78 protein-coding genes and 1 other RNA gene (1 of these 79 only partly in view) are annotated in these 81,364 nt (G+C 55.2%); 17 read left to right on the forward strand and 62 right to left on the reverse strand.

Annotated features, from left to right (window positions below; translation table 11 throughout):
* From ACNQ6O_RS11180 to mpl, 4 genes are all read right to left on the reverse strand, one after another.
* On the reverse strand, nucleotides 1-1,041 hold the 5' portion of the coding sequence (locus ACNQ6O_RS11180; protein WP_418053287.1) for a hypothetical protein. Its footprint begins 897 nt before the window's first position; the window shows 1,041 of its 1,938 coding nt (coding positions 1-1,041); it begins with the start codon at nucleotides 1,039-1,041; its stop codon lies beyond the left edge, outside the window.
* 142 nt (nucleotides 1,042-1,183) lie between these two features.
* Nucleotides 1,184-2,323, reverse strand: coding sequence for an acyl-CoA dehydrogenase family protein (locus ACNQ6O_RS11185; protein WP_418053288.1), 1,140 nt, complete (start codon nucleotides 2,321-2,323; stop codon nucleotides 1,184-1,186).
* A gap of 133 nt (nucleotides 2,324-2,456) precedes the next feature.
* Nucleotides 2,457-3,068, reverse strand: coding sequence for a flavin prenyltransferase UbiX (locus tag ACNQ6O_RS11190; protein ID WP_418053289.1), 612 nt, complete (start codon nucleotides 3,066-3,068; stop codon nucleotides 2,457-2,459).
* The gene (gene mpl, locus ACNQ6O_RS11195) at nucleotides 3,061-4,455 is read right to left on the reverse strand and encodes a UDP-N-acetylmuramate:L-alanyl-gamma-D-glutamyl-meso-diaminopimelate ligase (protein ID WP_418053290.1); all 1,395 of its coding nucleotides are present in this window, start codon (nucleotides 4,453-4,455) and stop codon (nucleotides 3,061-3,063) included. The genes ACNQ6O_RS11190 and mpl overlap by 8 nt, the downstream gene beginning before the upstream one ends.
* A 144-nt stretch (nucleotides 4,456-4,599) precedes the next feature.
* On the opposite strand from mpl, the gene ACNQ6O_RS11200 reads away from it, so the two are divergent.
* The gene (locus tag ACNQ6O_RS11200; RefSeq protein ID WP_418053291.1) at nucleotides 4,600-5,862 is read left to right on the forward strand and encodes a 6-phosphofructokinase; all 1,263 of its coding nucleotides are present in this window, start codon (nucleotides 4,600-4,602) and stop codon (nucleotides 5,860-5,862) included.
* An 89-nt stretch (nucleotides 5,863-5,951) separates the two neighbouring features.
* Here the strand turns inward: ACNQ6O_RS11200 and ACNQ6O_RS11205 are convergent, their stop codons facing one another.
* Both ACNQ6O_RS11205 and ACNQ6O_RS11210 read right to left on the reverse strand, forming a co-directional pair.
* A complete protein-coding gene (locus tag ACNQ6O_RS11205; protein ID WP_418053292.1) occupies nucleotides 5,952-6,194 on the reverse strand; it encodes a GrxA family glutaredoxin in 243 nt (80 codons plus the stop codon).
* Nucleotides 6,195-6,343: 149 nt separating this feature from the next.
* Nucleotides 6,344-8,470: a methyl-accepting chemotaxis protein gene (locus ACNQ6O_RS11210; RefSeq protein WP_418053293.1), complete on the reverse strand. Its 2,127-nt coding sequence runs from the start codon at nucleotides 8,468-8,470 to the stop codon at nucleotides 6,344-6,346.
* A gap of 57 nt (nucleotides 8,471-8,527) precedes the next feature.
* On the opposite strand from ACNQ6O_RS11210, the gene ACNQ6O_RS11215 reads away from it, so the two are divergent.
* Nucleotides 8,528-8,953, forward strand: coding sequence for a YqaA family protein (locus tag ACNQ6O_RS11215; RefSeq protein WP_418053294.1), 426 nt, complete (start codon nucleotides 8,528-8,530; stop codon nucleotides 8,951-8,953).
* Here the strand turns inward: ACNQ6O_RS11215 and ACNQ6O_RS11220 are convergent.
* The 11 genes from ACNQ6O_RS11220 to ACNQ6O_RS11270 all read right to left on the reverse strand — a co-directional run bounded on the left by ACNQ6O_RS11220 (nucleotide 8,950) and on the right by ACNQ6O_RS11270 (nucleotide 19,544).
* Nucleotides 8,950-10,353 (reverse strand): ABC1 kinase family protein, encoded by a 1,404-nt coding sequence (locus ACNQ6O_RS11220; protein WP_418053295.1) that lies wholly within the window; start codon nucleotides 10,351-10,353, stop codon nucleotides 8,950-8,952. The genes ACNQ6O_RS11215 and ACNQ6O_RS11220 overlap by 4 nt on opposite strands.
* Before the next feature lie 150 nt (nucleotides 10,354-10,503).
* Nucleotides 10,504-11,142, reverse strand: a complete 639-nt coding sequence (gene lipB / locus ACNQ6O_RS11225) for a lipoyl(octanoyl) transferase LipB (protein ID WP_418053296.1) — start codon at nucleotides 11,140-11,142, stop codon at nucleotides 10,504-10,506.
* Nucleotides 11,142-11,411: a YbeD family protein gene (locus ACNQ6O_RS11230; protein WP_418053297.1), complete on the reverse strand. Its 270-nt coding sequence runs from the start codon at nucleotides 11,409-11,411 to the stop codon at nucleotides 11,142-11,144. Before ACNQ6O_RS11230 ends, lipB begins: the two co-directional genes overlap by 1 nt.
* Nucleotides 11,412-11,454: 43 nt before the next feature.
* Complete coding sequence (locus ACNQ6O_RS11235; RefSeq protein ID WP_418053298.1) at nucleotides 11,455-12,618, reverse strand: D-alanyl-D-alanine carboxypeptidase family protein; 1,164 nt, start codon at nucleotides 12,616-12,618, stop codon at nucleotides 11,455-11,457.
* 57 nt (nucleotides 12,619-12,675) lie between these two features.
* Nucleotides 12,676-13,578, reverse strand: a complete 903-nt coding sequence (locus tag ACNQ6O_RS11240; protein ID WP_418053299.1) for a septal ring lytic transglycosylase RlpA family protein — start codon at nucleotides 13,576-13,578, stop codon at nucleotides 12,676-12,678.
* A gap of 109 nt (nucleotides 13,579-13,687) precedes the next feature.
* A complete protein-coding gene (gene rodA, locus ACNQ6O_RS11245) occupies nucleotides 13,688-14,833 on the reverse strand; it encodes a rod shape-determining protein RodA (protein WP_418053300.1) in 1,146 nt (381 codons plus the stop codon).
* Nucleotides 14,833-16,731, reverse strand: a complete 1,899-nt coding sequence (gene mrdA, locus ACNQ6O_RS11250) for a penicillin-binding protein 2 (RefSeq protein WP_418053301.1) — start codon at nucleotides 16,729-16,731, stop codon at nucleotides 14,833-14,835. Before mrdA ends, rodA begins: the two co-directional genes overlap by 1 nt.
* Before the next feature lie 8 nt (nucleotides 16,732-16,739).
* The gene (gene rlmH, locus ACNQ6O_RS11255; protein ID WP_323752646.1) at nucleotides 16,740-17,210 is read right to left on the reverse strand and encodes a 23S rRNA (pseudouridine(1915)-N(3))-methyltransferase RlmH; all 471 of its coding nucleotides are present in this window, start codon (nucleotides 17,208-17,210) and stop codon (nucleotides 16,740-16,742) included.
* Between the two features lie 2 nt (nucleotides 17,211-17,212).
* On the reverse strand, nucleotides 17,213-17,563 hold the full coding sequence (gene rsfS / locus ACNQ6O_RS11260) for a ribosome silencing factor (RefSeq protein WP_199007639.1): 351 nt from the start codon (nucleotides 17,561-17,563) through the stop codon (nucleotides 17,213-17,215).
* A gap of 70 nt (nucleotides 17,564-17,633) precedes the next feature.
* Nucleotides 17,634-18,284 (reverse strand): nicotinate-nucleotide adenylyltransferase, encoded by a 651-nt coding sequence (gene nadD, locus ACNQ6O_RS11265; RefSeq protein WP_418053302.1) that lies wholly within the window; start codon nucleotides 18,282-18,284, stop codon nucleotides 17,634-17,636.
* Nucleotides 18,285-18,287: 3 nt separating this feature from the next.
* Nucleotides 18,288-19,544, reverse strand: coding sequence for a glutamate-5-semialdehyde dehydrogenase (locus tag ACNQ6O_RS11270; protein WP_418053303.1), 1,257 nt, complete (start codon nucleotides 19,542-19,544; stop codon nucleotides 18,288-18,290).
* Nucleotides 19,545-19,688: 144 nt separating this feature from the next.
* Here ACNQ6O_RS11270 and ACNQ6O_RS11275 point away from each other — a divergent pair, with 144 nt between their 5' ends.
* The 3 genes from ACNQ6O_RS11275 to ACNQ6O_RS11285 are packed head-to-tail and all read left to right on the forward strand — an operon-like array spanning nucleotide 19,689 to nucleotide 23,139.
* A complete protein-coding gene (locus ACNQ6O_RS11275; RefSeq protein WP_418053304.1) occupies nucleotides 19,689-20,696 on the forward strand; it encodes a GGDEF domain-containing protein in 1,008 nt (335 codons plus the stop codon).
* The gene (locus tag ACNQ6O_RS11280; protein WP_418053305.1) at nucleotides 20,693-21,691 is read left to right on the forward strand and encodes a GGDEF domain-containing protein; all 999 of its coding nucleotides are present in this window, start codon (nucleotides 20,693-20,695) and stop codon (nucleotides 21,689-21,691) included. The genes ACNQ6O_RS11275 and ACNQ6O_RS11280 overlap by 4 nt, the downstream gene beginning before the upstream one ends.
* Nucleotides 21,688-23,139 carry a bifunctional DedA family/phosphatase PAP2 family protein gene (locus tag ACNQ6O_RS11285; RefSeq protein WP_418053306.1) on the forward strand — a complete coding sequence of 484 codons (1,452 nt, stop codon included), beginning with the start codon at nucleotides 21,688-21,690 and terminating at the stop codon, nucleotides 23,137-23,139. The genes ACNQ6O_RS11280 and ACNQ6O_RS11285 overlap by 4 nt, the downstream gene beginning before the upstream one ends.
* Here the strand turns inward: ACNQ6O_RS11285 and ACNQ6O_RS11290 are convergent.
* Together ACNQ6O_RS11290 and ACNQ6O_RS11295 are read right to left on the reverse strand one after the other, a co-directional pair.
* Nucleotides 23,136-23,717, reverse strand: coding sequence for an LON peptidase substrate-binding domain-containing protein (locus ACNQ6O_RS11290; protein WP_418053384.1), 582 nt, complete (start codon nucleotides 23,715-23,717; stop codon nucleotides 23,136-23,138). The genes ACNQ6O_RS11285 and ACNQ6O_RS11290 overlap by 4 nt on opposite strands.
* Nucleotides 23,718-23,761: 44 nt before the next feature.
* Nucleotides 23,762-25,015, reverse strand: a complete 1,254-nt coding sequence (locus tag ACNQ6O_RS11295) for an HDOD domain-containing protein (RefSeq protein ID WP_418053307.1) — start codon at nucleotides 25,013-25,015, stop codon at nucleotides 23,762-23,764.
* Between the two features lie 162 nt (nucleotides 25,016-25,177).
* Here ACNQ6O_RS11295 and ilvD point away from each other — a divergent pair, with 162 nt between their 5' ends.
* Complete coding sequence (gene ilvD / locus ACNQ6O_RS11300; protein ID WP_418053308.1) at nucleotides 25,178-27,013, forward strand: dihydroxy-acid dehydratase; 1,836 nt, start codon at nucleotides 25,178-25,180, stop codon at nucleotides 27,011-27,013.
* Nucleotides 27,014-27,076: 63 nt separating this feature from the next.
* Here ilvD and ACNQ6O_RS11305 read toward each other — a convergent pair whose 3' ends face one another.
* Together ACNQ6O_RS11305 and ACNQ6O_RS11310 are read right to left on the reverse strand one after the other, a co-directional pair.
* A complete protein-coding gene (locus ACNQ6O_RS11305) occupies nucleotides 27,077-27,484 on the reverse strand; it encodes a peptidoglycan-binding domain-containing protein (RefSeq protein WP_418053309.1) in 408 nt (135 codons plus the stop codon).
* A gap of 99 nt (nucleotides 27,485-27,583) precedes the next feature.
* A complete protein-coding gene (locus ACNQ6O_RS11310) occupies nucleotides 27,584-28,675 on the reverse strand; it encodes an AI-2E family transporter (protein ID WP_418053310.1) in 1,092 nt (363 codons plus the stop codon).
* Nucleotides 28,676-28,793: 118 nt separating this feature from the next.
* Here ACNQ6O_RS11310 and ACNQ6O_RS11315 point away from each other — a divergent pair, with 118 nt between their 5' ends.
* A complete protein-coding gene (locus ACNQ6O_RS11315; protein ID WP_418053311.1) occupies nucleotides 28,794-29,153 on the forward strand; it encodes a hypothetical protein in 360 nt (119 codons plus the stop codon).
* A gap of 162 nt (nucleotides 29,154-29,315) precedes the next feature.
* On the forward strand, nucleotides 29,316-30,215 hold the full coding sequence (locus ACNQ6O_RS11320; RefSeq protein ID WP_418053312.1) for a haloalkane dehalogenase: 900 nt from the start codon (nucleotides 29,316-29,318) through the stop codon (nucleotides 30,213-30,215).
* An 18-nt stretch (nucleotides 30,216-30,233) separates the two neighbouring features.
* Here the strand turns inward: ACNQ6O_RS11320 and ACNQ6O_RS11325 are convergent, their stop codons facing one another.
* A complete protein-coding gene (locus ACNQ6O_RS11325; RefSeq protein ID WP_418053313.1) occupies nucleotides 30,234-31,022 on the reverse strand; it encodes an acyl-CoA thioesterase in 789 nt (262 codons plus the stop codon).
* Nucleotides 31,023-31,217: 195 nt separating this feature from the next.
* On the opposite strand from ACNQ6O_RS11325, the gene ACNQ6O_RS11330 reads away from it, so the two are divergent.
* Nucleotides 31,218-32,741, forward strand: a complete 1,524-nt coding sequence (locus ACNQ6O_RS11330) for a DEAD/DEAH box helicase (protein ID WP_418053314.1) — start codon at nucleotides 31,218-31,220, stop codon at nucleotides 32,739-32,741.
* A gap of 18 nt (nucleotides 32,742-32,759) precedes the next feature.
* Here ACNQ6O_RS11330 and ACNQ6O_RS11335 read toward each other — a convergent pair whose 3' ends face one another.
* From ACNQ6O_RS11335 to ACNQ6O_RS11350, 4 genes are all read right to left on the reverse strand, one after another.
* Nucleotides 32,760-33,275 (reverse strand): dihydrofolate reductase, encoded by a 516-nt coding sequence (locus tag ACNQ6O_RS11335; RefSeq protein ID WP_418053315.1) that lies wholly within the window; start codon nucleotides 33,273-33,275, stop codon nucleotides 32,760-32,762.
* Nucleotides 33,276-33,657: 382 nt separating this feature from the next.
* The gene (locus tag ACNQ6O_RS11340; RefSeq protein ID WP_418053316.1) at nucleotides 33,658-34,497 is read right to left on the reverse strand and encodes a thymidylate synthase; all 840 of its coding nucleotides are present in this window, start codon (nucleotides 34,495-34,497) and stop codon (nucleotides 33,658-33,660) included.
* The gene (lgt, locus tag ACNQ6O_RS11345) at nucleotides 34,494-35,282 is read right to left on the reverse strand and encodes a prolipoprotein diacylglyceryl transferase (protein WP_418053317.1); all 789 of its coding nucleotides are present in this window, start codon (nucleotides 35,280-35,282) and stop codon (nucleotides 34,494-34,496) included. The genes ACNQ6O_RS11340 and lgt overlap by 4 nt, the downstream gene beginning before the upstream one ends.
* Nucleotides 35,283-35,292: 10 nt before the next feature.
* Complete coding sequence (locus tag ACNQ6O_RS11350) at nucleotides 35,293-36,090, reverse strand: sulfite exporter TauE/SafE family protein (RefSeq protein WP_418053318.1); 798 nt, start codon at nucleotides 36,088-36,090, stop codon at nucleotides 35,293-35,295.
* A 90-nt stretch (nucleotides 36,091-36,180) separates the two neighbouring features.
* Between ACNQ6O_RS11350 and ACNQ6O_RS11355 the strand changes: the two genes are divergently transcribed.
* The 4 genes from ACNQ6O_RS11355 (at nucleotide 36,181) to dxs (ending at nucleotide 40,221) form a co-directional block, all read left to right on the forward strand.
* Nucleotides 36,181-36,954: an NRDE family protein gene (locus tag ACNQ6O_RS11355; protein WP_418053319.1), complete on the forward strand. Its 774-nt coding sequence runs from the start codon at nucleotides 36,181-36,183 to the stop codon at nucleotides 36,952-36,954.
* A gap of 57 nt (nucleotides 36,955-37,011) precedes the next feature.
* Nucleotides 37,012-37,266: an exodeoxyribonuclease VII small subunit gene (locus ACNQ6O_RS11360; protein WP_418053320.1), complete on the forward strand. Its 255-nt coding sequence runs from the start codon at nucleotides 37,012-37,014 to the stop codon at nucleotides 37,264-37,266.
* On the forward strand, nucleotides 37,266-38,162 hold the full coding sequence (locus ACNQ6O_RS11365; protein WP_418053321.1) for a polyprenyl synthetase family protein: 897 nt from the start codon (nucleotides 37,266-37,268) through the stop codon (nucleotides 38,160-38,162). Before ACNQ6O_RS11360 ends, ACNQ6O_RS11365 begins: the two co-directional genes overlap by 1 nt.
* A gap of 127 nt (nucleotides 38,163-38,289) precedes the next feature.
* Nucleotides 38,290-40,221: a 1-deoxy-D-xylulose-5-phosphate synthase gene (gene dxs, locus ACNQ6O_RS11370; protein WP_418053322.1), complete on the forward strand. Its 1,932-nt coding sequence runs from the start codon at nucleotides 38,290-38,292 to the stop codon at nucleotides 40,219-40,221.
* 41 nt (nucleotides 40,222-40,262) lie between these two features.
* Here the strand turns inward: dxs and ribA are convergent, their stop codons facing one another.
* From ribA to ACNQ6O_RS11400, 6 genes are all read right to left on the reverse strand, one after another.
* Nucleotides 40,263-40,874 carry a GTP cyclohydrolase II gene (ribA, locus tag ACNQ6O_RS11375; RefSeq protein ID WP_418053323.1) on the reverse strand — a complete coding sequence of 204 codons (612 nt, stop codon included), beginning with the start codon at nucleotides 40,872-40,874 and terminating at the stop codon, nucleotides 40,263-40,265.
* Between the two features lie 52 nt (nucleotides 40,875-40,926).
* Nucleotides 40,927-41,415 carry a cyclic pyranopterin monophosphate synthase MoaC gene (moaC, locus tag ACNQ6O_RS11380; protein WP_418053324.1) on the reverse strand — a complete coding sequence of 163 codons (489 nt, stop codon included), beginning with the start codon at nucleotides 41,413-41,415 and terminating at the stop codon, nucleotides 40,927-40,929.
* Between the two features lie 36 nt (nucleotides 41,416-41,451).
* On the reverse strand, nucleotides 41,452-42,411 hold the full coding sequence (locus tag ACNQ6O_RS11385) for a Nudix family hydrolase (RefSeq protein WP_418053325.1): 960 nt from the start codon (nucleotides 42,409-42,411) through the stop codon (nucleotides 41,452-41,454).
* Nucleotides 42,412-42,421: 10 nt separating this feature from the next.
* Nucleotides 42,422-43,639, reverse strand: coding sequence for a bifunctional glutamate N-acetyltransferase/amino-acid acetyltransferase ArgJ (gene argJ / locus ACNQ6O_RS11390; protein ID WP_418053326.1), 1,218 nt, complete (start codon nucleotides 43,637-43,639; stop codon nucleotides 42,422-42,424).
* 102 nt (nucleotides 43,640-43,741) lie between these two features.
* Nucleotides 43,742-46,474 (reverse strand): preprotein translocase subunit SecA, encoded by a 2,733-nt coding sequence (gene secA / locus ACNQ6O_RS11395; protein WP_418053327.1) that lies wholly within the window; start codon nucleotides 46,472-46,474, stop codon nucleotides 43,742-43,744.
* 89 nt (nucleotides 46,475-46,563) lie between these two features.
* Nucleotides 46,564-47,520, reverse strand: coding sequence for a M23 family metallopeptidase (locus tag ACNQ6O_RS11400; RefSeq protein ID WP_418053328.1), 957 nt, complete (start codon nucleotides 47,518-47,520; stop codon nucleotides 46,564-46,566).
* Between the two features lie 216 nt (nucleotides 47,521-47,736).
* Here ACNQ6O_RS11400 and ACNQ6O_RS11405 point away from each other — a divergent pair, with 216 nt between their 5' ends.
* On the forward strand, nucleotides 47,737-48,189 hold the full coding sequence (locus tag ACNQ6O_RS11405) for a DUF721 domain-containing protein (protein WP_418053329.1): 453 nt from the start codon (nucleotides 47,737-47,739) through the stop codon (nucleotides 48,187-48,189).
* 11 nt (nucleotides 48,190-48,200) lie between these two features.
* On the opposite strand, the gene lpxC is transcribed toward ACNQ6O_RS11405, so the two are convergent.
* The 18 genes from lpxC to rsmI form a co-directional block, all read right to left on the reverse strand.
* The gene (gene lpxC, locus ACNQ6O_RS11410) at nucleotides 48,201-49,118 is read right to left on the reverse strand and encodes a UDP-3-O-acyl-N-acetylglucosamine deacetylase (RefSeq protein ID WP_114332897.1); all 918 of its coding nucleotides are present in this window, start codon (nucleotides 49,116-49,118) and stop codon (nucleotides 48,201-48,203) included.
* A 214-nt stretch (nucleotides 49,119-49,332) separates the two neighbouring features.
* Entirely contained in the window at nucleotides 49,333-50,490 is a 1,158-nt protein-coding gene (gene ftsZ / locus ACNQ6O_RS11415) for a cell division protein FtsZ (protein ID WP_199007668.1), read from the reverse strand.
* Nucleotides 50,491-50,588: 98 nt separating this feature from the next.
* A complete protein-coding gene (ftsA, locus tag ACNQ6O_RS11420; RefSeq protein ID WP_418053330.1) occupies nucleotides 50,589-51,824 on the reverse strand; it encodes a cell division protein FtsA in 1,236 nt (411 codons plus the stop codon).
* Nucleotides 51,825-51,860: 36 nt separating this feature from the next.
* Nucleotides 51,861-52,700: a cell division protein FtsQ/DivIB gene (locus tag ACNQ6O_RS11425; protein WP_418053331.1), complete on the reverse strand. Its 840-nt coding sequence runs from the start codon at nucleotides 52,698-52,700 to the stop codon at nucleotides 51,861-51,863.
* A complete protein-coding gene (locus ACNQ6O_RS11430) occupies nucleotides 52,693-53,661 on the reverse strand; it encodes a D-alanine--D-alanine ligase (RefSeq protein ID WP_418053332.1) in 969 nt (322 codons plus the stop codon). The genes ACNQ6O_RS11425 and ACNQ6O_RS11430 overlap by 8 nt, the downstream gene beginning before the upstream one ends.
* 1 nt (nucleotide 53,662) lies before the next feature.
* Nucleotides 53,663-55,108, reverse strand: a complete 1,446-nt coding sequence (gene murC, locus ACNQ6O_RS11435) for a UDP-N-acetylmuramate--L-alanine ligase (RefSeq protein WP_418053333.1) — start codon at nucleotides 55,106-55,108, stop codon at nucleotides 53,663-53,665.
* Complete coding sequence (murG, locus tag ACNQ6O_RS11440) at nucleotides 55,101-56,186, reverse strand: undecaprenyldiphospho-muramoylpentapeptide beta-N-acetylglucosaminyltransferase (RefSeq protein ID WP_418053334.1); 1,086 nt, start codon at nucleotides 56,184-56,186, stop codon at nucleotides 55,101-55,103. The genes murC and murG overlap by 8 nt, the downstream gene beginning before the upstream one ends.
* The gene (gene ftsW / locus ACNQ6O_RS11445; protein WP_418053335.1) at nucleotides 56,179-57,378 is read right to left on the reverse strand and encodes a putative lipid II flippase FtsW; all 1,200 of its coding nucleotides are present in this window, start codon (nucleotides 57,376-57,378) and stop codon (nucleotides 56,179-56,181) included. Before ftsW ends, murG begins: the two co-directional genes overlap by 8 nt.
* Nucleotides 57,378-58,718 carry a UDP-N-acetylmuramoyl-L-alanine--D-glutamate ligase gene (murD, locus tag ACNQ6O_RS11450; protein WP_418053336.1) on the reverse strand — a complete coding sequence of 447 codons (1,341 nt, stop codon included), beginning with the start codon at nucleotides 58,716-58,718 and terminating at the stop codon, nucleotides 57,378-57,380. Before murD ends, ftsW begins: the two co-directional genes overlap by 1 nt.
* Before the next feature lie 15 nt (nucleotides 58,719-58,733).
* Nucleotides 58,734-59,819, reverse strand: a complete 1,086-nt coding sequence (gene mraY / locus ACNQ6O_RS11455; protein ID WP_418053337.1) for a phospho-N-acetylmuramoyl-pentapeptide-transferase — start codon at nucleotides 59,817-59,819, stop codon at nucleotides 58,734-58,736.
* Nucleotides 59,804-61,201 carry a UDP-N-acetylmuramoyl-tripeptide--D-alanyl-D-alanine ligase gene (locus tag ACNQ6O_RS11460; RefSeq protein ID WP_418053338.1) on the reverse strand — a complete coding sequence of 466 codons (1,398 nt, stop codon included), beginning with the start codon at nucleotides 61,199-61,201 and terminating at the stop codon, nucleotides 59,804-59,806. Before ACNQ6O_RS11460 ends, mraY begins: the two co-directional genes overlap by 16 nt.
* On the reverse strand, nucleotides 61,198-62,682 hold the full coding sequence (locus ACNQ6O_RS11465; protein ID WP_418053339.1) for a UDP-N-acetylmuramoyl-L-alanyl-D-glutamate--2,6-diaminopimelate ligase: 1,485 nt from the start codon (nucleotides 62,680-62,682) through the stop codon (nucleotides 61,198-61,200). Before ACNQ6O_RS11465 ends, ACNQ6O_RS11460 begins: the two co-directional genes overlap by 4 nt.
* A gap of 2 nt (nucleotides 62,683-62,684) precedes the next feature.
* Entirely contained in the window at nucleotides 62,685-64,427 is a 1,743-nt protein-coding gene (locus tag ACNQ6O_RS11470) for a peptidoglycan D,D-transpeptidase FtsI family protein (RefSeq protein ID WP_418053340.1), read from the reverse strand.
* Between the two features lie 27 nt (nucleotides 64,428-64,454).
* Nucleotides 64,455-64,859: a cell division protein FtsL gene (gene ftsL / locus ACNQ6O_RS11475; protein ID WP_418053341.1), complete on the reverse strand. Its 405-nt coding sequence runs from the start codon at nucleotides 64,857-64,859 to the stop codon at nucleotides 64,455-64,457.
* Nucleotides 64,860-64,886: 27 nt separating this feature from the next.
* Nucleotides 64,887-65,843, reverse strand: coding sequence for a 16S rRNA (cytosine(1402)-N(4))-methyltransferase RsmH (rsmH, locus tag ACNQ6O_RS11480; RefSeq protein WP_418053342.1), 957 nt, complete (start codon nucleotides 65,841-65,843; stop codon nucleotides 64,887-64,889).
* Nucleotides 65,840-66,298, reverse strand: coding sequence for a division/cell wall cluster transcriptional repressor MraZ (gene mraZ / locus ACNQ6O_RS11485; protein WP_418053343.1), 459 nt, complete (start codon nucleotides 66,296-66,298; stop codon nucleotides 65,840-65,842). The genes rsmH and mraZ overlap by 4 nt, the downstream gene beginning before the upstream one ends.
* Before the next feature lie 305 nt (nucleotides 66,299-66,603).
* Nucleotides 66,604-66,953, reverse strand: an RNA gene (gene rnpB / locus ACNQ6O_RS11490) — RNase P RNA component class A.
* Nucleotides 66,954-66,993: 40 nt separating this feature from the next.
* Nucleotides 66,994-67,863: a 16S rRNA (cytidine(1402)-2'-O)-methyltransferase gene (gene rsmI, locus ACNQ6O_RS11495; RefSeq protein WP_418053344.1), complete on the reverse strand. Its 870-nt coding sequence runs from the start codon at nucleotides 67,861-67,863 to the stop codon at nucleotides 66,994-66,996.
* A gap of 143 nt (nucleotides 67,864-68,006) precedes the next feature.
* Here rsmI and ACNQ6O_RS11500 point away from each other — a divergent pair, with 143 nt between their 5' ends.
* The 3 genes from ACNQ6O_RS11500 to ACNQ6O_RS11510 are packed head-to-tail and all read left to right on the forward strand — an operon-like array spanning nucleotide 68,007 to nucleotide 70,841.
* Entirely contained in the window at nucleotides 68,007-69,848 is a 1,842-nt protein-coding gene (locus ACNQ6O_RS11500; RefSeq protein ID WP_418053345.1) for a penicillin-binding protein activator, read from the forward strand.
* Between the two features lie 20 nt (nucleotides 69,849-69,868).
* Nucleotides 69,869-70,240: a YraN family protein gene (locus tag ACNQ6O_RS11505; protein ID WP_418053346.1), complete on the forward strand. Its 372-nt coding sequence runs from the start codon at nucleotides 69,869-69,871 to the stop codon at nucleotides 70,238-70,240.
* A gap of 10 nt (nucleotides 70,241-70,250) precedes the next feature.
* A complete protein-coding gene (locus tag ACNQ6O_RS11510) occupies nucleotides 70,251-70,841 on the forward strand; it encodes an SIS domain-containing protein (RefSeq protein ID WP_418053385.1) in 591 nt (196 codons plus the stop codon).
* A 27-nt stretch (nucleotides 70,842-70,868) separates the two neighbouring features.
* On the opposite strand, the gene ACNQ6O_RS11515 is transcribed toward ACNQ6O_RS11510, so the two are convergent.
* The 12 genes from ACNQ6O_RS11515 to ACNQ6O_RS11570 all read right to left on the reverse strand — a co-directional run bounded on the left by ACNQ6O_RS11515 (nucleotide 70,869) and on the right by ACNQ6O_RS11570 (nucleotide 81,259).
* Entirely contained in the window at nucleotides 70,869-71,273 is a 405-nt protein-coding gene (locus ACNQ6O_RS11515; RefSeq protein WP_418053386.1) for a ClpXP protease specificity-enhancing factor, read from the reverse strand.
* A gap of 59 nt (nucleotides 71,274-71,332) precedes the next feature.
* Nucleotides 71,333-71,968: a glutathione S-transferase N-terminal domain-containing protein gene (locus ACNQ6O_RS11520; RefSeq protein ID WP_418053347.1), complete on the reverse strand. Its 636-nt coding sequence runs from the start codon at nucleotides 71,966-71,968 to the stop codon at nucleotides 71,333-71,335.
* A 106-nt stretch (nucleotides 71,969-72,074) separates the two neighbouring features.
* Nucleotides 72,075-72,830 carry a cytochrome c1 gene (locus ACNQ6O_RS11525; protein WP_418053348.1) on the reverse strand — a complete coding sequence of 252 codons (756 nt, stop codon included), beginning with the start codon at nucleotides 72,828-72,830 and terminating at the stop codon, nucleotides 72,075-72,077.
* Nucleotides 72,830-74,062, reverse strand: coding sequence for a cytochrome b (locus tag ACNQ6O_RS11530; protein ID WP_418053349.1), 1,233 nt, complete (start codon nucleotides 74,060-74,062; stop codon nucleotides 72,830-72,832). Before ACNQ6O_RS11530 ends, ACNQ6O_RS11525 begins: the two co-directional genes overlap by 1 nt.
* Nucleotides 74,062-74,658, reverse strand: coding sequence for a ubiquinol-cytochrome c reductase iron-sulfur subunit (gene petA / locus ACNQ6O_RS11535; protein WP_418053350.1), 597 nt, complete (start codon nucleotides 74,656-74,658; stop codon nucleotides 74,062-74,064). Before petA ends, ACNQ6O_RS11530 begins: the two co-directional genes overlap by 1 nt.
* A gap of 239 nt (nucleotides 74,659-74,897) precedes the next feature.
* On the reverse strand, nucleotides 74,898-75,290 hold the full coding sequence (rpsI, locus tag ACNQ6O_RS11540; protein ID WP_114332874.1) for a 30S ribosomal protein S9: 393 nt from the start codon (nucleotides 75,288-75,290) through the stop codon (nucleotides 74,898-74,900).
* 12 nt (nucleotides 75,291-75,302) lie between these two features.
* Nucleotides 75,303-75,731: a 50S ribosomal protein L13 gene (gene rplM, locus ACNQ6O_RS11545; RefSeq protein WP_114333849.1), complete on the reverse strand. Its 429-nt coding sequence runs from the start codon at nucleotides 75,729-75,731 to the stop codon at nucleotides 75,303-75,305.
* Between the two features lie 209 nt (nucleotides 75,732-75,940).
* Nucleotides 75,941-76,729 carry a TatD family hydrolase gene (locus tag ACNQ6O_RS11550; RefSeq protein WP_418053351.1) on the reverse strand — a complete coding sequence of 263 codons (789 nt, stop codon included), beginning with the start codon at nucleotides 76,727-76,729 and terminating at the stop codon, nucleotides 75,941-75,943.
* A gap of 21 nt (nucleotides 76,730-76,750) precedes the next feature.
* Nucleotides 76,751-78,331: a peptide chain release factor 3 gene (gene prfC, locus ACNQ6O_RS11555; protein WP_418053352.1), complete on the reverse strand. Its 1,581-nt coding sequence runs from the start codon at nucleotides 78,329-78,331 to the stop codon at nucleotides 76,751-76,753.
* A 59-nt stretch (nucleotides 78,332-78,390) separates the two neighbouring features.
* Nucleotides 78,391-78,903: a ribosomal protein S18-alanine N-acetyltransferase gene (gene rimI, locus ACNQ6O_RS11560; protein ID WP_418053353.1), complete on the reverse strand. Its 513-nt coding sequence runs from the start codon at nucleotides 78,901-78,903 to the stop codon at nucleotides 78,391-78,393.
* Nucleotides 78,870-79,664 (reverse strand): hypothetical protein, encoded by a 795-nt coding sequence (locus ACNQ6O_RS11565; protein ID WP_418053354.1) that lies wholly within the window; start codon nucleotides 79,662-79,664, stop codon nucleotides 78,870-78,872. The genes rimI and ACNQ6O_RS11565 overlap by 34 nt, the downstream gene beginning before the upstream one ends.
* A gap of 44 nt (nucleotides 79,665-79,708) precedes the next feature.
* Nucleotides 79,709-81,259 carry a 2-isopropylmalate synthase gene (locus ACNQ6O_RS11570; protein WP_418053355.1) on the reverse strand — a complete coding sequence of 517 codons (1,551 nt, stop codon included), beginning with the start codon at nucleotides 81,257-81,259 and terminating at the stop codon, nucleotides 79,709-79,711.
* Between the last annotated feature and the right edge of the window lie 105 nt (nucleotides 81,260-81,364).

Genomic DNA, 81,364 nt, shown 5'->3' on the forward strand with positions numbered 1-81,364 from the left:
CAACTCTGGCAACGATGGGGCCATGCAGCCCCGGCTGGACACCGACAACAACTGGCCGTCTTCCGCATAGTCAAACATCAGCTCAGCCGATGGCCCCAGATCTCTTGAGGGCAGCGTGCTGCTGTCTGCTGACACATTCAACGTTGTCAGAAGCACCGGATTACTTAGCTCAATGGGGACAACGGGCAACTCCAGCGCATCCGGATCCACATTGGCATAACTCCCCCCGGAAGCCGCACTATCCACCAACTGCATCACATCGCCAGCATGCTGCACTAACGAAATGCCGAGTAACTGGACCGCCTCCTTCGACAAGAAACGCTCGGTGCCATCTCGCCCAGCTTCAGCCAAAAGTGCGTTGTAACCATTGGGGATCTGGCTAGCCATAAAACGAGCCAATGCCTGAGCGTATGCGTGGGCTTTGTCGTCACCGGCAAGCACATAGTCTTTTAAAAGATTTAGCCCATCCAGGTCGGCATAACGTTCCGGAGAAATGCTGCCAAGCTCGGGGCTAATGGAGTTCCCCACAACAGCACGATAGCGTGCCAGCGTGGTCAGCGGGGTCACGTTGGTAACACCGGGGCTGGCCGACATCAGGAAGGCTCGCTTTACCGCAACCTCACCGTTACGGGTTTCTTCCAGGGTTTTATCCGGCAACGCAAGCGCATACAAAGGGTAATCTCTGGGATCTAAATCCTTGCCCAAAGTGCCCGGCACATCAAACTCAGAGATATCGAGATCGAAACGCCCTCTCGCAGCCGTCATAGCGGCGGGTTCGCCATTCTCCAGCGTGTAACGTTCACCATTGGCCAACATGACGTCTAACGGGCCTTTGCTGTACTGCCCGTCGCCATCCAGATCCAGCCAAACGCGAGCGTTCCGAAGGTAGCCATCAATAACTCGCCCCGAATAAGGCGCAGGCTTGCTGTAGCCAACGCCGTCAAAATCACGACCATCAACCGGCAGTTGGTCTGACTCTTCGCCACAACCGGCAAGCGCAAGCGTTAAAAGGGGGACGGAAAGACTGATCAGGCGTTTCATCACGGCAACCATTTATCCTTGTTAGAAGGTTGTGCCGTTACTGTAGGGAATACCGAAGCTGGAGACCTTGACCGGCTTGGCAAATTGTAAAGTTTGGTAAACGACAGGCCCGATGATCCGTAGCCTGTCGTTTGAGGGAAAATTAGAACGAGCGGGCGACAATCTCTTTCATGATTTCATTGGTGCCAGCGTAAATGCGCTGCACACGGGAATCAGCCCAGGCCCGGGCAATGGGGTATTCCCACATATAGCCGTAACCACCGTGCAACTGCACGCACTCGTCCATGACTTTGCATTGCAGATCGGTGGTGTGCTGCTTGAGCATGGCGGCGGTTGGGATATCCAGTTTTTTCTCCAGATGCAGCTCCAGGCAGCGATCCGTGAACACGCGGGCAGCGGTAATTTCAGCCTTCAGTTCCGCCAGCTTGAAACGGGTGTTCTGGAACGCCAAAATTGGCTTACCAAACGCCTTTCGCTCTTTAACGTAATCGAGGGTCCACTGCCACGCGGCTTCGGCCGCCGCTACTGCCGTGAGTGCCACCTGCAGCCGCTCAGCTGGCAACTCGCTCATCAGCTGAACAAAGCCGTGCCCTTCGCGGCCACCCAATAGATTGTCTGCGGGCACTTTCACGTCCTGAAAGAAAAGCTCAGACGTATCCTGCGCCTTCATCCCCACCTTGTTCAGGTTCTGCCCCTTCTCAAACCCTTCAGAGGCTGACTCAACGATGAACAAACTGGTGCCTTTGGCGCCCTCTTTGGGATCGGTTTTTGCAACCACCACAACCAGATCCGCTAACTGACCGTTGGTAATGAAGGTTTTGGAACCGTTCAGAAGGTAGTGATCGCCGTCTTTAATAGCCGTGGTTTTCACACCCTGCAAGTCGGAACCTGCGCCCGGCTCGGTCATGGCGATGGCACCCACCATTTCCCCGGAAGCTAGCTTGGGCAGATAGCGAGCCTTTTGCTCGTCGGTGCCATAGTTAAAGATGTAGGGCGCGACGATATCCGAGTGAAGGCTCCAGCCAATGCCCGTCAACCCTGCTTTGGCCACTTCTTCCATGACCACAGCGGAGTAGCGGAAGTCAGCCCCTACACCGCCGTATTCTTCAGGCAATGTCGGGCACAGGAAGCCCAGCTCACCGGCTTTATGCCATATCTCGCGACTGACCTGACCGTCCTTTTCCCATTGTTCGTGATGAGGCGCCGCCTCTTGCTCAAGAAATTTACGAACGGAATCCCGGAAACCGTCAAGATCGGCATCAAACAGAGTACGTGGAATCATGGCAGAACCTCGCGTGTTGAGTTGGCTTGTTGTTATCTTCAACAAGTCTGTGGCGAGGGGGGCCTGCACTCAATGGTGAAAACCATCAATCGCTTTGGCCAAAACCAACGCCAGCCACCACCAGATTCTGTTTTTATTCACCCCAGCGAGGCACCAGCGTTTGCGGGAACCCCAGATGATCCAGAATCCGCGCCACCATGAAGTCCACCAGATCATCAACCGATTGCGGTTTGTGGTAGAAACCCGGGCTTGCCGGCATGATGACTGCGCCCATGCGAGTGAGCTTGAGCATGTTATCGAGATGGATTTCTGAATAGGGAGATTCACGCAGCACCAGAATCAACGGCCGGCGCTCCTTCAAGGCAACATCACCAGCGCGCTCAATGAGATTATTACTGGCACCGGTAGCCAAGGCCGAGAGCGTCCCGGTGCTGCAGGGGCAGATCACCAACGGGGCTTTTTCGCCCGAACCGGAGGCTGGGGGCGAAAACCAGTCTTCACGGCCAAACACCTGAATTTGCCTTTCTTCGGCACCGGCATAAGCCGTAAAAGCTTCGGCCATGGCCGGTGGCGAGCCCGGCAGACGGAAGTCTGTTTCAGTGGCAATCACCACTTGCGCAGCCCGGCTAACCATCACGTTCACCCGGCTGCCATTCGCGACTAGGCACTGCAGCAAACGCAACGCGTACTGGGCACCGGACGCTCCGGTAATGGCAAGATTGACGACCTGCGGAGCCTCAGCCACGTACTTTCTCCAATTCCGCTACCAGTTTACGGTGAATTCCACCAAAGCCACCGTTACTCATAATGACAATGTGGCAGGTTTCCGGCAGTTGTTCCAATACACGGGCAATCAGCGTCTCGACAGAATCCTCGACACTGTGATGATCCAGTTCGCCGTGTTCTGCCCGCCAGCTTTCAACCAGTTCCGGCAGCCAGTCCATTTCGCTCAGGTTGCCCCACAACACTCGGTCTGCAGCGGCTGTGCTGGGAATCAGGGTTTGCTGATGCACGCCTTGTTTCATGGTGTTCGAGCGAGGCTCGATAATAGCCAGAATGGGCTCGTCACCCACTTGATTCCGGAGCCCTTCCAGGGTTGAAGTAATCGCCGTAGGGTGGTGGGCAAAATCATCGTAAACGGTCACTCCACCAACCTCACCCACCAGCTCCATACGGCGCTTCACACCGGAGAACCGGCACAGGGCCGCCACCGCATGATCGGGCGTGACACCCACATGGCGCGCAGCCGCAATGGCCGAGAGTGCGTTGCGAACGTTGTGTTGCCCGGTCAACCCCCACTTCAACACGGCCACAGGCTGCTCGTGGTGAATCACCATAAACTGACTGCCATCTTCCCGAAGCAGCTCCGCGCGCCAGTCAGTGGTGCGGGAAATCTCGCTGCCAATGGCGGTGTCCTGAACCGGACTCCAGCACCCCATGTCCAACGCACGGTCCAAATGTTTATCAACGGCGGGGCGAATAATCAGCCCTTGCGACGGCACCGTGCGCACCACGTGATGGAACTGGCGCTCAATGGCCTCAACGCTGTCGAAAATATCCGCGTGATCGTATTCAAGGTTATTGAGAATCAGCGTATTCGGGCGGTAGTGAATAAACTTGGAACGCTTGTCGAAAAATGCACTGTCGTATTCATCGGCTTCGATCACGAAGAAGTCACTGGTACCCAGTCGTGCAGAAACCGGAAAATCCTGTGGCACGCCACCCACCAAATAACCGGCATCAAATCCTGCCTGATCCAGAATCCATAACAGCATAGAGGTGGTCGTGGTTTTCCCGTGGGTGCCAGCGACCGCCATTACCCAGCGGTGTCTCAGTACTTCCCGAGACAACCATTCCGGGCCAGACATGTAGTCGATGCCACGATTAAGAACCGTTTCAACTTCCACATTGCCCCGGGACATGGCGTTGCCAATCAGCACCATATCGGGCCTTGGCTCCAGATTCTCCGCCCGGTAACCTTCCATCAGCGCTATACCTTGGGCCTCAAGCTGTGTGCTCATGGGGGGATAAACACCTTGATCGGAACCGGTCACCGTATGACCCAATTCCCGCGCGATCACGGCCAAACTGCCCATGAACGTGCCACAGATGCCCAAAATATGTATATGCATTAGGGTATTGCCTCCGATTTGAATCCTGCCAAGCCTCTACCATACTTTCTGCGGGGTCAAGAGTCGGCATCCCCTCATGAAAAAAGACCGTGTTTGGCGTATCATTCGCGCCAACTTTGAACCAGCAGGAGGCTTGAGCCCGCGATGGCGATCAAGAACGCATTTTATGCCCAATCTGGCGGAGTAACCGCCGTCATCAATGCTAGCGCATGCGGCGTTATCCAAACCGCACGCAAGTACCCGGATCTGATCGGAAAAGTATACGCCGGTCGCAACGGTATCATCGGCGCACTGACCGAAGAACTGATCGATACCAGCCTGGAGTCTGATGAAGACATTCAGGCGCTGATCCACACCCCGGGCGGTGCGTTCGGCTCTTGCCGTTACAAGCTGAAGAACTTTTCTGAAAATCAGCGTGAATACGAGCGACTGATCGAAGTGTTCCGTGCCCACAACATCGGCTACTTCTTCTATAACGGTGGCGGCGATTCCCAAGACACGGCTTACAAAGTCTCCCAGTTGGCAGACAAAATGGGCTACCCCATCACGTGTATTGGTGTGCCCAAGACCGTCGACAACGACCTGCCGTTCACTGACTGCTGCCCGGGCTTCGGCTCTGTCGGCAAGTACATTGCCACCTCTACTCTGGAAGCCAGCCTGGACATCAAGTCTATGTGCGAAACTTCCACCAAAGTGTTCATTCTGGAAGTCATGGGGCGGCACGCTGGCTGGATCGCAGCCGCAGGTGGCTTGGCTGGTCAGGAAGAAGGCGAACCGCCTCATATTATCCTGTTCCCAGAAATCCCGTTCGACCGCGAGAAGTTCCTTGCGCGTGTTGACCAGTGCGTGAAGGATTACGGCTACTGTGTTGTGGTGGCCTCTGAAGGCGCCCAGTACGACGATGGCCGCTTTGTTGCTGACGCTGGCGCAAAAGATGCCTTCGGCCACACTCAGCTGGGCGGTGTAGCTCCGGCTCTGGCCAACATGGTCAGACAAGCTCTGGGCCACAAGTACCACTGGGCCGTTGCTGACTACCTGCAGCGTTCAGCGCGTCACATCGCGTCAGCTACTGACGTTGAACAAGCTTACGCAGTTGGTGAAGCTGCGGTGGAAATGGCTCTGGCGGGTAAGCAAGCTCTGATGCCGACCATCGTGCGCGATCAGGTCAAGCCTTACCGCTGGTCCATCGGTGAAGCCAATTTGAGCGAAGTGGCTAACCAGGAAAAGAAAATGCCTATCCACTACATCACGGATGACGGCTTCGGCATTACTCAGGAGTGCCGCGACTACCTGCAGCCGCTGATCGAAGGGGAAAACTTCCCTCCGTTCGAGAATGGCCTGCCGAAGGTTGCCAAGCTGAAGAACCAGCTGGTTGAGAAGAAGCTGAAGACAGAATTCAAGCTCTGATCGGCGAGACCTGAAAGCAAAAAGCCCGGCTACTGAAAAGTAACCGGGCTTTTTTATAACACCGCACAATGCCTTACAGCTTCCAGAGCCTAAGCTCCATGCTGACGTACGTAGACGAAAAACTCATCGCAACCACCCACATATTCAGAGCCGACCAAAATCTGAGGCACAGTATAAACCGGCTGACCGATGCGCTCCGAAACGTCCTGCTTGCTCAAGCCCTGCTCGACCATATCAATCCAGGTGTACGGAATGTTCTGGGATTCACACAGGCCTCTGGCTCGCAAGCAAAACCCACAGCTTGTACGCCCGTAAATAGTGACCTGTTCCATAACGACCTCCTGCAACAAGGGCTTCCCCTTGTGGTGAATAAGACAGTAACTTCTATTTGCAGCGAATGATGACACGAGCAGAAAAAATTCAAAATTGATCCTGCGCATTGTGCTCATAGTAAGTACCGATACTTAGCAGATGGCCGAACTCAGGTTTTCAGGCGCTCCAACTCCCCATCCAGCACCTGGACCTGCCCGTCCAGCGCTTCGCCACTTTGGCGAACCCGCTGTGCCAGCTCGCGCAGGTCAGTGGCAGCATCACCGATATGGGTGAGGTTACGATTGATCTCTTCACTAACGGAGCTTTGCTCTTCCGCCGCCGTTGCCACTTGGGTGACGTGCTCAACGATTACTCCGATACGGTCAACAACCGTGGCCAGAGAATGGGCCGCTTCTCGCGTACCATCCACGGCACCGGAGGCGCGATCCACACCATGTTGAATCACAGACACGGCACCGGTGACATCGCCCTTCAAAGCTTCGATCATGCCACTGATTTCATCGGTGGACTCGCGAGTTTTCGAAGCCAGCGTTCGCACCTCGTCCGCCACGACCGCAAAGCCTCGCCCTTGTTCTCCGGCACGGGCAGCCTCGATTGCCGCGTTCAACGCCAGCAGGTTGGTCTGCTCCGCAATGCCGCGAATCACCTCGATGATCCGGTTGATCTCCTCGCTGCGCTGTTCCACATGCCCAATCGCCGAACTCGCCTCGCCCATATCATTGGCCAGCGCATCGACCCCTTTTACAGCTGCGCCCAAGGTGTCCTGAGTAAACTGAATGCCATCTCGGGCGGCACGGGCATTATCGGCTGCTTCGCCAGCGAAACCGGCCACTTCACCAGCCGCTGCCGACATTTCATTCATGGCGGTAACAACACTGTCTATATCAGCGTGCTGTTGACCGGTTTGATCATCAATATCGCGACTGACCGCCCCCATATCGGTGGCTTGGGCACGCACCTTGACGTTGACCTCCTTCAAATCACTGATCATTTCTCTGAGACGGGCAAGGAATTGATTAAATCCGCCCGCTAGGTCGATCAATTCTGCATGGGTATCAATATCCAACTCTCGAGTTAGGTCACCCTCTGCACTCGCCAAATTCTGCATGCGGTCCCGGATTTCATTCAGCGGCCGGGTTACCGAGCGCACCAGCAGAATCAATAGAGCAATGGCAATCAGCACCACAATCGCTGCAACGACTGCCTGCCGCGAGGCGGTGGCCGCCACTTCGGAGTCAAGCAGAGCGGTGATTTCGCTTACATTGGTTAGCGCCACATCTCTGGGCAACTCGATTAACAGCGACCACTCGCTCCCAGACAAGGCCACCTTGACCGGGTGCGCAACCGCAAGCGTGTGACCATCATCGAAACGGCCATCCTGTTTGTGCAGGCTGGAAAAGTCCGAGGCCAGTTCTGGCAGAGCCTCCTGCAGTGGCCGCCCCAGATGCTGCTGATAATGGCTGGAGGCTGCAATCAGCCCCCTTTCACTCAGCAGGGTGACTTTCGATTCACCCTTAAACAGCCCCTGACTCACCTCCTTCACCATGGTTTGAAGCGTGGTCAGATTGATGTCGATACCGACCACCCCGGCAAATTGCCCGTCACTCAAAACCGGCACAATGAGGCTGGTCATTAATTCCGAATAGCCTTCTTCGATTTCATAGTCGTAGGGCTCCAGCAAGCATGGCTGCCGAGAATCCTTCGCGCACAGATACCACTCCGCCTCGCGGTCACCAAACTCGTTGTGAGCGTCCAGATACTTTTCAGACGGATCTTCTGTGCGACTGAATTCAATTTCGCCCTGGGGGTTTCGAAAATAAGAAATATCCAGCGTGCCTTCGTCACTGCTGTGTTCTGCAGCACCGTCTTTGAAAAACTCATCTAGCCCATCGTAGGCATTAGGCTCGAATTGAGCATAGATGGCGCTAACACTATGCTGCTCCTCCAACACCGCTCGAAGTGCATCCTGCAGCGCCCACCGGCTCATGCGCCCGAACTTGTCGTCGTCTATGTTTTGGCGGATCAGAACTCGGAGCATTTCCGGTGTTTGGTAAGCTGCTTCAAACTTGCCGGCGACCAACTCACCGTACTGGCCGGCGGTTGCACCGAGCTGGTCCATCACAATACCCTGCACAGTATCGCGTGTATCATCTGACAGGCGCTCCTCCATAGCTTCTAATGACCATTGAGCCGTCAAAACGATGCTGAGACTGAGCAGCAACAACAGCGCAATCACCAAACCGTATAGCTTGAAACGGAGCGAAAGGTGTTTCATAAAAAGTAAAACCTATTAAAGTAAGCGTTAAAACACATAGTAGAACATGGAGCGCCCATGGCGTACCTCACCCTGTTTTTGACATCCTTTGCGGCCGCCACGCTGCTGCCCGCTTATTCTGAAATACTGCTGGGCACCTTGGCGAATCAAGGGCTGCCACTGTTCTGGCTATGGCTCTCGGCCACCCTTGGTAACACGCTGGGCTCTGTCGTTAACGGGGTTATCGGCCGGCAGGTCGATCGCTTTAAAGACAAACGCTGGTTTCCGATCAGTGAAATGCAACTGCACAAAGCCCGTAACCGTTTTAACCGTTACGGGCAATGGTCTCTGTTACTCGGTTGGCTTCCACTGGGAGGGGACGCCCTGACACTCATCGGCGGTATGATGCGAGTGCCCTGGCTGAACTTTATTGTGCTGGTGGGTATCGGCAAAGGCCTTCGTTACGCCCTCGTTATCTGGGCTGTTCAGAAAGCCTTAGGCTAATCTTTTTCTGCGTACAGGTACTGCCGGAGAATGTCTTCACCATTAAACTCCGCATGCAGCACGGCGATAAACGTGTAGACACCAATCAATTTCCGGTTCAGGAACACAAACTCCTTGGGTGGCACCCGGAAGTACCGGCTGATAGCCGAACGGGCGGCCTGCTTTGCGACCCGAGATGGCAAGTCGCTTTGCTTCCAACGGTATTCACCTTGGCTGTTCACGGCGTAATCTGGCCACTCGCTTCGATCTCGGGCCAACGGTTCCAGCACCGACATACACACTGAGCCAAACTTATCCAACACCGCCTCCGGCCAATCCCGGCTCATGAAATTCAGCGTGACACCGCCATCAATCACGGATTCCAGATTGCCTTCATACGAGGCTTTGATCATCTGAATCACCGGAGTGAGGAACTCATCGGAATAACTTTGCACGGCGCCGAAATCGAGCAGCACGATTTTATCCCAACCACTTCCCTCACCCGGCTCTTTGGCAATGCGTATTCGGTAATTGCCAAAGTTCGGGTCAGTCTGAATTTCGCCCCAATCGAACAGCTCCCGGAAGAACAGCTCGAGCGCGGCTTTGCCGAGCTCATTCCGCCGAGCCTGCGGCAAAGCCGCGACTGCTGGAGAGCTGACTGAGTGGCCGTGCTCGTAGGTGGAGGCAATAATGTGATCGGTCGAATACTCCTGCAGCACCCGCGGCACAACAAACCGGGGATCCTCACTGAGCATATTACGGAATTTCTCGGTAGTACGGGCTTCCAGACGATAATCCACCTCACGGTGCATCATCTCCCGGACCTCTTCCAGCCAGTCGTTAAACTCAGGCCCGAAGCTGACCAGGCGGGCGACTTTCAATAACTGGGCAACCGCATTCAGGTCGCTATCGACGGCATCCGCCACACCCGGGTACTGAACCTTCAGCACCAGTTCAAGCCCGTCGCTTTTTCGCACTGCACGATGCACCTGCCCCAAGGACGCCGCACCGATGGGTTCCGGATCCACATCGAGCTCAGCCAAGCGTTCAATGCCAATTTCTTCCTTGAGTACCCGCTCGATGGCCGGCCATTCGAGCGAGGTGGTTTGGTCTTCCAGGGTATGCAGCGCTTCAGTGACCTCATCCGGCAAAAAGTGCTCGCCATACAGAGCCATCACCTGACCGATCTTCACCACACTGCCTTTGAGCTTACCGAGCTCGTGCACCAGAAACTGAGACTGGCTCGAGAGCATCGCCCGGTGCCGCTGATCACGGGTTTCTTTATTGCTGAACCAATTGGTGGCCATGTGAGACGCCATCCGGGTCCCGGCGAACAAACCAGCCTTGGTCAGCGACAACCGGCGTTCAAAGCTGCCAGTCTTGATGCGAGAAACGGATTTTGCGGGCTTTCTGGTAGACATGAAGAACCTGTCTTAATGTGGGGTGTTCGAAATGTGGTCAGCTATCAATACCGCCCAACAACTCTCACGCTACATTATATCGACACTGCGCGCAGACAGCTTATCCCGTCCGCCCCATAGAGATTGCTATACGGGCCAATGCGTGCGGCTCTACCAGCCCTGCTTGAACTCGACGTCGTGCCCGTTCAGCCCGGCAACCAGCTCCTTAACCAAGTGCTGCTCAACGTCGTATACCGACACGCCCGGCACGAAATTACTGACCTGCGACATCGACATGCCCGCGTAGCCACAAGGGTTGATGCGAGAGAAAGGCTCCATGTCCATGTTCACATTCAATGCCAGACCGTGAAACGAACATCCTTTACGAACCCTCAGCCCAAGCGAGGCAATTTTCGCGCCGTTCACATAAACGCCAGGCGCATCCGATCTGGGCGCCGCTTCGATGTCATAGTCCGCCAGGGTTCGAACGATCGCTTGTTCGATCTCGTCAACAAGCGATCGAACGCCCAACTTACGCCGGGTCAGATCGACAAGCAGGTAAACAACCAGCTGCCCGGGACCGTGGTAGGTGACTTGCCCTCCCCGATCCACCTGAATCACCGGAATATCACCCGGCAGAAGAATGTGTTCAGCCTTACCGGCCTGCCCTTGGGTAAACACTCTGGGATGCTCAAGGCACCAGAGTTCATCGACCGTGGTTTCGTCGCGGGACGCAGTGAACGATTTCATCGCCTCCCACGCTTCCATGTACGGCTGCTGCCCAAGAGAACGGACGATAAGATCTGCCATCACAACACCATATGGACGCGGCCCGTGGCCTTCAGTTCTTCGAACAGCGCTTTAAGCTGAGGTTCCCCGGTGGCAACGATCTTTACCCGAACCGAACAAAACCGACCATTTCGGCTGTCATTTACGGTTATGTCAGCCTTATCGATACCCGGTGAATGCTTCTCGACAATAGCCGCAACCACATCGATGAAATCCGGGGCGGAGTCTCCGATTACCTTGATCACGTAATCACATGGAAACTCAATTTTCGGTGCTTTCGGCTCAGTCATGCCGCCCTATACTCCCAAGTCGTCGCGGACAATCCGCGCGGTCTTAATTGAATAATTGAATGAAAAAGAGCTTGATGGAATCCCACAGGCGCTTGAACAGGCCGCCTTGCTCAATCTCAGTCAGTGCCAGAACCGGCTGCTCAACCAGAGTCTCGCCATCGAGAACGACACGAACCCGACCCAGTTCCTCACCCATCTTGATGGGTGCTTTAATGACAGAATCAAGGTCTACCGTAGATTCAAGCTTGGCTCTGGAGCCGCGAGGAATCGTGACGTAAACGTCTTCAGCCATGCCTACAGACACGTTGTTGACAGCACCACCCCAGACGTCAGCCGCCATCAGCTCCTGACCAGCGCGGAACAGGCGTTCAGTTTCATAATAGCGGAAACCGTAGTTCAGCATCTTCTGAACTTCCTGCGCCCTGGCTGCCGAGCTGCTGGTCCCCATGACAGAGGCAATCAAGCGGGTTTCACCACGCTTCGCAGAAGCCACCAGGCAATAACCCGCCTCGTCAGTATGCCCGGTTTTCAGGCCATCAACGCTATCGTCTCGCCACAACAACGCATTGCGGTTGGGCTGACGGATGTTGTTGTAGGTGAAGTGCTTTTCAGCATAAATCGGATAGTTCTCGGGGTAATCTTGAATAATCGCACGGGCCAGCACTGCCAAGTCATAGGCGGTGGAGAAATGGTCTTGAGCCGGCAAGCCGGTGGCATTTTGGAAGTGAGTGTTGGTCATCCCTAGCAGTTGAGCCTGCTGGTTCATGATATCAACGAACGCTTCTTCGCTACCGGCAATGAATTCTGCCAAGGCCACTGAAGCATCGTTGCCTGACTGAATAATCACGCCTTTCAACAAATCTTGTACGCTCGCGCTGGTGCCTTCTCGGAGGAAGGTTCGCGAGCCTTCGGTGCGCCAGGCTTTGACACTGATCGGCACCATGTCAGACATGGAAATCCGCCCCTCATCCAGCTCACGCTCAACGATATAGGCGGTCATCATTTTAGTCAGGCTGGCCGGCGGCAAGCGCTCGTTACTGTTGTGCTCCATGATTACCCGGCCACTGAGCGGATCCATCAGGACCCAGGAACTGCCCGCAATTTGTGGCGCGGAGGGAATGAGCACCGATTGCGCCGACGCCTGCGCGGCGAACACTGTCAGAGACAGAGCCAGGAAAAACATTCGAGTAAAAATTTTGAAAGCCATGGGTCGTTTCATTCGCTGTCAGAGGTTTGTCTTGTGTGTGTTCTGAACTCAAGCGGTTCAGTGTGTATCCGTAAGTACGATGGAGTTGCCGAAACCTTTGGACTCAATCAGGTTTTGAGCATATCGAGCATCATCTTCGCTCACAAACGGGCCGACTTGCACCCGATGAAAACGACCATTGCTCGTTGAGACTTGTCGAACCCGCACGGGCTCATCGAGTTCCCTTTGAGCACGGGCGAACATTGCGTTTGCAGGCTCCGGACTTCCAAAGGCCCCCAACTGAACAAACAGAGCCTTGCGAGAAGACTCAACCGCTGGCTCCGCGGGTTCCACAGGCTCCTGAGCTGGCTTGGCCATCACACTGCCGCTTTTTGGGTCGAACGGTTCCCCAGCCAGAAACATAGAACCGTCGGGTTTTACCGTGATGGCTGCCACTTCAACGCGCGCTGTACCTCGGGACTGGTAACCTAGCTTTTTCGCGGCTGCGTATGATAGGTCAATCATCCGATCGCCATGAAACGGCCCTCGGTCATTCACCCGGACTATCACAGATCGCCCGTTATCCAGATTGGTCACCCTAGCATAGCTCGGGATACGCAGGGACTTATGGGCTGCAGACATAGAGTACATATCGAACACTTCGCCATTCGATGTTTTATGGCCATGAAACTTTTGCCCGTACCAACTGGCCGTCCCTCTTGCCACATAGCCGTCGTTGCTGTCGACGACACGGTAGCTTTTACCCCAGACCTGATAAGGCGACTTATTACCCGCCCGGCGGGGTGCTTCGTAACGTGGCTCAGCATCCGCGAGCTCACTGACATCGAAGTTCCCCTCCGGTGCCCGGTCCTGTTTCAAGGTGTACCTTGACGAATGGTCCACGCTTGGCGTGCTGGAGCAGCCAGATAGGGCCAACAGCAGTGCCGGCGCCAGAAACCATGTTTTCAGAATGTTCGCCATAACCGCGCGCAACTCTTAATGTTGGTTTGTCAGAGCTTACTGACCTGCAATATTGTAACGGGTTCCTGCCGGCGTTAACCATTACCGGCCAGCCATGATTACCCTGACCTCAGGCTGTAATCATCCGGCGATGGGTATGAATCGACATAAGCACACCAAAAGCCGCCATCAATGTAACCCCGGAGGTCCCACCATAGCTGATCAAGGGCAAAGGAACCCCGACCACAGGCAGCAGACCACTGACCATTCCAACGTTCACAAATATGTAGATGAAGAAAGTCATGGTCAGAGCGCCTGCCAGCAAGCGAGCATAAGAGTCCTGAGCCGACACAGCAATGTACAGACAGCGCAGGATAATCAGAAAGTACAGAGCCATCAGTAGCAACATACCGACAAAACCAAATTCCTCGGCCAGCACGGCGACAATAAAGTCGGTGTGACTTTCTGGCAAAAATTCCAGATGTGACTGAGTCCCCTGCAGCCAACCTTTGCCGTCCAGGCCTCCCGAACCGATCGCGGTCTTTGACTGAATAATGTTCCACCCCGCCCCGAGCGGGTCACTTTGCGGATCCAGCAAGGTCAGGACGCGCTGTTTCTGGTAATCCCTCATCACAAAAAACCACATCAGAGGCGCAGAAACCGACACCAAGCCAAAAAATGCCACGATCAGTTTCCAACTCATGCCCGCAAAAAACACCACAAAGATGCCGGCCATACCCACCAGCAACGAGGTGCCCAAGTCTGGCTGCTGGACGATCAAGAACATGGGTAAAAGAACGATAAACAGCCCCATCATCACCCGTCCAAAGGTGGGCGGCAGGAAGTAACGAGATAGATACCAAGCGGCCATCATCGGAACTACCAGCTTCATCAACTCCGAGGGCTGGAACCTCGGCAGCCCCGGGATCGCCAACCACCGCTGCGCGCCCTTGGCTCCCACGCCTACCAGCAGAACGGCCACCAAACCGGCCAAGCCAAGCACATACAACCATGGTGACCAACGCCGAAAGACAGCCGGGTCCAGCTGCGCAAATACCAGCATCACGCCAAAGGCCACGGCCAGCCGGATTCCCTGAGCTTTAACCACCTCAATGTTTCTATCGGCGCCACTGTAGAGAACAAACAATCCGCCGCCGACCAGCATCAGCAACAGAAAAAGCAAGATCGGGTCTAGATGCAGTATGTTCCAGATGCTACGCGACCGCCCTAAGCCGGCTCCCGCCGGTCCATCCAGCAATTTTTCCCCCAGCGCCATCAGTGCTCACTCCCAGTGTGGTCTGACTGCCCCAGCAAACGGGCGGACTCGGCCGCTGGAAACTCTTCCAACCAGGCATCAAACAATCCTCGGGCAACCGGCGCTGCGACACTGCTGCCACCACCACCGTTCTCGACAATGATGGCCACGGCAATTTTCGGATCGTCGGCGGGCGCAAAACCAACAAACAAGGCATGGTCCCGAAGCCGTTCCTTAATCTCTTCCGCGTCGTATTCTTGGTCTTTCCCTAGGCTAAACACCTGTGCGGTACCGGTTTTGCCCGCCATCCGGTAACTGGCACCACTTGCGGCTCGCCGGGCGGTACCTCGGGCTCCGTGCATCACTTCCTCCATGGTATCGACCACATACTCCCAATTTTCCGAATCTTTCAGAATCAGAGGGTTGTGGGTTTCTGCGGGCAAAAACTCAGCCGCTGACCGCTCGCCGCGAATATCCTTCAGCAGGCGGGGTTCAACCCACTCGCCACGATTGGCGATCAACGCGGTGGCCGTCGCAAGCTGCAACGGTGTCGCTAGGAAGAAACCTTGGCCAATCCCCATGTTCACAGAGTCCCCAGGGTACCAAGGCTGATTGCGCATGGCGCGCTTCCAGCCGTCAGAAGGCAACAAACCACTCAAGGCGCCGGAGACGTCTAGAGTTGCGTCTTCACCAAAACCAAACGCTGAAAGATATTTGTGCATGGTGTCGACCCCCATATCGGCGGCCACATCGTAAAAATAAACATCGCAAGACTGCGCCATCGCATGTTTCAGATCCACCCAGCCATGCCCGGAACGCTTCCAGTCACGGTACCGGCGACCACCTTCACGCAACTGAAAATAACCCGGGTCCCAGATCTTCCGATCACGGGTTGTCACCCCGCTGTCCAGCGCTGCCACCGCCATCATCGGTTTGATGGTTGAGGCCGGCGGATACTGGCCGCGCAACGCCCGATTGAACAACGGCTTGTCGTTACTTTCACTGAGCGCACGGTAGTCCGCTACGCTGATGCCTGTGACAAATTTATTGGTATCAAAGCCGGGCACACTCGCCAGTGCTAAAATACCACCGGTCGCGGGCTCTATCGCCACAACGGCACCCCGCCGCCCCTCCAACAACTCGTGGGCCTTGCGCTGAAGGCGCAAATCCAAATGCAACTCCAGATCTTCACCCGGCACCGGGTTTTCGCGTTCCAATACGCGCAAAATCCGCCCCCGAGCGTTGGTTTCGACGTGCTGATAGCCAACCCGGCCGTGCAACACTTCTTCATAAAACCGCTCAATCCCGGACTTGCCGATGTAGTTGGTCCCCGCGTAATTTACCGGATCAATTCTATTCAGCTCTTCACGGTTAATACGGCCAACGAACCCCAGTGCATGGGCAGTGAGATCACTGTGAGGGTAATAACGTACTAATTCGGCAGTGACTTCTACGCCCGGAAACTCATGCCGATGCACGGCCATCTTGGCGATATCCGATTCCCCCAAATCGTAAAACAAGGGAATTTCCTGAAACGGTCGCCGTGGCTCATTCAAACGTTTCCTGAAGCGCTCGAGATCTTCGTCAGCAATCTCGAGAATACGTCCCAAACGGTCCAGAGTGTCGTCAATCGGGGCCGCCCGTTCGGGCACAATGGTTAAACTGAAGACGGGACGGTTTTCTGCCAGCAATTCCCCGTTGCGGTCATAAACCAAACCACGGGGTGGCGGCACCGACTGAACCTGAACACGGTTTTTATCAGACAAGGTGGTGTAGATGTCGTGCTCAACGACCTGCAACTGATACATGCGGGCTAGTAATCCCGTCATCAGAAGCATGACAAACAGCAACATCACTAAAGCGCGACGCTGAAATAGCCGGCGTTCTGCCGCGGTGTCTTTGAATTCACCCCAAGCCATAGAAAACCCTAGGCCCGGTGATAAGGGTGATTACGCGTGATAGACCAGGCGCGATACAGCTGTTCTGCGAGCAGAATACGCACCAGAGGGTGAGGTAAAGTAAGGGGGGAGAGTGACCATTGTTGATCGGCACGTTGCCGGCAAGCCTCGGCTAATCCATCGGGGCCACCCACCAAAAAAGACACATCTTGACCATCTTGCTGCCAGCGTTCCAGCTGGCTGGCAAGTTTTTCTGTTGACCACGGGCGCCCCCCCACTTCCAGAGCAACCACCCTGTCCCGCTGACCGACAGCCGAAAGGATAGAATCGCTTTCTCGCTGCATAAGCCTTGGGATATCAGGGTTCTTGCCGCGATGAGGCATGGCAATTTCAGTCAACTCGAGGGGCAGCTCCGGTGGCATCCGGCGCGCGTAATCGTTATACCCCGCAGTGACCCAGTCGGGCATTTTTTGCCCCACGCAGATCAATCGCAGGCGCATGATTACTCGCTGCCTGCCGCACCAGCTTCTGGTGCATCGCGCCAGAATCGTTCCAGATCGTAGAATTCGCGAGCCGCTGGCATCATCAGATGCACAACCACGTCGCCCAGATCCACAAGAATCCAGTCACTGCCCGGAGCACCTTCTACGTTATTAGCTCGCATCCCCTGCTCCTTGGCTTCGATAACCACGGAGTCGGCCAGTGATTTCACGTGCCGGCTGGAGGTACCCGATGCGAGAACCATGAAATCAGTAACGCTGGTACGATCACGAACATCCACTACGCTGATGTCCTGCGCTTTGATGTCTTCTAGCGCGTTTACGACCAGATCTTTCAGTTGTTCTGCCTGCATAATTACCCTGTGTTCCGGGCGATGGCCCAGATGGCCGCCCGATTAGTGATATTCAGACGCGATTGTAGCACTAAAAGTTTCTGTCGGGGCAGGCACCGTAAAGGCCTTGCTCATGAATTCTCTGCAAGACCGGGTCCGGTAGCAGATAACGGGGCGAGCGCCCGTCTGCAATTCGCTGCCGTATACCCGTTGCCGAAATATCCATCAACGGTGCTTCGAACTCCAGAATTTTTCCGGCAGGAGCTTGCTGCAGGTCACTGACACGCACTGCGCGACGCTCATCCAGCAAACAACGCGCCGGACTTCCCTGGGGCAAATCCGCCCCCGGCCTGCGTACAACCACAATATGCGCCAATCCCGGAATTTCCCGCCACTCCTGCCACCGATCAAAGCTGGCAAAAGCATCAGTGCCGACCACCATCACCAACGGCTGCTCCGAACCCAATTCGCGCCGCAATTGCAGCAACGTATCCGCTGTAAAAGAGGCTCCTCCACGCTGCAATTCGCGATCATCAACACCCAACCGAGACTCACCGTTGATGGCTATGCGAATCATGTCGAGCCGCTGGGCCGAGGTTGCTCCCGTGCCACTGCGATGCGGCGGAATATGGCACGGCATCAAATCCACCCGCTCCACCTGCAGCGCATCGGCCATCTCAAGCGCCAGCCTCAGGTGTCCGTGGTGGATCGGGTCGAAGGTTCCGCCATAGATAACGTGCATCAATCAGGCCCGAATGTGGCCGTCACCAAACACCACATACTTCTGAGAGGTCAGGCCGTGCAGCCCAACCGGACCACGGGCATGAATCTTGTCGGTGGAGATGCCAATTTCCGCACCCAACCCATACTCAAAACCATCCGCAAATCGGGTCGAGGCGTTAACCATCACGGAACTGGAATCCACTTCGGTAAGGAAACGACGAGCACGGGTATAGTTTTCGGTAATGATGCTTTCGGTATGTTGAGAGCTGTAGCGATTGATGTGATCAATAGCGCCGCTCAATCCGTCCACCACACGCACCGCGAGAATCGGGGCAAGATATTCCTCATGCCAATCGTCTTCAGTCGCCGAAACAATGCCCGGCAGAATGTTCAGGGTTCGTTCGCAGCCACGAAGCTCGACACCTTTCGCGTCGAACTCAACCGCCAGCAAAGGCAGGATATCCTCAGCAATTTCCTGGTCCACCAGCAAAGTTTCCATGGTGTTGCAGGTGCCGTAGCGGTGGGTCTTGGCATTCACCGCGACCTTAAGCGCCTTCTCGGGATCCGCGTGACTATCAATGTAAACATGGCACACACCATCAAGATGCTTGATGACCGGCACTTTGGCATCCCGGGAGATACGCTCAATCAACCCCTTCCCGCCCCGCGGCACAATAACATCCACGTACTGCGGCATGGTGATCAACTCGCCTACGGCGTCACGATCGGTGGTTTCAACCACTTGAACGGCAGCTTCCGGCAATCCAGCGGCGGCCAGCCCCTGAGCGATGCAAGCAGCCACCGCCTGGTTGGAGTGAATGGCTTCAGAGCCACCCCGTAAAATCGTCGCATTTCCGGATTTCAGACACAGACTGGCGGCTTCAACGGTCACGTTCGGACGCGATTCGTAAATGATGCCGATCACGCCCAGCGGTACGCGCATTTTCCCGACCTGTATTCCGGACGGGCGATAGTTCATATCGGTAATCTCACCCACCGGATCCGGCAAGGCCGCCACTTGCTTCAGGCCTTCGATCATCGTATCGATACGGGCTGAGGTAAGTTCTAATCGATCCAGCATCGCAGCATCTAGCCCGTTCGCCCGTCCGTTCTCCAGATCTTTCTGGTTGGCCTGCGCAAGCTCCGCTCGAGCACTGTCGAGTGCGTCTGCGGTGGCTGAGAGCGCGTGATTCCTCACCTCAGTCGTTGATCTGGCGACTTCTCGTGCGGCGGCCCGAGCCTGTTGGCCCAGCTCCGTCATATAAGCTGCAACGTTCATTGATATACCTTCTTAATATGCAAGCTGAATCTAAAACCGGTGGGTTACTTTACCTTTCCCGTTTCAAGTCCGCACCCCAAACGACTATTATACCGCTGCACAGGATTCAATATTCAACGGATGTGCCGGTATAGGACAGTCACCATGCCCCAGTTGGCCGAAAAATTTCTGCCTAGCAAGCTCTCGAAAATAGGCTTTATTGTTCTGGCTTTAACCGCGGCTGGCTTTGCCATGCTGAGAGAACCCTTGGCAGCCGCCGCGGCTGCCTCTACAGCTGGGCTTTTTCTGACCGGCATGCACGGAAACCGTCGCAGGCAATCAGTACCTTGGCCACAACTGCGCATTCTGTTTTTTATCACTCTGAACTTAGCCCTGTTTGCCGCGCTATGGCGTGGACCTTGGACTTTGAGCCACTGGCTCTACGCGCTTCCATTGATCACCTTCGGGTTTGTGCCAGCCTACGCCGCACTCGTCATTACCATCGCGGGGGTTATTTTCGTGATGTCCAGCACTCAATCATTCATCACGCTGCCTGACCGCCACCAGATGATCAGCGCCTTCGTCCTCTCCACGTTACTCGGGGCCATCCTGATCTTTCTGCAAAAATACAAAGATCGCCAGCTCAAGCCCTTGCGGCGCACCGACCAGCTGACACAAGCGGCAAGCCGAGAATACTTGTCTGCCGATTTACACAAAGAAATACAGCGCAGTGAACGTGAAGGGACTCATCTATCAGCCATGGCGATTGGCCTCGACACCCACGTAAGCGACACAGCGCCAGATGCCGACATCAGCGCCATTCTGCCTCGCATCGGGCGATACCTGCACTCACAGCTTCGCGACTTCGACACCTACTACCGCATGGCCGATCTACAGTTTCTGGCCATTCTTCCAAGCACCAATACCGCCGAAGCCGCTGATACTGCTGAACGCATTCGGAACGGCCTATGTACGCTTATGGCCTCTCACGGCCTGAAACTAACGGTCAGCGCTGGCGTTGCCGGTCTCAACATTGGCGATGATGCCGACAGCCTGCAAATCAGCGCCTCGAATGCTCTGCGGCGCGCCCAGCAACAAGGTGGCAACCGGACACAGACGTACAGCAATCCGGTGCCCAACGATCTTTCAGGTACCAGGGGAGCAGCACAATGACAGAGACCCGACTGCGGACCTGGACTCACAGCGCAGCATACACGCTGGCGGCCGTTTTCATCAGCGCGCTGGCGTTTCAGAATTTACGCTACGGCTTTTATCAATTGTTTTACCTTGCGTCGATGATGGCGACATTGCTGTTCTTGGGTTTGATCTACACGCTTATTTCCCGTCGTCAGCAGCTATCAGCTCCGGGACACCTGATCATTCTCAGCTTATTAAATGTTGGGCTATTAATCTCCTGCCTAACCCTCGAGGCGCCGGGCCTCAGTCACTGGGCGATGCCACTACTCGTTCTTAACCTGACCATTTTACCCCTTCGCCAGGGGCTAGAATTGTCGGTTTTGCTGGTCGCAACCGTTTCAATCTCACTGTGGCTTAAGCAACCTTTCTCTGACGCCTTGATAGCCAGTTCGGGCTTGGGCCTCATGCTGGCCGTGGTCGGGTTTTACATTTGGGGCTATGACCACATGACCCAATCCGCCCAAGATCTATCCACCACGGACCCTGTCACCGGGGCGCATAACGCTCGCTTTCTTGATGAAACACTGCAAAAAGAAATCAGCCGAGCCATTGCCACCGGCCACCCGTTATCCGTCGTCAGCATCGGCCTGAGCCACTCAGAAGAAATTCGAGACCTGCACGGCAAAGCCGGGCTGCAAAATTTGTTGAAGAACATGACGGAGCACTTGTTCGAAACCATACGAACCGGCGACACCCTCTACACAATCAATGAGTCTGAGTTTTTTCTGATCCTCCCCTTCACGCCAGAAGAAGGTGTGCGGGTGATTGCCGAGCGCATACGCCGCAGCATCATCGAGTACGACTGGCCCGAAGTTGGTAAAGTATCCGTGAGCCTCGGCTGCACCACCCGCGGCAACGGAGACACCAGCACTTACTCACTCCGCTCGCGAGCCACGAACGCCATGGAAGAAGCAAACACAAGAGGTGCACATTCAGCTTGGTTTAGCCCTGGAGAACCCGTTAAAGCATGACTGAAACCTGGCTCAACGATGCAACCTCATGGGTTGCAGCCAACCCGGGCTGGCTGGCGCTGGCCCTTGCTGCAACGGCATTTATTGAATCTCTGGCGGTGGCCGGCATTATTGTGCCCGGCGTGGCCATGCTGTTCGCTTTTGCTGCTTTGGCTGGCAAATCCGGTATGCCACTCACTGAAGCGCTTGTTTGGGCCGGCGTTGGCGCCGTGGCGGGAGACGTGTTGAGTTTTGCCATCGGAAGAATGCTACAGGGGCGATTGCACTCGGTCTGGCCTCTGAGCCGCTACCCGAACTTGCTTGCCCGTGGTGAGGCGTTTTTCCATGCTCACGGAGGCAAAAGCGTAATCATCGGACGATTTGTAGGGCCTATCCGGCCCATCATCCCTCTAATCGCCGGGGCCTTCTATATGCCCTGGCAACGCTTTTTATTGTTCAACCTGCTATCCGCGGTTGGCTGGGCTCTGACTTATATCTTGCCGGGCTATTTAGTAGGCGCGGCACTTGCAACCGGGATCAAACCGCCCCCTCACTTCTACCTGATACTGGGCCTAAGCTGTGCAGCCTTAATTGCCGTGTACATCATCGCACTCCGGATGCGCCTAGGGCTCGGCGAGGGCAGTCGACTTTACCACTGGCTTGAATCACGAATGGCGGCCTATGACGCCACTCACAGATTCTGGCGCTTATACACCAGCGCTCGCCCGGCCCATCGCGGTGAATTTCCCCTCCCATCTTTGATGATGGCCACCACAGCGCTGGCGCTGTTCCTGATTCTTGCCCAACTGGCTACGCTCAGCAGCCATCTATTCCTGCTCAACCAACAGGTTAGTGAGTGGTTCGAATTGCTCCGGCAACCGCTTCTGGACCTGCCGATGATGGCATTCACTCTCGCCGGGGATCCACCTGTACTCACCGCAGCCGCGGCTCTGGCAGCGGCCAGCCTTGCATTCAGAGGCTACTACGCCGCAGCAATCCATATAGCTGCCGCTGCGCTACTGACCATAATCAGCGTCTGGTTACTCAAATCAGGCATCGGCATAAGTCGGCCTGATCACGTGTTCAGTCCTCCGGAGTCCGGCGCATTCCCGAGTGGCCACACGGCCGGCGCAACCGTCCTTGTCACACTGGCCGCCAGCTTTATTGCCGGCGAAAGCCATCAAAAACAACGGTGGCAAAGCTATGTACTGCTGTCGCTGCCGCTGATCCCGATAGCACTCAGCAGACTTTACCTCGGGGTTCACTGGTTTACAGACGTACTAGGCGGGTTCTTTCTGGGGCTGGCGATAACCGGCGCCATCAGAGCCAGCTACAGTCGCTTTGACCGGGTGCCCATCAAAGCTGAAGCCGTTACTTGGATTGCACTCATTCTTTGGCTACTGTTTGTCGTTTTTTACATCAACGAGCACTGGGGAGTGGCGCTACAGAGCTATGCGCCGAAACTCTAGCCATCGCCTTCAAGAGCCTCCAGCAAGCGTTGAAGCCGGTCAAGACGCTCTAAGGGGTCTTGTAACTCGGCCAACCGCTGCTTTTCAGGAGTGTCCAGTGGCAACAATTCCGTCAGACGCCAGCCAACGTGCCGTGCGTCGTCAAAGTCCACCTTCATATCCAGATTCTTGATGGCTGGATGCCGAAACAAAGCCCTCAGCACCGACGGTAGCTCATGGTAACGCTCGGGAACATCACTCTCGGCTTCTAACATTAAAACTTCCACGTCACCGAGATTCAGCCCGTCTTCTTGTTGCCAGGTCCGAACCACCGACACCTTACTTTCACCTTCTACCGTGATGCCCAGTAACCCGTTATCCAGCTGTTGAAAATCGATGATGCGCACATAGGTTCCGATATCGTAAAAAGCGGCGGCCCTCGACGTTTCAGGACCCTCCTGCAATAGCACAATCACAAAGCCGCGGTCTTCCTTAAGGCATCGACTCAACATGTCGATATACCGAGGCTCGAACAGCTGCAGTGGAATGCGCCCTTGAGGCAAAACAACTGAGTTCAGAGGAAATAAAGGCACATTCATATGAGTTTCAATCACTGCAAAGCAGCCCCCGATTACGGGTTAATTTAACGGGCAGACAGAAGCTTCTGAGCTTCATTTACTCGCTCTCGGGCTTCACTGAGTAATTGAAGACTTCGTGAAGCATTCAGCTCCAATTCCCCCAAACGCCGCCAGGCAGGTACCTGGTCGAAGGTCGGTAAACCGGCATTCTTGCCGGACCCAATCATCGAGTGCAATTGCGCAACAATCACGATATCCACAAGCTGAGGCGCAGACTGCCGACACTCATAACTCCAATCTTCAGCGTAACGAGCTGCTTCAATGAAGCTTTTAGGGAACGACCAGCTCTCAAGAACAGCGCAACTTACATCCGCCCTCAACTCCGAGATAGCGTGCTGCAGATTCTTTTCATCGGCAAACAGATTGACGTGTTTCTCGGCCTGCACCAACACAGGAACCACACCAACATCGTGCAATAACCCCGCCAGCATCGCTTCTTCAGGGTCCACTCCGGTTGCATGGTCAGCAAGCACCCAACATAAAGCGGCAACCTCCCGCGAATGCTGCCATAAGGCTTCAATCTCTTTCTTCAATGTTGGCTGCTGGGTTTTGAACACCTCTCGCATGGCGAACACCGTCACCAATTGCCGGGTCGTTCGCATCCCCAAGCGGACCACCGTTTCCTGTACGCTTCTAACCTCACTGAAGCCCCGGTACAACGGGCTGTTGCATGCTCGCACCAGCTTCGCAGCCATAGCGGGGTCGGCCGACACAGCTCCGGCCACCTCGACCGCGCCAGCGTCTTCTCGTTCCACAATCCGGCGAACTTTCCAAGCAACATCCGGCACACTCGGCAGTTGCACCTGGTTCGAACGCAGTTGCGCGTAGAACTCCATCAATAATTGGTGCTCTTCGCTCTCACCACCCTCATCGACCGATGATGCCATCCCGACCTGAGCGACCGGCGCATCTCGCAACAGCTGGTTGAGGGTTTCCTGCTCGACAACCAGAAACTCACAAACCTCTAACGCCTTTACGTCGTACATCCTCGGCTGAAGCCGCGCAATCGGGTTGACGGCTTTATCAGTTCCCGCCTGAATTACCGAATTTCGGCCGTCATGGGACGCCAACTGAACCGAACCGGAAATCAAAAAGTAATCCAGCCCATCCCGAACACCGCGCTCAAGGATTTTCGCGCCACGTTTAAACGTGCGGCGTTCGGCGCGATTAGCCAACACCACTAATTGCCCGTCTGTCAGCCTGCCGAGGGGATTGAAGTCTTTCAATCGACGAAGTGTTAGCCGTTCCTGGCTTCCCATAATCAAACTCTCAAAATAATGAATGTTCGTTGTTACTCATTGTAATCACACGCCGCCAAAACAGCCATGCGAACGCGTCGAATCTGGTATCCTCTAATTTTTACAGCACCAACCGCTTTAAATATAGCGTTAATAAGATCATTCGGGAGAGAAAAGCACATCATGCCCCAGTATCGTTCGCACACGTCGACAGCCGGCCGGAACATGGCCGGAGCCCGCGCTCTATGGCGCGCAACCGGTATGAAAAACGAGGATTTCGGCAAGCCGATCATCGCCGTTGTTAACTCATTCACCCAATTTGTGCCGGGCCATGTTCACTTGAAAGATCTGGGCCAGCTGGTCTGCCGTGAAATTGAAGAGGCCGGTGGTGTTGCCAAAGAGTTCAACACTATCGCAGTCGACGACGGTATCGCCATGGGGCACGACGGCATGCTTTATTCCTTGCCGTCCCGCGAAATCATCGCAGACTCGGTCGAATACATGGCCAACGCACATTGCGCCGACGCACTGGTTTGCATTTCCAACTGCGACAAAATCACCCCCGGCATGCTGATGGCCGCCTTGCGCCTGAACATCCCCGCAATTTTCGTTTCCGGCGGGCCGATGGAAGCCGGTAAAACCAAGCTATCCGAAAACAAGCTCGACCTGGTCGACGCTATGGTGATCGCCGCTGACCCAACCGCCAGTGACGAGAAAGTCGCCGAATACGAGCGCAGCGCCTGCCCGACTTGCGGTTCCTGCTCCGGCATGTTCACAGCCAACTCCATGAACTGTCTGGCCGAGGCCATTGGCCTGGCACTTCCTGGCAACGGCTCGATGCTGGCTACTCACGCCGACCGCGAGCAATTATTCCTGAAAGCCGGCCGTCAGATTGTGGAAAACACCCGACGCTATTACGAGCAAGACGACGACAGCGTGTTGCCGCGCAGCATTGCGTCACTCGAATCATTCAAGAACGCGATGGTGATGGACATCGCCATGGGTGGTTCCACCAACACCATCCTGCACCTGCTTGCAGCAGCCCAGGAAGGTGAAGTTGACTTCGATTTGGCAGACATCGACCGCTTGTCCCGGGAAGTACCACAGCTGTGTAAAGTGGCACCGAATTCACCGAAATACCACATGGAAGACGTGCATCGTGCGGGCGGCATCATGGGCATTTTGGGCGAACTGGACCGCGGCGGCCTGATCAATACCAACCTGCCAACCGTGCACAGCAAGACCATGAAAGAAGCCCTGAAGACCTGGGACATCATGCAGTCACCCACGCCTGAAGTGATTGAATTCTATAAAGCGGGCCCGGCGGGCATTCCGACTCAGACCGCGTTTAGCCAAAGTACTCGCTGGCCAAGCCTCGACGGCGACCGTGAAAACGGCTGTATTCGCTCTGTTGAAAACGCCTATTCATCCGAAGGCGGGCTTGCCGTGCTGTACGGCAACATCGCACTGGACGGCTGCGTGGTGAAAACCGCCGGCGTCGATGAAAGCATCTTTGTCTTCGAAGGTAAGGCTCGGGTGTTCGAAAGCCAGGACTCTGCCGTTGCCGGCATTCTGAATGATGAAGTGAAGTCTGGCGACGTGGTTATCATCCGCTACGAAGGCCCCCGCGGAGGACCCGGAATGCAGGAAATGCTTTACCCAACCAGTTACCTGAAATCGAAAGGATTGGGCAAAGAGTGTGCTCTGCTGACCGATGGTCGATTCTCAGGCGGCACCTCAGGCCTGTCTATTGGTCACGCTTCCCCCGAAGCCGCAGCCGGAGGCGCTATTGGCCTGATCGAAGACGGCGACACCATTCTGATCGACATTCCGAACCGCTCGATCAACGTTCAGGTCAGCGATGAAGAACTGAATGAACGCCGTAACAAGCGTGACGCCAAGGGCTGGAAGCCGGATCAGCCCAGAGAACGCAAAGTTTCAACTGCACTCAAGGCCTATGCTCTTCTCGCGACCAGCGCCGACAAGGGCGCTGTCAGAGACGCGTCTAAATTGGGCTAACAGCCCCAACAAAAAAGCCCGGCTCATTGTTGAACCGGGCTTTTTTTATGTCAGGTCGGTCGATTACCAGAGCGACCATTCATCATCTTCGCCCGCTTCATCAAGTTTTTCAGCATCCCGTTTCGCGACTGTTTCTTCTGGCTCAGCGGCCGGTGAAGGAGTCGGGGCAGCGGCGGTGCGAGCACTGGAAGAGGCAGCCTGTTGCACCGCAACCATGCCCAAAGCTTGTTCTGTTTCCTCCGTCACCATACCACTGGCTTTCAAGCCTTGATCTTTCTGAAAACGAAGCAGTTCGGCACGCGTGTGGTCATCCATGGTCGGGCTAACGTTTGTAATGTTATAACCGGCACTGTATAGCGCATGCTTCAGTGCAACCGTGTTGTTAGCCTGAGCCGACGAAGCCAACCCTGCCATCGTGATTGCTCCGACCAGCAGCGTCGTTTTACCAAAATGACGTGCAACTGTTTTCATGGTTCTCACCTGATCTACTCCTGATACCTTGCGATACCTGTCTATTTATTATGTTGTGGCGCCCACCTCCACCTAGGGCGAAACAGAACCTAACATGCTTTAGTTTTCAGAACTGTGCTCACTGTCCCGCGGCGCAAACTCAGCCTCCGCGCCTTCACTAAACTCCCGGATGAATATGCCCCAGAAAGCCATGAACAAAGCCGCGACCAGAGGCCCCATCACAAACCCGTTGATACCAAACATGGCGATGCCACCCAGCGTTGACAGCAGTACCAGATAATCCGGTAGTTTGGTGTCTCGCCCGACCAGAATCGGACGCAGCAAATTATCTGCCAGACCAATCACCACCACGCCAAACACCGTCAACACAGTAGCCGACACAAGGTCGCCGACCGCAGCCAGATAGATGGCAGCCGGCACCCACACGATCGCCGCACCAACCGCCGGCAACAGCGAAACAATTGCCATGACCACCCCCCACAGCAACGCCCCCGTGATGCCGAGCACGGCGAAAATGATGCCCCCCAGAGCACCCTGAATGATCGCAATCAGGAGGTTGCCCTTGACCGTCGCCCGGGTTACCTCCGCAAATTTGGCGAACAATAAACGCTCCCGCTCATCGCCAAGCGGCAACGCCTTGATCATCAATTCCACCAGCTTGCTACCATCCCGAAGCAGGAAAAACGCCAGATAGATCATGAGCGCCAGTCCGAGGAAAAACTGGAAAGTGTTCTGCCCGAAACCCAACGCCTGCTTGGCCAAAAACTGGCTACCGCCCAGGAATGCATTAACCGTGCGATCCCTGAGTTCTCCAACATTGATATCAAATTGCGCAAGGAACGACTGAATCGCAGGGAACGAGTTATTGACCTGGTCGATATACTCGCCCGGGCGAATCTCACCATCCTGAATTTTCTGATAGATCCCTACGCCCTCTCCGATCATCGCAGCTCCGAGTATCAGGACCGGAATAATGACGATTACCAAGCACACAAAGAGCGTGATCAGCGCATTAATATTGGGCCTGTCACCCAGCCGCTTGTGGAGAAGTTGCTGAACAGGATGGAAGATCAACGCAATCGCCACCGCCCAAAATATGGGGCCAAAAAACGGCTTCATTAGCAAAACGAACGCTAAAGAAACGCCCACCAGCATCGCCAGAAAAGTTCTTGTTTCAAGCTTGGCGTACATATCGGATTAGACCTTCAAACAGGAAAATAAAAGGAAGCTAACACTACCACGACAGCGTGGCCACTGTAGCCACCTTCACGCTATAGTTGGAGGTTATTAACCCATCATTGAACTTGTTATGCCACTGCCTACTGAAAACTTCAGCATCGAGACGGCACTAGACGCAGCCACAGAATTGCGACGAGTGCTCGCCGCCCGCACCCATCGTCGAAAGATCATGGGGCAGGAAGTGCTCGTGCCCGGGCAGTTAGGGGAGGCTTTGCAGCTGCCCAAAATCATCAACCGCCTCACCAGCAAACAACAGCGCTACCGAGAGATGGGCCTGAACGACTTTCAAGAGCTCTGGCCGACACTGTCGGCCCGCACCCGGGAAAAGGTGCTGGACGCTATCGGTTGGTACGACCCCAAACTACTTGATTGGGACGACAAACGATCCAATCGTCGGCCCGTGATAGACCCGGAAGATGGCCTAAATTAACAACTTAACGCACTATAATGGAGCGGTTTGACACCCCCGGATTCAAACTGACAACGCTCTGTTACGCAACTCAAACAAACAATTTGCCCATCTGTTTTATTCTGAACTCCTAAGATTGTCGATCGGCAGTCGCGCAACCAATCAGTTAGGATAGTCGATGGCATGCGTATCCTGAGAACCGACGAAGCCCGCTTCGAAGGCCTACCGGATTACCCCTTTCTTCCAAATTATCAAGAGGTCGATTCTGGCCTGCGTATGCATTTCGTGGACGAAGGACCGGAGAACGGAGCCCCCGTGATTATGTTGCACGGAGAGCCCACGTGGTCGTATCTATACCGTCACATGATCCCCCTCGTTGCCGCGGCCGGCCACCGGGTTCTGGCACCGGACCTGATCGGTTTTGGAAAATCTGACAAACCCGCAGCACTCACCGACTATTCTTACGACAACCACTTGCGGTGGCTTTCGTGCTGGCTGGAAGAACTCGACATCCGGGGTGCAACACTCGTCTGTCAAAACTGGGGGTCACTGCTTGGGTTGAGATTAGCCGCAGACAATCCGCACAGATTCAATCGCATCATCGTTGGAAACGGCATGTTGCCAACCGGCGAGGCTCGAGTATCGACCGCCTTTAAAGTCTGGAAGGCATTTGCCAGCCGCAGCCCCTGGTTTCCCATCAGTAAACTGGTACAACTCGGCACAGAAAGAACATTGTCAAAGGGGGAATTGGCCGCTTACGAAGCCCCGTTCCCACGGGACGAATACAAAGGCGGCGCACGGGCCTTCCCCGCTCTGATCCCGATGTCTCAAACAGATTCCTCCAGCGCGATAAACCGAGAAGCCTGGCGTAAGCTCGAAAAGTGGCGCAAACCTTTCATTACCTGCTTCAGCAGCGGTGATCCAATCACCCGAGGTGTTGACCGTCACATGCAGCGCCGTATACCCGGCGCTTACGGACAGCCTCACATGACACTCCCGGGCGGGCACTTTCTGCAAGAAGACTCACCGAACTCATTTGCCAGAGTCATTATTGACGCCTTGAAGCATGAGATGGCTGCCTGAGCGCAGCCAAGCCCACCCTCAACCGAATACAGTAACCGCTTGTCGGCTAAGCGCAATGAGCTCTCCGCTGGCTGTCCAGATTCCCGCATGAGTATGTCCATAGCCAGAACCGGCCTGATCGACCGTGGCCCGGTAAAGCAGCCAGTCTCCGGGCGCGACCACAGGCCTCGGATGGACAATTTCCAAATTCCAACTCAGTGAGCTAGCCGGAGCAGGCCCCTTCAAGTGCGGCAGGATGGCCGGCGGCCATGCGTCGGCTAACGCAATAATATGGGCATCCGACATTGCATCCGGTGTTTCCCGGAACTGCATCCAACCGCCCATTTCTCGCCCACCTTTGCCGGAAAACGGCATATTTCCGAATGCCCATCGCATTTCAATATGTTGGGTAAATTCCGGAGTTACGCCTTTTATGTAAGGAAGCTCCGGACATTCGTCAATCGGTTTGGCTTTCGGCCCCTCCAAAGGAGCCACCTGAACAGCAGACTCACGGTCCCCACCAAAACTCGCCAAGCAAACCAGGCGAGGCTCGCCATTTTGAACAATCCGCCCGGTCACCTGAGAGGCGGCCTTGCCTTCTCGTAGCAACTCCACTTCAAAAACCGCCGGAACACCCGGTTCAACCGGACCAACAAAAGAAACCTGCAAAGCACGGACAGCTCGCCCAGGGGCCACCTTGGAGGCCATCACTTCATAAGTGAGAGCTGCAACCACGCCACCAAAACTCGCTCGCCCCTGCCCCCAACTCGCAGGGATCACCACCTCCAAACCTTGGCGGGCGCCCTCTAATAGCTCGTCAAACCGCATACTTTCTCTCCAACCGTTAGCCTGCAAACGACAGAGATTGCCCAATTTCCTGACCGGTGGCAATACAACGGTCCCGGCAACTACCTACCTGACCTACGGCATAAAATATGTCAATAGCGCCACAAAAAGACTATAATCCTCGAAAATCATGCATTGCGTTTGCAATGTCATATCCTCCGAATACCGAGTACATTCATGTCAGAATTGTCTTTTGCCGAACTGGGGCTGGACCCAGCCGTCCTGGAAGCCGTATCCGCCGTTGGCTACGAAACACCATCGCCCATCCAGGCGCAATCCATTCCCGCCCTATTGGCCGGCAACCATTTGTTAGGTGTCGCCCAGACCGGCACCGGGAAAACTGCAGCTTTTGCCCTACCCTTGCTGAGCCGCATTGACCCAAACATTGCCCAGCCCCAGATTCTGGTGCTGGCCCCTACCCGGGAACTTGCTATCCAGGTAGCAGAAGCCTTCACAACTTACGCCAGTAAGTTCAAGCAATTCCACGTTCTGCCGATCTACGGTGGCCAAGACTTCGCTCCGCAGATTCGCGGCTTGAAGCGCGGCGCTCAAGTGATCGTAGGTACGCCCGGCCGTATGCTGGACCACCTGCGCAAAGGCACCCTGAGGCTGGAAAACCTGAAAGCTCTGGTTCTTGATGAAGCAGACGAAATGCTTCGTATGGGCTTTATCGACGATGTTGAGGCTATCCTGTCCAAAACACCGCCGAACTGTCAGCGCGCTTTGTTCTCGGCCACCATGCCGCCGCAGATCAAGAAAGTCGCCCAGACGTACCTGAAGAACGCCACCGAAGTTCGCATTGAAAGCGAAACTCGTACTGTTGAGCGTATTTCTCAGTTCGTATTGCCGGTTTACGCCGAGCGTAAACTCGACGCTTTGACCCGCATCCTAGAAGTAGAGCCGTTTGATGCGGCCATCATCTTCGTGCGCACCAAAGCGGAAACGTCTTTGCTCGCAGAAAAGCTGTCAGCCCGCGGCCACGCCGTCGCGCCTCTGAGCGGCGACCTGAACCAGCGTCAACGCGAGCAAACAGTTGAAGATCTCAAGCGTGGCAAAAAAGACATCATCATTGCCACCGACGTAGCGGCTCGTGGTCTGGACGTATCCAGGATCACCCACGTTATCAACTACGACGTGCCCTACGACACTGAAGCCTATATCCACCGCGTAGGCCGTACCGGCCGTGCAGGTCGTACGGGCAAAGCAATCTTGCTAGTTACACCACGCGAACGCAGCTGGTTGCGCACCCTGGAGCGCGCCACCAACTCGCCCATGGAACCGTACCAGCTGCCTTCGCCAGCTGCCTTGCAGCAGATGCGTGTTGAGCAATTTGAAGCTCAGCTACTGGGCTTCACCGACGATCCTCGTGCCGCCAAAGCCATTGCCTTGCTGGACGACATCGCCGAACGCAACGACATGGACATCACCGCAGTCGCGGGAGCCCTGGCTTGCTGGATGGAAGCGTCTCAGCCTGATTCACTGCCCCTCGAGCAGCCTGAAGCACTGCCTGAAGTTTCATCTGCTCCGCCACGTCGCAGAGGCGGCCCTTCCGGAAAAGGCAACTTCCGCAAAGGCGGCCCCGGCAAGAGCTTCCGTAAAGACGGCAAGCCTGGCGGCTACCGCAAAGACGGCGGCAAAGGTCGTCCTGGCGGCGGCAAGCCCGGTGGAAAACCTGGCCCTAAGCGCGCCCCGCGCCCATAGGCCAGTTGGCGTAACCGGTCAGCTCGACCGGTTACGCTGATAGACTACAAAACTGTAGTCGTAAGGATTATTATCAGACGCGGAGAAATCTTCGCGTCCGATCTCTTCCCACTCATCCCAGTTCACTTCCGGAAAGTAGGCATCCCCGTCAACTTCGGCGTGTACCTGCGTGATATAAATCCGATCGACCATTGGCAGGGCTTCTGCGTAGATCTGCCCACCACCAATAATCATCACCTCTTCACCACCATCCAGCTCAGCCTGAGCCTCGGCCTTCACCAATGCTGCGTCCAATGATGTGGCCGATACTGTACCCGTTGGAGCTTCCCACTCCGGGTTTCGGGAAATAACCACGTTCATCCGCCCCGGCAGCGGCCGACCAATGGAGTCCCAGGTTTTCCGCCCCATAATAATGGGCTTACCCATAGTAGCTTCTTTGAAGTAACGCAGATCTCCCGGCAAGTACCAAGGCAGCGCATTGTTGCGACCGATAACCCGGTTTCGGGCCATGGCTACGATTAGTGCTTTTCTCATTTCGTCTAATCCCCATCTGATTTGGAGTTAGCAAAGGGCGGGGTGTGCTGTTCAAAACACGCTCGAGCACATCCATGTGGCGCTTGAGCTCCGCCATCCATGGCTCCGCACAGTTTTGAACAGCACACCCCGCCCTTTGCTACGATACTTAGGAGCTGGTTCTACTTTAGCTTTGGCTTTGGCTTTGGCTTTGGCTTTGGCTTTGGCTTTTAACGCATTGTATTTCCGCGCTCATACTCTGAAGTCTAAGCGGACAAGCGGGTAGGGCTTGCCAAAAATGTGCGGAGCCATGGATGGCGGAGCAGAAGCGTCACATGGACGTGCCGAAGGAGCGGTTTTTGGCAAGCCCTACCCGCTTGTCCGCCGGCTCCAAAAGCAGACGTCAAATAGCGATAGGCGCCTTAATCCCCGGATACGGGTCATAGCCCTCAAATTCGAAGTCTTCCAGCTCGTAGTCGAAGATACTCTCAGGCTTACGCTTGATCACCAGCTTCGGCAAAGCCCTTGGCTCACGCTTCAACTGCTCAAACACAATGTCGTCGGTCAGATGATTCTGATACAGGTGACAATCGCCAAACGTATGAACAAACTCACCCACATCCAGATCACACTGCTGAGCAATCATATGCGTCAGCAACGCATAAGACGCAATATTGAAAGGCACACCCAAGAACAAATCCGCACTGCGCTGATAAAGCTGACAAGAAAGCTTGCCGTCCACCACATAAAACTGGAACAAACAGTGGCACGGAGCCAACGCCATACGCCCTTCCCGCACGTTATCCTGCGGACCAATAGACTCATCAGGCAGCTCAGCCGGATTCCAGGCCGAAACAATCAAACGGCGGGAGTTTGGCTTATTGCGAATCTGATCGATCACCTCACTGATCTGGTCAATCACACCACCATCATGACACTGCCAGCTACGCCACTGCTTGCCATAGATCGGCCCCAGATCGCCATTCTCCAGCGCCCACTCGTTCCAGATAGACACCTTGCGCTCTTTCAGCCAGTTGTTGTCAGTGGAGCCTTTCAGAAACCACAGCAACTCATAAATAATACTGCGCAGATGCACTTTCTTGGTGGTGACCAGCGGAAAGCCTTCCTGCAGATTGAAACGGATTTGGCGACCAAAAACCGAGCGAGTTCCCACGCCGGTGCGATCCCCCTTATCGAACCCGTTGTCAACCACGTCTTGCATAAGGTCGAGGTAAGCTTTCATGATTTTTCTCTCCGATAAGCAATGGCAATCAAAGCAGCGCCAGCGATGATCATGGGCAGAGACAACACCTGCCCCATGGTGACCCAATCAAAGGCTAGGTAACCGAGGTGCGCGTCCGGTAGGCGAACAAATTCGACCAGAAAACGGAACACACCGTAGCACAGTAAAAACAGACCCGAGACCGCCATTTTCGGCCGCTCTTTCGACGAGAACCACCAAAGAATGGCAAACAGCGCAACACCTTCCAACGCCACCTGATACAGCTGCGACGGGTGCCGGGCCAGCGCGTCTTGCGCCTGCGGGAACACCATACCCCAGGGCAGATCTGTAGGCTTACCCCAAAGCTCGCCGTTAATGAAGTTACCGATTCGTCCAGCGCCTAAGCCCACAGGCACCAGAGGAGCCACGAAGTCGGCGATTTTCCAAAACCCGGCGCCGGTTTTACGGCCGTACCACACCATGGCGACCATCACGCCCAACAGTCCGCCGTGGAAGGCCATGCCGCCTTCCCAAACTCGCAACAGCCAGAGCGGGTCCGAAAGGAAGGCATCAAAGTTATAAAACACCACATACCCGAAGCGGCCCCCAAGGATGACACCCAGAGCCATGTAGAAAATCAGATCGCCGACCTGCTCTTCTTTCAGCGGCGACCAGGGTTTACGACTGCGGATATTTCCCAGCCACCAAGCGGCCGCAAAGCCGACCAAATAGGTCAGTCCATACCAATGAATTTTGAGGGGGCCGATCGCGATCGCGACCGGATCAATCTGTGGGTGTTGCAACATGAAAAGACTCTTAGCTCAGCAGGAATCGTAGGCCGACAATAATCAGCACAATGGCAAAAATTCGTTTCAGCAGGCGGCCATCAAGGCGGTGTGCCAATTTGGCCCCCAATCGGGCAAAAATTACACTGGTAGCGACGATACCAATGAGTGCCGGCAAGTAAATAAAACCGAAGCTCATGTCCGGCAACTCGGGGTGCTGCCACCCGGTCCAGATATTTCCGACCGCTCCAGCCAGAGCAATCGGAAAACCACAAGCTGCGGACGTGGCAACAGCTTGCTGCATGCGCACGTTGGACCAGGTCAGATAAGGAACGGAAATTGTACCGCCACCAATACCGAAGATCGCAGAAGCCCAGCCGATAAAACCGCCAGCCACACCCAGCCCGGCGGTACCCGGCACATCCCGGCCCGGTTTGGGGTTCACTTCGAGAATCATCTTCAGCGCCACCAAAATAGCGAACACACCAATGATCGTCTCAAGGAACGGCCCGCTTAGCATCGCTGCCGTCCAGGCACCCAAAAGTGCACCAGCGACAATTCCGACAGTCATCGGCCGAAAAAGATCCCAACGCACGGCACCGTGTTGATGATGAGTTCGAATGGAACTGATTGACGTAAACAAAATGGTCGCCAACGAGGTGCCAATGGCCAGATGCGCGGCAATTTCCGGGCTAAACCCCATAAAGTTGAAACTAAAGATCAGTACAGGCACGATCACCAGACCGCCACCAATACCAAACAGGCCGGCCATGGTGCCAGCTAGTGCACCCAGCAACAGGTACAGAACAAGTACGCCAATCAGGGTCATAATTATCATCGGTCCGGGGAAGTATTCAAGCTGGTATGATACGCATTGTTGCCAATCGCTGCACGCCGATAACAAGGATCACTACCTGCTATGTGCACCATCGTTTTCGCCATTGGTCAAAGCCGCCAACACCCCCTTGTTGTTGCCGCCAATCGTGACGAATTTTACCGTCGCCCCACCGCAACAATGGACTGGTGGAAAACCGATACCGGCTTAGAGGTTCTTGCCGGTCGGGATCTGGAATCCGGAGGCACCTGGCTGGCCGTTTCGCCAGAGGGCAGAGTAACGGCGGTCACCAATGTCCGTGAGGGCAGCCCTGAAGCGGGGCGTTGCAGCCGAGGCGAATTGCCACTGAATGCGCTCAGCCTGCCCTACCCAGAATTAAAAGAAACACTGAGTTCAGATCCCGGGCGCTACTCAGGCTTTAATCTGGTTTCGCTATCCCCCGACAGCGGCTGGTACTACAGCAACCGGGACGCCCACCCCGGAAGGCAAGTATTCAGGGGCATTTATGGCCTCAGCAACCATTTGCTGCAAACCCCTTGGCCCAAACTGTTGCGCCTGCGTTCCGCCGTCGGCCAGTCGATAGACACAACTGACGCTGACACATCCGCTCTGCACAGTCAGCTAATTTCCGTGCTACAAGACACCACGCCAGCCCCGGATAACCAGCTACCCGACACGGGCGTGGGACTGGATACCGAACGCTTCCTTTCTTCGCCGTTTATCAGTGGCGAGCACTACGGCACACGCGCTACCACCATCGTCACGCTGTCGGCGCAAGGCGAAATACAAGTAACCGAACAGTCGTGGGGCCCGTTCGCGCAGAAGCTCGAAAAGCGAGAGTTCCACTGGCAGCGATAGCCCGGTTACTCTGTTATAATCCGCGCATTTCCTGACACATTGGAGCGGAGGACGCCCATGGCCGGTGACAAAGACAAGACATCGATAGCCGACTTTGAAAAATCTTTGGACGAGCTTGAAAAGCTGGTTCGGGATCTTGAGCAGGGCGAACTGCCTTTGGAACAGTCCCTGGCGGCGTTCGAGCGAGGCATAAAGCTGACTCGCGAGTGCCAAAGCGCCCTAAAATCGGCCGAACAGCGGGTTGAGCAACTGATTCAGAACAGTGATGGCTCCCTGGAAACACGACCATTCTCTGCGGACGATACCCACTAATGACTGATCGCACCTCTCTGGCGATTGATTACCTTGAACAATGCCGCCAACGCATCGATGCCGAACTCGACCGCAGCATCCGGCAAGACTCCGCTTCTGAACGATTGCAAGACACCATGCGCTACAGCGTACTTGGTGGTGGCAAACGAATTCGCCCGGCACTTTGTCTGGCAGCGGCCCGGGCCGTCGGCTGCGATGAAAACGTCGCATTGATTCCCGCCTGTGCGCTGGAATTGATCCACGCCTATTCACTGGTGCACGATGACTTGCCCGCTATGGACGACGATGACCTGCGCAGAGGCCGGCCAACCGCCCACATCGCGTTCGATGAAGCCAGCGCCATTCTCGCCGGTGACGCACTACAAACACTGGCTTTCGGCTTACTGGCCGGCGCGCCAGAATTGACCGACACCCAGCGGGTCACCATGATCAGCAAATTGGCTCAGGCCAGCGGGCACGCCGGCATGGTTGGCGGACAAGCCATTGATCTGGAGTCCGTCGGTATGGTGTTAGGGCTTGAGCAACTCGAAAACATGCACAGGCACAAGACAGGCGCTTTGATTGAAGCCAGTGTCGACCTCGGCGCCGTCACCTCGCCCGGAGTCACTCTGGAGCAGCGATCGGCTTTGTCAGACTACGCCAGAGCCCTCGGCCTGGCCTTCCAGGTTCAGGACGACCTGCTGGACATTGAAGGTGATACGGCCGTCATCGGTAAGCGCCAAGGGTCAGATGCCGCCAAAGCTAAGCCGACCTATCCGGCACTCCTTGGCCTTGAAGGCGCGCGGGAGCATCTTGCCGCCTTACTGGAACAGGCCCAGCGAGCACTGGACGTCTTTGGCGCAGAAGCGGAACCGCTTAGGGCTATGGCCGACTACGTGGTAACAAGAAACCACTGACATACCCGCATGAACACATGGCAATACACCGTTTTGTAACATCTGGCCCGGGAAGCATGAAACAAGCACTACTGTTCCCTATAATGGCCCGCCAGAGAACTCATATTTTCGAGAAAGACCCGAGCTGATGCAGGACACATATATATTCAGGGAAATCCCCTCACAGCGGCCAAACACACCGCTGCTGGATCGTATTGACGTTCCAGCCCAACTGCGTGAACTGCCACCGGAGAACCTGCCCCAATTGGCCCGGGAGCTACGTTCGTTCCTGCTTTGGACCGTGGGCCAGACCGGCGGGCACTTTGGCGCTGGCCTGGGTGTGCTAGAGCTAAGTGTCGCCCTGCATTACGTTTTTAACACGCCGGAAGACCGTTTGGTCTGGGACGTGGGCCATCAAGCTTACCCTCATAAAATTCTGACTGGTCGTCGGGAACAAATGGGCACAATTCGCCGTAAAGGCGGTCTTGCCGGTTTCCCAAAGCGTGCCGAGAGCGTTTACGACACCTTTGGTGTGGGTCACTCAAGCACCTCTATCAGTGCCGCCTTGGGCATGGCCATTGCCGCACGCATGCAGAACACCGGCCGCAAAAGCATCGCCGTGATCGGTGACGGCGCGATGACCGCCGGCATGGCTTTTGAAGCCTTGAACCACGCGGGCCATTTGCACGCTGACATGCTGGTGATTCTGAACGACAACGACATGTCGATTTCACGCAACGTTGGCGGCCTGTCTAACTATTTTGCCAAGTTGCTGGCGAGCCGCACCTACAATCAGGTTCGTGACAGCAGCAAGAAAGTCCTTGCTGGCACCCCCAATCTGATGGCGCTGGCCAAAAAGACGGAAGAACATTTCAAGGGCATGATCGCCCCGGGCACGTTGTTCGAAGAGCTGGGCTTCAACTACATCGGCCCCATTGATGGTCACGATCTGCCACTGCTGGTAGAAACTCTCGAGAATATACGGGAGCTTGAAGGCCCGCAGTTTTTACACATTGTGACCACCAAGGGTAAAGGCTTTGCTCCAGCGGAAGCGGACCCGATTGGCTACCACGCCATCAACAAGATTGAACCGGTACCGGCAGACAAACCAGAGCCCGTGGCGCCCAAACCCGCCAATCCCAAGTACGCCAACGTGTTTGGCCAATGGCTGTGTGATGCGGCCGAACAGGATGATCGGGTCGTAGGTATTACCCCGGCCATGTGTGAAGGTTCCGACTTACTGGCGTTCTCCGAGCGCTTCCCTGACCGTTATTTCGACGTAGCCATTGCCGAGCAGCACGCCGTTACGCTCGCCGCCGGGATGGCTTGTGACGGTGCTAAGCCGGTCGTCGCCATCTACTCAACGTTCCTTCAGCGAGGCTACGACCAGCTGGTACATGACGTTGCCATTCAGGACCTCGACGTTCTGTTCGCGATCGACCGCGCTGGATTGGTTGGTGAAGATGGCCCGACCCACGCCGGCGCCTTCGATATCAGCTATCTGCGTTGCGTCCCGGGCATGGTGATCATGACCCCATCGGATGAAAACGAGACTCGCCAGTTGCTGCACACCGGACTTCTGCACGAAGGTCCCGCAGCCGTTCGCTACCCTCGGGGAACCGGGCCGGGCGCCAATATCGAAAAGGAACTAACACCGCTACCGATCGGCAAAGGCAGACGGGTTCGGGAGGGAGCACAAGTGGCCATTCTGAACTTTGGCCCCTTGCTCGAGCCAGCTCTTCAAGCGGCCGAACAGCTGAACGCCACCGTGGCTGACATGCGCTTCGTCAAACCGTTGGACGAAGCTCTGGTATTGGAACTTGCTGAACAGCACGACTTACTCGTTACTCTCGAGGAGAATGCGGTGGCAGGCGGCGCAGGCAGCGCTGTCACAGAGTTCCTAGGCGCCAACGAAGTCACGCTTCCGGTGATGCAATTAGGCCTACCCGACCGTTTTGTCGACCACGGCAAACCGTCGGAGCTGCTGGCCGAATGTGGACTCGACGCCGATGGGATAAGAAACGCGATTGCGGGGCGACTGGAACGCATGCTCGAACGGCCGGTTACCGCCGCCAAATAAAAAAACGCTGGCCAAGGCCAGCGTTTTTTTTGCAAGACAGATCAGGCCGGATCGTCGTCCTGATGGGTTTCAAGCCAGTGGCCCAGCTTGCTTTGCTTGGTGTTCAGATAATGCTCATTGTGGGGATTTCGCCCTACATGCAAGGGCACCCTTTCAACAATGCTCACACCATAAGACTCAAGCGCCTTAACCTTCCTTGGGTTATTGGTCATCAGCTTCAAGCTGCGAATACCCAAGTGCTTCAGCATATCCCGACACATGCTGTAATCCCGCAAATCGGCCCCAAAACCCAACTGCTCATTAGCTTCGACCGTATCTGCGCCTTGATCCTGCAAGCGGTAAGCCCGAATTTTATTGAGCAGACCAATGCCCCGGCCTTCCTGGCGCAGATACATCAGCAATCCACGCCCTTCACGGGCGATGCTACGCAACGCTTCTTCAAGCTGGTAGCCGCAGTCGCAACGCATGCTATAAAGCGCATCACCGGTCAGGCACTCGGAATGCGTTCTTGCCAGCACAGGCTCATCGGTGCTGATATCCCCCAACGTCAGGGCCACGTGCTCCTTGCCTGTCTCGGTCTCTTCAAAGCCGTGCATATCGAAGACACCAAAGGGGGTAGGCAAACGGCAGGTCTCAATGTAACGAACAGCCACTGTAATTCCTCGTGGTTCTGACAAATGGGGCGGGCATTCTATCACGTGGCCGCTAGGTGGGCGTAGTCTCAGCTAACCAATGACCGGAACGGCCGCCTTTTTTTTCCAGCAGTCGAACATTGTCGACCACCATTCCTTTATCCACCGCCTTGCACATATCGTAGAGCGTCAGCGCAGCCACCGAGGCGGCGGTCAGCGCCTCCATCTCGACACCGGTCTGGCCTGACAGCTTGCAACGAGTTTCAATGCGAACCGAAGCAGCGTCAGCGCCCGGAGACAGCAGAACCTTGGTTGAAGTCAGGTTCAGGGCGTGGCACAAGGGAATCAAATCGTGGGTTTTCTTCGCCGCCATAATACCCGCAATACGGGCGGTGGCCAGTACATCGCCTTTTGGGTGCTCGCCATCGACAATCATTCTGAGCGTTTCAGGCTGCATACGAACCGTCGCTTCCGCGCGAGCTTCACGCTCAGTGACAGCTTTCTCTGTCACATCGACCATCCGCGCTTCGCCCTTTTCATTTAGGTGGGTCAGCTTGCTCACACTTGGCTCCGTCTACGTTGATTTGCAGTCTGCTTCTCATGATACATCGGACGGCCACCAGAAACTGATACCCGCGATACCCTGTGCGCCAGATGCCCGCGCTTTAGCCTCATGATTCGGGTTCATTCCTCCCAGACCGTAGACCGGGATCACCGCCGTCGAGACCAAATCAGCGAACTCGTCCCAACCTAACGCTTCTTCGCCCGGATGACTGGCAGTAGGCAAGACCGGCCCGAACACCGCGTAATCCGCCCCCAGACGCTCAGCTTGGCGCAGTTGATCAGCATTGTGACATGACATCCCTAGCAGCCGATCGGCTGCTACAGGGCGTTCTGACAACCCCTCAGCCTCCCGCCAAGGCAAATGCACACCTGCAGCCTCCGGAAACACCTTCAGCAACTCTGGCCCGCCGTGCAGCAAGACCCCCACATCAGCTCCAACGCTTGCAGCCAATGCGCCGCTCGCCAGCTTTCGATAGTCCTTGCTCGGCAAATCTGGCGCGCGCAACACCACCAACCCGGACTTCAACGAAGGTAACGTTGAAGTAAAGCGAGACAAGCCATTTTCCCACGATGTCATGGCGCCGGTTATCGGTAGATTCCCGGGCAAGTTCAAAGCCCGGATGATCGGCCGATTGGCAGCGGGAAAATCCTCATCCTGTAAAGAATGAGGCGACATCCACTCAATCGGCTGACCTTCCCGACCTTCCGGTTCACCTTCGGCCGCCAAGGTTTTCCACACGTCCAGAAAAACCTGCTTGTCGCCATAGTCGTGTCGAATACCGATGACCGGTTCAAGGCTCTCCAAAGGCACGGCCAGCCCCGTTTCTTCCGCAATCTCGCGCACCAGTGCCTGCTGGACACTTTCACCCGCCTCGACCTTGCCACCGGGAAACTCGAGTAAGCCGCCCTGATGCACATGATCCGGGCGACGCGCGATCAACACGCGACCGCCCCGGACGATAACCGCAACGGCCACATGAACCAGCTTCTGCATTGGCGATCTATTAGCTGCGGTATTCGGCATTGATCGTCACATAGTCATGGGAGAAATCGCAGGTCCATACGGTCTCGCGGATATCGCCACGCTTGAGATCAATCGCGATGGTAATTTCTTCCTGATCCATCACCGCCTGACCACGCTCCTCGGAATAGTCATACGCACGCCCACCATCACGCACCAGGCACACATCGCCCAGATGGATTTCCAACGCCTTCAGATCGAGGCCCGGAACACCCGCCCGACCCACCGCGGCCAGAATACGGCCCCAGTTCGGATCTGACGCGTAAAGTGCGGTCTTCACCAGTGGCGAATGAGCCACGGTATAAGCGACATCCAAAGCTTCTTGCTGGTTTGCGGCGCCAGACACATCGATCGTAACGAACTTGGTCGCACCCTCACCGTCCCGGACGATGGCGTGGGCCAGATCCAGATACACCTTGCTCAAGGCTTCTTTAAGCTCGGCAAACTGCGAGCTGCCTTCGGTAATTTCCGGGCCGTCGTAGCTGCCACTGGCAATTAGCATACAAGCGTCATTGGTGGAGGTATCACTGTCGATGGTAATCCGATTAAAGGATTTCTCACCCAGCTCGGATGCCAAAACCTGCAAAGCGTCGGGCGCGATCTTGGCATCGGTGGCGATAAACCCGAGCATGGTTGCCATGTTGGGGCGAATCATTCCGGCCCCCTTGCTGATACCCGATATCGTTACCTTGTGACCCTCCACATCGATCTGGCAGGACGCGCCTTTGGGCCGGGTATCCGTGGTCATAATGCCGCTGGCCGCTTCTGCCCAGCGATCTTCGCGGGTGTCCGCCAGCGCTTCCGGCAACGCCCCAACGATTTTATCAACCGGCAGAGGCTCACCAATCACGCCGGTGGAGAATGGCAGTACACAGGCCTTATCGACACCGGCTTTTTCTGCAAGTGCAGCACAGCAACGCTCGGCATCCGCCAGCCCGGCGTCTCCGGTGCCGGCATTGGCATTCCCTGTGTTGATTAGCAAATAGCGAGGAGCCGCTTCTGCCAGATGGCGGCGACTCAGCACCACCGGGGCGGCGCAGAACTGGTTTTGGGTAAAGATACCGGCCACTCGCGCTTCGGGTGCCAGCTCAAACACTACAATATCCTTACGGCCAGGCTTCTTGATGCCTGCACTGGCAATACCGATTTTAACCCCTGCTACCGGGTGAAACTCCGGCAAAGTTCCAGGACCTACCGCCATGCTTGTCTCCTTGAATTAGCGCCAATCTGTAAACGACAAAACCCGCAAGCTGCTCTTGGTCAGGCAGTTTGCGGGTTCTGGTTCGTGCGTTTCGGTGCCGGTTTAACTCACCTTACCGCAGCATTGCTTAAACTTCTTACCAGACCCGCAAGGGCAAGGCTCGTTTCGGCCTACTTTGCGCTCTTGGCGCACAAAGGTATCCGGCGTTGCTTGCTGCCCTTGCCCACCTTCGCCCTGAGCCGGCGCAGCGGCACTGGTTTCGTCGTGTCGAAGGTTGGCTCGGGCCATTTCACGCTCAAGCTCTTCCTTACGGCGACGCTCAACTTCTTCCATCTCTTCGCGACTCTGTACGCGAACATGGCTCAGCACCCGGGCAACATCCCTTTTCATGCTCTCAAGCATGTTTTCAAACAGATTAAACGCTTCGCGCTTGTATTCCTGTTTCGGGTTTTTCTGGGCATAGCCGCGCAAATGAATACCGCGACGCAGGTGATCCATGTTCGACAAATGCTCTTTCCAGAGCGTATCCAGAACCTGCAAGAACACCTGTTTCTCGAACTTGCGCATGGACTCGGCGCCGGCGATTTCTTCCTTCGCCTTGTACTCGGCCACGATGGCATCCAGTATCTTCTGGCGCAGGTTGTCCTCGAACAGCTTGCTGTCTTCTTCCAGCCACTGCTGAATCGGCAGATCAATCGCCATCTCGGATTGCAACTGCGCTTCCAGACCCGCCACATCCCACTGTTCAGGCATGCTTTGTGGTGGAATAAATTCGCTGATCAACGAATCGACCACGTCTTCGCGAATCGTATCCACCATTTCGGATACGTCTTCGGAAGCCATGACTTCGTTACGCTGCTCATAGATAACGGTACGCTGATCGTTGGCAACGTCGTCGTACTCTAGTAGCGTCTTACGCATGTCGAAGTTGCGACCTTCTACTTTGCGCTGAGACTTCTCAATGGCGTTGGTGACCATGCGATGCTCGATGGCCTCGCCTTTCTTCATGCCCATTGCTTGCATCAGATTCTTCACACGCTCAGGCGCGAAGATACGCATCAGGTTATCTTCCAGCGACAGGAAGAAACGGGACGAGCCCGGGTCACCCTGCCGGCCGGCACGGCCTCGAAGCTGGTTGTCGATCCGGCGAGATTCATGTCGCTCGGTACCGATGATGTGCAAACCACCCGCTTCCAGCACCTGATTGTGGCGTTCGGTCCATTCCGCTTTCAATCGGGCAATCTCTTCTTCCGAAGCATCGGCCTTGCCAGCGGCTTCAAATTCCCAGTTACCACCCAGTACGATGTCGGTACCACGGCCCGCCATATTTGTGGCGATGGTAACTGCGCCAGGGCGGCCCGCCTGAGCGATGATCTGCGCTTCCGATTCGTGCTGCTTGGCGTTCAAAATCTTATGATCAATACGCGCCTTCTTCAGCAGCATCGACAGCAGCTCGGACGCTTCGATAGACGCGGTGCCCACCAGAATCGGCCGACCTTCCGCCGTTACATCTTTGATCTCGTCGATGATCGCGTGGAATTTTTCTTCCTGCGTCAGATACACCAAGTCGTTGTAATCGATCCGCTGAATCGGCCTATTGGGCGGAATCACCACAACATCCAAGCCGTAGATTTGACGGAATTCGAAGGCTTCCGTGTCTGCAGTGCCGGTCATGCCGGCCAACTTTTCATACAGACGGAAGTAGTTCTGGAAGGTTGTTGAAGCCAGAGTCTGACTCTCTGCCTGAATCTTAAGGCCTTCTTTCGCTTCAATCGCCTGATGCAAACCTTCACTCCAACGGCGACCCGGCATGGTACGGCCGGTGTGCTCGTCGACGATAACTACCTGGCCACCCTGAACGATGTAATCTACATCCTTCTGGAACAAGTGGTGCGCCCGAAGGCCTGAGTGAACATGGTGCAGCAAGCCCAGGTTAGCTGCGGAGTAAAGGCTTTCGCCTTCCTGCAGCAAACCACGACTGAGCAGAAGCTCTTCTACTTTTTCGTGACCGGTCTCGGTCAATTCCACCTGGCGGGACTTCTCATCGATGGTGAAGTCACCGGTGGATTCGCCTTCCTCGCTGACCTCGCCCTGTTCCAAGCTCGGAATCAGCGTGTTAATGGCTTGGTACATCTTCGAAGAGTCTTCCGCAGCGCCCGAGATAATCAGCGGTGTGCGCGCCTCATCGATCAAAATAGAATCGACTTCGTCGACAATGGCGAAGTTCAGCCCACGCTGAACCTTATCTTCAATGCTGAAGGCCATGTTGTCGCGCAGGTAGTCAAAACCAAATTCGTTGTTGGTACCATAGGTTATGTCGGCCTGATAAGCGGCTTTCTTTTCTTCCGGCGCCTGACCAGCAACGACAACACCCACTTCCATACCCAGGAAGCGGTAGAGCTTGCCCATCCACTCGGCGTCACGGCGGGCCAGGTAGTCGTTCACGGTAATCACGTGCACGCCTTTACCCGGTAGAGCATTCAGATACACCGCGGCAGTCGCAACCAGTGTTTTACCTTCACCGGTTTTCATTTCGGCGATGCGTCCTTCGTGGAGCGTCATACTACCAACCAGCTGGACATCGTAATGGCGCATGCCCATCACACGACGGCTAGCCTCACGAACGGTGGCAAAGGCTTCAGGGAGGATGGAATCCAGAGTTTCGCCCTCTTCCAACCGACGGCGGAACACGGCAGTCTTGCCCTGCAATTCGGTATCCGACAGTGCGCTAAACTGCTCTTCAAGTTCATTGACACGCAAAACGACCTTACGCATCCGCTTGATTTCTCGAGCGTTCTTACTGCCAAACATCTTGGTTGCAAGCTTTGTGAACATAGACCACGGCTTCTTCAGTTAAACGGAGGAAGCCGGCATTCTAACCTTATTTAGGCGAAGGACAAAAGGAGGGCTTCACGGGAATGAAATCAGCGGCTTGCGCGCCGGATATATTTTTCGGGATTTTCGGGTTTTCCGTTGCGGATAACTTCAAAGTGTACGTGCGGTCCTGTAGAACGACCTGTACTACCCATCAGGGCGACACTCTGACCTTTCTGAACGATATCTCCCACCTTCACCTTGATGGCTTTCGCGTGGGCGTAGCGGGTCACAAGACCTTCGCCATGATCGATCTCCACCAGGTTACCATATCCGTATCGTTCATCAGCGTAGGTCACTACGCCACTGGCGACCGCAATGATGTCACTGCCATCTTTGCCAGCAAGATCAACACCGCTGTGCCAAGTGCGCTTCCCGGTGAACGGATCGGAACGATAGCCGTACTTGGACGACAACCACCCCCAGGTAATCGGGCGACCCTGCACATACAGCTCGTCTTCCAGCTTCTGGCGCGACGCGACTTTCTCCAGCAGGCGCAGCTGTTTCTCGCGGTCTTCAATTTGGGCTTCAACTTGATCGATCATATCGGTCAATTCAGGGGCACTGAAGGAGTCCGCAGACAGCCCCCCCTCTTCAGGCCCGCCGACGGCTGCGGGCTGATCAAAATTAAACTCATCGCTGGTCACAATGCCCGACTCAACAAATCGTTGGCCCAACGCATCGAGCCGCAACAAACTGCCTTGAATACGGCCCAGCCGAAGGGTCAAAGCATCGATTTGCAACTCAACGTCCTCTCGCACCCGGGCCATTTCAGCCTTTTGCGCCTTCAGCTTTGCTTGCCACTCAGCCACCAACTCTGATTCGGTAGGCTCAGCCGCAGCCACTTTTTCCATGGCAAAACGGTAGCCACCCCAACCCGCCACAAACACCACCGCCAATACTCCAAAAAAGAGACCTGCTATGGTTGCTGCATTTAAGTTCAGAGATTTGGGCTGCCCATGGCTTTTGCCAACGAAAATTACATTCATATCGTCGTTCGGTGTCATATAGGGAGTCGCAACCATATCCGTGTAGTGCTGCGACCCGGAGTGTTTCCGAGCGGGTCTGCTATCCTTAGCAACAACTACGCACTGAAAAAAGTCGTAGCATCCGGTAGACATTGCCTTCCATCACAATGTAAAACGGCCGTGTTATAGACGCTACGCGTAAAACGTGCCGAAGTGTAACCAATCGTAAACAGCAGAGTCGAGAAAAACCCGGCAATGAGCAAAAAAAACGATCAAAAAACGATCTTCAGCACAGTTTCGTCAAGCTCAGGGTCAACCCTGAAACAACTTATAGCGAAAGCTGGAATGCATATCGAGGCTGAAAAAATCGTTCTGTCAGCCGTCCCCAGCGAGCTCGCTGAAGGCACTCGATTTGTCGCCTGCCAAGACGGGGAGTTGGTGCTATCAACGGATACGGCCAGCAAAGCCACTCGGCTCAGATTCCGCCAACACGAAATTATGGAAGCACTCAGAGAAAACGAGCTCTTTCGATTTGTCTGGAAGGTGCGCGTTAAAGTCGCGCCAGCCCGATACAAAGCCCGCAAAAAAGTCGAAAAGGTACCCCTCAGTAAAGAAAATGCCCGACTCCTCGCAGAGGAAGCCGGGCACACGAAGGATAAAGCTCTACGCGAGGTTCTCGAAAAACTCGCAAGCCACGTCCGAGATTAAGGCCTCCCGCCTTAGCCCTCGACCGCCAGTACAGGCTTCATGTAAGAAATCGGAGCAGTTGCTTCGTCTTCGAAGGTCACTACTTCCCACGATTCTTCTTCCGCCTTGAGCTTACGCAGCAGTTTGTTGTTCAAGTCGTGGCCAGACTTAACACCACGGAACTCACCAATCAAACTGTTGCCCAGCAGATACAGATCCCCGATTGCATCCAACACTTTGTGCTTAACGAACTCATCGTCGTAGCGCAAACCGTCTTCGTTCAGAATTTTGTAGTCATCCACCACAATCGCATTATCGACACTACCACCGAGGGCCAGGTTCATGGCTCGCAGTTTTTCGATATCACGCATGAATCCGAATGTACGGGCACGGGATACTTCTTTCACGAAGGAAGTGCTTGAGAAATCGACCGTTGCGGTTTGGGCGCGGCCCTTGAATACCGGGTGATCGAAATCAATACCAAAGCTGACCTTAAAGCCTTCGAAAGGCAGGAAGGTGGCTTTCTTGCCATCTTCTTCAACGGTCACTTCCCGCTTGATACGGATAAAGCGCTTGGCGGCTTCCTGTTCAGCGATGCCTGCCGATTGCAGCAGGAACACGAACGGGCCAGCCGAGCCGTCCATAATCGGCACTTCGGCAGCGCTAAGCTCTACGTAACAGTTGTCGATTCCGAGACCAGCCATAGCAGACAGCAAATGCTCTACTGTTGCCACACGCACACCGTCTTTTACCAGCGTCGTGGACAGCGTGGTCTCACCCACATTTTCCGCGCAGGCACGAATTTCAACCACTGGGTCGAGGTCCGTGCGCCGGAAAATGATTCCGGCATCGACCGGAGCTGGCTTCAGGGTCAAATAAACTTTTTCCCCTGAGTGCAAGCCTACACCGGTCGCGCGGATGGTGTTTTTGAGTGTGCGTTGTCTAATCATCGGTTCATTATTCCGTCACAAAAGAGCGATATTCTGAGCAAAAATCTGCCCGCAGAATATCAGAATTCAAGACTGAGCACCATTTAACCAACACAAGTTTACTTAACTTATGCAATAGCTTATGGCTATGATCAATCAGCTCGTCTTTGACAAAGGCTTACAACGTTGCATTCGCAAAGAATACACGCCTTTCTGTCAGCAACGAACCAGACTATCAATCAGCCTGCCGACGAAGGAATGCGGGAATATCGAGATAGTCCACGCCTTGCTCTTCGCTTTCTTTGCTCTGGTCCAGTGCTACGTTGCCTTGCGTGACCGCGCGACGACGCAGAATGGCTGGGCGATCCAGCTGGTTGTAATCAGTTTTGCCATCCAGAGTGCGGGAGTTATCCACCACCTTGGTTGGCTTCTCACGATCACCACCCAGGCCAGTCGCGACAACCGTGACCTTCAGCTCTTCTGTCATTTCCGGATCGATCACAGTACCCACAACAACGGTGGCAGATTCGGATGCGAATTCACGGATAATGTCACCCACTTCGGTGAACTCACCCAAGTTCAAGTCCATACCAGCGGTGATGTTAACCAGAATACCTTTGGCGCCCTGCAGGTTAACGTCTTCAAGAAGCGGGCTACGAACAGCAGCTTCAGCCGCTTCCTGCGCACGGTTTTCACCCGTTGCTCGGGCAGTACCCATCATCGCCATGCCCATCTCGGACATCACCGTCTTCACGTCAGCAAAGTCGACGTTGATCATACCGTTACGGGTAATCAGGTCGGCGATACCCTGCACCGCACCCAGCAGCACATCATTGGCCGCTGCGAATGCGTCCAGTAGGCTGGTTTTCTTACCCATGACCGCCAGCAGTTTTTCGTTCGGGATGGTGATCAGTGAGTCGACGCTTTCTTCCAGCTCTTTCAAACCGGATTCCGCAACGCTCATGCGCTTGCCACCTTCGAACTGGAACGGTTTAGTAACCACCGCCACAGTCAGAATCCCCAGCTCACGGGCCACTTCGGCAACAATCGGAGCAGCACCTGTACCGGTACCGCCACCCATGCCAGCGGTAATGAACACCATGTCGGAACCGCTCAGTGCCTCCGCAATGCGATCACGATCTTCGAGTGCGGACTGACGTCCGACTTCCGGGTTAGCACCTGCACCCAACCCCTTGGTGATGTTGCCGCCGAGTTGAATAATTTGACGCGCGTCCAGGTCCGTTAGAGCCTGGGCGTCTGTGTTGGCGCAAATAAATTCTACGCCTTCAATGTCGCTGTTAAGCATGTGACGTACGGCGTTACCACCGCCACCGCCAACACCGACAACCTTAATTACTGCGCTTTGTTGAACATTATCAACGAGTTCAAACATATCCCCTACTCCTTCGTGCTGTTTCCGGTCTATCCAGACCGGTTATTTCATTCGTTTTGTATTTTCGAGAAACCTTCGTGTACTGCTCCTGCTCACCGTCAGAACTGACCGGTAAACCAGGCTTTCATGCGCTCGACCAATGAGGGAGCATCCTCACTTTTGAGCACCGGTGCCCGGCCAAGATCCATTTGCCGGAAACCATGAATCAACAACCCAACGCCGGTGGCGTAGATCGGGTTGTTAACCACCTCCGTCATACCGGAGACAGCCTGCGGACAGGCCAGCCTTACCGGCATGTGAAAGATCTCTTCAGCCAGTTCCACCACCCCTTCCATGGTGGAAGAACCGCCTGTAATAACGATGCCCGCGGGAATCATGTCTTCGAATCCCGAGCGGCGTAATTCTGACTGCACCAAGGTAAACAGCTCTTCGTAGCGAGGCTCTACAACTTCCGCCAACGCTTGTCGGGAAAGGTCGCGTGGCGCACGATCGCCAACACTGGGCACCTTGATGGTGTCTTCAGCACCTGCTAGCTGAGTCAACGCGCAGGCGTACTTGATCTTGATTTCTTCCGCATTCTGAGTCGGCGTGCGCAGAGCCATAGCGATGTCATTGGTCACCTGATCACCGGCGATTGGAATCACCGCGGTATGCCGGATTGCACCACCGGTAAACACCGCAATGTCGGTGGTTCCGCCACCGATATCGACGACACACACACCGAGCTCTTTCTCGTCTTCGGTCAGAATTGCGTGGCTGGAAGCCAGTTGCTCCAGGATGATGTCATCCACTTCCAGTCCGCAGCGCTTTACACACTTATCAATGTTCTGAGCCGCGTTGACAGCGCAAGTCACCAAATGAACCTTGGCTTCCAGCCGGACGCCGGACATGCCCATCGGTTCTTTAATGCCTTCCTGGTTATCGATCACGAATTCCTGCGGAAGAATGTGCAGCACTTTCTGATCCGCGGGGATCGCTACCGCCTGAGCCGCATCAATAACCCGATCAATGTCCGCTTGGGTCACTTCCCGATCCCGGATCGCAACGATGCCGTGGGAGTTCAGGCTCTTGATGTGGCTCCCCGCGATTCCCGCATACACGGAATGAATCCGGCAGCCTGCCATCAGTTCAGCTTCTTCCACCGCCCTCTGAATGGCTTGCACGGTGACCTCAATGTTCACCACCACTCCGCGCTTTAGCCCTCGGGATGGGTGAGAGCCAATTCCGACGACTTCAATGGTTCCATCCATTTTGCGTTTGCCGACGATCGCAACCACCTTGGAGGTTCCGATATCCAGGCCGACAATCATGTTTTCCGTTTCAACCGATGACATGTGATTCACCAAACCCCAAGTTCGTAATAATCGTTATCAGGACTTCGGTGCAGCAACTGCTGCATCCGCTTTCCACTGCACCGCTATGCCGTTTGTATAGCGAGCATCTACCCGGCTGACCTCGTCCACACGGGACGCCAACCGGTTCTCGTAAACTGTTATGAAGCGATCAAATCGCTGTTCGACTTTGTCGCGCCCCAACACCACTTCAATTCCATTTGCCAGTGTCAGCGTCCATGCACCTCGGGCCTCGAGCGCTAGCCCGGCAAAACCAAGGCCGTAGCCATAAAGCTGTTCGCTCATGCTCCGCGCCATGGTGATGACCTCTCTCACCCTCTCATCCGGCCCCGACAGCTTTGGCAAACGCCCAGCCACCTCCGGATTCGGCGGCGAGAACAGCTCGCCTGAACGACTGACCAGCCGCCCATCACTCCAGTAAGCCAGAGGCTTCTTCTCGCGGATATCAATCACCAAACGACCAGGCCAAACTCGCTTTACCGCCGCGGATTCAACCCATGGCCGCTGTTCCAACGCCGCCTTGATGTCAGCAAGATCGGTGGAAAAGTAGCTCTTCCCGATCCAGGCACCGGCTGCTCGCTCCACAGCTACTCGACTGTCTCCGACAAACTGGCCCTGAACATCCACAGCCAAGATCTGTTGGTCCATCGCCGTCAACAGGCGATCTGTTCCCCAGGGAACCAGAGCCGCCAGCAGAACAACCGTTGCTCCCAAACCGACCTGTAACCAAGGCACGGCCGCCAAAATAGCTTTCAACACACCAAACCGGTCTTGCCCTGGCTCTAGGGTGGTTGCCCCCCGTCGCCGGGGCTGCTCAGGCGGTACCGCCCGGCTCCGGATCAGTAGTGTTTCAAGCATTCGGTGCCTCCACCAAAGTGTCTTCCAATATCCTCACCACCAGCTCCTGAAAGCCGATGCCGGCGGCCTTGGCAGCCATAGGTACCAAGCTGTGATCGGTCATTCCCGGTACTGTGTTTACTTCAAGCAGCCAGAACTTACCTTCCGCATCCTGCATGATGTCCACTCGGCCCCAAGTGCGGCAGCCGACCACGCGGAACGCATCCAGCGCCAACTGCTGTAACTTCAGTTCTTTATCGACCGGCAAACCACAGGGAATGCGGTAGCGGGTGTCATCCGCCAAATACTTCGCGTCGTAATCGTAAAAGTCGTGGTCGGTACTCAGACCAATCGCTGGCAACGCTTTGTCTTGTAGCAGGCTGACGGTAAATTCGGGCCCTTCAATCCACTGCTCAACCAGTACCAGGTCGTCCATGGCTGCTGCGGTTTCGTAGGCTTCTACCAGCTCAGCCACACTGCGAACCTTCCGAATACCAATGCTTGAACCCTCGTGCGCCGGCTTGACGCTCAGCGGGGTTCCGAGCTTTGCAACAATATCTTCAGCTTCATCAGCGGATTTCATGGACCGAAAAGCCGGGGTTGGCAGGCCACAACCTTCGAACACGTACTTTGTGCGCAATTTGTCCATGGCCAGTGCCGACGCCAGAACTTCACTACCGGTGTAAGGAATGCCCGCCTGCTGCAGAATCGCCTGCAGCGTGCCGTCTTCACCGCCGCGACCATGCAGCGCGATAAACACCCGGTCAAACGCCGGTGATTCCACGGTGCGCAGCATACAGCCTTGAACGTCAATTCCGTGGGCATCGACACCCGCCGACTGCAAGGCTGCCAAGACGGCTCCGCCACTGTTCAGGGAAACCTCCCGCTCAGCTGAGTCACCTCCCATAAAGACAGCAACCCGGCCCAATGCTTTAACCAGCTCGGGCGATGCCAGATAGTTATCGGAGTCGGTATGGCTCATATCACTCACTCTTCGCTACTCCCGCTGCGGCGAGGCGTGCAGCCACACCGCCAATGTCACCGGCGCCTTGGGTAATCAACAAGTCGCCGTCTTGAAGCATTTTTTCCAGAAGACCTTCAATTTCTTGGTTGTCTTCAACAAATACCGGCTCGACGTTGCCGCGCTGGCGAATGCTGCGGCACAGCGCACGACCATCCGCTCCTGGAACCGCTGCCTCGCCCGCCGAATAAACGTCCATCAACAACAGGCCATCGACTTCGGAAAGCACCCGGACAAAATCTTCGTACAGGTCGCGTGTGCGGGTGAAACGGTGAGGCTGATACAGCATCACAATACGGCGATTCGGCCATGCGCCTCGGGCAGCCTTGATGACCGCCTCCACCTCAGTGGGATGGTGACCGTAGTCATCCACCAACGTGGCCTGCGCGTTGGCTGTCTTGTACTCTCCGTATACTTGGAAACGACGTCCCACACCGGCAAAGCCTGCCAAGCCACGACAGATAGCCTTGTCATCAACACCTTCATCGGTGGCCACGGCGATCACTGCAAGCGCGTTCAGAACGTTGTGCCGGCCCGGCATTTTCAGTTCGACATCCAGATCAGGGCGGCCGCCCGGGCGACGCACCACGAAACGGGTCTTGAGGCCGTCCGAAGAAATATTCTCGGCCCGATAGTCTGCATCCGGGTTGTCTATGCCATAGGTGATGATGGCCCGGGAAATGCGCGGGATAATTTCCCGAACATAAGGATCATCCACGCACATAACCGCGATGCCATAGAACGGCAGGTTGTGCAGGAAGTCCACGAAGGTCTGCTTCAGCTTTTCAATATCGCCGCCATAGGTTTCCATATGGTCCGCTTCGATATTGGTGACCACCGAAATCGTGGGGGTCAGGTGCAAGAAGGACGCATCGCTTTCATCGGCTTCAGCCACCAAGTAACGGGAACCACCCAGCTTGGCGTTGGTACCGGCGCTATTGAGCTTGCCACCAATCACGAAGGTGGGGTCCAATCCGGCTTCACCAAAGACCGATGCAATCAGGCTGGTGGTCGTGGTTTTACCGTGAGTACCAGCAACAGCAATACCGTGGCGATAGCGCATAATCTCTGCCAGCATCTCGGCACGAGGTACGATGGGCACCCGGCGACTGCGCGCTGACACCACTTCCGGGTTATCCGAGGACACGGCAGACGACACAACCACGACATCGGCGTTCGCACTGTTTTCTTCACGATGGCCAATATAAACCTGAATGCCCATAGCACGGAGGCGATCGGTTACCACACTCTCTTTGATATCGGAGCCAGATACGTCATAGCCTTGGTTCTTCAGAACCTCGGCAATACCGCTCATACCTGCGCCGCCGATACCAATAAAGTGGATACCGCGAATACGGCGCATTTCGGGAACCTGATACACCAGCGGCGTATTGTTCGAATCAGCCATTGGCGGCCTCCAGACAGTAATTCACAACTCTCTCCGTAGCATCAGGGCGCGCCAGCGAACGGGCGGCCTGTGCCATGTTCAGAATGCGTTCTCGGTTACCCGTCAAATCTTTCAAGGTGTCGGCCAGTACGTCCGGCGTCAGCTGAGATTGGGGCACCAAAATGGCCGCACCCGCTTTTACCATGTGCTGACCATTGCGTGTTTGATGATCGTCCACGGCGTGTGGAAACGGCACCAGCACGGCACCAACACCGGCTGCACACAACTCCGAGACGGTCAAAGCTCCGGCTCGGCAAATCACAAGGTCAGCCCAGTTATAGGCTTCTGCCATATCGCGGATAAACGGCTCAACGCTGGCGTTGATGCCAGCGGATTCATAGGCTTCGCGTGCGGCGTCGGCGTTCTTCTCGCCGCACTGATGTCGCACTTCCGGCCGCTCGCTCTCAGGCAAGATCGCTAACGCTTTAGGCAACTGTTGGTTAAACACCTGAGCCCCCAAGCTTCCGCCTACCACTAAAATCCTTGCCGGCGTGGTTCTTCCGGCCAAACGCTGCTCGGGCACCGGTAGCGCCGCCAAATCTTTGCGCACTGGATTGCCCGTGCAGCGGGTCACCGTCTTATCACCAAAGCTGCCCGGAAAAGCTTCCAGCACAATGCTTGCGAAACGCGTTAGAAGGCGATTGGTCATACCCGCTACGGCATTCTGCTCGTGTATGATCAGCGGCTTGCGCAGCAACCAGGCAGCCACACCGCCCGGCCCGGTAACAAACCCACCCATACCAACAACACAGTCCGGGTTGATCTTGCGCAGCAGTGTGTATGCTTCACCAAGAGCCCGCATCAGGCGGAACGGCGCTAACAGCAATGCCAGCTTGCCTTTGCCCCGCAGCCCCTTGATGTGAATCAAAGACAGCGGAATCTCGGTCTCTCCTATTAACCGCTCTTCCATGCCACCTTTGGCACCGAGCCAATGCACTTCGTGGCCTTGCTCTTGCAGAGCTCGAGCCGTGGCCAGTGCAGGAAATACGTGACCACCCGTTCCACCGGCCATCATCAGGAAGCGACGAGGACTAATCATAAACCGCGCCCCCTCTTACTTTTCGGACAGGCTTTTCTGCAGCCATTTTTTCTTTGTCCAAGCGCTCCATTTCGACCCGCGCCATGATGCCGAGCCCGACGCAGGTAACCAACAAACTGGAACCACCGTAGCTCACCAAAGGAAGAGTCAATCCCTTGGTGGGCAAAAGGCCGGTGGTAACACACATATTGATGGCGGCCTGCAAACCGACCAGCATCGAGATGCCGTAACTGAAACAAGCCCCGAACGGCATACCACTTCGTTCGGCACGGCGACCAATGACGAAACCACTGACCACCAAAGCGGTAAACAGACCTACCACGATCAGCGCCCCCAGAAGGCCGAATTCTTCGGCAATGATCGCGAAGATGAAGTCCGTGTGGGCTTCTGGCAAAAAGAAAAGTTTCTGTACTGAGTTGCCCAGCCCCACGCCGGTCCACTCACCTCGACCAAATGCAATTAACGATTGAGTGAGCTGGTAGCCACTATCAAACTGATCTTTCCAAGGATCGAGATAGCTCACGACCCGCTTCAAACGATATGGCGCACTGACAACCAGTACCGTCCCGGCAACGACCATCAGGCCAATCAGCGGAAGAAAACGCGTGAGCCGAACGCCGCTCAGGAAGATCACTCCGGCAGCCGCGGCACTTAACACCACTGAGGCGCCAAAATCCGGCTCGATCATCAGCAAGCCAACCGCCAGTCCCAGAACCAGCAAAGGCCGGAAAAATCCCGACCAATCGTTCAGCAAGGCTTCCCGGCGGCGCACCACATAACCCGAGAGGTAAGCGATCAAACAAAGCTTGGCCACCTCGGAAACCTGAACGTTGAAGACGCCCATGGGTATCCATCGGGTTGACCCGTTAACCGTGCGACCGAGTGGCGTCAAAACCAAAATCAGAACCATCAAGCCGATACCCAATAGCAGCCAACCACTACGCTCCCACCAGGAAATCGGGATGTTCACGGCAACCAAGGCCGCCAAACAGCCCAGCATGGCGAAAATCACCTGCCTAACCACGTAGTGATAACTGTTACCCAGCGTCGCAGCCGCTACGTCCATAGAAGCCGACGAAATCATCACCATGCCAATCACTAGCAGAGCCACTGAAGTCAGCACCAATACTGGCAGCGGCTGAAATTCAAGACCTTTGGTCTGATGCTGCGGAAAGCTGGCTGCTACTTGCATCACAGCGCCTCCACCAACGCACGGAACTGATCTCCGCGGTCGTTATAATCTTTGAACATGTCAAAACTGGCGCAAGCAGGCGACAACAGTATCCGGTCGCCCGCGCTGGCCACATCCCGAGCTTTCGTTATTGCTTGAGCCAGTGACTCTGCCCGAATCTTTTCGACGTCTTGCCCCAGCGCATCGGACATTGCGCCTGCATCCCGCCCGATCAACACGACGGCGCGACAACACGCGCTAACTGGCCTGGCCAAAGGTGCGAAATCGGCCCCTTTACCATCGCCCCCGGCAATCAAAACCACCTTGCCTTGTTCCTGCGCCAGACTTTCGATCGCAGCGACCGTTGCGCCCACATTGGTGCCTTTTGAATCATTGACGTAATCAACGCCCTCCAGATTCCGAACAAACTCGCAGCGGTGCGGCAAACCACGAAACTCTCGTGCCACATCCAGCATGACAGGCATAGGCAAGCCGGCTGCATGACCTAGCGCCAAGGCAGCCATAACATTGCTGATGTTATGGCGCCCCATCAGTTTCAATTCGCTGGCCAGTAACAAGTTGTCAAAGCCAAACGTAATCCAGGTCCCCCGATCGTCATCCCGGGTACTGAAGGTGTCGGGGTTTACCCGGTTGAAGCCAAAGCACAGAAAGCGCACGTTATCCCGTGCCATCGGCGTACTCAGGGCATCGTCGAGATTCACGACCGCATTCTTGCAGCCCCGATACACCCGTTGTTTAGCTTGAAAATACGCCATTTTGTCCGGGTAACGATCCATGTGATCGTCACTGACATTCAGTACGGTCGCGGCCACGGCATTAAGCGCCTCGGTGGTCTCCAGCTGGAAACTCGACACCTCAAGGATGTACAGGTCCGCGCCCTTACCGAGCAAATCCAGCGCTGGCGTACCAATATTGCCGCCAACTTGCACGTTTCGGTCCGCTGCTTTGGCCATTTCACCCAACAGGGTGGTCACGGTAGTTTTTCCGTTTGACCCGGTGATGGCTATCACGGGCGCATCAGCTGCTTCCGCAAACAGGTCAATATCACCGCGAATAAGCGCGCCCTGATCCGCAGCTGCTGCTATAGCCGGGTCCGCGACACTGATGCCAGGGCTGACCACAAGTTCGCTGAAACCCGCAAACAGGCTCGTATCGAATTCACCCAAATGCACCGGCACTTCCGGCCACCCCGCTTTCAGCTCTTGCAGCCCGGGAGGGTTAGTCCGGCTATCAGCCACCGCCACAGCCCGACCTTGTTCGGACAAATAGCGCACACACGAGAGCCCGGTTTTCCCGAGCCCTACGATCAATGTGCGACGATCCGAAACAATGAGACTCATAGCGACGTTACTTTCCTATCGGAGTTTCAGACTGGCCAAGCCAATCAGTACAAGAACCACGGTGATCACCCAAAACCGCACGATGACTCGCGGCTCCGGCCAACCCTTGAGCTCAAAATGATGGTGCAAAGGCGCCATACGGAAGATCCGGCGCCCGGTCAGGCGGAAGGAAGCCACCTGAAGGATGACCGAGATGGTTTCCATCACAAACACGCCACCCATGATGAACAGCACAATTTCCTGCCGAACAATGACAGCAACCACACCCAGTGCTGCACCCAAGGCCAGCGCACCTACGTCCCCCATAAACACTTGCGCGGGATAGGTGTTGAACCACAAGAAGCCAAGCCCTGCGCCCACGAGCGCGCAACAGAACACGATCAATTCACCGGTGCCCGGGAGGTGCGGAATCAACAGATAATTCGCAAATTGTGCGTGCCCGGATACGTAAGCGAAAATGGCGAGCGCGCCTGCCACCATCACGGTGGGCATAATGGCCAATCCGTCGAGACCGTCGGTGAGATTCACCGCATTACTGCTACCGACAATTACGAAATAGGTCAGCAAAATGAACAGTACTGGCCCCAGAGTCAGCGACACGTTTTTCAGAAACGGCAGATAAAGCGATGTTTCCTGCGGCAAAGTTGAGGTCGCATACAGAACCACGGCGGCAGCTGCCCCGATCACCGATTGCCAAAAATACTTCCAACGTCCTGGCAGGCCACGCGGGTTGCGCTCAACCACTTTGCGGTAGTCATCCACCCAGCCAATCGCTCCGAATAGGATGGTGACCAGCAAAACTGTCCAAACATAACGGTTGCTCAGGTCGGCCCACAGCAAGGTAGAAATGGCAATCGCCACCAAGATCAACGCGCCACCCATGGTCGGCGTGCCGGCTTTGCTGAGATGGGTCTGAGGGCCGTCATCACGGACCGCCTGACCAATCTGGTACTGGCTGAGTTTCCGGATCATCAGTGGACCGATCATTAGCGAAATCAGGAGCGCCGTCAGCACACCCAAAATGGCGCGCACGGTCAGGTACTGAAACACCGTCAGCGCAGAAAAATATTGAGATAAAACCTCTGTCAGCCAGAGCAGCATGCGTTTTTCACCTTTGTCTGCATTCCCTCCACCACGCGATCCATGGCGGAACTTCGAGAACCTTTCACCAGCACAACCATGGCACCCTGTCGACCATCAACGATGGCGTTCACAGCTTGCTCATGGGTCTGGAATTGTTCAGCACCTTGTCCGAAGCCATTGGCATAGCCCCCACAACCGGGACCCACCAGCAACAGACGTTCAATACCTTTTTCTTTGGCGTGCGCACCAACCTCAGCGTGCAGGTCATCGCCCTGCTCACCCAGCTCAGCCATCGCACCCAAGACAGCCACTCGCTGCCCTTCGTATCCTGAAAGCACGTCGATCGCGGCCTTCATGGATGCAGGGTTAGCGTTGTAGCTGTCGTCGATCAGGGTCAACCCCGGCGTAAGCTCTGCCACCTGCAGGCGGCCTTTAACAGCCTGCACGCCACTCAAGCCCTCAACGAGCTGCTGATCACTCGCTCCCAACTCTCGACACGCGGCAATGGCACACAAGGCATTGCTGACATTGTGCTCACCGACGAGCGGTAATGAGAATGTAGAACTCCAACCTTCCGGTCCCTCCGCTGTGACCGTCATAGTCTGATCCGATGCCACCTCAGCGACAGCGTAATAGTCGGCCTCCGGATGATTCTTCCGAGACACACTCACGACCCGGCGTTGGCCGGCTCGCTCACGCCATTGAGCAAAGGCGGGGTCATCACGATTCAGCACGACCAAGCCTTGCTCGGCCACGCCATCAATGATTTCGCCTTTCGCTTTGATGATGTTCTGATAACTACCAAAGCCTTCCAGATGCGCCTGACCGGCATTGGTCAGAATCACCACCTGCGGACGCACAATCGCTACGGTATGAGCGATTTCACCCAGACCACTCGCGCCCAGTTCAACGGCTCCGTACTGATGCTCCGGCGACATCCGGAATAACGTTAACGGCACACCGATGTGGTTATTCAGATTACCTTCGGTCGCCAACACCTCACCCATCTGCTCGAGAATGGATGCGGTTAACTGTCGAACGGTTGTCTTTCCGCTGCTGCCGGTGATGGCAATCAACTTCGCATCGCTCACGTTGCGATTACCAGCTGCCAGCGCCGCAAGTGCGTTCACCGTGTCTTCGACCACCAGCTGAGGCAACGCAACCGACTCGTCCACCGAATCGACAACCGCAGCTACAGCGCCCTGTGAGCGCGCCTGCTCCAGGAATTTGTGGCCATCGAAACGTTCTCCGCGCAGCGCCACAAATAGCTGTCCATCGCCCACCGCGCGAGTATCTGTGGACACGCCCTTAAACTGCACAGCGTCAAGGTCAACAGACTTGCCCGCCAGCGTTGCGCCAAGCCAAGTCTTGGCTTCTGCCAGCGAAAAGGCGCGCATCATGCCACACCTCCATTCAGGTGCAACTGGTTCCGCACCTGTTCGGCATCACTAAATGGCAGTTTTTGGCCAGCTACTTCCTGCCAAGTTTCATGCCCCTTGCCGGCAATCAGCACCAGATCCTTCGGACCGGCCATGGCCACCGCTTCCGCAATTGCCTTCGCCCGGTCGTGGATAACCTGATACTGACCAGCTTCAGAAAAACCTTTCTCAATATCTTTGGCGATTTGTACCGGGTCTTCTGATCTCGGATTGTCATCCGTCACGATGACCACATCCGCACCTTTTTGTGCTTCGGCGGCCATTTCAGGGCGTTTGCCCGGGTCACGGTCACCGCCGCAACCAAACACGCAGATCAACTTACCTTCCGCGTGGGGGCGCAAAGCCGCCAGCGCATTCGACAGGGCGTCGGGAGTGTGGGCGTAATCAACCACCACACAACGCCCGTCTGCACCTGTGTACTTTTCCAATCGGCCCGCAGGAGGCACTAACCGGGAGCAGGCATCAACGGCACGATCAACCGGTACGCCGAGCGTTAACACCGTCGCCAAAGCGGCCAGAACATTGCTCGCGTTGAAGCTACCCAACAGAGGCACCTCCAATTCAAACTCACCCCAGAGACCATCAACCACTGCACGAAAACCCGATGCCGTCGGGGTAAACTCTTTCAACCACAGCTCTGTCTGCGCTTCATGAAGACTGTAACGCACCCGGTCACAAAACCCTTCCGTCTGCTCGTACAACTGACGCCCGAACGGATCATCAAAGTTGATCACAGAAAAGTGCAGTTCTTCACGGCGGAACAAACGTGCCTTAGCCTCGCCATAGGCTTCCATGGTGCCGTGATAATCCAGGTGATCCCGGGTCAGGTTGGTAAATACCGCCCCGGTCATCGCGACTTTATTTATTCGCCCCTGCTCCAAAGCATGGGAGGACACTTCCATGACCGCGGCACGACCGCCGTCACGACGTATTTGGTGCAGTATCCGATTGACCTGAACCACATCGGGCGTGGTATGAGTTGCAGGCTGCAAGTTGCCGGGCATTCCATAACCCAAAGTACCCAGCACGCCGCAGGGTGTACCCGCTTCTTTAAGCAGAGCCGAAATGTATTGCGTGACCGACGTTTTACCGTTGGTACCCGTCACACCAACAACTCGTAAATGCCGGGAAGGATGTTCAAAAAACCGGGTAGCGATGCGCCCTAATTGATCCCGTAGGCCAACAACCGGGACAATCAACGCGCCCTGGCGTTCGTGGCACTCTTGCGGGATTTTCGCTTCCAGCAGAACAGCCGTGGCGCCAGCCGATATCGCTTGTTCGACATAGGCATCTGCAAGGGTCTCCACACCCGACAAAGCAACAAATGCATCGCCAGAGGTAACCTTACGACTGTCCGTCTGCAGGCCATGGATAGTGACATCGAACACCGAAGGTACATCTACGATGCCTTGCAAAAGGGTACTGATCGACGTGATACACATAGCTACCCCCTATCTCCTGACGCGACAGCCACCGGCCCAACACCGGAAACTTCCAGCTCCGGCTTAACGTTTAGCAACCGCAACGCATCCCCCATGACCCGGGCAAACACCGGCGCAGCCACTTCACCACCGTAATACTCGCCAGACTGAGGCGCGTCTACGGCCACTACCGTTACGATTTTCGGGTCGTCAATCGGTGCCATTCCCGCAAAAATGGCCTTGTACATACTGTCTTCATAGCCGTGTGCACCGACGAGGTGTACCGTTCCGGTTTTTCCGCCAGCCGCGTACAAGCCGGGCTGAGCTCTGCCACCAGTACCTTTTGCTACTGCGTCTTTCAGCATCTGCCGGACTTCGTAGGTCACTTTTTCACTCAGAACCCGCTGACCTTGAGGCCTCCGCTCTTGCTTCAGCAGACTGACTGGATACCGAATACCGCCATTGGCCAGCACCATGTACGCCTGCGCCAACTGCAACGCATTTACGCTGAGGCCATAGCCGTATGAAAGCGTTGCTTCTTCAACCGGTCGCCATTTCGGGCGCGCGGGAAGCACACCGACTGCCTCCCCAGGAAAACCAATACCTGTCGCCTGCCCCAAGCCCATACGAGAGAACAGGTTGCTTAAAACATCCCCGCCTAGATCATTCGCTATTTTGCTGACCCCGACGTTGCTGGATTTGACGATGATCTTGGTCAAGTCCATCACGCCGTAATTGCGATGATCCCGAATGGTGAAACGTCCGAAACGACGATAGCCGGGCGACGTGTCGATGGTGCTATTGGCGCTGTACTCACCAGACTCCAGAGCCGCTGCGATGGTCAGCGGCTTGATGGTGGAACCTGGCTCAAACAAATCGGTGATGGCCTTATTGCGCAAATTCTCGACCGCCAACTGAGACCGGTCATTCGGGTTGTAAGACCCCTGATTAACCATCGCCAGCACTTCGCCCGTACTGACATCCAGCATAACTAACGTGCCACCGCGAGCCTTATGGGCACCGACAACTGCTTTCAATTCCCGGTAGGCGAGATACTGGAGCCGGAGATCGATACTCAACTCAAGATCCTTACCCGGGCGAGCATCGCGCACCAACATAAGATCTTTAATGATGTGACCGCGACGATCCTTCAGTACTCGTTTGGCACCCGGCTCACCTTCGAGCCATTGGTTATAGGCCAGTTCAATACCTTCCTGGCCATCCTCATCAATATTGGTGAACCCGACAACGTGCGCGGTCACTTCGCCCGCAGGGTAGTAGCGCCGATATTCCTGACGGGCATAGATGCCTCCCAGGCCCAGCGCCAAAGCCTCTTTTGCCATCGCAGGCTGCACTTTGCGGCGCAGGTAAATAAATTCACGACTGGCATAATCACGAAGGCGCTGGCGCAGCTCCCCTTCGGACAACTCCAACACGCGGGCAAGCACCGCCAACTTAGGGTGTTCAGGATCAATCTCTGACGGGTTCGCCCACACAGTCTGGACCGGTGTACTCACCGCCAACGGCTCCCCATGGCGATCAGTGACCACGCCACGATGAGCATCAATCGACTCGGTGCGAATGGTCCGGACATCGCCCTGCTGGCGCAGGAAATCATTGTCGACGACAAGCAAATCGGTCAGGCGCCAGCCAATGCCCAGCATCACCATCAGAAAAACGCCCAGCACAGAGTAAAAGCGCCAAGCTTTCAAGCCTGCCGCCAGTCGCTGCACCCTGCTGTTTGTCTGTTCGCTTCGAGCGGACAAATTGGCCACCTTGCTGCTGTTATAGTTTTAGTTAGCCGCAATCGGCGTCATCAAAGGCACCAGCACGATATCCTGGCGCCCGGGAACCCTCATACCAAAACGTTCTGCTGCCAACTTCTCAACACGCCCATGGGCACTCAGAGCACTCTGCTCTAATAACAGCTGACTCCATTCCCGCTCATGCGCGTCGCGTTGCTGCTGCAGCGTCGACAGTGTATTGAACAGCTCCCGGTTCTCGTGGGCGCTCACCACCACACCAATGGCCGATACCGTTAGCGCCAGTATCAGCACCAAAGACACGAGCACCTGTCTTTCACAAGCTGCCTCAAAGACTTCTCTGGAAACACGAACCGCGGAGACAACGCCGTCTCTGACCTTCTCTTTATTGAGCTTTGCGGTTTTCGTTGGTTGTTCTATAGCTACGGCGCCCATGGCGTCTCGCTCCCTTGCGAATTCGCTTCAGTGAGTTCTTCGTTCCAGCACTCGCATAACAGCGCTGCGGGCCCGAACGTTCTCGTCTATTTCGTGATCGCTGGCCTTATTGGCCTTACCGATCAGACGGTAAGAAGACTGCATCTGCTCTGCCGTCACTGGCACACCTTTTGGAATCTTTGGCCCTTGAGCCAGATCTCTCATAAACCGCTTTACCAAGCGATCTTCCAGAGAATGAAAACTGATCACTACCAACCTGCCGCCGGGCGCCAGACGCTCTGCGGCGACCTTTAACCCGACTTCCAAGTCTTCCAGCTCCCGATTGATAAAGATTCGGATCGCCTGAAAGGTGCGTGTTGCCGGGTGTTTATGCTTCTCTTTCTTCGGTACTGCTTCGGCCACCAACTCAGCCAACTGCCGAGTTGTTACCAAAGGCTCTTCAGCTCGGCGCTGAACTACCAAACGCGCAATACGGCGAGAGAAACGCTCTTCGCCGTACCGGAAAATCACATCTGCAATGTCTTTCTCGTCAGCACTGGCCAACCATTGCGCGGCGCTTGGCGCCTGCTGCGGATTCATCCGCATGTCTAAAGGACCGTCCCGCATGAAGGAAAAGCCGCGAGCGGCATCGTCCAGCTGCGGCGACGACACCCCCAGATCCATCAACACACCGTTGACAGTTGGCCACTGTTGAGCGTCCAACGCCCCAGCCAGCTCGGAAAATGAGCCGTGAAACCAGTCAAAGCGCTGATCACCGGCCGCCAGCTCCTCAGCCACCCGAATTGCCTCCGGATCTTTATCAATACCCAACAAGCGCCCTTGTTCGTTGAGCTGACTCAGAATCAGCCGACTATGGCCACCGCGCCCGAATGTGGCATCGACATAACAGCCTGAGGCGTCGTTAATCAGGTAATCGACAGCTTCGTCGAGCAACACGGACCGATGCTTGAACCCTTCAACCGCGTCAGGATCTGGCTTGGTCATAGTGACAACGCCTCCATCTCGGGCGGCACATCGTCATCATCAGACGACTCATCCAGCCAAGCCAACCAACGTTCTTCGCTCCAGAGCTCCCATTTATTTCCCTGACCAATCAACATCAATTTCTTTTCCAGATACGCGTAACTTCGGAGCGTGGGCGGCACCAGAATACGGCCTGCCGAATCCAGTTCCATGGGCGCGGCATTACCCAGCATCAGACGCTGCAAGCGCCGAACCGGTTTCTTAATATTGGGCAGAGCCTCAATTTTGGGGCGCAAGGCTTCCCATTCGGGTTCCGGGTACAGCAGCACGCAACGCTCTTCATCGGTATTGGCACTGGCAGTCAAAACAATACGGCCACCACAAAGCTGCGCGAGCTCTTCGCGCAGCTTTGTCGGGATCGCCAAGCGACCCTTTGCGTCCATATTGATGGCATGACTGCCAAGAAAGTTGCTCATTTACGCCGTATCCAAGGGTGCTAATTCCACAAAAAACCACTAGAAACCACTTTTTCCCACTTCCGCACACTATAGAAACACGCAAAAGACAATGCAAGCGCCGCTTTCGCCGGCACAACGCCAAAAGTTCCTTTAACGACAATAGGTTACGAATTAGAAATTTATGGAGAGTCTAAAAAGGCGAGGAGAAGTATTGAAAAAACAAGAACCTGCAAGGCGTTCTGGACACTCAACCTAAAGTATAAGATCTTTTGGCTATAACCGCAGGGTTGTGAGAAGTACGCACATTAAATAATGATAGGAAAAAAGAGAGCTCGCCGATAAGCCGGGTTCTGTCGTGGACAGTCATTCATCTAGGGCCTGCGTCACCACAGGCCTCAAGCAACCTACCCGAATCCAGCGCGGGCCACGCCAACGGATTCCTATTTGGTCTTGCTCCAGGTGGGGTTTACCATGCCGTGAACTGTTGCCAGTCACGCGGTGCGCTCTTACCGCACCATTTCAACCTTACCGGCGCCCGAAGGCACTTAGGCGGTATATTTTCTGTTGCACTTTCCGTCGACTCGCGCCGCCCAGGCGTTACCTGGCACCTTGCCCTATGGAGCCCGGACTTTCCTCCCCCGGTAAAACCGGCGGCGACTGTCTGGCGAGCTCGGGGCTGACAATACCCCTGCCGCCGCCAGCACGCAAGTGCTTTAGCCCTCCTTCATCTCCAACGCGCGCTGATAGAGCTCGTTTTTGCCCAAACCGCACACATCCGCCACGATTCTCGCCGCCTTTTTGACGGGCAACTCTTTCACCAGCATAGCCAGCAGCTTGTCGGCATCAACTGAAGCCTCGGCGCCCGGTGAATCTTCCGAGCCCCGGATCATCACCACGAACTCCCCTTTGGAGCCATGCGGGTCGGCTTGCAGCTCCGACAATACCTTACCAGCGGGGCCCGCATAGAAGGTCTCGAAGGCCTTGGTCAGCTCCCGACCTAACACGCACTCCCGGTCGCCCCCCATCACCTCAATTAGATCTTCCATAAAATCGGTAATTCGGTGAGGAGACTCATAGAACACCAGTGTCGCCGGCTGATGCCTAAAACCTTCCAGCGCGGATTTTCGCCCAACCCGCTTGGCCGGCAAAAAGCCCGCAAACAAGAACTGATCGGTCGGCAAACCGGCCGCCGAAAGCGCAGCCACCAGCGCACATGCGCCGGGTATCGGTGAAACCGGATAACCAGCTGCCCGAGCCTCTCGCACCAGTATATACCCAGGATCTGAAATCAGAGGCGTACCCGCATCGGACACCAAGGCTACACTCTGCCCTTTCGACAAGGCATCAAGGACCTGACTGACCCGAGCGCGCTCGTTGTGATCATGGAGCGCAAGCATCTGCTTGTTTAGCCCAAGATGCTGAAGTAGCCTGCCGCTGTGGCGGGTATCCTCTGCCGCCACCAAATCAGCTTTGGCCAACACTTGGCGCGCGCGCTCCGTCAAATCGTCAAGATTTCCGATCGGCGTAGCGACAACGTAAAGCTGGCCACCGACACTAACGGGCGTTCGCTCAGAACTGGGCATAAAATGACTCCGGAGAATTAATAACACTGTTTTATAGCCGGCCCATGACAGGCACGTCATGTGAAATACGCCGGGAGCTGGTAAACTTGCCAGCTAATTAGCGGCATCACAAGCCCAATGATCCGGAGACCACCGAGCCTGCCATGATGACATACCGCAACTCATTACCTACGTTTACGCTTCTTGCCGTACTGATGACTCTGTTTAGCGGCTGCGCTTCCATTAATCTGGAAACCCATGTTGCCGAGACGCCGGAACAAGCCCTATCAATAGCGGCCGATGAAAACGATCCTCAACGCGCCCAACGTTACCTTCTCCGCGTAGCCAGCGATTACCAAGAAAAAGGCAACCATCTCGCGGCCAGAAAAATACTTCGGCACGATCTGCTAAAATCCGCTCAGGGCCAGCCTCAGGAACAGCGGCGACTGCTTGCCATGGCGAGTACGATCGAACTCGAAGATCACGACTGGGCAAAAGAACTCGCAGCAACCAGCGAGACCGAAGACTTCCTTAACTACCCCAGTGATTTACTGGCTCGGGCGGCACACCTGCAAGCACAAACACAAAGCCTGGCAGGCAAGCCTCTCGATGCCACCATGACCCTGATTTTGCTCGGCCAAACCGACAGCAGCACAAGCCCCCAGAAGCTTCATGACAAAATCTGGAACCAACTAAAAAGCGTCAGCGCAACAAAGTTACAGTCCAGCACCAGCAATGCCATCGGATTCGAAAACCAAGGCTGGCTGGAACTGGCTTCTACACTCAGCAACGCTGACGGCAACCTCGATGCTCAAGGCAGACTCATTCGTCAGTGGCAAAACAACTGGCCGGGACACCCGGCCGCCCAAACGCTGCCAAAAGAACTCGCCCTCATGGCCGACATTTCCTCCTCTCGCCCCGAAAACATTGTCTTGGCACTGCCGCTCAACGGCCCACTGGCTAGCGCGGGTAAAGCCATCCGAGACGGCTTCATCGCCGCCTATTACAACGACAGCAGCGCCAATCGCAGCAAAACCGATATTCGAGTTGTCGATACAGCCAACCAGTCGTTCCGAGACCTATACAACAAACTCAGCACCAGCAAAGCAGACTTGATCGTTGGCCCCCTTGAGAAAAGCGGCCTGGCCGAACTCTCTGACATGAATACTCTCCCGGTGCCGGTGCTGGGCCTGAATTATCTGCCGAGCGACAGCAAAGCCCCTAATGGCCTTTACCAATACGGACTCTCTGCCGAGGATGAAGCACGGCAAATTGCGCAACAGCTTGCCGAACACAACATCACGCGCATCCTGGCCCTGATCCCGAATGGCGAGTGGGGCGATCGGGTTGCTGCGGCCCTGACAACCAAGCTTCAGGAGACTGGCGTAACGGCCTTGCAGGTGCAGCGCTTCTTTCCCGAGGACAACCTTCGCGCCATCACAGCAGATGTCCTCGGGGTCACCGCATCCCGGCAGCGAGCAATCGATGTCGAACGCACAATTGGCCTGAATGTCGAATTCGAACCCCGGCCACGCCAAGATGCCGAGGCCATTGTGATGGTTGCGGCCCCGACGATCGCCAGGCAATTCAAGCCTCTGTTCGCATTCTACTTTGCTGGCAACCTCCCCGTTTACGCTCCGTCTATAACCTACGAGGGCGTCCCTAACCCAAGCCGGGACCGTGATTTAAACGACGTTATCTTTACCGATATCCCCTGGGTTCTTGCGGAAGACAACCCCCTCCGCAGTAACGCGGAACAGTATCTAAGCGGCACCAAAGGCCAATTGGGACGACTATTTGCGATGGGTGCGGACGCCTGGCAACTCAGCAAGCGTTTACCGCTCCTGCAACAAGTCAAAGATGCCGCCATTAACGGACATACCGGCACACTGACTATGGACCCGTCAGGCTCAATACACAGAGAACAACTGTGGGCCAAATTCATTAATGGCACACCTGAAGTGCTGGAAACCAAAACCCCAGACGCACTCGTATCTGACGAATAACAACCAACCAGCGACAACTCATGGCCAAGGACGGCAAAAAGGCTGTAGGCGACTTCTATGAAGGGGTAGCCGCCCGCTATCTCATCAGCCGGGGCATCTCCATACTTGAACGCAACGTCTATAACCGGGGCGGAGAAATTGATCTTATCGGGCTCGACGGCAATTCGCTGGTGTTTTTTGAAGTTCGATACCGGAAAACAAACAGCTTGGTGGATCCTCTAAACTCCATCACCCCAAGCAAACAAAAGCGCTTGGTACGAGCAGCCTCGTTTTACCTTCACAAACACAACCTTTGGGATGCGGAGACGCGCATCGACGTGGTCGGTATTACGCCGGGAACTACCAGCAAATACCGGGTACAATGGGTTAAAAATGCAATTCAGGCAGGTTAATACTGGCACCATGACCAACACTGAAGAACGAATTAATTACTGGTTTGCAAACCACATGGAACAGACAGCGCAAGCCGCCGTCACGGCAGGCCCTGCAATCGGGGGTGTCGCAGACGCGTTTGTGGGCACATTGCTTCAGGATGGCAAAATCATCGCTTGCGCGAACGGCAACGCGAACGTGCTTACCCAATACCTGTGCACAGCGCTCCTTTCCCGATTTGATCAAGATCGTCCCGCGCTTCCCGCCATCAACCTAGGCGCGGATGCGACTACCTACTCCGCTATCTGCCGAGATAATCGCTTCAACGATACATTTTCAAGACAAGTGAGAGCGATAGGCAAGCCTGGGGATCTGCTGTTTGTGGTCGTTGACGATGGCCACAAAGCCAACTTGATTCAGGCCATTCAAGCTGCCCACGACCGGGAAATGATGGTCGTCGTCCTCAGCGCACGGGAAAAGTCCGACATCACCTCTCTGATGCACCCGGAAGACCACGAAGTCGCACTAAACGATTTGGCACCTCACGAAGCCACACCACTCATGATGGTAATCATCAACGCCTTGTGCGATCAGATTGACGCGAAACTATTTGGCGGATAAGGAAAAAGCCGGCGAACCGGCTTTTTTCTATTTCACTACCTTCAGCATTGGCCTGCCCGAAGGCCGCTCGTCCGCTTTCTGGGCTGGAGCATCATCCCCACCCCCTTCAGGATCAGGAAAACCGGGTTCACTGCCGAACACCATCCCCTCACCGTTTTCTTTCGCGTAGATTGCCAGCACGGCCTGCAGAGGGATAAACACCTGCATGGGCACGCCACCAAACCGAGCGCTAAACTCGATCGCCCCGTTACCAATCACCAGCCCTCTTACGGCGCCAGTGCTGATATTCAGGACAATCTGACCATTCGCCACGTGCTCTGTTGGCACCTGAACGCCCTGAACCCCCGCATCCACCACGATATATGGCGTGCAGTCGTTATCCAGGATCCATTCATTGAGCGCCCTTACCAAGTAGGGGCGGCTGGAGGTCATGGCAATATTTAAATCAGACACTACAACAACTCCTGATTTGGAATCCGGGCGCTAAACCATCAGCTCCGAATATCTTCTTCTAAGTCAGAAAGGCTAGCCTTAAAGCCTTCGCGACTAAAGATACCCTCCATATACTTGAGCAACGGCTTGGCCTGCTTATCCTTATCGCTCAGCTCGATACCCAAAGCCGGCAGACGCCACAGAATCGGCGCAATACAGCAGTCAACAATGGTGAACTCTTCAGACAAGAAGAACGGCATTTCCGCAAACAAAGGTCCGGTTGCCAGCAAGCTTTCTTTCAGCTCTTTACGAGCAGCGTCTGAAGCCTTGCCTGTTGGCTGAGCAACAATCTGATCAACTAACGCACACCAGTCTTTCTGAATGCGGTGGATCATCAAACGACTGTTGGCTCGTGCAACGGGGTACACAGGCAAAAGCGGTGGATGCGGGAAACGCTCATCCAAATACTCCATCATGATGTTAGGCTCGTACAGAACCAAATCACGATCCACCAATGTCGGTACGGCGTTGTACGGGTTCAGATCCGCCAATTCTGCCGGAGGGTTGTCCGGCTCAACATCAACAACATCAACGGTAACACCCTTCTCAGCCAGCACAATCCGCACACGATGGCTGTAATGGCTGTTAGGGTCCGAGAAAAAAGTCATTGATGACCGCTTGGTCACAACGCCCATATAAGCTACCTCACGATTCTAAAATCGAAACAATCCAATAAACGCAAAAAACCAGCGGTCCTTGAGGGACCGCTGGAATCTAGGATTAAGGATTATACCTTAAATCTTAATGTACGTCTTTCCAGTACTCGCGATTGAGCAAGTATGCGAAGACGAAGAAGATGGCCACGAAGATCAGCACGAAAATACCAAGACGCTCGCGCTCAACCTTTACCGGGTCACCCATATAGGACATGAAGTTGGTCAGGTCCCACATTGCCTGATCGAACTCAGCACCGCTCATGCTGCCTTCGATGGCGTACTCAGGGCACACATCACCGTTATTGATGTTACCGCTGAGAGGTTCAACTGTAGGCTTCACGCCAATGTTGGGCTTGACAGCACACAGACCTTGCAGACCTACCAACACATGAGGCATACCAACGAGATCGAAGACCACGTTGTTCACGCCCAATGGACGGCTTTCGTCTTTGTAGAAGCCACGCAGGTATGAATACACCCAAGACTCACCACGCAAACGAGTTTCCAGCGTCAGATCAGGTGGCGGAGCGCCGAACCAACCTGCAGCCATGCCTTTGTCCATGGAGTTTTTCATCAACTCCCCGATCTTGGCGCCGGTGAAAATCAGGTTTTCCTCATACAGCGCTGCCGGAATTTCCAAATCCTCGGAAACACGCTTGTAACGTGCGTATTCCATGGAATGGCAACCCATGCAGTAGTTGGTGAACAAAGCCGCACCGCGCTGCAGAGACGCTTTATCCGTATGATCCGGGGCCATCTCATCCAGAGGAACCGCGGCACCCGCTGCCAGCCCGAGAGCCGGCAGGATCGCTATGAAAAGACCAAATATCAGCTTTCTCATTATCCTGTCACCCTCTCTGGCACTGGCTTGGTTTTCTCCATGCGTGTGTAGAACGGCATGAGAATAAAGTAAGCGAAGTACAGCGCGGTCAGGACCTGGGCAACAGCGGTACGACCTTCCGTCGCCGGAACGATGCCCAGGTAACCCAACACCACAAAGCTGATCACGAAAATCGCCAGAGCAATCTTGCTGAGCCAGCCTTTATAGCGGATTGACCGAACCGGGCTTCTGTCCAGCCAAGGCAGCACGAACAGAATTGCAATCGCGGCACCCATGACAACCACACCCCAGAACTTGGCATCGAGACCGAACAGGTCAACCGTTACCGCACGCAACATGGCGTAGAAGGGCGTGAAGTACCATACCGGAGCAATGTGGGCCGGCGTCTTCAGGTTGTTAGCTGGTTCGAAGTTTGGCTTCTCGAGGAACAGACCACCCATTTCAGGGAAGAAGAACACCACAATAAAGAAGATAAAGAAGAACACCGCCACACCCAGCAAATCATGCACTGAGTAGTATGGGTGGAACGGAATACCGTCTTTCGGAATACCGTTTTCGTCCTTGTTCTTTTTGATGTCGATGCCGTCAGGGTTGTTTGAGCCCACTTCGTGCAACGCCAGAATGTGCAGCACAACCAGCGCCAGTAGAACGATCGGTAGCGCAACCACGTGCAGCGCGAAGAAGCGGTTCAGTGTGATACCGGAAATCAGGTAGTCACCTCGAATCCACAAAGACAGATCTTCACCGATGACCGGGATAGCGCCAAACAGGTTAACGATAACCTGAGCACCCCAGTAAGACATCTGACCCCAAGGCAGCAGGTAGCCCATAAAGGCTTCCGCCATCAGCACCAGATAAATCAGCATACCGAAGATCCAGATCAGCTCACGGGGCTTCTGGTAAGAGCCGTACATCAAGCCACGGAACATGTGAAGGTAAACCACCACAAAGAACGCCGACGCACCGGTAGAGTGCAGGTAACGCAACAACCAACCCCACTCAACATCACGCATGATGTACTCAACGGAGGCGAATGCGCCTTCGCCAGACGGGTTGTAGCTCATCGTCAGCCAGATACCGGTAACCAACTGGTTAACCAGAACAAGCATGGCCAGAGAGCCAAAGAAATACCAGAAGTTAAAGTTCTTGGGCGCGTAATACTTCCCAACGTGCTTATTCCAGGCATCGATGACCGGTAGACGCTCATCTACCCAATTCAGAAGTTTTTGCATTACGCTGCCTCCGGATCAAGACCAATCGTCAAGGTCGAATCGTTATCGAACCGGTAAGGCGGCACCACCAGGTTCAAAGGTGCCGGCTGCCCGTTGAGCACTCGGCCCGACAGATCGAACTTAGAGCCGTGACATGGACAGAAGAATCCACCCAACCACTCTTCACCCAAGTCAGCTGGAGCCACCTCAGGACGATAAGTAGGCACACACCCCAGATGCGTACAGATACCCACAAGAACCATAAACTCCGGATTAAGAGAGCGATAGGTTCCTTTGATGTATTCTGGCTGCTGACTGGCTGCTGTTGATTCCGGATCTTTTAACCGCGGGGTCATTTCCTCAACGCGATCCAGCATTTCTTTGGACCGCCGAATAACCCAAACCGGCTTACCTCGCCACTCAACAGTCACCTGCTGACCTGGCTCAATTTTGTCGACATTCATTGTTACCGGAGCACCGGCCGCTTCCGCTTTCGCACTGGGGTTCCAGGACGCTACGAAAGGAACGGCTGCACCGACGACGCCGACACCACCTACCACGGATGTGGCACCGATTAGAAATCGGCGCCGACCTTGGCTCACGTCGCCATTACTCATTATGGTTTTCTCCCATCAGGCGAGGCACAGACGCGGAAACACCGATACTGCGCTTCGAAAAGGACTTCACAACCCAAAATTATAAGCGAGGAAATGGTAATGAAATTAACCTTAGCTTACAAGTTAGAAAGGCCCGGTGCTGGCCCTATCCCTGCGCCAGATCAAAATTTTTTACAGCCTCCAGACACAAAAAAACCCGACCAAAAGATCGGGTTTTTTCCATCGGCACGAAGTGCTGATTAACGCTTGGAGAACTGCGGACGCTTACGCGCTTTACGCAGACCAACCTTCTTACGCTCAACCTTACGAGCATCACGGGTAACGTAACCCGCTTCACGCATAGCTGGACGCAGAGTTTCGTCGTAATCCATCAGGGCGCGAGTCAGACCGTGGCGAATTGCGCCAGCCTGACCACTGATACCACCACCCTTAACAGTGATATTGATATCAAAACGATCTTCAGAACCCGCAACAACCAGCGGCTGACGAACGATCATCCGAAGAGTCTCACGACCGAAAAATTCTTCGATTGTGCGACCGTTGATAGAGATGTTACCGCTTCCCGGCTTGATAAAAACCCGAGCCGTGGATGACTTGCGGCGACCAGTACCGTAATTTTGTGCTACAGACATATTCGCCTTCCGTTAAATGTCGAGTTCTTTGGGCTGCTGGGCGGCATGCGCATGCTCAGCGCCGGCGTACACTTTCAGCTTCTTGAACATGGCACGGCCAAGCGGACCTTTCGGAAGCATGCCTTTCACAGACTTCTGAATGATTTGCTCGGGAGCCTTGTCAACCAGCTTCTCGAAATTGATGGATTTGATTCCACCTGGAAAGCCGGTATGGCTGTAATACATCTTATCAGATGCCTTGTTGCCGGTAACCTTCACCTGGCTGGCATTGATAACAACGATATAATCGCCAGTGTCCACATGAGGGGTATACTCAGGCTTATGCTTGCCCCGCAGACGAAGGGCGATTTCGGTTGACAGACGACCCAGCGTCTTGCCGGCTGCGTCTACAACGTACCAGTCACGTTTTACAGTTTCTGGTTTCGCACTCAGAGTCTTCATTGATTCCGCCTTGAACGCTAAAAGAAACGTTAAAAACCACCACCGGTACATGCAAGGCATCCGGGGGAGGTCCATACCTAGTTTGCGCTGGCACTATTCGGGGCTGAGATAGTGACATCGCCTTGAAAAGCCAGGGCGCGAAGTATACTCGAACCTCAAAAGAAAGCCAACCCTACGTCGACCTGTCTCGTAAATCCCCTACACGGCCTTTAACTTGGCGCCAACAGATCCGGAGTCAGGCCATAGAGCCTGCCAACGTTTGCCATCAGTGCCTCGGCAAGCCAACCCTCGTCCTCACCCCGAAGCCCAGCCAACTGGGCAAAAATACCCGGAATATACACAGGCGAGTTTTGCCCTTTCGGCACCCCAGCAGGTGACATGTCCGGAGCGTCGGTTTCCAGAACCAACACGTCCGCGGGCAGCCTCGAAATCACGTCCCGCGTTTTCTTTGCCCGGTCATGAGTGATTACTCCGCCCACTCCAATATAGCAGCCCAGCTCGATAAAGTGACAGGCTTGCTGATAACTTCCGGAGAAGCCATGAATCAACGCACGCCCCTGCCACCGCTCAGAGCGCAACAGCGCGGCCACTTGATCGTGAGCCTTCACGGAGTGAATCACCAACGGAAAATCCAAACGGGCAGCCAATTGCACTTGGGCGACAAACCACGGCACCTGCTCCTCCATCGACCCCTGCAAAGCATCGAGACCGCATTCGCCAATAGCAAGACACCCTGAAGGCTTGCTCGCAAGCGCTGCCGCCAAGGCATCCAGATCTTCTGAATCATGCTCGCCCACAAACCAAGGGTGAATACCCAGACAATACCAGAGCCCTGTTTCGGGGGCGGCCAAAGACGCCAAACGCCCCCAATCCGCTCGCCGAACCCCGGGCATAACCAATCCTTGCACGCCAACCGCCCTTGCGCGCGCCACCTCTCGTTCCCGGCGCCCGTCAAACTCCGGAAAGTCAAAATGGCAATGAGCATCAAACAGGCGCATTCGCGGCTCCACCAAGTTCCGTTAGTGTTCGCGAGTTTTGTGGAACTGAACATCCGGGTAGCGTTCCTGAGCCAAACTCAGGTTCACCATCGTCGGCGCGATATAGGCCAGCCGATCGCCACCGTCCAGCGCCACGTTCTCCTGATTCTTGCGCTGGAAATCTTCGAGCTTACGCTCATCGTCACAGGTCACCCAGCGTGCGGTTGCTACGTTGATGGGCTCATAGATGGCCTCAACCTTGTACTCACTCTTCAAACGGGCAACCACCACGTCAAACTGCAGAACGCCGACTGCACCAACGATCAGATCGTTGTTTTTGAAAGGCCGGAATACCTGAACGGCACCTTCCTCGGACAGCTGAATCAAGCCTTTCTGCAACTGCTTGGCCTTCAATGGATCTTTCAGACGAATCCGGCGGAACAACTCTGGCGCGAAGTTCGGAATGCCTGTGAACTTCATATCCTCGCCTGCCGTAAAGGTATCGCCAAGCTGGATAGTCCCGTGGTTGTGCAGACCAATGATGTCACCAGCGAATGCTTGTTCTGCATGCTCCCGGTCACCAGCCATAAACGTTAACGCATCAGAAAAGCGAACCTCCTTGCCAATTCGCACGTGACGCGCCTTCATACCCTGCTTATAACTACCCGATACGATCCGAACAAACGCTATCCTGTCCCGGTGCTGGGGATCCATGTTCGCCTGAATTTTGAACACAAACCCGGAAAAGCCCTCTTCTTCAGGCTCTACCGTCCGCACATCAGTCGCTCGAGGCTGAGGTGTTGGTGCCCAATCCACCAGACCATCCAGCATATGATCCACGCCAAAGTTACCCAACGCGGTACCGAAGAATACGGGCGTCAGCTCACCGGCAAGGAATGCCTCCTGGTCAAATTCGTGGGACGCACCTTTGACCAACTCAATTTCGTCGCGCAGATCAGCCGCATAGCCGCCAAGCACCTCTTCCAACTCCGGGTTATCAAGCCCTTTGACGACCCGCTTGTCCTGAATGGTGTGCCCTTGGCCAGTCTGATAAAGAATCACTTCGTCGCGAAGCAGGTGATAAACACCTTTAAAACTCTTGCCCATACCGATCGGCCATGTAATCGGAGAGCAGGCAATCTTGAGAACGTCTTCAACTTCATCCATCAGCTCAATCGGATCACGAGTGTCCCGGTCCAGCTTGTTCATGAAGGTGATAATCGGGGTATCTCTAAGGCGGGTAACCTCCATCAGTTTGATGGTCCGCTCCTCAACCCCTTTAGCGCTGTCGATCACCATCAGGCACGAGTCGACTGCGGTCAGAGTACGATAGGTATCTTCAGAAAAATCTTCGTGGCCCGGGGTATCCAGCAAGTTCACCAACTTGCCGCTATACGGAAACTGCATCACAGAGGTGGTCACCGAGATGCCCCGCTCTTTCTCCATTTCCATCCAGTCAGATTTTGCATGCTGACCAGACTTCTTACCCTTCACCGTACCGGCTTTCTGAAGCGCCTGCCCGAACAGCAGTACCTTTTCAGTAATGGTGGTTTTACCGGCATCCGGATGCGAGATGATCGCAAAGGTATGGCGCTTAGCCACTTCCTTCGATAGGTTAGACATAAGACAACAGCCTGAATGGAATGGATGATAAACGCGGTATTATACGGGCTAGCGTGGGGTCAGGTGAACTGCAACTCCATGACTCTGGCATCTTCCCCGCCTGAGGGCCCGGGATAGTATTTGGGCCTGACACCAATCTGCTGAAAACCCTCACTTCGGTAAAGCAATATTGCGGCACGATTGCTTTTGCGCACTTCAAGGATCATGCACGCCAAATCGTCTTCGATGGCGACCGTTATCGCATGTCGAAGCAACTTTCGCCCCAACCCCATGCCTCGAAAGCTTGGATGTACGCACACATTGAGCAGGTGCGCTTCATCAAACTGATAACTGATGATCGCATAGCCGACCAGCTCGTCCTTGTGGATGCACGCCCACACCCGATAATTGTCTTTGAAACAATCGCGAAAGATACCCTCGGTCCAGGGGTGGGAATGCCCAAGCAGCTCTAACTCCATAACACAGGGAAGATCTTCCCGTGTAAGGGGGCGTATACTTGAGCCGTCCACTCTGTCTAAGGTGGGCGCTTTTGCATCCGTCATATAGCCGCCATCGGCTTTATCATTTGCCATAGCTCTCGCTTCAGCCGAGCATCCGATGCCAGCTTAGCCAAACTGCCAGAAAACCCGACCGCAGGCGCTTTTCCAAACGCTTGCTCTAACAGATCCCCGCTATCGCCTAAAACAATTACCTGCCGGTCTCGCGCTTTTCCGTACTGGCCCGCAATCGCTTCCACCAAATTCTCGACGCGATTCAGCGAAACCTTAAGGTTGTTGAACAACGGCCAGTGGATCGAACCCAATCCAACCGGTGAAGACTCACCCAAACTTCTCAGTATGTTCGCAGCCAACGTCTCTTGCAGAGATAAGCTAGCGTCCTCGGACATTTCCGCCACCAACAAAAAGCGGCCACCCTGCCACGCCTGAATGAACAGCCTCGGCACATCCTCAGCGGCCGAGACGGGCACCACCGAACTTTCTTCTTCCGAGTTTGAGACCTCTGCTGAGGCGCCCCCCCCAGAAACGGGTGTCTTTACCTCAGGCTGAGGTTCAGCTGGCGTTGCCTGTCGAGGCGGCTTGGACGGCGCCTCCACCGTCGACATCAAACTCTGGAGATGGGCGATTTTGTCGCGACTGCGAGCGGCCTCCTCCGGATCTTTTTGGACGGGGGCTACCGGAGCTACCCCTACGATATCCGGCGCGACCGGCTGGTCTTCGAGCTCACTAAAATCATACTCAGGGCTCGGGGCGGCACCTGGCAATGAGTCCCGCGCGTACCACATCCTGACCCCGGCCACACCGAGATAGAACTGCCTTGCCGCTTCCGTATGCATATTAACGAAACCTAACCGCTAGTCGTGGTGCCAACTGTATGCCTTCAAACATCAGCGACTTGAGGATGCTGACGAATCCCGCCCGAGGTCACCAGATTAAGGGCCTCGATATAAGCTTTGGCGGAAGCGATGATAATGTCAGTATCGGCACCCACGCCGTTAACGATCCTGCCCCCACGCTCCAACCGAACAGTAACCTCACCCTGCGCATCTGTTCCGCTAGTAATGTTATTAACCGAGTACAGCTGCAAGTTACAGCCAGAATCGACCAATGACTCGATCGCCTTAAAGACTGCATCAACAGGACCACTGCCTTCAGACGTCACCGTGTGCTCGGTGCCGTCAACGGTCAAGGTCAGGGTGGCCTTCGGCACAACGCCGGTTTCTGAGGTAACCTTCATGCACACCAAACCGTAACGCCCAACTTCCTCTTTTTGCTTGGTATCGCTGGCGATGGCCTGCAGGTCTTCATCGAAGATCTCGTGCTTGAGGTCGGCAAGAGCCTTGAAGCGGGTGAACGCCTCGTTCAGCTCAGTCTCAGTTTCAAACGCAATACCCAGCTCTTGCAGGCGGGTGCGGAAGGCGTTGCGGCCAGAGTGCTTACCCAGCACCAGGCTATTGGTATGCCAGCCCACGTCCTGAGCTCGCATAATCTCGTAGGTTTCACGGTGTTTCAGTACGCCGTCCTGATGGATACCGGACTCGTGGGCAAAGGCGTTGGCACCAACGATGGCTTTGTTGGGCTGCACCGGGAAGCCAGTGATAGTCGAAACAAGGCGGGAAGCCGGTACGATGTGCTCGGCATTCACTCGGGTGTCGATGTTAAACAGATCCTTACGAGTGCGTACCGCCATCACGATTTCTTCCAGCGAAGCGTTACCTGCACGCTCACCCAAACCGTTGATCGTACACTCAACCTGGCGCGCACCATTGGTGACCGCAGCGATCGAGTTCGCTACCGCAAGGCCCAGATCGTTGTGGCAGTGAACAGAGAAAATCGCCTTATCTGCATTCGGAATACGATTAAGCAGCTGGCGTATGGTTTCACCGAACTCTGCGGGGATCGCATAACCAACCGTGTCGGGAATATTGATGGTAGTCGCACCGGCATCAATAGCCGCCTCGATGATCCGGCACAGGAAGTCCAATTCTGAACGGCCTGCATCTTCACACGAGAACTCCACGTCGTTGACGTGACTTCTGGCGCGCTTAACCGCACGAACTGCCTGCTCTACCACCTCATCCGGTTTCATTTGCAGCTTATGCTGCATGTGAATTGGCGAGGTAGCGATAAAGGTGTGAATTCGGCCGCGAGCCGCTGGGCGAATGGCTTCTGCCGCCCGATCTATATCTTTATCAAGCGCACGCGCGAGACTGCAGATTGTTGATTCTTTGATGGTTTCAGCAATGGCTTTAACCGCCTCAAAATCGCCCTGACTGGCGATAGCGAAACCCGCTTCGATGACATCGACCCGCAGCTTTTCAAGCGCTTTTGCGATACGAAGTTTTTCATTTTTATTCATCGTAGCTCCGGGACTTTGTTCGCCGTCACGGAGAGTAGTATCGAAAATCACCAAATGATCAGGTGCAGCCATTGCCGGGCTCCCATCAGAAACTAAGTGTTGTTTATTGGCGTGAGTATATCACTTCTTAGTTTTAGGAGCGCACGCCGGTGGATAGCCAGAAATGAAAAAACCCCC

This window comes from Marinobacter sp. SBS5, assembly GCF_048285575.1.
Classification (GTDB): Bacteria; Pseudomonadota; Gammaproteobacteria; order Pseudomonadales; family Oleiphilaceae; genus Marinobacter.

Excerpts from the sequence above, each read along its gene's own strand:
- ACNQ6O_RS11185 (WP_418053288.1), bottom strand. The coding sequence starts at position 2,323 with ATGATTCCACGTACTCTGTTTGATGCCGATCTTGACGGTTTCCGGGAT.
- mpl (WP_418053290.1), bottom strand. The coding sequence starts at position 4,455 with ATGCATATACATATTTTGGGCATCTGTGGCACGTTCATGGGCAGTTTG.
- ACNQ6O_RS11200 (WP_418053291.1), top strand. The coding sequence starts at position 4,600 with ATGGCGATCAAGAACGCATTTTATGCCCAATCTGGCGGAGTAACCGCC.
- ACNQ6O_RS11205 (WP_418053292.1), bottom strand. The coding sequence starts at position 6,194 with ATGGAACAGGTCACTATTTACGGGCGTACAAGCTGTGGGTTTTGCTTG.
- ACNQ6O_RS11210 (WP_418053293.1), bottom strand. The coding sequence starts at position 8,470 with ATGAAACACCTTTCGCTCCGTTTCAAGCTATACGGTTTGGTGATTGCG.
- ACNQ6O_RS11215 (WP_418053294.1), top strand. The coding sequence starts at position 8,528 with ATGGCGTACCTCACCCTGTTTTTGACATCCTTTGCGGCCGCCACGCTG.
- ACNQ6O_RS11220 (WP_418053295.1), bottom strand. The coding sequence starts at position 10,353 with ATGTCTACCAGAAAGCCCGCAAAATCCGTTTCTCGCATCAAGACTGGC.
- lipB (WP_418053296.1), bottom strand. The coding sequence starts at position 11,142 with ATGGCAGATCTTATCGTCCGTTCTCTTGGGCAGCAGCCGTACATGGAA.
- ACNQ6O_RS11230 (WP_418053297.1), bottom strand. The coding sequence starts at position 11,411 with ATGACTGAGCCGAAAGCACCGAAAATTGAGTTTCCATGTGATTACGTG.
- ACNQ6O_RS11235 (WP_418053298.1), bottom strand. The coding sequence starts at position 12,618 with ATGGCTTTCAAAATTTTTACTCGAATGTTTTTCCTGGCTCTGTCTCTG.
- ACNQ6O_RS11240 (WP_418053299.1), bottom strand. The coding sequence starts at position 13,578 with ATGGCGAACATTCTGAAAACATGGTTTCTGGCGCCGGCACTGCTGTTG.
- rodA (WP_418053300.1), bottom strand. The coding sequence starts at position 14,833 with ATGGCGCTGGGGGAAAAATTGCTGGATGGACCGGCGGGAGCCGGCTTA.
- mrdA (WP_418053301.1), bottom strand. The coding sequence starts at position 16,731 with ATGGCTTGGGGTGAATTCAAAGACACCGCGGCAGAACGCCGGCTATTT.
- rlmH (WP_323752646.1), bottom strand. The coding sequence starts at position 17,210 with ATGCGCCTGCGATTGATCTGCGTGGGGCAAAAAATGCCCGACTGGGTC.
- rsfS (WP_199007639.1), bottom strand. The coding sequence starts at position 17,563 with ATGCAGGCAGAACAACTGAAAGATCTGGTCGTAAACGCGCTAGAAGAC.
- nadD (WP_418053302.1), bottom strand. The coding sequence starts at position 18,284 with ATGCACGTTATCTATGGCGGAACCTTCGACCCGATCCACCACGGACAC.
- ACNQ6O_RS11270 (WP_418053303.1), bottom strand. The coding sequence starts at position 19,544 with ATGAACGTTGCAGCTTATATGACGGAGCTGGGCCAACAGGCTCGGGCC.
- ACNQ6O_RS11275 (WP_418053304.1), top strand. The coding sequence starts at position 19,689 with ATGCCCCAGTTGGCCGAAAAATTTCTGCCTAGCAAGCTCTCGAAAATA.
- ACNQ6O_RS11280 (WP_418053305.1), top strand. The coding sequence starts at position 20,693 with ATGACAGAGACCCGACTGCGGACCTGGACTCACAGCGCAGCATACACG.
- ACNQ6O_RS11285 (WP_418053306.1), top strand. The coding sequence starts at position 21,688 with ATGACTGAAACCTGGCTCAACGATGCAACCTCATGGGTTGCAGCCAAC.
- ACNQ6O_RS11290 (WP_418053384.1), bottom strand. The coding sequence starts at position 23,717 with ATGAATGTGCCTTTATTTCCTCTGAACTCAGTTGTTTTGCCTCAAGGG.
- ACNQ6O_RS11295 (WP_418053307.1), bottom strand. The coding sequence starts at position 25,015 with ATGGGAAGCCAGGAACGGCTAACACTTCGTCGATTGAAAGACTTCAAT.
- ilvD (WP_418053308.1), top strand. The coding sequence starts at position 25,178 with ATGCCCCAGTATCGTTCGCACACGTCGACAGCCGGCCGGAACATGGCC.
- ACNQ6O_RS11305 (WP_418053309.1), bottom strand. The coding sequence starts at position 27,484 with ATGAAAACAGTTGCACGTCATTTTGGTAAAACGACGCTGCTGGTCGGA.
- ACNQ6O_RS11310 (WP_418053310.1), bottom strand. The coding sequence starts at position 28,675 with ATGTACGCCAAGCTTGAAACAAGAACTTTTCTGGCGATGCTGGTGGGC.
- ACNQ6O_RS11315 (WP_418053311.1), top strand. The coding sequence starts at position 28,794 with ATGCCACTGCCTACTGAAAACTTCAGCATCGAGACGGCACTAGACGCA.
- ACNQ6O_RS11320 (WP_418053312.1), top strand. The coding sequence starts at position 29,316 with ATGCGTATCCTGAGAACCGACGAAGCCCGCTTCGAAGGCCTACCGGAT.
- ACNQ6O_RS11325 (WP_418053313.1), bottom strand. The coding sequence starts at position 31,022 with ATGCGGTTTGACGAGCTATTAGAGGGCGCCCGCCAAGGTTTGGAGGTG.
- ACNQ6O_RS11330 (WP_418053314.1), top strand. The coding sequence starts at position 31,218 with ATGTCAGAATTGTCTTTTGCCGAACTGGGGCTGGACCCAGCCGTCCTG.
- ACNQ6O_RS11335 (WP_418053315.1), bottom strand. The coding sequence starts at position 33,275 with ATGAGAAAAGCACTAATCGTAGCCATGGCCCGAAACCGGGTTATCGGT.
- ACNQ6O_RS11340 (WP_418053316.1), bottom strand. The coding sequence starts at position 34,497 with ATGAAAGCTTACCTCGACCTTATGCAAGACGTGGTTGACAACGGGTTC.
- lgt (WP_418053317.1), bottom strand. The coding sequence starts at position 35,282 with ATGTTGCAACACCCACAGATTGATCCGGTCGCGATCGCGATCGGCCCC.
- ACNQ6O_RS11350 (WP_418053318.1), bottom strand. The coding sequence starts at position 36,090 with ATGACCCTGATTGGCGTACTTGTTCTGTACCTGTTGCTGGGTGCACTA.
- ACNQ6O_RS11355 (WP_418053319.1), top strand. The coding sequence starts at position 36,181 with ATGTGCACCATCGTTTTCGCCATTGGTCAAAGCCGCCAACACCCCCTT.
- ACNQ6O_RS11360 (WP_418053320.1), top strand. The coding sequence starts at position 37,012 with ATGGCCGGTGACAAAGACAAGACATCGATAGCCGACTTTGAAAAATCT.
- ACNQ6O_RS11365 (WP_418053321.1), top strand. The coding sequence starts at position 37,266 with ATGACTGATCGCACCTCTCTGGCGATTGATTACCTTGAACAATGCCGC.
- dxs (WP_418053322.1), top strand. The coding sequence starts at position 38,290 with ATGCAGGACACATATATATTCAGGGAAATCCCCTCACAGCGGCCAAAC.
- ACNQ6O_RS11385 (WP_418053325.1), bottom strand. The coding sequence starts at position 42,411 with ATGCAGAAGCTGGTTCATGTGGCCGTTGCGGTTATCGTCCGGGGCGGT.
- argJ (WP_418053326.1), bottom strand. The coding sequence starts at position 43,639 with ATGGCGGTAGGTCCTGGAACTTTGCCGGAGTTTCACCCGGTAGCAGGG.
- secA (WP_418053327.1), bottom strand. The coding sequence starts at position 46,474 with ATGTTCACAAAGCTTGCAACCAAGATGTTTGGCAGTAAGAACGCTCGA.
- ACNQ6O_RS11400 (WP_418053328.1), bottom strand. The coding sequence starts at position 47,520 with ATGACACCGAACGACGATATGAATGTAATTTTCGTTGGCAAAAGCCAT.
- ACNQ6O_RS11405 (WP_418053329.1), top strand. The coding sequence starts at position 47,737 with ATGAGCAAAAAAAACGATCAAAAAACGATCTTCAGCACAGTTTCGTCA.
- lpxC (WP_114332897.1), bottom strand. The coding sequence starts at position 49,118 with ATGATTAGACAACGCACACTCAAAAACACCATCCGCGCGACCGGTGTA.
- ftsZ (WP_199007668.1), bottom strand. The coding sequence starts at position 50,490 with ATGTTTGAACTCGTTGATAATGTTCAACAAAGCGCAGTAATTAAGGTT.
- ftsA (WP_418053330.1), bottom strand. The coding sequence starts at position 51,824 with ATGTCATCGGTTGAAACGGAAAACATGATTGTCGGCCTGGATATCGGA.
- ACNQ6O_RS11425 (WP_418053331.1), bottom strand. The coding sequence starts at position 52,700 with ATGCTTGAAACACTACTGATCCGGAGCCGGGCGGTACCGCCTGAGCAG.
- ACNQ6O_RS11430 (WP_418053332.1), bottom strand. The coding sequence starts at position 53,661 with ATGAGCCATACCGACTCCGATAACTATCTGGCATCGCCCGAGCTGGTT.
- murC (WP_418053333.1), bottom strand. The coding sequence starts at position 55,108 with ATGGCTGATTCGAACAATACGCCGCTGGTGTATCAGGTTCCCGAAATG.
- murG (WP_418053334.1), bottom strand. The coding sequence starts at position 56,186 with ATGATTAGTCCTCGTCGCTTCCTGATGATGGCCGGTGGAACGGGTGGT.
- ftsW (WP_418053335.1), bottom strand. The coding sequence starts at position 57,378 with ATGCAAGTAGCAGCCAGCTTTCCGCAGCATCAGACCAAAGGTCTTGAA.
- murD (WP_418053336.1), bottom strand. The coding sequence starts at position 58,718 with ATGAGTCTCATTGTTTCGGATCGTCGCACATTGATCGTAGGGCTCGGG.
- mraY (WP_418053337.1), bottom strand. The coding sequence starts at position 59,819 with ATGCTGCTCTGGCTGACAGAGGTTTTATCTCAATATTTTTCTGCGCTG.
- ACNQ6O_RS11460 (WP_418053338.1), bottom strand. The coding sequence starts at position 61,201 with ATGATGCGCGCCTTTTCGCTGGCAGAAGCCAAGACTTGGCTTGGCGCA.
- ACNQ6O_RS11465 (WP_418053339.1), bottom strand. The coding sequence starts at position 62,682 with ATGTGTATCACGTCGATCAGTACCCTTTTGCAAGGCATCGTAGATGTA.
- ftsL (WP_418053341.1), bottom strand. The coding sequence starts at position 64,859 with ATGGGCGCCGTAGCTATAGAACAACCAACGAAAACCGCAAAGCTCAAT.
- rsmH (WP_418053342.1), bottom strand. The coding sequence starts at position 65,843 with ATGACCAAGCCAGATCCTGACGCGGTTGAAGGGTTCAAGCATCGGTCC.
- mraZ (WP_418053343.1), bottom strand. The coding sequence starts at position 66,298 with ATGAGCAACTTTCTTGGCAGTCATGCCATCAATATGGACGCAAAGGGT.
- rsmI (WP_418053344.1), bottom strand. The coding sequence starts at position 67,863 with ATGCCCAGTTCTGAGCGAACGCCCGTTAGTGTCGGTGGCCAGCTTTAC.
- ACNQ6O_RS11500 (WP_418053345.1), top strand. The coding sequence starts at position 68,007 with ATGATGACATACCGCAACTCATTACCTACGTTTACGCTTCTTGCCGTA.
- ACNQ6O_RS11505 (WP_418053346.1), top strand. The coding sequence starts at position 69,869 with ATGGCCAAGGACGGCAAAAAGGCTGTAGGCGACTTCTATGAAGGGGTA.
- ACNQ6O_RS11510 (WP_418053385.1), top strand. The coding sequence starts at position 70,251 with ATGACCAACACTGAAGAACGAATTAATTACTGGTTTGCAAACCACATG.
- ACNQ6O_RS11515 (WP_418053386.1), bottom strand. The coding sequence starts at position 71,273 with ATGACCTCCAGCCGCCCCTACTTGGTAAGGGCGCTCAATGAATGGATC.
- ACNQ6O_RS11520 (WP_418053347.1), bottom strand. The coding sequence starts at position 71,968 with ATGGGCGTTGTGACCAAGCGGTCATCAATGACTTTTTTCTCGGACCCT.
- ACNQ6O_RS11525 (WP_418053348.1), bottom strand. The coding sequence starts at position 72,830 with ATGAGAAAGCTGATATTTGGTCTTTTCATAGCGATCCTGCCGGCTCTC.
- ACNQ6O_RS11530 (WP_418053349.1), bottom strand. The coding sequence starts at position 74,062 with ATGCAAAAACTTCTGAATTGGGTAGATGAGCGTCTACCGGTCATCGAT.
- petA (WP_418053350.1), bottom strand. The coding sequence starts at position 74,658 with ATGAGTAATGGCGACGTGAGCCAAGGTCGGCGCCGATTTCTAATCGGT.
- rpsI (WP_114332874.1), bottom strand. The coding sequence starts at position 75,290 with ATGTCTGTAGCACAAAATTACGGTACTGGTCGCCGCAAGTCATCCACG.
- rplM (WP_114333849.1), bottom strand. The coding sequence starts at position 75,731 with ATGAAGACTCTGAGTGCGAAACCAGAAACTGTAAAACGTGACTGGTAC.
- ACNQ6O_RS11550 (WP_418053351.1), bottom strand. The coding sequence starts at position 76,729 with ATGCGCCTGTTTGATGCTCATTGCCATTTTGACTTTCCGGAGTTTGAC.
- prfC (WP_418053352.1), bottom strand. The coding sequence starts at position 78,331 with ATGTCTAACCTATCGAAGGAAGTGGCTAAGCGCCATACCTTTGCGATC.
- rimI (WP_418053353.1), bottom strand. The coding sequence starts at position 78,903 with ATGGCAAATGATAAAGCCGATGGCGGCTATATGACGGATGCAAAAGCG.
- ACNQ6O_RS11565 (WP_418053354.1), bottom strand. The coding sequence starts at position 79,664 with ATGCATACGGAAGCGGCAAGGCAGTTCTATCTCGGTGTGGCCGGGGTC.
- ACNQ6O_RS11570 (WP_418053355.1), bottom strand. The coding sequence starts at position 81,259 with ATGGCTGCACCTGATCATTTGGTGATTTTCGATACTACTCTCCGTGAC.